The following is a 115,343-nucleotide window of genomic DNA, read 5'->3' as shown; positions in this document are numbered from 1 at the left end:
GCTATTGCTGCGACTGACTCCACGACCTCGACCCCTCGTGTCATCGTACGACCGGACATAGTGTGTTTTCCATGTTCATTATCGCACACTTGAATCGTTTGTGTGCAGCGGATGAAACAGAGCGGCGGAAATGACAGGACAGGAGACTCGTGCACTGTTGATCGGCGCCATTCAGGGCGCGGGCAGATGATCCGCTGCCTGGGGCGCAAGACATGCCTTCACCAGCGCTTCAAGGCGTTCAATGGAAAACGGTTTGGCGATGTAGGGACTTCCGGTCTGCGCGAGGCGCGCCTGTGTCGAGGCGCTGATTGTATCGCCGGTGATGAAAATGATACGCTGCGCCAGGTGCGGGTTGTGTTCCTTGATATGCTGGTACAGTTCGAATCCGGTCATGCCAGGCATTTTGATATCGGTCAGAATCAGGTCGAACGATTGGCGCGCAATTGCAGCGAGCGCAGCCTCACCGCTGGCGACTGTGGTCGGGCGATGACCGAGATCGGTAAGCAGTCGCGCCAGCAATGCGCTGACCGCCTCTTCGTCGTCAACCACCAGGATCGCAGCGCCGCCGTTCGACTCTTCGGGAAGGGGTTCTGCTTCGACAGATGCGGGTTCTGAGTCAATGGACGATATCCCCGGTGGCTCATAAACATGGTCGAGCGGCAGTTCAACGTACATTGTCGTTCCGACGCCAACCTCGCTTTCCGCCCAGATGCGACCGTGATGCTCCTGAATGATGCCGAAGCAGATCGACAACCCTAATCCGGTTCCCTGCCCGATCGGCTTGGTTGTGAAGAACGGGTCGAAGATACGATTCAGGTTGCGTGGCGGAATACCGATGCCGGTGTCGTTCACGGCGACGCGGATGCAGGTTTCCTCGCGTCCGCCCTCGCCAACGCGCCGCTCAACCGAGGTGCGCAGCGTGAGCGTTCCCTTGCCGCCGCGCTCGATCATGGCCTGGTGCGCATTGTTGATCAGGTTGAGGAAGACCTGCTGCAACTGGTGCGGATCCGCTACCGTTTGCGGCAGGTCGGGAGCGAAATCGGTGACGACCGTGATGTTATCGACGCGCAGTTGATAGGCGCGCAGGGTAAGGGTGCTTTGCAGCACCTGGTTGATATCGACGGGCATGCGCTGCGGCTTGTGTTCGCGGGCGAACATCAACAGGTTCTGCACGATGCGCGCTGCGCGCTCCGCCTGGGTGTTGATATGTTGCAGGTCTTCGCGGATCGCCGATGGCAGGCTGGCATCGCGCAGCATCAGTTGGGTGTAGCCGCTGATACTGGTCAGCGGATTATTGACCTCGTGCGCGACGCCGGCAACCAGTTGACCAATGGCGGAGAGTTTCTCCGATTTGATGAGTTGCTCTTCCAGGCGGCGACGCTCGGTCAGGTCGCGGGCGATGCAGTGGATCGCTTCAGCACCGTCGCCATCGCGGATCAAACGCGCACTGACTTCGAGTACAGCGATCTCTTCATCACGGCGTCGGATCTGCAACTCGAACGGCGGAACGGTCTGCCCCCGCAGCACATCATTGAACAGGCGCTCCACGTAGGTCCAGGCGTCGCTGAAACTCACCTCGCGCAACGGACGACCGATCAGGTCGTTTTGGGCATACCCGGTGATAGCCGGGGCGACTTTGTTGATACTGCGCAGATTGAACTGTCGGTCGAGGGTGAAGATCAGGTCGTTGGCATTGTCGAACAGGTCGCGGTAGCGCGCCTCGCTCTGTTTGACCTGCTCATAGAGGCGTGCATTCTCGATTGCGATGGCGGCATAATCGGCGAGCGCGGACAACAGGTACTGATCATTGTCGCTGAAGGTGCGTTCCGATTGCTGATTATCGACCGCGAGGACACCGATCACCTGATTGCCGACCATCAGCGGCACCTGAAGGATCGCGCGCACCAGGAATCCGGTGATGACTTTCAACTGTGCGCCGGCGCCAGCTTTATCCAGGCGGATCGGCTTTCCGGTGCGGATCACCTGCCCTGCCAGGCTGTCGTCAATCGGCATGCGCATCTTCTGGGCGCGCTGCTCGCCAAGATTCTTCGCCGCACGCAGGTAGAGTTCGTTGGCGTGCAGGTCGCGCAGCAGCAGAAAGCCCTCTTCGGCGCGTGTGATATAGACGCCGGCTTCGACGATCCGCACCAGCAGTTCTTCGAGATCGAGCAGAGAACTGACCGATTTGCCGATCGAGTAGAGGACGGTCAGTTCCTGCACGCGCTGCCGCAGGTTGCGGGTGAGTTGCTCTTTTTCGCGCCTGAGGCGCCGTTCGCGCAGCGCCTGATCGATTGCTGCCTGCGCCTCGGTCTCACTGAATGGCTTGATCAGGTAGTTCCGCGCTCCCAGACGAAACGCTTCGACCGCAATCGCTTCCGACCCATGCGCCGTCATGAGGATAACGGGCACATCGTACCCTTCCTGGGCAATCAGGCGCAACAGGTCGAGACCGCTGATGTCCGGAAGTTGCAGATCGAGGAGAATGAGATCAGGAGTACGCTGACGGAGACGATTCAGCCCCTGGCGCCCGGTATGTGCAATCGTTGGAGTATAGCCCAGCTCCGGCAATACATGGTCAGCAAGCAGGGAACAGATTTGCTTGCTGTCGTCGATGATCAGAATTTCTTCCATCAGTCAACCATCGATCACGTATCGCGGAGACGGCTTGAAATCATACTTTTCCACATTATACCGCATACGCAGTTCTGCGCCAACCCGGAACGATGCCTTTACTACCGGCGCTCAAGACTTAGCAGTTTCTTATGCTGGTCTAACATTGTGTTTATATCGGGAGCGCATACTTTATACAGAAGCATAGCACAGGAGGTCGCTCTATGGAGCGTGGAACAAAATTTGCCCTGATCTTTGGCATGATCGCAACGTTGCTGATCGGTGCGCTGATCGGCGCACTGGCTGGTGGCGGCGTTGCCTGGTATGTGACGCAGCAGCAGATAGAGCGCATCGCGGCGCAGCCGACGAGTCCGGCGCCTGTTCCGGTGTCGGCGCCAGCGCCCACGGTCGCTCCCGGTAACACGCCAGCGCCAGCGCCGACGATTGCGCCAGCGCCCACCATCGCCCCGGTCGCACCGGCATCCGCCTCGCCGGTGGTCGAGGTCGTCCAGAAGGTATCGCCGGCGGTTGTCACAGTTGTCAATACGCTGGCATCTGGCGCGCAGGCATCGCCGTTGCTCGGCGATCTGCCGTTTCCGCTTCCGGATCAGCCGGGCGGTTTGGTGCGTCGTGGGAGCGGTTCAGGGGTCATCATCAGCGCCGATGGTTACATTCTTACAAACAATCACGTCATTGAGGGGCATCGTTCGCTCTCGGTCATCTTCTATGACGGTTCGCGCCGCGACGCGAAACTGATCGGCGCCGATCCGTTGATGGACCTGGCAGTCGTCAAGGTTGATGGTCCGGTGCCGGGGGTTGCGGTGCTGGGCGACTCCGACGCGCTGCAACCCGGTGAAACGGTGATTGCAATTGGCAGCCCGTTGGGTGATTTCCGCAATACTGTGACTGTCGGCGTGGTGAGTGCGCTGAACCGTTCACTCGGCGGCAATGCGCCCGAAGGGTTGATCCAGACCGATGCGGCGATCAACAGCGGGAACAGCGGCGGTCCGTTGATCAATCTGCGGGGTGAAGTGATTGGCATCAACACTCTTGTCGTGCGCGGCGGCGGATTGGGGTCAGCGCCTGCCGAGGGGCTTGGCTTTGCGGTGCCGAGTTCGATTGCGAAGCGGGTGAGTGAGCAATTGATTGCGAACGGCAAGGTTGTGTATCCCTTCCTCGGCGTGCGGTTCGGTACCATCGATGCAATGCTGGCGCTCGATAACAATCTGCCGGTCAATGCTGGCGCGCTGATCGCTGCCGTCGAGCCGGGCGGACCGGCGGCGCGCGCGGGTTTGCGCAGCGGCGATATTGTGACAAAGGTCAACGGCAAGCCGATCGGTCCAGGACAATCGCTGCGCGCGTTGTTGCTGGAGTACAAGCCGGGTGATGTGGTGACGCTCGAAGTGCTGCGCGATAGTGAGCAACTGTCGCTCGACGTCACGCTCGGCACGCGACCGGAGGCATGAGCGCAGCGTCTATCCTGTTCGGCGGAGCGTTGTCGCCACCTCGAACGGGTCAACCGTGACACAACCGGTGGCGAACAGTTCCATCGCCCCCCAGTCATTGCGGACGCTCAGCGCCGGTCCACGGTCGGCGAGGCGCGCAATGACCGGCATGCGGTTCCACGCTCCGGTTGCGTCGGTCAACGGCGGCAGTGCGATGCCGACGTTGAACGCGCGCACGCCCTGGCGGTCGATCATCGCTCGCAGCGTCGGGTAGATCAACGCCGTCAGACGTTCGGCAAGAGCGGGCAATGAAGAAACTGATGGAAGCGACAGCAGTGCAATGACTTCGCGGTTGCGCAGCGGCGTCAGGTGAACAAACATCTGACCGTCGGGCGTATCGGCGAGCAGCAGACCCAGGCTGGCATGGGTCATCACCAGATCGGCGAAGTAGCGCTCGACGCTGCCGTACTGAAGCGCAGCGCGCCGCCAGAGTTCCGGGCGGGTGTAGTGCATCTCGCGCGCCAGCGACATCTGCATATGTCCGTGGGCGATGGTGGCGCCGCTGCGCGGCAGACAGTTCCAGGTGATCATCGGGTAGATGGCCTGGGGGTCGTGGCGGTGAGCCGTTTCGAGCCAGCGCAGCGCGACGTCCAGGTAATCAGCGAACTGATCGCGGTCGAAGCGGAGAGGATGTGGTTCATCGAAGATCACCAGCCCGTGCCAGCCGTCGTATTTGGCGATGTTCGACGCGCTGATGCAGAAGCGACCACGGATGCGTCCAAACACGTCGGCGCTGGTCGCATCGAGTGGTTGCGCAAAGAAGTCGAGATGGTTCAACTCGGCGGCTATCCAGGCGTGCAGTTCTTCGTCGCTCACCATCGCTCCTGCCGGTCGTAGAGCGCGCAGCGGGTTGAAGAGCGTTCCTTCGAGGGTGAAACGGTTGACAACCCGCACGATCGTCTGGTGACGCACCCGATCGATCGCGCCAAAACTGGCAGTCACCCAGGACTCCATTGCAGCCGGTATCACCGCTCGCCCCTCGGTGCGCTGGACGAAAAAGAGACGTTCGCACCGCGCACGATCCGCTGGCGGCAGCGCTGCGATCCGTTCAGGAAGGGTCGTAATCATACCGTTGCGCAAGTCGTCGCGTAAATATGTGGTAGTATACCATTCGGAGGCGCGAGGCGCGAAGCGCGAGGGGTTGAAGGTTGAACGTTGCACGTTGAACGTGGGACGACAACGTGTAGGGGCGCAGCGGCGCTGCGCCGGGACCGGCGGCGGGAGGCAACGCAGGGGCGCAGCGACGCTGCGCCCAGACCGGCAGCGAGAGCAGTGGCGCGAGGGTGTTGAAGGTTGAACGCGGAGAGGATTTCCAACCCCTGACCCCAGGCCCCTCATCCGTTTCTCGGTTCCTGGTTCTCAGTTCTCGATTCCTGGTTCTTCCACACATTCCTGAGTCTATGTTCATCGAGGCATTTCGTTCATGAACGACACGACACGAGCGCACGCCACGTTGCTGCGCAGATGGTATCTTCTCATCAGTCTGTTGCTGCTGGTCGCATGCAGTACACCGGCAGCGCAATCGGTCGCCCCGCCATCTGTGGCTTCACCGACACCGGATGCCACGGCGACGCCGGTTCCATCACCGCTTCCCACACCGACTCCTGTGCCCACCGCCACGCCAGAGCCGCGCCTGGCGGAGGGGGTCTATATCGCGGGCATCGAGGTCGGTGGGCTGACGCCCACCGAAGCGCGGCGTGAATTGACGGCGCGCCTGGCGCCGTTGCTGCGCCCGCTCGATATTCGCGCCGGTGATCAGGAATTGCTGCTGCGTGTCGAAGATATCGATATGCGCCTGGATCTCGATGCTATGATCGACGCTGCGCGCGCGGCGTCGGCTGGCAGGCGCATCCCCTTGCATGTGGTCTACGATGAAGCAAAACTGCGCGAAGCGCTGGCAACGCTGAATGAACGGGCAAGCATTCCGGCGCAGTTTTCGATCATCACTGGAACCGCTGCAATTTCGCGCAGTTTCGTCATGGAAGGCGGGTTGAGCATCGACATCGATGATGCTGTGCGACAGATCGACGACCGCCTGCGCTCTGTCGGCGCGCCGCGGCGCGTAACACTGACGCTGACCCCGCAACGTGGACTGGCGGCACGTCCAGATCCGCAGATGCTCCAGGATCAGCTTCAGGCGATGGCTGAAACATGGCGCGGGGTGATCGGCGTGTATGTCTACGATCTGGCGCAGGACGAAGTCGTTGCCGCACTCAATCCCGATACCGCATTTGCCGCCGCCAGCACGATCAAAATGCCGATCATGCTCAACGCCTATATCAATCTCCCTGATTTCACCGAAAAGCAGCAAACCGCATTGCGCAACATGATTGTCGAGAGCGACAATCTGGCAGCGAATGCGCTCCTTGCCGCGTCGATCGGCGGCGTCGGCACCGAGGATGCCATCGTCGGCGCAGAGCGAATGAGCAAGATGCTGGCTGACCTCGGCTTTCCTGAGACATTTCAGTACGTCCCATTCGAGGCGCAGGACTACATCAAACTGATGAAACTGAAGGTGAAGGCGGGTCCTGCCCGCGGCGGAAAGCCGCCGTACACCGAGGCAGGGCGTTACCTGCGCACCACCCCGCGGGAAATGGCGAGTCTGTACGCCGAGGTCGATCGCTGCGCGCGCGGTGAAGGAATGCTGCTGGAGAAGTTCGGTGATACCCTCACACCGGAACGGTGTCTCGAGATGCTCGACCGCCTCGCCGAAAATGGCGACAAACGACGGATGGTCGCCGGTATTCCTGAAGGGGTAAGAGTTGAGCACAAAAGCGGTTGGATTGAGGATATGCAGGCAGATGTAGGGATTGTGCGCTCCCCCGGCGGCGACTATGTAGTAGCGATTTATGTGTATCGTCCGATTGCTGCAGGTGATGCGCCGGTCCCTGACCGGATCATGATGTCCACGATTGCCGCGTTCTCACGACTGGTCTATACCTACTTCAACCCGCTGCCAGCACAGAACCTCTGAGCATGTGCAGACCATGCAGCGTACTTTTCTCGCCCGCGTGGAAATGACGGCGTTTTTCAGCCGTCTGTGTCTACCGCGTCGCGCGCGGTGCCCGCGTCCGGCAGAGTGTAGACCGAAATTCATTTCGGTTGTCACGTGGGGCGTGCGATTCTGGGAGCGTTCAACCCTGTCCATTGGGTTCAACTTCTATGGGAACTGCTATAATCCGCTCTACTGCGCTAGCCGTGGGACTTAAGCCCTTGGCTATCCAGGGCAAAGCCCGCCTGCGCGGGCGAGAGCGGATTATTTCTTCAAAAACCATAATTTCGGTCTACGCCCTGCTGGAAACGGACGCCTGGTGCGACACGGTAGATTCGGACAAGAGTCAAGGTATCTGAGAAATACTGTAGACGGCGCATGAAACCTGATGCAGCGCCGTCAGCGCTCCCGCTCGTGATGCCGACGCGGCAGCGACGTCGGGGCGCGGCATACCGCGTTGCGGCAGCGACGTCGGGGCGCGGCATACCGCGTTGCGGCAGCGACGTCGGGGCGCGGCATACCGCGACGCGGCAGCGACGTCGGGGCGCGGGGCATACCGCGACGCGGCAGCGACGTCGGGGCGCGGCATACCGCGACGCGGCAGCGACGTCGGGGCGCGGCATACCGCGACGCGGCAGCGACGTCGGGGCACGGCATGCCGTGCCCCGACCCCGACACCTCACCCCCTTTCAACCCCTTGTGGGAGAAGGGGGTGGGGAGATGAGGGGCAAAGGCGCATAGGAATGCAGAACATCGCTCATCTCTCCCAAAAAACTCTACACTTGAGAGGTCGCCTGTTGTGGGGCGCTTCGCGCGCTGCGATCAATGTCGGCGTCCTCTTCTCACACTCACGCCGCACTGAATATCGGCACCCTTTGCGATGACACATCGCTGCTTCCCTGCGGTCCGTCACGTTTGTGACGGCTTCTGGATGTATACTCTTCAGCAGACATATCCAGCGCAGTGGGAGGTGTAGTAATGACGGCGTCTGATAAGCGGATCCCTTTTCCCGAAATCTTCGCGTCCTTTCGCGCTACCGCAGACGGGTGTGCATTTCGCGGTCTGGTGCTGGTCGGTACACTTCAGGCGGATACACCGGCGCTCCTGATCGCCGGTCTCAACCCGGAGCGGGTAGCGTTTTTGCTCACCGATCAATCCCGCCCAAAGCTGGACGAGGTGCGTCAACGACTCGCGCAGGTCGCCGATCAGGCGCCGCTGCGCTGTTCCCCCGATGACTGGTTCTGCCCGGACGGCGATTATTCCAGTGTGCTGCGCGTCTACACCGGGTTGCGGACGGTTCTTGATCGCTGGCGCGACCTGGAGCGTCACGAGATTGCCGTCGATCTGACCGGCGGTAAATCGACGATGACCGTTGGGCTGGCAAAAGCAGCGCATGTGCTGCGCCTGGCGGCAGTCTATGTCGATAGCGATTATGCCGATGGTCGTCCGGTGCCCGGAACGCAGCGCCTCGCAACACCGGAAGACCCGTATACCGTCTTCGGCGACCTGGAGGCGGCTGAGGCGCGTCGTTTACATAACAACCACGACTATGCCAGCGCTGAGAAGATCTTCCGCGATCTGGCGCAGCGGGTTCCGGACAATCCCGATTATGCGATCTATGCCGATCTGTCGACGGCGTACCTTGCGTGGGACAGTTTTGCGCCCCATCAGGCGGGTGATGCGCTCGACCGCGTGCTGGCGCGCGCCGATCTGCCAGCCGATCTGCAGCCAGCGCGGAGTGTGTTGCAGGCGCAACGCGAGACGCTGGCGCAGTTAACCGCCATCAACCGACGTCTGACCCAGCGCAAGACCCCGCCAGCCGATGCGCTGACGGCACTACGCGATCTGAATCAGGGGCTGGCGTTGCTCGGTTCGCTTCACAGCGCCGCACTGCGCCGCGCAGCCCAGGAACGCTACGATGTCGCGGCGCTGATGCGCTACCGCTGCCTGGAATTGCTGTCGCAGCATCGCCTGGCGACCTACGGCATCTGGACGGCGGAACCATCGTTTGATGCCGCCCTGCGGCGCGTCCCTGACCTCGATGATCGCTACCGGCAGGCGCAGCGCGACCAGGGGTTTCGCAAACAGTACCCGCTGCCTTCTTCAGAACGCTCCATCGCGCTGTTCGACGGCTATATGCTGCTCCAGGCGCTCGACGATCCGCTGGTGCGCGGATGGAATATCGGCGATATTCGCCAGCGCTCGTATGTGCGCAACACCAGTATCCTGGCGCATGGGTTCCGCCCGATTTCCTCCCTTGAGTACGAACAGTTCGCCGATATTGTCGAGGAATTGCTGGATCGCTTCTTTGCACTGATCGGCAGGTCGCGCCAGGAGTGGGAGCGGGTCCATCGGTTCGTTTCACTTGCAGCCTGAGGAGGTGGTCATGGGCGAAGGGTCTCGACGTGGCGGCAATAAGCGCAGTTCTCAACTCATCCATCGGCGGCGTCTTTTTCTGGTGCAACGTCTCATTCGCGGATCGGCGACGGGGCGTGTTCTGATCGCTGATGCCAATGCCGCATTCCCTGATGTGCCTGATGGGATCTATCCATCCGATGCGGCGGCGGCGCTGCGTCACGACATTGCCGCGCTGCGCCAGGAGTATAACTGCGATATTCAGCGTGAACGGAACGGTACATATGTGCTGGTTTCACCGGGAGACCTGACGGTGCTCGATCTGCCAGACGAAGAGATCGAAGCAGTGGCGTTCCTGATCGATGCGTATAGCGAGAGCGATCTTCCGCTTGCCGGGCAGATCCGCACCTTTCTGGAGCGCGTAACGCTGCTCATGCCGGAAAAACGTCGCAACCAGTTGCGTGAAATGACCGCATCGCCGCGGGTTGATCGTCCGCGTGCACCGGCGCGTGGCGTCGATACGATGATGAATCTGTTGAAAGGGGTGATCAGGAAGCGTGAAATCGAGTTCGACTACCGCTCGCCGCACACCCCCGATGGCGCCGCACTGCACCATCGGGTCGCCCCGCTCGAATTCGTCTATCGCGAGGGACACACCTACCTGGATGCGTTCTGTCTTCAGAGCGACGTCCCGGCGCTCCGCGAGCGATTTGTGCTCTACCGCCTTGATCGCATCGTTCCCAACAGTGTGCGGCGTCTGCCGAACGCGCTGCACCGCGACTACCGGCGACCGACGTACACGTTGCGCTACTGGCTGGCGCCAGCGGTGGCGCGCACGCGCGATGTGGCGCACTGGTTTCCGAAAAGTGAGATCGCCTACGCCGACGATGGTTCGGCGGAGGTGACAGCGGTCACGAACGATCTGTGGCGCGCTCACCAGATATTGATGCGCTATCGTGAGCATTGTCGCGTGATCGAACCGGCGCAACTGGTGGATATGATGCGCGAAAGCGTACAACGCATGGTTGCGCTCTACGCAACCGATGCTGAACAGCCTGGAGGAGAACGTGAAGTTGAATCGTTTGGGTGACTTTCTGGCGCCGTTTCTCGACTCGCGCGCACCGGCGCTGTTCATCGTCGCGTCGCTGGTGCTGGCTATGCTCGGCAATGCGCTGTACGAACTGGTGCTGCTGATGTTTGGCGCGCAACCGACCACATTGATCGGGATCATTGTCGGTTCGGCGCTGATCTTTCCCTTCCTCGTCTGGGGCGTGCGCAGAGTGATCGAAGGGATCGCCAGGAAGACGCAGACCATCGAGGTGATCCCGGCGGAGCGCATCGAGCCGCACAGCGCGCTGGTGTTGCCGGTCGGGTTGCGTCCCCAGGGTCCGGAGCGGGCGATCCTCGAATGGCATCAACCGGGTCGCGCGCTGCGCCATTGCTGGCTGATTGTGTCGCCGCAGGTGCGGCGCGACGCTCGATCAAAGTTAAGTGATCTGACCCAGTGGCTGATCGAGAACAATGTGGATGTCCACACAATCGACATTGCCGATGCCACGTCGCTCGACGAGACGTTTCGCGCGACGATGCAGGCGTTGCGTGAGGCGCACGGACCGGTGCAGGCGTTGCCAGCGGCGGTTGACATTACCGGCGGCACGGCGGTGATGAGCGTTGGAATGGCACTGGCGGCGCGCAACTGGGATACGTCGGTGCAGTACTATCCGGCAGTCTACAACAAGGAGGGCAATGTTATCATCAATAGCGCGACAGCGCCGAAACAGATCAGGTTTGCAGGCATAGGAAAGGTAGCGCCATGATCCTTCTGAATTTTTCCCACCCGTTGACGGAACAACAGATCGCCCGGATTGTCGAGATCATCGGCGCCGCGCCAGAGGTGCGCGCCATTGAGTCGCAGATCGATCGGGAACGCCCGCTCGCTGTGGTTGCGGCGGAACTGGCGGATCGGGCGGGTCTGACCCCTGACGAATGGCAGACCATCCCGCTCCTGATCAATCCGCCCGCGCTGGCACCGCTGGCGGTTGCGTTGCTGGCGGAGATTCACGGGCGCTCCGGACAATTTCCGGCGATGGTGAATATCCGCCCGATTGCCGGTTCAATCCCCACCAGGTACGAGGTCGCCGAGATTCTCAATCTGCAAGCCATTCGTGAGGAAGCGCGACGCAGGCGGTGATCACGCTGCTGCGGCGCGCGGTTGCTCCGCATCCCCCCTGCCCCCTTCTCCCACACGGGGAGAAGGGGGAGTTTGGGCGTCCTGACGGCTGAAATGGGAGATGGCACGCAGGGGCTTGCCAAAAAATCTATCCCTGTGAGCGACTCCCTTCTCCCACTGTAAGTGGAGATGCCCTGGGTGCGCGCGCCTCCGGCGCGCAGGCGGGTGAGACGCCCTGGGTACGCGCGCCTCCGGCGCGCACGCGGGCGAGACGCTGGCGCTCCCAGGCAGCGACCGCGGCGACCGACATTCATTTCGGTCGCCCGCGATTGCGGTCGCGCCGCGATGACGACCACTCCGTTGCGCTGCGCGTTTGCCCCGCATCCCCCCTGCCCCCTTCTCCCACACGGGGTTGAAAGGGGAGATAAGCGTTCAACCTGTCAACCCTTTCGTGGCAGCGGGTGCCGGGCAACCATCTCGGTCCGACCATGGGAAATCATTGTTCGCGCAAGGAGGAGGGGATGCCATGCTCGACTGCGGAACGAGTACCGGGCGCCGTGATTCAGGCCTGCCTGCCTGCCTTGCCGCAGCGCCGCCAGCATGCCCTGACGCGCTGGGTGCTGGGGACGGTGTTGGCGGGTTCAGCCAACTGCGGCCAACATCAGGTTGTGCGCCAAATCTTCCTTCAACGCTGCATTTCTGATACTGCTCACCCCGTATCCGATCTACTTCTGCCCTGGTTGCGTCATGGCCCCGCCAACCGGATCGATCCTGCCAGCGCGTCAGTCGCCAGCCGCAGTGGTACAATACATACCTGCTGAGACATATGACATGACCTCAGGGGCGAAGGAGGAATGTGCAATGGTCACGGTACAGGATCTTGTCAAAGCAAAGCTGTACGCTGATGATAATGCCGTTATCGTCGATGCGCTACGCCATTTGCTTCGCAATCGCCCCGATCTGCGCATCAATCTCGCGATCTATCGGTATCAGCATGAGGCGATCTCGCTCGCTCAGGCCGCCGACCTGGCTGGCGTCAGCTGGCCGCAGATGCGCGACATCCTGCGTGAACGCGGTATTCCGCTCCAGCTTGGTCCGGAAACGGTCGAAGAAGCCCGGGCGGAAGTGGATGCCCTGTATGAGGAATTGAGGCCGCGTTCGTGAGCGTGGTCAGTAACACCACTGTGCTCTCAAATTTCGCAAGTGTTGGCCAGCTTGCGGTGCTGCGCCACATCTTCGGTAGCGTCTACCTGCCAGCTGAGGTATTTGCTGAAATTGAGGATGCACAGCGTGAGGGATACGCATTTTTCGCCGATATCGAACAGCATATGTTCCCATTTACGCAAGATGGATGGCTTCATCTTGTCAGTTTGACTGAAACCGAGCTGCGCCTGGCTGCAACATTATCAGCGGGATTGCATCGTGGTGAACGCAGTTGCATAGCCATCGCCCTCCAACGCAACTGGCTGATGCTGACCGATGACCGGGCTGCACGCGCCGAAGCGCGGCTGCGGCAGGCGCGGTTTTCGGGATCGATTGGCTGTCTCGTCCTTGCAGTGGAACGAGGTCTGGTTCCGCTGGCTCAGGCAAATGGATGGCTGGAGGCAATGATTGCTCAGGGCTATTATGCGCCATGGACCGACCTGAGCCTTCTCATCAATCGCGGACCAGCGGAAACCTGACTATGCCGGGATGCCGATCACATGTCCAGGTAACACCCGCCTGCACTGATGACGACCTGGGTGCGCGCGCCTCCGGCGCGCACCAGGCAGGCAGAGACGCTCCGGTGATCCCCCCTGCCCCCCACAGCGACCGCGTCGACCGACATTCATTTCGGTTGCCCGCGATTGCGGTCGCGCCGCGATGACGTCCTGGGTGCGCGCGCCTCCGGCGCGCAGGCGGGTGAGACGCCCTGGGTACGCGCGCCTCCGGCGCGCAGGCGGGTGAGACGCCCTGGGTACGCGCGCCTCCGGCGCGCAGGCGGGTGAGACGCCCTGGGTACGCGCGCCTCCGGCGCGCAGGCGGGTGAGACGCCCTGGGTACGCGCGCCTCCGGCGCGCAGGCGGGTGAGACGCCCTGGGTACGCGCGTCTCCGGCGTGCATCCGGCAGACAGGGACGCCCGCGCTCCCAGGCGGCGACCGCGTCGACCGACATTCATTTCGGTGCCCACGTATGACGAAGAGTTTTCCCGACAATCTCCGCGCGTCACGTTTGTGACGGGGTGGTTTGCTATGCTACGAGCAGACGCCTGATCCCCCGATTGCATCCCAGACACAAGGGCGTTGACCAGGTTATCAGTGCAGGTCGGGAAAGGAGGAACGGCAATGTCCTGGTGTCTGGTTATTCCGGCAGTGCTGGTCACGCTCCTGGCAATCGTGGCGCTGGTTGCGCCGTCGCAGGTGTTCTGGTCGATCATAACCAGTCTGTTGCGCGGCTGCATTGCAATCATTCTGCTGATTGCCGCCATGCTGCTGACCGGTCTTGTGCTCCTGATTCAGGGGATGCCGTCGTGAGCCATCTGTTGCTTCAGGTCGACGGTACGCCTGGTTGCCCGCCGCGCGGTATCGCGGGGCTGGGGATCATCGTGCGCAACCAGGCGGGCGCGGTGCTGGCGTGGTCGTGCGAACGCGCACCGGCGACGACCAACAACGAGGCGGAGTATCTGGCGGTCATTGCCGGGTTAACGCTGGTCATCCGGCGTTTTCCCGGCGTGGCGGTGCGGTGCCTGACCGATAGCCGCATTGTGGTCGATCAACTCACAGGACGGCATGCTGTGCGAGCGATGGCGCTCAAACCGCTGCACGAACGCGCCCGTATGCTCGTCCTTCAGCACGGCAGCGTGACGTTCATCGCCATTCCGCGCGAACTCAACCGTCTGGCGGACGCGCTGGCGTGGGAGGCGCTCGACGGACGCGGCTGGCTTGCGCGTGTCGGTCGAGAAGCGGGTCTTGCTACGGTCAACAGTGATATGTGAACTGTCTCAGGGTATAGAGAAGGAGTACTGCGATGCCTCTTTTTCCACGCTACCAGGGACCGCCGCTCATGCCACAGATTTGCAGCGTCGAAAACCTTACTCTGGCGTGGCGGCGGGTGCGGAGTAATATCCACGTGGCGCGTCGCGGGCGCAGCGCCGGATTGGATGCAGTGACGCTGCGTGATTTCGAAGTCGACTGGACGCGCCAGATGGCGCAACTGGCGGACGAGTTGCAGCAGGGAACGTATCGACCGCTGCCCGCGAAGCGGGTTGCCATTCCCAAGGCGAGCGGCGGTGAACGCGCGATCGCCATTCTCGCCGTTCGTGATCGGGTGGCGCAACGCGCCGTTCAGCAGGTGCTCGATCCGCTGTTCGATCCGTGTTTTCTGGATTGTTCCTACGGTTGTCGTCCGTATGTCGGCGTTCCTGATGCCATTGCGCGGGTGCAGCGCTATGCCGATCAGGGGTTGGGATGGGTGGTTGATGCCGACATTGCCACCTGCTTCGATAGCCTTGATCAACGGGTGCTGCTGAGTCTGGTGCGTCAGCGCATCGATGAGTTGCCGGTGCTGAAACTGATTGCGCAGTGGCTGGAAGCCGGTGTGCTTCAGGGTGAAGCGGCGTTGCCGGGTGATACGCCGCCGACTCCGCTTCAGCGCGGCGAGGCGGCAGTGCGCCGCGCGCTGTCGTGGGGCGCGGAGCGGCTGCATCCACCCCCGCCTGTTGGACCGTATGCGGCGGCGATGTGGGAGACGCCGGGTGGCAGCATCGGCGAAGACGGTTGGGCGCCGCGTCAGCCGGGGCTGGAATCGCATCTCTGGACGGCGGTAATGCTGGCGCGTCCGGTGATTGACGGCGCGCGACAGGCGCTGCCCTACCTGCAACGGATTGGCGGGCGGCGTCTTGCGGTCGCCGGCGCTGTGGCGGTTGGCGCGCTGGCATTGAGCGAAGCGGCTGCGCGGCTGCGTCACGCCAGCAGACGTGGCGTACCGCAGGGAGGCGCGCTCTCGCCGTTGCTGGCGAACATCTATCTCCATCCGTTCGATGTCGCAATGATGGGCCAGGGGTTGCGGTTGGTGCGTTTTATGGACGATTTTGTCGTGATGTGCGCAACGCAGGAAGAAGCGGAATGCGCATTGCAGTTTGCGCAGCGGCAATTGCATATTCTGCGCCTCACGCTGAACGCAGAGAAGACGCATATCACAGCGTATGCCGACGGGATCGAATTTCTGGGCGCCGCGCTTGCGCCGCGCGCCCGCGGGTTGCGCCTCGGCGAAGGAGTGGTCGATTTTGCTGAAGCGGAATGCGCACTGCGCGACGCCCTTCGCAATGCGCGCCGACGGATGAAGCGCAAGGTTGAAGGTTGAAGGTTGGGGCGTTGAAGGTTGAAGGTTGGGGCGTTGAAGGTTGAAGGTTGGGGCGTTGAAGGTTGAAGGTTGAAGGTTGGGGCGTTGAAGGTTGAAGGTTGAAGGTTGGGGCGTTGAAGGTTGAAGGTTGAAGGTTGGGGCGTTGAAGGTTGAAGGTTGAAGGTTGGGGCGTTGAAGGTTGAAGGTTGGGGCGTTGAAGGTTGAAGGTTGGGGCGTTGAAGGTTGAAGGTTGAAGGTTGGGGCGTTGAAGGTTGAAGGTTGAAGGTTGGGGCGTTGAAGGTTGAAGGTTGAGGGTTGGGGCGTTGAAGGTTGAAGGTTGGGGCGTTGAAGGTTGAACGTTGTACGTTGCGCGTTGCGCGTTGCGCGTTGCACGTGGAGCGTTGCGCGTTGCACGTTGCACGTTGCACGTGGAGCGTTGCGCGTTGCGCGCGGGCAAGGGCGAAGGGTCTCGATGCGCCGGACGGGTGCGTAGTGAGCGCAGACAACCGGCAAAGAAAGGAACGATCCATGCCAACCCTTTACATCCAGGAACAGGGCGTGATGGTGCGCAAACGTGATAATCAGGTGCTGATCACGAAAGACGGGCAGACGCTGAGCGAAGTGCCACTGGCGAAGATTGACCAGGTTGTGCTGATGGGGCGGGGGGTGCAACTTTCGACGGCGCTGCTGATCGATCTGCTTGAACGCGGCATTCCGGTGACGTTCACCAATCAGCACGGCAGCCGCCATTACGCCACACTGACTGCCGGACCATCACGCTTCGGCGATCTGCGCATACGCCAGATGCAGTTTGTCGGTGCACCGGATCGCGCCCTGCGCCTGGCAAAGGACATTGTGAGCGCCAAACTGACCAATCAGCGTCGTTTGCTGGCAGCGACCGGGTGGCCAGCCGCAGCGACGGCGATCGCGCAGATCGATGCAGCGCTGACTGCGGCAGCAAACGCGCCGCATGTGGACATGCTGCGCGGGCATGAAGGCGCAGCGGCGGCGGCATACTTCGGCGCGTGGCGCGCATCGCTTCCGCCGGTGTGGGGATTCGGCGGGCGTGCCTTCTACCCGCCGCCCGACCCGATCAACGCCATGCTCTCATTCGGGTATACGCTGGCGCTCCATGATGTCATTACCGCTGTGCAGATCACCGGTCTCGATACGTACCTGGGCGTGTTTCATGTGATCGAGCCTGGTCGTCCATCACTGGCGCTCGACCTGCTGGAGGAGTTTCGCCCGTTGATCGTCGACCGGTTGGTAATCGATCTGGTGCGTACCAATGCGATTGGTCGCGAACATTTTCACCATCCGCAGGAACGACCGGATGCCGTATACCTCGATGATGTCGGGCGTACACTGCTGGTGCAGCGGTATGAATCGATGCTTCAGACAAAGGTACGGTTGCCTGGCGGCGAGCAGACGCCGTTGCGACGGGTGATCCTGCTGCAGGCGCAGGCGATTGCGCGTATCGTTCGCGGTGAGCAGGAACAGTACACAGGATTCAGTCTGAATAACTGAGGAGATCGATACATTTGCGACGGCTCTCTGCGGTATGCTGGAGATGCCCTGTGCTTCCCCGCCTCGATGCCGCCTTGCAAGGGATGTCGAAATCTCAACATGCACAAGAGGAGGCGATCATATGGTTTCCTATCGGTTGGTGCGTTTCGGCATAGCGATGATGGCGTTGTGGATGTCTGGCATGTGGATGGTGTGGCTTCCCGACAGAACGCACAGTGCAACGATGTATCCGACGCCTGCCGGTCGTGTGGTGATGGCGTCAGCGATGGATGCGATAAGGAGCGACGCACCGCGCGCATTCAGGATTGTGCGTCCTTCCGCGCGTCGCCCCGTCGATGCCGGATCACCGTTTCGTCCGTCGAACATAACGATTGAACTGACGCATCCGGGGCATGTAACGAAACAGGATGTGACGGTGACTATCGGCGGAAAACCGGCAACGATTATCAGTATAACGCCGCTCCGCTATCTCCTTAAAGTGCAGGCGCCGCCGCAGCCCGCAAGAGGACGCTATGACCTCGAAGTGACGATCAGGGGTTTCACGGCAAAGGAACCGGGCGCAGTGACCTATTTTGGCGTCGACAATGTCAGCGTCATTCTGACGATCGACCGTTCGGGCAGTATGGCTGGGAACAAAATGGTGGCAGCGCGCGAAGCGTCGCGTCAGTTCGTCGATCTGATGCAGGCTGGCGATGGTATCGGAATTGTAGGTTTCAACGACGGGGTGGTCATGCCTCTGAATCTGACGACCATCCTTGACTCACCGCCACAATCGGCGTTTCTCTTCAGCGATGATATGGAGTCTGGCGCTGACCAGTGGAACGCACAGGCATCCTGGGGATTGACATCAACAGCGCGCAATAGCGCATGGGCCTGGACGGATAGCCCCTCCGGGAACTACGCGAATAACACGAACAGCGCGCTGACCATTGCAACCCCGATTGCCATTCCTGCGTCGATGTCCAATCCAGCCCTGATGTTCTGGCATCGCTACGATATTGCATCGCCTGATCGCGGCGAGGTCGAGATTTCCACCAACAACGGCGCCACATGGCAGCGCCTGAGATTGTTTACTGGCACAGCAACGAGCTGGCGGCGCGAGGTGATCCGCCTCGACGACTATCGTGGTCAGACGATCCGGATGCGGTTCCGATTAGTGACCGATGCCTTCGGCGTCCGTGACGGCTGGTATATCGATGATGTCACCATCGGTCCGGAGTGGGACGATGTGCGCGCCAGAGCGCAGGCTGCTATCGACACGTTGAACAGTCGCGGCGCGACATCGATCGGCGGCGGATTGCAGAGCAGTCAACGCATGCTCGATACGGCCAATCCCGATCTGCCGCGTGTGATTATCCTGTTGAGTGATGGTCAGGAGAACACCCGACCCTTCGTTGCAGACGTGCTGCCGCAGATCCGCGCAGCGCAAACGACTGTTCATACGATTGGGCTGGGAAGGGACGCCGATCAGCAGTTGATGCTGTCGATCGCGGCGCAGACCGGTGGAACCTACAATTATGCACCAACGCCTGAACAACTTTCAGGCATTTACAACACCATTTCCGGCGCAGTCAGCAATCGCCAGACACTGGTGACGGCGAGTGGGAGGGTGGCGCCTGGCGGTGTTGTCACGCAAGAAGTGACCATTGACCGCTCAATCTCGGAAGCGACCTTCTGGGTCGGCTGGACGAGAACCGATACGCGGCTCAACCTGACCCTACAAACGCCGTCCGGCGGCAGCATCGATCCCCGCACCCCGCGCGTAAACCCGAATGTTGTGTATGTGTCTGGCGCAAACTATGCCTACTACCGTGTACGCACACCAACGCTTGTGCCGGGAGTATGGCAGATGCGCATCAGTCGCGCCGCTGCGACGCCAGCCATTGCTTCAGAGACGACGCTGCCGTTTGAGGTTGGAGTCGAGGAACAGTCGACATCAGAGGTCGAAACGGAGACCGCGCCAGTTAATGCACCCCCAGAGGAGCGTACCACTGAGGCTACCGCAACAACGACGCAACCAGACTCCACCAACGATGAGCCGTTCACGGTGCAGGCGCTGGCGCGCGCCGATCTGACGCTCGACGTCGCTCTTGCGAAAACCGTCTATCTGACGACCGAGCCGATCGTCTGTTTCGTCATCCTGACGGACGATGCGCCGATTACCGGCGCAACCGTGTCGCTCAGCGTTCTGTACCCCGGTCAGACGACGCCGTTCGTTGTCCCGATGCGCGACGATGGGCTGCACGGCGACGGCGCTGCGAACGATGGCGTCTATGCAGCGTACCTGAGTGGATCTGGCGAACCCGGCACAGTGACATTCACTGTGGAGGCAACCGGTTCGAACCGCGCGGGCGAGCCGTTTACACGCCGGTCGGAACTCTCGACCTTTATCGCAGCCGGTTCAACCCCGCGCCAGGTTGTTCATTTGCCGCTCGTTGTACGCTAGCGCCTTTGTAGTGGAGACGGAATGAGGAAGGGATGGGCGAAGGCAACGCCTTCGCCTGTCCAGAGCCACCAGGAAGTTGCGTGACAGCAAAGGGGTTTGTGCGCGTTGAGCAATCCGGAAAGGAAACCCGTCGTGTTCACCATTATCAGTTACGACATCGTTGATGATCGACGGCGCACGAACGTGATGAAATATCTCAAAGGCTGGGGAACGCGCGTGCAGTACAGCGTGTTCGAGTGCATCCTGGACGCGCGCGCGTTTGCGACGGTAGTCCGCGAACTCCAGCGTATGATCGACCAGAACACCGACAGTGTGCGCTGCTACCGTCTCGATGAAGCAGCAGTCACCCGTATTCAGATCATCGGCATTGGCGCGGTCAGCAAGGATCCAACGCACTATCTGGTCTGACCGGCTGCACCGCCGCCGCCGCCGGTTCCGGCACCCAACGCTCCGCAGGCGGCGCCAGCGCACACCCCCGCACCCGGTCCAGCCGAAACGTCCGTTCCGCGCGGCGCTGCAAACAATAGGCGTGCAGCAGCCAGCGCTCGCCGCGCCGCTCCAGCCCCAGCGGGCGCACCGTGCGCCGCGTGATCCGCCCTTCCCCGCCCGTCTCATACGCCAGTGTCACCAGTCGCTGCTGCGTCAGCGCCCGCCGCACCGTCCGCAGCACCGCATCGGGATCCGTGCACAGCGGCGCGGCGTCGCTCCCCGTCCCCCCGCTCCCCGCCGCCTCCGGCGCCTCGATGCTCGCCAGCGCCGCCTCCACCGCCGCGCGCAGCGGCGGCGTCACCCCCTGCCACAACCGCGCTTCCAGCGTCGCGGGGATGACCAGCGGCAGCCCCTCCGGCGCGTACCGGCGAGCATACGCGCACGCCGCCAGCAGCGCCGCGCACTCCCCCGGCGCCAGCGGCGCCGCCGGGAGCGTCCCGCCCGCCGCCAGCGCCCCGCCCCCCGGCAGGCGGTCCACCGCGATCCCCTGCCGCGCCAGCGCCCGCGTCACCGCCGCGACGTGTTCCGCCCGCACCAGCGCGACGCCCGCCGCCAGCCGCTGCGCATACCGCCGCACGCTCCGCCCCCGCAGCGCCCGCTCCAGGTCGCCCGGCGCGTCCGCCAGCAGCAGGGCGCCTTCCGCCAGGCGCAACGCCGGCGCGTCGGCGGCGCGCGTCCCCCACCACCCGTCCGGCGCCTCCCCCGCGCGGCGCGCCAGCAGACGCCGCACCCGGTCCCCCTGCACCCCCGACGCCCCGGCGACCTGCACCGTCAACCCTCCGGCATCGCCCCGCACCCAGCGTCCTCCCTGCGCCAGCGTCAGCGCTGCGGCGTCGAGCGCGCCGAACGGCGCCGTGACCTCCCCCGGCGCGCCATAGCGCCAGGCGCCGTCTGCCAGCGCCCACGTCGTCGGACGCACCACCCGTCCGGCATGCCAGGCGACGACCCCCAGCCAGGCGAGCGGTCCCCGCAGCGCCGCCTGCCACACCCGCGCCTCGCTGCGCCGCCGCCACGGCGGACGGCGGACGACGCGGAAGCCGTGGGTGTGCGCATCGGCGAGCGGCCCGAACGTCGCCGCCAGCGCGTCATACGTCGCCTCCGGCGCGAGCAGGCGGTCGGGCGGCAGCGCCTGCGCCCACTGCACCAGACGGCGGCGCAGCGCCGGTTCGTCCAGCCCGGCGGACGCCACGCGCAGGCGACGCAGCCAGGCGTCCGGCGCGGCGCAGTGCAGCCAGGCCTCGACCAGGCGCGCGCGCTGGTCATCGAGCGGCGCAGCCAGAAACGCCGCCGCTCCGAGCGCCGGGGCGCATTGCCCGCCGTGGCGCTGCACCAGCCCGCGCGCCTCCAGCAGCGGCAGCAGGAAGTGGAACAGCCGGGCGAGCTCCGGCGCGGGCGCGTCCGGCAGCAGCGGCTGCAGCACGCGCAGCGCGCGGCGGCGCAGCGCGCCATCGCGGCGCAGCGGCAGCGGCGCGGCGGCGGCGACGAGCAGCAGGGCGAGGGCGGCGCGCTGCGCCAGCGGGAGCGGCGCCGGGGGCGCGGGGCCGTCATCGGCGAGCCGCAACGGCTGCGGCAGCCAGCGGCGCACTTCGGGAGCCAGCGCGAAGCGCGGCGCGCGTCCGGGAGCGGCGGGGCGCGGCAGCAGCCAGCCGAGGAGCAGCAGGCGTTCGGCGACCGAGCGCGGCTGCGGGTCGCGCGCCAGATGGCGCCAGGGGCGCACCGCGCCATAGCGCGCCGTGAGGGTCGCCGCATCGAGACCGCGCCGCGCGCCGCGCAACTCGTCGAGCGCAGCACGGACGTCGGCGTCGAGCGCGGCATACACGGCGCGCACGGCGGCGGGGGTGCAGAGGGCGCGGCGCAGGCGGCGGAGGCGCTCAGCGGCGGGACAGGCGCGGGGAAGGGAAATGCGATGGGTGCGGGCGATGAGGCGCTGCAGCGCGGCGGGGGCGTCGGCGAGCCACAGGGACCAGCGATTCATGCTTGACCTCCGGGGAATGACCTGGTATACTGCGCGTGGCAGGGAATGATACCGGGTTTGGGTCAAAACGGCAAGCGCGTGCAGATGATGTGGTCGCACGGAAGTCGCCTCTTCCGCAGCAGGACGCCGAACAATGAGGAGGGCGTTGTGCGAGGGAGAGAAGCGACCACTGCCCCGCAATGAAGGGGATTGAACGGGGGCGGGGTCTCCCCCGACCGATCCGGATTGGATCGAGAAGCGACCACTGCCCCGCAATGAAGGGGATTGAACCTCCGCTGTTATCAGGTAATCCGCGCCCCACTTTGTGCGAGAAGCGACCACTGCCCCGCAATGAAGGGGATTGAACCGCTGCCGCCACCACAAAGATGGTACTCATTTTTCGAGAAGCGACCACTGCCCCGCAATGAAGGGGATTGAACCACGGCGGGTGGGCAAGGAGAAAGGAAATGGAAACGATGAGAAGCGACCACTGCCCCGCAATGAAGGGGATTGAACGGCGGGAATGCAAACGGCTCGCCCCCCCCCTTCGGGGGGAGAAGCGACCACTGCCCCGCAATGAAGGGGATTGAACCGACCCGATGGCGGTCGACGCACTGCTGGTTCCCGAGAAGCGACCACTGCCCCGCAATGAAGGGGATTGAATCGAACTGGCATTTCTCCAGCTTCCTCCGGATCTCGTGAGAAGCGACCACTGCCCCGCAATGAAGGGGATTGAACGGAGATACGCTGGCGCTCCGGGTGCGGCTCCGCCACGCGAGAAGCGACCACTGCCCCGCAATGAAGGGGATTGAAACCTCGTCAAGGCACGCTGCGTATGCTACGCCGCGTACCTCCGAAGCGACCACTGCCCCGCAATGAAGGGGATTGAAACTCGAGGGGGTGGGAGGGGGCGCGCCGCCGCCGCCGCCGGAAGCGACCACTGCCCCGCAATGAAGGGGATTGAAACTAGACTCATACTGCGCCTCTCCTCCAACTTCGCGCTGGAAGCGACCACTGCCCCGCAATGAAGGGGATTGAAACGTTCCGATACGCGTCGGCGCGGGAATCCGCGAGGTCGGAAGCGACCACTGCCCCGCAATGAAGGGGATTGAAACGCAGCGCGCCGTTCGGCGTCCCGCCGCGCGCGCGCTTGAAGCGACCACTGCCCCGCAATGAAGGGGATTGAAACATTCCAGATTAAAAAACGGAGATGGGCGAACTGCTAAAGAAGCGACCACTGCCCCGCAATGAAGGGGATTGAAACACGAGCTCGCCGCCAAGGCGCGCGGCCCGCGCCTCGAGGAAGCGACCACTGCCCCGCAATGAAGGGGATTGAAACTCGAGAGCTGCATCGAGCGCCGCCCGGTAGGTGTCCCGAAGCGACCACTGCCCCGCAATGAAGGGGATTGAAACCTCCAGCCCCTTTCGAAGCTGCTCGGCCTGCTCCCGGAGAAGCGACCACTGCCCCGCAATGAAGGGGATTGAAACGTGGGTCAGGAGAGCCAAACTTACTCAGTTTGGAGGGAAGCGACCACTGCCCCGCAATGAAGGGGATTGAAACAGCATGCCCTGCCCGTCGGCGCGGCGCATGGCGAGGGAAGCGACCACTGCCCCGCAATGAAGGGGATTGAAACCGGCACGCTCAGATCGAGCGTGTCGGTGCGGATTCCAGAAGCGACCACTGCCCCGCAATGAAGGGGATTGAAACCGGATCGCCCTCCCCCCTTCGGGGGAGGGGGGCGTTCCGAAGCGACCACTGCCCCGCAATGAAGGGGATTGAAACAATCACATCTGCGACCGGGGCGATCGCGTCGATAATCGAAGCGACCACTGCCCCGCAATGAAGGGGATTGAAACACAGCGCGGCGCCGGGGCGCGGGAACGCCTCCCGCAGGAAGCGACCACTGCCCCGCAATGAAGGGGATTGAAACGGCGCCAGGCGCTGCTGGCGCTGGATGCGACCTGGACGGAGAAGCGACCACTGCCCCGCAATGAAGGGGATTGAAACTCGCCGAACCGCCCAAGCGGGCGGATCGTGAGGCGGACGGAAGCGACCACTGCCCCGCAATGAAGGGGATTGAAACGAGAGCCGCACGTTGGTCACGAACCCCGCGACGTGCCGAAGCGACCACTGCCCCGCAATGAAGGGGATTGAAACTCGAGGGGGTGGGAGGGGGCGCGCCGCCGCCGCCGCCGGAAGCGACCACTGCCCCGCAATGAAGGGGATTGAAACACTGCAACATCTAGTATAAAAACTAGATCGTCCAGCCGAAGCGACCACTGCCCCGCAATGAAGGGGATTGAAACACCCGTAGTTGTCCAGCCAGATGAACCGGCGGACATGAAGCGACCACTGCCCCGCAATGAAGGGGATTGAAACGTGGTCGGTGAGGTGGTCGGTTCGATCATGCGTTCCTGAAGCGACCACTGCCCCGCAATGAAGGGGATTGAAACATGAAGAACATAAAAGACGCTACCACATAGGGAACTAGAAGCGACCACTGCCCCGCAATGAAGGGGATTGAAACGCGAGTGTCTTCTCGTCCACGTTCCGGTGAACGTCGAGAAGCGACCACTGCCCCGCAATGAAGGGGATTGAAACTCATCGACGGCGGCGGCGCGGACGGCGGTCGCCCATAGAAGCGACCACTGCCCCGCAATGAAGGGGATTGAAACGGAAACCCCCTCCCAGGGAATGCGTTGTGACAGCGCCCGAAGCGACCACTGCCCCGCAATGAAGGGGATTGAAACCCGCACCATTGCGAGCGGAAGTTCAGTCTCCCGCGTCGAAGCGACCACTGCCCCGCAATGAAGGGGATTGAAACGCTCGTCCGGCGACTGGTTTGACTGGTTGTCGTCCATGAAGCGACCACTGCCCCGCAATGAAGGGGATTGAAACGTACAGTGTGTACAAAAAGTACACGCCCCAAGATTGAAGCGACCACTGCCCCGCAATGAAGGGGATTGAAACCTTGAAAGGAAATAACATCCGAAATTTCCGGAAATCGAAGCGACCACTGCCCCGCAATGAAGGGGATTGAAACAAGGAAAACAATCACCGGCACAAAAGGGGCTAAAAAGGGAAGCGACCACTGCCCCGCAATGAAGGGGATTGAAACAAAAAACCCCCGTTACTAACGATACTATGGTCTGCAGGAAGCGACCACTGCCCCGCAATGAAGGGGATTGAAACAAAAAGGCCTCCTGCCAGGAGAGCAAGCATCCCGAGGGGAAGCGACCACTGCCCCGCAATGAAGGGGATTGAAACAAACTTGGCAAACCCTGCAATACGACCTGTAATATCGAGTGAAGCGACCACTGCCCCGCAATGAAGGGGATTGAAACACGTAGGCTCATCTGGCGTACCCAGAGCCTTGTAAGCGGAGAAGCGACCACTGCCCCGCAATGAAGGGGATTGAAACATGAATATTCGGGTTCATATGTTCTCCTTTCGTTGCGCGGAAGCGACCACTGCCCCGCAATGAAGGGGATTGAAACATGACTCATCTCATACCTCCTCTGGCGGGCGGCGCGGCGAAGCGACCACTGCCCCGCAATGAAGGGGATTGAAACAAAACAGAGCTTCCATTTTTCCTCCTTGCCCCAGGAAGCGACCACTGCCCCGCAATGAAGGGGATTGAAACCTTGCGCAATTCGATCTCCTTCTGTGCCCGCGCTTGGAAGCGACCACTGCCCCGCAATGAAGGGGATTGAAACATGACGGTTCCCACGACCTCGGACCCACGGTTTCCGAAGCGACCACTGCCCCGCAATGAAGGGGATTGAAACAAGATGGGCCAGTCGTTTAGACTTGAATCCCATAATAGGAAGCGACCACTGCCCCGCAATGAAGGGGATTGAAACTTCTTGTTGGGGGAGACCCGGACCCCCCAGGCGATGGGAAGCGACCACTGCCCCGCAATGAAGGGGATTGAAACCCTTGAAGGGCGTGAGATTGTCCATCGCCTGGGAGACCGAAGCGACCACTGCCCCGCAATGAAGGGGATTGAAACCAGTTTAAAATCGTCCCCCAAGGACGGCGTCTGGAAAGGAAGCGACCACTGCCCCGCAATGAAGGGGATTGAGACGGCGAGCGCGGCGGGGGGCGGGGACTACTAGTCCCCTTGAAGCGACCACTGCCCCGCAATGAAGGGGATTGAGACTTATAAACGATACGCACTCGGGTCCAACTGTTTATCAGAAGCGACCACTGCCCCGCAATGAAGGGGATTGAGACTCGTCGTCGTCATCGTCCTTCGGTCCGCCAAGATAAGAAGCGACCACTGCCCCGCAATGAAGGGGATTGAGACGTGGAGGTCGTACCTCCACTCCACCACCCCCCAAACAGAAGCGACCACTGCCCCGCAATGAAGGGGATTGAGACACGTCCGCGTCGTCCGGCGCCTGCGCCAGGCAAGCGAAGCGACCACTGCCCCGCAATGAAGGGGATTGAAACAAATTCAAAGAACATTTTTCTTTCCTCCTTGCCCCCCGGAAGCGACCACTGCCCCGCAATGAAGGGGATTGAGACCGTGCGAGGAGTGAGGGAAGAGGAGTGAGGGGAGAGAGAAGTGACCACTGTCCGCAGTGCAGAGGATGATAGGGGCGCGGCGCCGACGGCGCCAGCGCACGCGCGGAAGCGACCACTGCCCTGCAAGGCAGGGAATTACCCCTTCCACAGGCGGGCTGGACAGGAGCAGGCTTTTCGGCAAGCCCCGGCGTTCCTTCGCTCGTTTTGGGCTTCAGGACGCCCAACCTCCCCCTTCTCCCCGTGTGGGAGAAGGGGGCAGGGGGGATGAGGGGCAACAGCGCACGGGAATGCAGAACATCGCTCATCTCTCCCAAAAACTCTACACCTGAGAGCAACCCCTCCCTCTCTCAAACCCGCCAACCACCGCGTGCCGCAGCGGACGGGGCAGCGTCCACGAAGGTGGACGCCCGGCGGAACGCCCCCACGGCGCGATTTCCAATCGCCAGCCCCTTCCCCGGCGGAACGCCCGCACGGCGCGATGTCAATCGCCAACCCCTCCCTCTCTCAAACCCGCCAACCACCGCGTGCCGCAGCGGACGGGGCAGCGTCCACGAAGGTGGACGCCCGGCGGAACGCCCCCACGGCGCGATTTCCAATCGCCAGCCCCTTCCCCGGCGGAACGCCCGCACGGCGCGATGTCAATCGCCAACCCCTCCCTCTCTCAAACCCGCCAACCACCGCGTGCCGCAGCGGACGGGGCAGCGTCCACGAAGGCGGACGCCCGGCGGAACGCCCGCACGGCGCGATTTCCAATCGCCAGCCCCTTCCCCGGCGGAACGCCCGCGCGGCGCGATGTCAATCGCCAGCCCCTCTCCCCTCACACTCGCCAACCACCGCTCGCCGCAGCGGACGGGGCAGCGTCCACGAAGGTGGACGCCCGGCGGAACGCCTGCACGGCGCGATGTCAATCGCCAGCCCCTTCCCCGGCGGAACGCCCGCACGGTGCGATGTCAATCGCCAGCCCCTCCCTCTGTCAAACCCGCCAACCACCGCGTGCCACAGCGGACGGGGCAGCGTCCACGAAGGCGGACGCCCGGCGGAACGCCTGCACGGCGCGATGTCAATCGCCAGCCCTTCCCCTCACAGGGGTGGATTTTTCGGCAAGCCCCTGTATGCCATCTCCCGTTTCAGCCATCAGAATGCCCAGACTCCCCCTTCTCCCCGTGTGGGAGAAGGGGGCAGGGGGGATGAGGGGCAAACGCGCACCGGAATGCAGAAGATCACCGATCTCTCCCAAGAAATCTACCCTTGAGAGCCGCGATGAAGGGAAGGTCAGGGGTGCAGCGATCTTCGCTGCCTCGCCCCGCTCCCACGCGCTCACCGACTCATAGGCGCGGCTCCCCTCGAGACCGCAGGCGCAGGCCATCTGCGCCAGGGTGACGTGCGCCGCTTTGCGATGCCTGATGAGGATGGCGAGTCGACGATGATCGGGCATGGCACATTCCCTCGCGCGCAGCGAGCGCGTTGCTGCGTGCGCCCGCGCGGTGGCGGGCGGCGCCGGGCGGGATCGGAGGGCGGGCATCCCGGGGCGGCGATGACAAATGCCATCTGTGGCGTTTGGTCAATGTGAAGCCCGGTTCGCACCAGACCCGCACGCCATACCAGGCACTGTCGGCATGCCCCGCTTCCAGCGTCGTCATCACAAACCATGGGTCGGTGGAGCGGTCGTCCCGCCATGCGAGCAGGGTGCATGGCAGGCGACTGGCGCGTTCTGTGCATCATGTCCCGCTGTCCTGCCACATGCCGCCATTGGTCGGCGGCAGGTCGCGGCGCCAGACCCACTGCGCGTGTCCGGCAGGCCGGAATGTGGCGCCGGTAGTGATGCACAGCAAGGGAATTCCGTGCAACCGGACCATCCGATTTTTACGCATTTTTCATGAACAGTGGTACATTTGTGACAGGGGGCAGGGGTAGACTCGGTGTAACGAATGGAGCGCAGGCACTTCAATCACTTGCAGGATCACCCCGATGCCGTCTATCTCGCTGCGAGCGGGCGAATGGTGCTGGTGCAGCAGTACGAGGCGGCACGCCAGGTGAAGATGCGTCTGTTGAGCAGGGAACAGGCGTCGATGCGGCAATCTCCTGCACGTGCAGGCGGTGTACTACTTTTTACGCATTTTTCATGAACAGCGATATATTTGTGACGGGGGGCAGGAGTAGACTCAGTGTATCCCGCATGTTGTCGCTTCGTTTTCGCCTTGCGCGGGCTTCGTATCAGCAGTGCTGAAGGAGGTCGTGCATGTTCTCGTATCGATTGATGCATGCTATCAGTGTCGTGACTCTTCTCGTGATGACGTTTGGGGTATCCGGTGCGTTGACGCAGGAAATTGCTCTCAGTGCAACTGCATATCCGCCTCCTGCAACACCGGTTTTCTCGATGCCTGCGACGGGTTTTATGGGACTCAGTTGGAGCGGCGATGGTCCGGGTGCTCATCGGGGAATCGATATATGGAGTTGGCGCTCTGCCGGTTGCTCTTGTAGGGAACCAACCGGTTGCGGCGTCATGCCAGGAGCAGAAGTCCGTGCGGTATATGATGGGGTCGTTGCAGGCATCTACTGGGGCGACCGCAGCGGTAGATGGTATTCAGCCGGAACACCTAATCCTGGCAACTATCCATTGTCGGTCGTTATTCTTGAGCACCAGGGCGTTCCTGGCATCTCAACTAATAAGGTGTACACCGTGTACCAGCACATGGCCAACGACGACACTCGCGAAAGTTACGTTGCGCAGGGTCTTGCCGTTGGTCAGACTGTGCGCCAGAACGAGGTCATTGGCAGACAGGGCAACTGGCGCTATTACGTGGCGAACGATCCCAGGGCGAACGATCCCATAACGCATCTCCATTTCGAGGTGGCTTATAAACCAGATACCTATACCCTGCCGGACCGGATCACGGTTGATCCAATGCCGTACCTCATCGGTGGAGGGCAGTCAAGCTGTTCGGGCGCACCTATCAATAGCAGTGCACCGCCAGCGCTCAAGATCCTCCGTCCATCAAAGGCAAATCCGGTTGATGTCGGCACACCGGCAAGTCCTTCAAAGTTTACCATCGAGATCGCATATGCAGGATCTGCAAGTCTCCAGGATGTGACGGTCACAGTTGGTGGTAAACCTGCCACGATTATCAATATGACACCCACACGCTATACGATGGAGGTACAGGCGCCTCCACAGACTGGAAGCGGTGCATACGACCTGACAGTGTCTATCAAGGGCGCTACTGCGACGGAAGCCAGCGCCGTGAGTTACAACGGTGCATCGAATGCCAACGTCATTCTCACGCTCGACCGCTCGGGCAGCATGTCGACCGACAATAAGATGCCGGCGGCGCACAACGCAGCGCGTCAATTTGTCGATCTTATGCAGGTCGGTGATGGCGTTGGCGTGGTGGGATTCGACGACCGCGTGACGACAGCCTTCCCGCTGACGGTGATTACCGATCCGCCGCCGTTATCGTCGCTGATCTTTACCGATACGATGGAATCCGGTACGGGCAAATGGATACCCGACCCGCCCTGGGGATTGACGTCGGTTGCGTATCGCGGCAGCGCCGCCTGGACAGACAGCCCGGCGGGGAATTATGCCAACAATGCCAATAGTGTCCTCGCAATCGCCGATCCTATTGTTCTTCCTGCGTCACTGACCACGCCCGCGCTCTCTTTCTGGCACCGTTATGATATCGAAAACTATTTCGATTACGGCCGGGTCGAAGTTTCGACTGATAATGGCGCTACCTGGCAATCGCTGGCAGCATATACCGGCGTCAATACAACATGGAGTCGTGCGGTGATCGATCTCAGCCCCTATCGCGGGCAGACGATCCGGTTGCGCTTCCGCCTGACCACCAATGCGTATCTGACGCGTGATGGCTGGTATATTGACGATGTAACGGTGGGTCCGAAATGGGTTGATGCGCGCGCTGACGCTATCGCAGCGATTGGGACGCTGACGCCGCGCGGCAGTACGTCAATTGGCGGCGGTCTGCAACGCAGCCAGCAGTTGCTCTCCGCCAGCGCACCCGGTCGCACGCGTGCGATTGTCCTGCTCAGCGACGGTCAGGAGAACACAGCACCCTACGTCAGCGACGTTTTGCCGCAGATTCGCGCGTCGCAGATCACGGTGCATACCATTGGCCTGGGCACAGACGCCGATCAACAATTGATGCTCTCAATCGCCGCACAGACTGGCGGAACCTACAATTATGCGCCGCGTCCTGACCAGCTGGCCGGCATTTATAACACCATCTCGGGTGCGGTCAGTAATCGCCAGACTCTGATCACAATTGATGGCACAATTGCGGCTGGCGCTACTGTGACCCGCGACGTAACGGTTGACTCTTCTGTTTCGGAAGCCACCTTCTGGGTCAGCTGGACAAATGCTGGCGCCGGTGTGACGTTCTCGCTCCAGACGCCCGGCGGTGCGACCATTGACGCTGCAAGCGCCGCTGCGAATGACAGTATTGACTACGTCGGCGGATCAACCTATGCCTACTACCGTGTGCGCGCTCCAACGCTTACCCCTGGCGTCTGGCGCATTCTCCTCAGTCGCGCGGCGGCTTCGTCTGCGACCATCATCGATGAGCCGACTGTCGCTACGTCAGAGCCGTTGGTTGAGCGTCCAGCCGACGGGTTTGTGGAACCAGAGCATGATGTCACTCCCGACCTGTCGCCTGATCCTGCTGAGCGTGTCATAGAGCCAGAGCCTGTCGCTCAATCCACTCCTGCTGAGCATGTCGTGGAGCCAGATTCTGTCGCTCAACCCGCCGCCACTGGCGATGAACCGTTTGTGGCGCGTGTCCTGGCGCGCGCCAGTCTCACCATGGGCTTCTATCTGGGCAAGATGGCGTACCTGACGACCGAGCCGATGATATGTATCGTTACGCTGGCCGACAACGCGCCGATTACCGGAGCGACGGTCGTGCTGACGGTTACGTTGCCTGGTCAACCGGTCGCGCTAACCCTGCCGCTTTATGATGACGGCAGGCACGGCGATGGCGCGGCTGGCGACGGTGTCTATGCGACAACGTTCATCGGCCCGTTCACTCCCGGCACAGCAACCTTCAGTGTTATTGCATCAGGCCGGAGCAGCGCTGGCGAACCGTTTACTCGTCAGGGCGAATTGTCGACCTATGTTGCGACAAATCCTGACCCGTATACGTTCGTGCACCTGCCACTGGTTGTTCGCTGACGGCGCCGCTATGTTCACAATTATCGTCGATGAGGCTATTCAGGACTCCCGGCGAACCTGATGAAACATCTTAAGGGCTGGCGAACGCGCGTTCAGTGCCATTTTTTGAATGGGAACTGGACGCGCGTGCATTTACCAGGGTGATGCGTGAACACGCAAACCTCTTCGACCGCCTGCTCGCAGGCTGGCCTGGAGGACGATTCCACAGTCAACCCCAAAACGCGCTATACTTCCTGTGCTATCGTCGATCCCGCTGAAACAGGAGCCAACGATGCCTCGCTATCAACCTGCCGACTCGCTTGCATCACCGCGTTTCGCCGGTATTCGCACATTTGCTCGACTACCATGCGTTCAGACAACGGAGGACGTTGATGTGGCCGTCGTCGGATTGCCGTTCGATACCGGCGCAACCTTTAAGGTTGGTGCGCGCTTCGGTCCGGAGGCGATCCGCAGTGCGTCGGTGCTGCTGCGTCCCTACAATCCGGAACTCGATGTCCACGTCTTTGCAACCCTGTCGTGCATCGATTATGGCGATGCGCCGGTTGCGCCTGGCTTCATTCACGAGAGTCACGCCGCCATTACCGCCACCCTCCGTCCCCTGGCGGAAGCCCGCGTCGTGACGCTCTCCCTGGGTGGCGATCACAGTGTGGCGCTGCCGGAACTGCGCGCCCTGGCAGCAGTCTATGGACCGCTGGCGCTCGTGCAGTTCGACTCTCACGGCGATTTGTGGGATAGTTACTATGGCGGGCAGAAGTACACGCACGGCACGCCGTTCCGCCGTGCTGTCGAGGAAGGGCTGATCCTCCCCGAATGTTCGGTGCAACTGGGGATGCGCGGTCCGCTGTACGGTCCGGAGGATCTCCAGATGGCGCGTGATATGGGGTTCGCCGTTCTGACCACAACCGAACTCCTGGCGCGTTCGCCGCGGGAGATCGGTGACCTGGTGCGCACGCGGGTTGGTGATCGCCCGGCATTCCTGTCGTTCGATATCGATTTCTTCGACCCGGCGTATGCGCCTGGCACGGGTACGCCCGAAGTCGGCGGACCGACCAGTTTTCAGGGGCTGGCGTACCTGCGCGCCTGCACCGGTGTGCGCTGGGTCGGCGGCGATGTGGTGGAAGTGTTGCCAGCGCTTGATCACGGACAGATCACGGCGCATCTGGCGGCGCAGGTGGGCTATGAGTTCCTGTCGCTGGTCGCGCTTGCACGGTGAGGATCGTAGTACAATGTCTACGGTTCCGACGCCGATGCTCCAGGTGTCGGTGTGATCAACAGGGATGCTGCATGGCTACAGAACTTCCGCCTGAACGGTTGCGTCGCACGTTCGATCCTGCGCAGATTACCCTTCCTGCGACTGAAGCGCCGCCAGGCGACAGCGGCATCATCGGTCAGCAGCGCGCGGTCGCCGCACTGCGCTTTGGTCTCAATATGGTCGATGGCGGCTTCAATATCTACGCCGCCGGTCCGCCCGGCATCGGTAAAATGACCGCTGTTCAGGCATTTATCGAAGAACTGGCGCAGCGTCGCCCAACGCCGTCGGACTGGTGCTATGTCAACGATTTCGACGATCCCTACCAGCCAAGGGCGTTGCGTTTGCCACCCGGTCGTGGGCGACGCTTGCAGCAGGATGTGCATATGATGATCGCGCATCTGCGTGCAGAATTGCCGCGCGCGTTCGAGAGCGATGAGTATGCGGCGCGGCGGGATGAGGTGCTGCAGCAACTCAACTCCCGGCGTGAAGAATTGCTCAGTCAGATCAGCGAACGCGCTGCACGGCAGGGGTTTGTCTTACAAGCCGGTCCGGTCGGCATCATGATTATCCCAATCCTCAACGGCGAGCCGTTGAGTGATGCTGCATTTCAGGCAATGACGCCGGAACAGCGTGAAGAGTTGCTGCGTCGTCGCGCCATGCTCCAGGACGAACTCAAGCAGGTGATGAAACAGGTGCGCGCTGCGGAGCGGGTTGCGCGCCAGCGTATGGAAGAGATTGATCGTCAGGTCGTCGAGTATATCGTCGGCGGGTTGATCGACGACTTGCAGGAACAGTACGCCGATCTGCCGGAGGTGGTAGCGTTTCTGGAAGCGGTTCAGAAGGATATCCAGGAGAATCCCGATCCCTTCCGTTCCGGCGGTCAGCAGCAACCGTCGGGCGAGGCGCAGGTCGATCTGGCATCGGTCCCATGGCTCAAAGAATTGCCGTTCCGCAAGTATCAGGTGAATGTCCTGATCGATAACAGTCGTCAGCAGGGCGCGCCGGTCGTTGTCGAATACAACCCGACCTATCCCAACCTGTTCGGGCGTATCGAGAAGGAAACCCACTTTGGCGCACTGTACACCGACTTTCTCATGATCAAACCCGGCAGCCTGCACCGCGCCAATGGCGGCTTTCTGGTCATCGAGGCGGAAGACCTGCTGCGCGACTATTTCAGTTGGGATGGTCTCAAACGCGCGCTGCGCACCCGCGAGATTCAGATCGAAGAACTCGCCGACCGGCTGGGTCTCACAACCGTCAAGAGTCTGCGCCCGCAACCCATACCGCTCGAACTCAAAGTTATACTGGTGGGACCGCCGCCACCGTACTATTTGCTCGCCGCCTATGATGATGAGTTCTCGACCCTGTTCAAGGTCAAAGCCGATTTTGACATCAGCATGCCGCTGAATGCGGAGAACCTGCACGGTTCGCTCCACCTGTTCCGGCGCTTTTGCGAGCGCGAGGGTCTGCTGTCAATCTCCAATGACGCAGCCGCGCGTCTGCTGGAGCACTCGTTGCGGCTTGCCGAGGATCAGGAGCGTCTTTCGACCCATTTCGGCGCGCTGACCGATGTGGTGCGCGAGGCGAATTACTGGGCGTGCCAGGAGGGGTGCGACGCAATTCTGGAACGGCACGTTACGCGCGCGTTGGAGGAGAAGGTCTACCGTTCGAACATGATCCAGGCGCGCATCCAGGAATTGATCGACCGTGGCATCATTTTGATCGATACCGAAGGCGCAAAAATTGGCCAGATCAACGGATTGTCGGTTCTGAGCCTGGGGGACTATACGTTTGGCAGACCGAGCCGTATCAGCGTCAGTGTGGGACCGGGGCGTGGGTCGATCCTCGACATCGAGCGCGAAGTGAAACTCGGCGGACCGATCCACAGCAAAGGGGTGCTCATTCTCAGCGGCTACCTGGCGGATCGGTACGGTCAGGAGCGACCACTGACCCTTTCAGCGCGGCTGGTCTTCGAGCAGAGTTACGAGGGGGTCGAGGGCGACAGTGCATCGGCGGCGGAGTTGTTCGCCCTGCTTTCGGCGCTGGCAGAACTGCCGTTACGCCAGGGCATCGCAGTGACCGGCTCGGTCAACCAGCGTGGCGAAATCCAGGCAGTTGGCGGGGTGAACCAGAAGATCGAGGGGTTTTTCGATGTCTGTCGTCTGCGTGGGCTGACCGGCGAACAGGGGGTGCTCATTCCGCAGGCGAATGTTCAGAACCTGATGCTGCGCGGTGATGTGGTGGAAGCGGTGCGTGAAGGGCAGTTCCATATCTGGACGGCGCTGACCATCGATGAAGGCATTGCACTGCTGACCGGCGTGCCAGCCGGTGAGCGCGATGCAAACGGCGAATACCCGCCGGAGAGCGTCAACGGACGGGTCATGACGCGACTGCGCGCCTTCGCCGAGCGTCTCCGCGAGGGCGGAAAGACCAACGAGAGCGACAAACGACGCGAGGGGGAGCAAAACGCCCAAGGGTAAGGTTCCTGGGAGAGATGCGCAGTTTTCCGTATTCCCGTGCGTTTTTGCCCCTCATCCCCCCAACCCCCTTCTCCCACAAGGGGAGAAGGGGGAGTCTGGGTGTCTTGATGCCCGAAACGGGAGATGGTGCACGGGGGCTTTCCAAAAAACTACGCCTGCGAGCCTTCTTCTACACGGGGAGAGGGGGGAGTTTATTTGTCCTGAAGCCCAAAGAGTGACCGTGGTTGCGGTTAGTCCCGCTTCCTCCCATCCGGGTTGTTGAACGCAACGTATACGAGACAGAATAATATCGAACAATTCGGACAGGGAGACGCATATGCAAACAGCGCTGATCTGGGGTGCAGCCGGCGGGATCGGTCGCGCACTGGTTGACACGCTGAGCGAGAATGGGTGGCGTGTGCTGGGAATAGCGCGTGATGTAGCAGCGCTGAGCGACATGGACATTGAGTCATACAGCGCGGAACTGTCGCGCGAGGCGGATGTTGCAGCCGCTGCACTCTGGGCTGCGCAGCAGTCCGAGGGCGCTGTCAATCTGTGGGTGTACGCTGCTGGCGATATGATCGGCAAGCCGCTGGCGGACACGACTGCCAGCGAGTGGGAGCGTATCTTTGGCGCGAACGTGACCGGCGCTCACCTGGCGGTGACCCACTCGCTCGCGCTGGTTCCGTCGGGCGGGCATCTGGTTTTCATCGGCGCGTATGTTGATCGGATCATGCTTCCCAAACTCGGCGCCTACGCTGCTTCCAAGGCAGCCCTTGATGCCTATGTGACTGTGCTGGCAAAAGAGGTGCGCGACCGGCGCGTGACGAATGTGCGGGTTGGCGCGGTCGATACCCCCTTGTGGCGCAAAGCGCCATTCCGCCTTCCCAAAAGCGCCCACGCACCAGGCGATGTCGCTGCCGCCGTGCTGCGCGCGTATGCTGAAGGGCACAAGGGGAATCTGGATCTCTGACCCGGTCGGTGGGGGCGCACTGCCGTGCGCCCCTACATTTACGTCGTGCGGGGGGGGGCGCATTGCCGTGCGGGGGGGACGCTGCCGTGCGCCCCTACATTTACGCCGTGCGGGGGGCGCCCCTACCTTCAACCTTCACCGACCTTCAACCTTCAACCTTCACCGACCTTCAACCTTCAACCTTCCCGACTTCCATCCCCGCATCCATCCACTTCTGGTATGCATCGAATGTTCCGTTGAAATAGACGTGCACAACCTGGTTGTGGGTAATGCGCGTGATCGCTTCGAACACCTCGGCGTCGTCGGTGCTGTGCGCGACCAGCATGCCGCGTTCGGGGGCGAAATCGTCTTCGCTGGGGGGAATGACGAAGACCAGCCATTCGTTCGGATAACGACGTTCAACATCGGCGATCAACTCGACGTTGCCCTTCTCCTCCATGCCGGTATAGGGGCAACCGCAGTCGCAATCGACGCCACAACCGCCGTGTGTGCCGCAGGAAAGGGATGTTCCGCCATGCCCGGCGGATGTCAGGTTGATCATGATCGGCATGGCAACCCTCCGTTACATGTGGATCGCCGCGCCCTCAGCCGCCGCGTGCGCCGCTTCGACAATCGCTTCGTAGAGCGTCGGATGGGCGTGAACCGTGCGCATGATCGATTCGGCGGTCGCTTCGTGTGACAGCGCCAGACCTCCCTCGGCGATGAGTTCGGTGACGCGCGGACCGATCATGTGAATGCCGAGCACCTCATCGTACTGTTTGTCGGCGACAATCTTGACGAACCCCTGGCGCTGACCAAGGATCGTCGCTTTACCGTTGCCGGTGAAGGCGAATTTGCCCACCTTCACATCGTACCCCTGCTCACGTGCTTTTGCCTCGGTCAACCCGACGCTGGCGATCTCCGGGTTACAGTAGGTGCACGCCGGGATCTTGCCGTAGTCGAGCGGTTGCGTATGATGACCGGCGATCGTTTCAGCAGCGACGATACCTTCAGCCGATGCTTTGTGCGCCAGCCAGGGCGTGGTGGTGGCACAGTCGCCGATGGCGTAAATCCCTTCGACATTTGTGCGCATATGATCATCGACTTTGATGAATCCGCGTGGATCGAGCGCGACACCGACTTCTTCCAGCCCGATGTCACTGGTATTTGGCACAATACCGACGCCAACCAGCGCACGCTCAAATGTGAGTGCATGCTCGGCGCCCTGTACATCGACCAGGCGCGCCATCACGCCGCCGTCGACCTTCTCCAGGTTGTTGAGTTTTGCGCCAGCAAAGATTTTGATGCCACGACGATTGAGCGCGCGGGCGAGTTCGGCGCTGACCTCCTCATCTTCGAGCGGCACAACGCGCGGCAGCATTTCGACCAGTGTCACCTCTGCGCCGAACGCGCGGTACATCGAAGCGAACTCGACCCCAATTGCGCCTGCACCGACCACCAGGAGCGATTTGGGAACGGTGGGAATGTTTAGCCCGCCGGTCGAAGAGAGGATGCGGTCATTGTCGAACACTGCGCCGATCGCCGGGATTTCGCGGGGGCGAGCGCCGACAGCGATGATAATATGCTTTGCCGTCAATGTGCGATGCTGCCCTTCGGGGCTGCTGACCGCAACCTGTCCGCGTCCGGCGAGACGGGCAGATCCGTTGACAACATCGATCTTGTTCTTCTTCATCAAGAACGAAACGCCGCTGGTCATCGTCTTAACCACGGTGTCCTTCTGGCGCAGCGTCGCTTCCCAATCGAGCGACACGCCTTCGACAATCACGCCGAAGCGTTTCGCCTCGCGCAGTTCATCGAGCAGATCGGCGGTATGGAGCAATGCCTTGGTCGGGATGCACCCGACATTCAGGCAGACGCCCCCCATCGCCTGGCGCTCGACGACGGCGGTTTTCAACCCAAGCTGGGCAGCGCGAATGGCAGCGACATATCCGCCGGGTCCGCCGCCAATGACAATCACATCGTAGAGGGTGTCGGTCACGGAAGTCACCTTTCTATTCAGTGCGTCTGGATTGCAGACGGGAATGTGCGGATCGACTCGCGAGCGGCGGCAGGGCGCCGCCGGTCGTCCGCGAGTCGTGTAAGCGGTATTGTACCACGAGAACATCGGGTCAGAAAAACTACCGCTCCACCATCGCCCGGTTTGCCGACTCCTCCATCAGCGCCAGTTGGCGCGCCACTTCTTCAACGGCGATGCGCTGCTTGCGGTACAGGTCAGACTCACTCATCGCCAGCCGGTCGGCGGTTTCGCGGATGCGGCGCCCCTGCAGGAAGCGCATCTCCAGGATGTTGTAGAGCAGCCACTCCTGCGCCGAGGGGTCGAGTTGCGCATCAGGGCGCAGATTCTCAATCGCCTGGCGCAACACCGCCTGCAATGCGCGCGTCGGACTGCCCCCTTGTTCCTCGAGGACCCGGCGCACCGTGCGCAATCCGAGCAGCGGACTTTCGGAGAGTTTCGGTCCGCCCCAGTAGTGCGCCAGCGCTTCTTTGACCAGTTGGGGAAATTCGGGCAGTGATGCAACGTCGGATTCGAGCGTCTGAAGTGAAGCAGGGGTCGCCTGTTCGAGTTGCGTGCTGAGATGCTGGAGCGACTGCATATCCGGTCCCAGCCCGCGCAGGGTGTTGAACAACCGCTGCTGCATCTGAACGGTTTCGAGCGCCAGTTCCATTCGGTGGGTCAACGCACCGATCAGGCGCCGCGCATCGACGCTCAACGTGTCGTGCGGGTAAGCGATGCCGAGACAGCCGAGCAACGCGCCGTCAGGGGTGCGCAGCGGCAGCAACCAGAACCCTTCAACCCGCAAAAATGCGTCGGCTGGCGGGGTGTCACCGGGTGGTCGCACCGGCAATCGTGAGAGACGCGCCATCAATTCTGTGAGCGGGTGTTCGTTGACGAATCGCCGCACCACCTGGCGCGATCCGACCAGCGTTTTGACTGTGTAGCCGCCTGCATCATCCGGTGCAGCGACGAATCCTGTCTCGGAGCGCAATGCCCCGCATGCAACCACCAGCGTATTCTCCAGCAGACTCCGCAGGTCCGCCTGGGTGAATGTATTGCGTGGCAGAGCGCGCAGATAATCGATCTCGGCGTGATCCTGCGCATAGACCAGGGCGTCGAGGTATGGTTTCAGCCGGTTGACGAACAGCGGCATAATGACGGTCATAATAACTACGCCAGCGGTCAGCAGCGCCTGCTCCGGCAACCCCAGCCAGCGCGCCAGGATTGGTGTCGCACGCAGGAACAGCGCAATACTGACGCCGACGAATGGACCGTACAACACCCAGCGGATAAAGTCCTGCTTGATCAGACGGTCGGGAAGCGGCAATCCCTGGAATGCGATACTGTAGACCATCACCGTCGTCATCATCAGGACGGCGACGTTGCCCACGGCGACCAGGAAGAGCACGACTGTGAACGGAATCATGTTCTCCGGGAGAGGAATAATGAGAAAGGGATAGACCGCGATCGCCGGACCGACGAATGTCAGACTCAGGTATGTGATCCGCCGGCGCAGGGTTGGTGTGAGCGCTGCGTCGCGCACGTGGAGCGTGGTTGCCAGCCCGGCGAGACACGCGATGGTGAAGTAGAGCGTGAAGACCCAGAAGAGCGGACCGGCGTTGAATTGTGCAACAGGTTGAACCTGGACACCGTTGCGCAATACCAGGTCTGTTCCCCATGCCAGCGCCAGGAACACAGCGCTGATGACGTAAGCCATGGGAACGCTCCAGCGTCTGCGGAGGTTATGCTGACCACTGAAATCCAGCAGGGCATCGGCGAGGTGAATGTATCCTGCTGGCACACCGACGATGCCGAGCCACTGGGCGCGCAGCAGGAAGTGAAGGGTCTCCTCACGCTGCACCTGCTGCGTTAGCACGTCGCCGCCAAAGACAACGACAATGCTACCAAGCAGCACCGCCAGCGCGCGCGCAATGGGAGTGTACCGGTTTTGCAGCACCAGGTAGACCAGGAGTGAAAATGAAACGATCAGAACGGCAGAAGCCAGAATATCGTTGACCGCAAGGAGCAGGTTGGTCAAAAATGGCAGGTCGATCATACCGTTTTGTATCTTTCGCCACAGACCATGCAATTGTTATAGTATTGTACACGATCAAAGTTACGCACCTGTCGTAACTATTCACACCTGGGGCAACACTCGCGCCTGGGAGCGCGGGCGTCTCGCCCTCGTCGCGTCTACGAGGGCACAATGCCCTCGTCTCCAGGAGAGTCGAGATGGGACTATTCTCCCAGTTTGCGCATCTCTTCTGCGATGCGCAGACCCTCAATCTGACCCGCAGCCGGTGGTGCGGTAAGGTTGTATGAGATAATCTGACGCTGGAGGTTGGTAAGCATCTCGTGGTATTCGGCGCGCAAACGGGCGCGGATGGCGGGTGGAAGGCGCGACCAGCGGCGGTTGGTGTCGTGGAGCCAGGCAGCGATGCGGGCGCGCTCAGTGTCAATATCACGGCGAGCTTCAATCCACAGAGGGGCGAACCCGGCGTTCTTCAGCATGCGAAACCCGGCGCGCATATCTTCCGGCGTCAGCGCATCATCGTCATACATCAGCGGCTTACCGGCGCCGGGCAGGTTGTCGAACGCACCTTCGGCGCGCGCCTGTTCGATCAGACGATCAATCACTGTTTCCACATCGTTCGGGTTCGGCGTGCTGCGGTGCGCCCGACCACTGCTGTTGTCACGCGCCTGTTCGAGCAGACGCTCAAACAGGGTCGCGCCACCGGGATATTCAGACGCCTCCCGTGGAGCGAGCGGATCATTATGCTCAGGTGTCGGTTGGTCGGTCATAAGGAACACATGACGGTATGGAAGCCTTGCCGCGCATGCGCCTAACGCGCCGCAACACTCGCTGCGCTGCTGATCGTCCCCCAGATCAGGTTCGGCAGCAAACCGAGCAGCACCACCAGCACCGTTGATACGATGATGGCAGCATTCGCAACCGGCGGTGTCGAGAAAGGCGTCGTTGACGGCGCTGGCAAAATCCACATCGCCTTGAGAAAACGCAGATAGTAATACAGACTGACGACCGTCATCACAACGGCGACGGTCACCAGCGGAACGGCGCCTGCCTGGTAGCCCGCCATAAAGACAAAGAACTTCGCCCAGAAACCGGCGAGTGGCGGAATGCCTGCAAGTGACAGGATCAGGATCGTCATCATTAAGGTCAGCGGCATATTGCGTCGCCACAGACCCTGCATGGCACTCAGGTCATCACTGCCCAGCGCCCTGGTCAGCACCGCCAGCACACCGAAACTGCCCAGATTGGTGAGCGTGTAGACGATCAGGTAGTAGATCAGCGCTGACGTGCCGAATGTCCGATCAACCGGTGATGTCGATGACCAGAGCAGCACGGCGAGCAACAGAAAACCGGCATGCCCGATCGATGAGTACGCCAGCAGACGGCGCGCATTGGTCTGCGGCAGCGCTGCCAGATTCCCTACCAGCACCGTCACCAGCGCCAGGATCGCCAGCACGCTCGTCCAGCCGCTGAATTCTTCCAGGCGCGGCGTTCCAACCGCCCCTGGGAACGCCGTCGTCAGCAACCGGTAGAGCAGCAGGAACCCGGCTGCTTTCGATGCCGTCGAAAGGAAGGCAGTCACCGGTGGCGGCGCTCCCTGATACACATCCGGCGCCCATGTGTGGAACGGCACGACCGAAATCTTGTACCCCAATCCGGCGATCACGAACAGTATGCCAAGGATCAATAGCGGGCTGCGCGCGGCGTCACCGGTTGCAAATCGCCCGACTTCCGAAAAGAGCGTGGCGATGATCGGCGTGCCGCCGGCTTTCTGATTCTCACTGGCGACGAAGCCGTAGGTCAGGCTGATGCCGTACAGGAAAATCGCCGAGGAGAGCGATCCAAACAGGAAGTATTTCAACCCGGCTTCTGGCGAGCGTTCACTTTCGCGGAAGTATCCGGCAAGCACATAGAGCGCAATCGACGACAGTTCCAGCGCCAGATACGCCAGAATGAACTCCGTCGCCGCTGCCATGATCGACATCCCCAGGGTCGAGAAGATAAGCAACGAATAGAACTCGCCAGGATTGGCGGTCAACCGATACCCCATCGCCAGCAGCGACGTCAGCAACGCTGCGCCGATGAAGGTCAGGCGCGCTACCGTGGTGAACTCATCGGTTGCGAACGCGCCCAACACCGGCGATCCTCCCGGACCGCCCGCCTGAAGATTGCGCCCCAGCGTCAGCAGAACGTCCAGCGGTCCGCCGGTCGGATCAGGGACGGTGAAGAGGAAGCGGCTCTGCACCAACCCCACGATGAATACCAGCCCCAGACCGACAGCGGTCAGTTGACCGGCTTCTCTGGCGCGTTCAGCCTGCGCCTGTGCGCCGCGCCCCCAGCGCGTCAGAATATCGGAACCGAGCACCAGCAACCCCAGCAGCAGGAGCATCAACTCCGGAAGAATACGCGGGATATCGGTGATCTGGAACGACATATCACCCTCAACCTTCCCCCTGCAACGTTCCACCTGCAACGTTCAACGTTCAACGCTCAACGTCCCACCTTCCACCTGCAACGTTCAACGTTCAACGCTCAATGCTCAACGTTCCACCTTCCACCTGCAACGTTCAACGCTCAACGCTCAACGTTCCACCTTCCACCTGCAACGTTCAACGCTCAACGCTCAACGTTCCACCTTCAACGCCCCGCCATCCCCAGCGCCCCGGCACGCGCCAGCGCCTCGGCGATCGGTCGCACGCTTGCTTCAATCGGTTCGGTCAAATACGCCGGGTAGATCCCGCTGACAATCAGCACAGCCGCCAGGATCGCGCCGGCAACATACTCCGGCGTGGTCAGTCCAGGCAGGCGGCGGAACTCAGGGTTCTTCAGTTCACCGAAGAACACCCGGTACACCGCAAGCAGAATATAGCCAGCAGTGATTGGGATTGAAATGCCGGCCAGCACCGCAATCAGCGGGAATCGCTGCCACATGCCCATGAAAATGTTGAACTCCGCCCAGAAGCCTGCCAGCCCCGGCATCCCCATCGACGACAGCCCGGCGATGATGAACACAATCGCAGCGAAGGGCATCACATTGAAGAGACCGCCGAGTTCCGGGAACTGCCGGGTGTGCGTCCGGTCATACACCATCCGCCCGACAACCGCAAAGAAGAGGGCGGTCATCACGCCGTGGGCGAACATTTGCAGCACCGCGCCGGTTATGCCGATGGTATTGGCTGCCGCCAGCCCCATAAGCGTCAACCCCATGTGGCTGACCGACGAATACCCGATCATGAACTTGAAGTCGCGCTGCGTCATGGCGATCGATGCGCCATACACCGCATTGATCAGCGTGGCGATGGCAATCGGCAGCAACCAGTAACTGGCGCCTTCGGGAAAGATCCACATCGCCACCCGCAGACAGCCATACGCCCCCAGTTTCATCAACACACCGGCGTGCAGCATCGAAACCGCCGTCGGCGCGGCGACGTGTCCGGTCGGCGACCACGTATGGAACGGGAACATGCCCGCCAGCACTGCGAACCCAAGGAACAGCGGCACGAAAAAGACGATCTGAACATCGCGGCTGAACAGCGCCGATTGCGCCAGCAGGCGCATATCGAAAGTGCGCAGCGTCCCGCTGTAGTAGACGGCGACCATGCCCAGAATGATGAACGCCGACCCGCCCATCAGGTAGAGCGTCAGTTTCATCGCGCCATACTCTTTGCGCGTGCTCCCCCAGATGCCGATCAGCAGATACATCGGCAGCACCGCCAGTTCATAGAAGATGAAGAGCAGGAACAGGTCGAGCGACACGAAGACGCCGTATACGCCAGCAGCCAGCAGCAACAGTAGCGCCCAGTATTCGCGCGTCCGTTCTTCGATATTCCAGCTGATCAGCGCACCGGTGAAAATGACCAGACCGTTGAGCAGCAACATCGGCAGGCTGACGCCATCAACGCCAAGGATATAGTTGATGCCGAGTTCCGGCAGCCAGGGAACTTCTTCGAGGAACTGAAACTGCTGCGGACTGCGGTAGTCATACGCGAGATACACCAGCAGCGTCAGCGCCAGTGAGATGAACGAGAAGACTGCGCCAACGATGCGGATTTCACGCTTTTGTTCCGGCTTCAACAGCGCGATGATGAGCGTTGGCGCCACCAGGCTGAGCCATATCAGGCTGAGCCAGGGAACATTCGTCGGCAGATCGATCAGGTTCATACGTCGTCCTGTTGCATATCGCCGTTCACGGCAGGAATACTCTCGCCAGCGCGGTTGCCGTCTGGTTCGACAGGTCCATGATCGGCGCCGGGTAGATGCCAAGGATCAGCAGCGCGATCAGCAGCGGTGCAACTGCCAGGAACTCGCGTCCGGCGAGACGCATGTCGGGCATAGCGCTGCGTTCGTTCGTCTGCCCATGGAACATCTGCCCATACATGCGCAGCAGCGCCAGCGCGGTCACAACCAGCCCGATGGTCGCCAGCAGCGCGAAGAGCGGCAGCGATGCCCAGACGCCGCGGAAGATGAAGAACTCGCCGACGAACCCGGCAAGACCGGGCAACCCCAGGTTGGCGAAGGTCGCCACGCCCATTGCACCGGCAAAGACCGGCATCGTTGTGCGCAACCCGGCGAGCGAGCGCATGTCGTCGGAGCCGGTGCGTTCGGCAAGCATGCCCGCCATCAGGAAGAGCGCGCCGGTTGAGAGACCGTGCGCAACCATCTGGAACAACGCGCCATTGATCGCCGTTGCACGGGTGGCGACATCCGCCGCGCCGACGGTCGCAGCTGCGGCAATTGCCAGACCGACGTACCCCATGTGGTTGACCGAGGTGTACGCGATCAGGCGCTTGAGGTCGCCGCCGACCTGACCGAGTGCGCCGAAGGCGCCAGCCACAACGCCGATCAGCGCCAGCGCGCCGATTGCCGGACCAAAATACTGCGCCGCGTCGGGAACCAGGGGAAGCATCAGGCGCAGCATGCCGTAGGCGCCCATTTTCGACATCACCGCCGCCAACAGGATGGACGCCGCTGGCGGCGCTTCGCTATAGGCGTCCGGCAGCCAGGTGTGGAAGGGCCAGATGCCGAGTTTGATCGCAAAGGCGATAAAAATCGCCCAGAACGCAATCGATGTGTAGAGCAACGGGTAACGCCCAAGCACATCGGCAATTCCGAGTTGCTCGACATAATTGAAGATAATCTCTTGCAACGTCAGGTTCACCGGATCGAGCGCCGCGCGTTCGACCGTCAACCCCTGCCCCAATCGCGCCAGCGTGATCAGATCGAACGTTGGAATACCGGCGGCGGCGGTGGCGACATAGAAGAACTGAAACAGGAGGAGCATGCCGATCGAACCGGCCATGGTATAGACGAAGAACTTCAGTGCGGCATCGCGGCGGCGCTGTTCCGGGTCGGCATCAGTGGTGTGGCGGCGTCCCCATCCTTGAATGAGAAAATATGCCGGAACCAGGCTGAATTCCCAGAAGATGAAGAAGAAGAAGAAATTGAGCGCCAGGAAGTACCCCAGCATTGCCGTTTCCAGCAGAAACATCAGCGCCAGGTACAGTTTCACCCGCTGTGTGACGCTGAACGACGCCAGCATCGCCACCGGCGTCATCGCCGCCGTCAGGATCACCAGCGGCATACTGATGCCGTCCACCCCAACGAAATAATCGACCCGGATCGCCTGCACCCACGGAATCTTCTCGACGAATTGCACGACCCCCTGCCCATCGGCGGTGGCGTTCGGGTTGAACCCGACCCAGACGATAATTGCCAGAGCAAGGGGGACGGTAGACCACGCCGTTGCGCCGATCATGGCTGTGCGATCATCGAGGCGCAGCGCGCCTGCCAGCGCCGTCAGCGCCAGCCCGACCAGGGGTGACAGGATCAGCAGCGTCAGCCATGGCGTCGATGCGTATGCCAGGTATGTCATATGGTTACCTTCGGACCTGCAACCCTACTGCTGTGTTCGGGACGTGCCTTCAACCTTACGAACCTTCACCGCACCACATACAGGTACAGCACCCCCAGCACGACAGCGCCGGCAAAAGCCAGCGCAACATAATCCTGGATTTTGCCGGTGGTTGTCCGGCGCGTGCGATCCCCGGCAACCTGCGTGCCGGTTGCCACCAGGTCGGCGCCGTCGTTCAGCACGGCATCATCGATAATAAAGTTCACCTGTCCCAGGAAACGGGTAAAGCGTCCGGTATCGATCACCAGGCGATCCAGCACCTGTGCATCGAACCATGTCCAGACGCGCGCCAGGATGGTTGTGAGTGCGCCGAACGTCGCCGCGTACAGTTCATCGATATAAAACTTGCGGTTGAGCATGGTAAAGACGCCGGGAACCATCCGTTCCAGCGGGTCGGCTTCCTCAGCCGAGGCTGTGAACGCCTGACGGTACACCAGCCAGCCAAGCGCAATGCCGACAAGCGCAATCGCGCTCGAAATCCCCATGACCAGCAGGTTCAGTTTTCCTGCTTCCTGCCCGAAGAACTCCGCCAGATGATGGAACCCGTCGAACGGTAGATTGACGAGACCGGCGAACACAGCAAACAGCGCCAGAATCACCAGCGGCACGGTCATCGTCCAGGGACTTTCGTGCGGGTCGTGCGCCTCGTGGTGGTGATCAGCGTGGTGCGCGAACGCATACGCCGGTTGCCGTGGATGATGACCGCGGAACGATCCGAAAAACACCAGCATCACCTGGCGTGTCATGTAGAATGCCGTCAGGAGTGATGCCAGGCTGAGCACAATCCATACCAGCGTATTGGCGCGAAACGCATCCGCCAGGATTTCGTCCTTGCTCCAGAACCCGGCGAAACCGGGGAACCCGGCAAGCGCCAGAAAGCCCGCCATATAGGTGAAGAACGTCACCGGCATCAGACGGCGCAACCCCCCCATGTTGCGGATGTCCTGCGCGGTATTCGAGTCGTGACCGACCGCAGCTTCCATACCGTGGATAACCGACCCCGAACCGAGGAACAGCAGCGCCTTGAAGAAGGCGTGGGTCAGCAGGTGAAACATGGCTGCCACCCATCCGCCGATGCCCAGCGCCGCAACCATGAACCCCAGTTGCGAAAGGGTCGAGTATGCCAGAATGCGCTTGATATCGAACTGACCGACGGCGATCAGCGCGGCGAACAGCGCCGTGAACGCGCCAATGGTTGCAACAATCGGCAACGCATCGCTGACCTGGAAGATCGGGAAGGTACGGGCGGTCAGGAACACACCCGCCGACACCATGGTGGCGGCGTGGATCAGGGCTGAGACCGGAGTCGGACCTTCCATCGCGTCAGGAAGCCAGACGTGCAGCGGGAACTGCGCCGATTTGCCGATGGTGCCGCAGAAGATCAGCAGCGCGATACCGGTGGCGGCGCTGATGCCGATGCCGGTGACCGTGGCAGCCAGCCGCTCCAGCAACTCCGGGTTGAACACCTGTCCGGGTCCTGTGCCGAGTTCCAGGGTGCCAGCTTCAGTCCACAGCCATGCCAGACCGATCATCAACAGCACGTCGCCGATCCGGGTAGTAATGAATGCCTTGATCGCCGCCTGGCGCGGGGTGATCTGGTTGGGATCGGCGTAGTTTTTATCGTACCAGAAGCCGATCAACAGGTAGGAGCAAAGCCCCATGATCTCCCACGCCATAAAGAAGAGCAATAGATTGCTGGCCATCACCATCGCCAGCATTGCGGCGGTGAAGAGCGAAATGAACGAGAAGAAACGCGCCTGGCGCGGATCATGCGCCATGTAGCCGACCGAAAACAGGTGAATGCAGGTGGCGGTAATCGTGACCATCACCAGCATCGCCGCCACTGCCGGGTCGATGATATACCCCATGGTGAATGGGATGTCGCCGCCGGATGGCGCCCAGCGCACGGTGCGAACGATGTTCGGGTCGCGCCACTCGAAGCCGTGACCGGCCTTTTCTCCGGCAGGCGCTGCGGTGTGTGTCGCGTGCGTCGGTTCTGCAACTGCGCCATCTGGTTCGATTTTGACGCCGCTGGCAACTTCGACGGCGGTGCCGAGCGCGATGATCGTCGCACCGACCATCAGCAATGTCGCCAGCCATGCGCTCGCCTGCTTATTGCGCTGGATCGGCGTCAGGGTAATGACCGCAAAGCCGATCAGCGGCAGGAGCGGGATCAGCCAGGCATTCTGCAAAAACCATCCCATACGCTGTCCTTGAACTGAGAACTGAGAACCGAGAACTGAGAACCGGGAACCGAGAACAACCTTCAACGTGCAACTTTCAACCCCAAACCTGTAACCTTCAACGTGCAACCTGCAACCCCAAACCTGCAACCTGCAACGCTCCCACGTTCAACCTGCAACCTGCAACTGTCAACCTGCAACCTGCAACCTGCAACTGTCAACCTGCAACCTGCGACCTGCAACTGTCAACTTTCAACCTGCAACCTGCAACCTGCAACGGCATCTCTCACCCGCGCAAACTATCGACCTCATCGGCATTGACGGTCTGGCGCGCGCGGTAGATGGCAATAATCATCGCCAGACCGATGGCCGCTTCCGCAGCGGCAACGGTAATGACAAACAGCGCGAAGGTCTGTCCGGCGACGACATTCGGCTCCAGGTAGCGCCAGAACGCAACCAGATTAATGTTCACGGCGTTGAGCATCAGTTCAATGCCCAGCAGAATGCCGACGGTGTTGCGCCGTGAGAGTGCGCCGAATAGCCCGACGCAGAAGAGTGCGCCGGCAAGGGTCAGCACCCAGGGAAGTGGAACCGCCTCAGTCATTGACGGCATAGCGCGCCTCGATGCAGAACAACAGGAAAGCAGAACACTCAGCCTCGATCCCGCTCACGTCTCGCCGCCGGTGGCCTCCGACGGTTGAACAGCGCTCACCGCTGGCTCAGGAAGGGTTGCAACCTGCTGCTGCCGTTGCCGACGCAGACGCACCTGTTCCGCCAGCGTCAACACGCGGCGTCGTTGCTCACGCTCCTCGAAGGCGACCACAATCGCGCCGATCATGGCAACCAGCAGCAGGATGGCCGCCACTTCGAACGGCAGAAGATATTCGCGCATAAATGCCGTACCGATCTGTTGTGCGCCGGAGATGGACGGCGGTTGACCGGCAGGCGGCGGCGGCGGGAGTTGCCATGCGTGGGTCATGACCGTCGGCACGATCAGGAGTCCGAACAGTGCTGCTGGCACAAGCAGTGCGATCCACCAGCGCGGTGTCAGTTGCCGATTCTGGCTTCCTTCCAGGTCACGCGTCAGCATGATGGCGAACAGGATCAGGATCGACACCGCGCCGACATAGATCAGCACCTGCGCCACGCCGAGGAACTCCGCCTCCATCAACAGGTAGAGCGCGCCGACGCCGAAGAACGACGAGATCAGCCAGAGTGCAGCATGCACAATGTTCTTTACCGTGACGGTCATGATCGCCGCCACAAGGATGAACACAGCAAAGACCAGGAAGAGAATGGTTATCAATGTATTCATATCGCCGATCCGTCAACAGCGCTTATCCCGCTGGCACGCTCAGGGCGCCACGACCAACTCCTCGTCCCATTCTTGCTCTGCCGGACGCTGGTTGATCGAGAGAATCCAGTATGTGGCGGCGATATTGATAATTGCCGTCACAATCACCGCGATCAACTGACGTTGCCAGGAGGCGAAGCCATCGAGATTCACCACTCCGCTCCACTGCGCGCCTGTCCACTGCGTGATCGACACCATCAGCGATGCGGACACAATATTGACCAGCGCGAGCGGCAGCAACAGTTTCCAGGCAAAGTCCATCAACTGATCGACGCGCAACCGCGGGAACGCGCCGCGCAACCAGATCATCACAAAGAACAGAATCCAGATTTTGGCAAGCAGATAGAATGCCGACAGCGCAGCAGCAGCATGCACCCAGGGACCGCCCATATTCGCCAGCGCCGCGACCCCCGGTCCCTGCCATCCGCCAAGGAATGCGGTGGCTGCGAGCGCTGCCAGTGCGAAGTTGAGAATATACTGCGCAATATAGAACGTGGCAAACTTCATTCCGCTGTATTCGGTCATATACCCTGCAACGATCTCCGAGTCGGCCTCTGGAATGTCGAACGGCGTGCGCTCACCTTCCGCCAGCGCGGCAATGAAAAAGACCACGAAGCCAAGCAGCCCGACCGGCGTAAACACCCACCATCCCAGACCAAGATCGAGCGCCTGCACCGGTTCATTCGGCGAACCGGGGAACGATGTGATTGTGGTATAGAGCAGCGGCGAACATCCCGCCGGATCGTTGCAGAGAATGGTCGCGCCCATGATCGGCACGCCCGCCTGCAAGTGCGGCAGGTTCAGCAGCGACATGCCGCCAGCCAGGACGACGACGGTCAGCAGCGCAGTGACCGCCGGGATTTCGTAGGAGACCAGTTGCGCAACGGCGCGCATCGCGCCAAGTAGCGCGAATTTGTTGTTCGACCCCCAACCCGCCATCATCAGCCCGACGCCCGATACCGCCGATACTGCGACAATGTAGAGCAGGGCGACGTTCAGATCGATCGGCTCCCACCCGCGCCCCCAGGGAATGACGGCGAGCATCATCGCCACCGGCGCCAGCGAGACGACCGGCGCCAGCAGGTGAACCCAGCGATCAGCATTGCGTGGAACGATGTCTTCCTTGGTGAACATCTTGACCGCGTCGGCGATTGGTTGCAGCAAACCCGCCGGTCCGACCCGGTTTGGTCCGAGACGGTCTTGCATGCGCGCAACAACCCGTCGCTCCGCCCACACCATCAGAATGAAGTTGCCGACGGCGTAGAACAGGACGATCGTTGTGACGATCAGATAGGCTATCAAGACGATCAACCAGTCGGGCAGGGCGCTGCCAATCCACGATCTCAGAATGTCCGTCATAGTATGCTCACCTATTGATCGTCATTTCCGTCTTGCTTTTGAGCAGCGGCTTTTTTGGCGGCATTGGCAGCGCGGATGGCGGCCAGGCGGGCGGATTTGTCGTCGGGCGTGCTGCTGGCGGCGGGCGGCGTGTCGGATGTCGGCGCGGTGTGGGTAGGCAGTGCGGCGGATGCCGACGCGGGTGCGCCTTCAGCCGCCGCCTTTTTGGCGGCATTGGCAGCGCGAATGGCCGCCAGGCGGGCGGCTTTGTCGTCGGGCGTGCTGCTGGCGGCGGGCGGCGTATCGGATGTCGGCGCGGCGTGGGCAGCCGGTGCGGCGGATGCCGACGCGGGTGCGCCTTCAGCCGTCGCCTTTTTGGCGGCATTGGCAGCGCGAATGGCCGCCAGGCGAGCCGCTTTGTCGTCGGGCGTGGTATCAGACGTTTGCGCCACATCCGCCGCTTCGTCTTTCCTGGCGGCGTTGGCAGCGCGAATAGCCGCCAGGCGGGCCGCTTTGTCGGTTGGCGCGCTGTCGTCCGATGGTGCAGGCTGCGCTTCAGCATCCTTTGCTGCCGCCTTTGCGCGAATAGCAGCCAGGCGGGCCGCTTTGTCGGTTGGCGCGCTGTCGGGCGCTGAGGGAGCAGGGGCGGGCGCCTGAGCAACGGCGGCTTCGGCGCGCTTTGCCTTGATCGTGTCGATCATCTGCGGCGCAACACCGATCAGGTCGGGGCGGCGCTTCATGTTGCCCTGCAACTTCTTCATCGCGCCGTCCTTCACCTCTGCCCAGAACGTCGGCGCAATCTTTTCGTAGTACGAAATAGGACGGTTCAATCCCGCCTTATTGATCGTCAACCCGCCGTGCACATCGGTTGAGAACTCGAACTCATGATCCATTTTGATCGCGTCGAATGGGCAGACTTCAGCGCACAGACCGCAACTCATGCACGCATCATACTCGATCAGAAACTCGGCGACTGCCGGGACTGCCTTGCCGGTCGCCGGATCGCGCGCCTGGGTCATATGAATGACCTGGGGCGGACAGATGCGTTGACACTGGAAACACGACGTACACAACTCATGACCGGTTTCGTCATCGTAGAGCAAGATCGGGAAATTGCGAAACGCTTCGGGCAGTTTCAAACGCTCTTCGGGATACTGAACGGTAAAAACGCCGGTTTGCTGGCTTGGTTTCTCCAGTTTGCGCGTCAACGCATCGCGAAAATGGCGAAACACAACATCGAGACCGGTCAGCAACCCCTGCCCGGCGCGCAATTTTGGCCGTCCGCGGTCGATAACGTACACCTTACCGCGTGTTGTCTGGGTTTCGGTTGTCTCTGGCTCTGTTTCTGTTATCATCAACGTTGCACCTTTACCATGCTTTCAGCGATTCGCCTGAAGCGCCGCATCCTGCACACCCATGGTGCATTATGGAGTATCGTCGAATGCTTTCGGGTTCGAATCGTATTATCGTGCCGCGAGTTTCAAATTTCTACTTATCCACTTCGCCCATCACAATGTCGATGCTGCCGAGAATGACCACCACATCGGCGACCTTGTGCCCCCGACACATGTCGCCAAGGGGGGTCAGGTTGATGAACGAAGGCGCCCGCACTTTGTAGCGGTATGGTCGCTCACTCCCGTCGCTCACCAGATAGAAGCCAAGCTCGCCTTTCGGTGATTCGATACGCGCATACGCATCACCCGGCGGCGGGCGCAACGCCTTCTGTTTCCCAATGTTCGCCATCGCAGGATTGATATGCCCGCCCGTGGTATCGGGCAGACGCTCGATCACCTGCTGGAGAATCCGATAACTCTGCCGCATTTCCTCGATGCGGATCAGGAAGCGATCATAGACATCGCCGACCGACCCGATCGGAATATCGAAGTCGAGTTCATCGTACACACTGTACGGCTCGGCGCGACGCACATCATACGGAATGCCGGACGCACGCAGCACCGGACCGGTGACGCTGTACGAGACGGCGACCTCCTTTGGCAGAACGCCGACATTGATCGTGCGTGAGAGCAGGATTTCGTTCTCTTTCAGCAGGCGCTCGAACTCATCGAAAAATGACGGCAACCCCTGCATCAACTCCTTGAGTTGCGGGATGAACTCTGGCGGAAGGTCGCGCCACACACCGCCGAAGCGGAAATAGTTGCACATCATCCGTGCGCCGCTCGCCATCTCGAACAGGTCGAGAATCTTCTCCCGCTCGCGCATCCCGAACATCAACGGCGTCTGCCAGGCGCCCATATCGTTGAGCAGAAAGCCCACCGCCGACGCATGGTTCAGAATGCGGGTCAGTTCGACCATCAGCACACGAATATATTCGGCGCGCTGCGGCACGCTGATACCGGCAAGTTTTTCGACCGCCAGCGCCAGCGCATGGTTATTCGCCATCGAGTTGAAATAATCGAGACGGTCGGTGTACGGCATCGACTGAATATACGTCGAAACCTCCGCCAGTTGCTCGTGGTTGCGATGCAGATAGCCGAACACCGGCTTGAGATCGACGATCGTCTCACCATCGACCGTGACGATCATCCGAAAAACCCCGTGCGTCGATGGGTGCTGTGGTCCGATATTAATCTGGAGTTCCTGCGTCTGAAGCATTGCTCACACCTGCAGGGCGTCGCGCCCTTCCTCACTCACCGCTATCGCCGAAATACTTATCGCCCTGCTTGGGAAAGTCTTTGCGCATGGGCCATCCCTCGAATTCATCCCACATATAAATGCGCGTCAGATTGGGGTGCCCGGTGAACACCACGCCGAACAGATCGAACGCCTCACGCTCCTGCAGGTTCGCTCCAGGCCACTCATCGGTCAGTGATGGAACCACCGGATGATCGCGCGGCACGCGGGTTTTGATCACCAGCGCAGGACCGCCGTCGAGATGGAAGAAATGATACACCATCTCGATCACCCCGTCGGCAAGGTAGTCGACGGCGGTAATGTTCGAGAGCAGTTCGTAACCGAGGACATCGCGCACATACCGCGCCACTTCGGGGAGACGCTCAGGATACACCACTGCATCATCGGTCGCCAGCAGATCGACCGGCGCGTGTTCTCCGCGTTTAGGGCGCGCAGCCTTCCCGTCAGCAACCGATGCCTCGCTGCCGTTGCTCGTCTGCGTGCGGGTGCGTGTCGGCATGAGAACACCAGGCAGATCTTGAGCCAGTCGCTCCTTGAGTTCAGCGGCGCTCATCTTCGGCATGGTCCACCTCGACAGCAGGACGCTTCAGGTCATTGTGGGCGATCTCAATCGCAATGCCCGTCGCCTTATAGGGCGACTCGCGCTCGACTGTTTCGTCCATGATCGGGAAATGGCGCACCAGTTCGGGATGCTCGATCATCCCGGAACGCATTTCACCGTGCGTGGGTGACGTATACGGGCTGACCAGCGGCAAACCGCCGACCGGATCGATCAGTTTGCCATCGATCTCCAACCCATGTTTCCCGAACGTCGGCACCGGATACTCTTTCGCCTCGCGTTTGCCATACCAGCGCACCTGGTTCAGGCGCTGCGCATCGATCTGTTTCTGCAATGTCATCAGTGCGTGGAGCAGCGCTTCGGGGCGCGGCGGGCAACCGGGAATATAGACATCGACCGGGATCAGGAGATCGATGCCGCGCAACACATTGTACCCATCGCGGAACGGACCGCCCGACGTTGCGCATGCGCCCATCGAGATGACGTAGCGTGGCTCGGGCATCTGATTGTAGAGCCGCACCACCTGCGGCGCCATCTTCTTGGTGACCGTCCCCGCAACAATCATCAGGTCCGCCTGGCGCGGCGACGCGCGGAACATCTCCGCTCCGAAGCGCGCCAGGTCGAAGCGCGCCAGACCGGTCGCCATCATCTCAATGGCGCAGCATGCCAGACCAAACGACAGGGGCCAGATCGAGGATCGCCGTCCCCAGTTATAGAATCGCTGCATGGTTGTCAAAAAGACGCCATGCTTTTCGGCTTCGAGTTGTATCTCACGATCATCCGACATGTTGCTTTCCTCTCGTGCTGCGTGCTGCGCGTCTTACTTCACCTTGCCTTCCTGCGTGCAACGTGCAACCTTTAACTCCTCACGCCTCACACTTCACCCCTCATGCCCCTCGCCGCGCGCCGCCTCCGCTGCTGGTCCAGGCGCAGCGTCGCTGCGCCCCTCCATGTTGTCGTCCCACGTTCAACGTGCAACCTTCAACTTCTCGCGCCTCGCCCCCGGTACGGGCGCAGCGCCGCTGCGCCCCTACACGTTGTCGTCCCACGTTCAACGTGCAACGTTCAACCTTCAACCCCTCTCGCCTCTCGCCTCGCCTACACCCACTCGAGCGCCCCCTTCTTCCATTCGTACACCAGACCACCGATCAGGATAATGAGAAAGATCGCCATCGCAATGAACGCAAACAGCCCCAACTGTCCATACGCGACTGCCCACGGGTACAGGAACACGACCTCGATATCGAAAATAACGAATGCCAGCGCGTACAGGTAGTACTGGATCTTGAACTGCACCCGGATATCGCCGATCGCCTCCAGACCGCACTCATAGGTGTCGAGTTTGATCGGCGTGGGTCGTTTGGGACCGAGAAAGTAGGCGGCCGCAAGCGGAATAATCGGGAAGATGATCGCACCGATGAAGAATACGCCGATAAATGCGTAGTTCGCAAGCATCGAGCCGCCCTCCTTGCTGGACACTGTCTTGCGCTGGTGTGCGAATGCTACTTGAGTATATCATAACCCTTCGTGAAATCGCAAACAAACAGGTATAAGGGCTATAACCAGAGATTAAGGAATTTCACAGCGGGGCGGGCTGCGCCAGGGGAAGCCGGTTCGTGATTGCGGCAGACGTGTCCAGATGTGAGCGCTATTCCAGGTGAATGATCTGCGTGGTTTCGCCGTGGGACGTATGGCTCGTTACGGGGAAGCCGCACTTCTGGATCAGGCGGTGGATGCCTTCGTTGTCCGCCAGCGAGATGCCGCGCAGCCGTTTGATGCCACGCACCAGCGCCAGTTGCAGCAACAGGTCGAGCATGATCGTTCCCAACCCTTCGCGCTGATAGTCGTCGCGCAGAACGATGGCGAATTCGGCAGTGTCCGGGTCGTTCTTGTCGAGCACCAGGCGCACCACGCCAATGGCATGATCTTTGCCGCCTTCGCGCGCCAGTGCAATGAATGCCGCCTGTTTGTGCTCATCGAAATCGGCGTAGCGACGCGCTTCGCGCCACAGGATGTCTTCGGGCAGATCGGGCAGGGCGGTAAAAAAGCGAAAGCGCCGCGTTTCGGGCGATAGATGATGAAAGAGATCGACCAGCAACCCGGCGTCGGTGGGCCGGATATGCCGGATGCGCACTTTGCGCCCTTTGCGGGTGACGACGGTGACTGTGCCATGTCCGCGCACGAAATGTTGTGAGTCGGTTTGTGTCTTCATGTGCTCTCTCGCTCCTGCTTTATGATATGATACATCAGGTTCTATCGGAATGGGGTTGATGTTTCTTGACATTATAACGCAATGCGTCATCTTAAGACGAGCGTGACAGGAATGATCCAATGACGCACGAACATTCAACCTATCGTCTCGCGCTGGTGGGGTTTGGCAGCGTCGGGCGCGGGCTTGCCGAAATACTGTCGCTCCACCGCCGACGCCTGCAGGAGCGCTATGGCGTCGATGTGCGCATCGTCGCGGTCTGTACCCGACGCTGGTGTGTCTACGATCCGGGCGGGATCGATGCTGCGGCGTTGCTCCAATCCGCTGCATCCGGCGCCGTCGGCGGGTGGGATTGCGCGCGCGCGTGGAGCGCCGACGAGATGATCGCGTCGGTCGATGCCGATGTGCTGGTGGAAGCGTCGCCGACCGATATGACAACCGGCGAACCGGCGACGGGGTATATTCGCGCTGCGATGGCGCGTGGCATGCACGTGATCACGTCAAATAAGGGACCGATTGCGTTGCACTTTGCCGAACTGCGACGTCTGGCGCAGGAGCGTGGCGTGCTGCTCGGCTTCGAGGCGACGGTGATGGCGGGAACGCCAGCGCTCCGGTTGGGGTGGAGCGATCTGGCGGGGTGTGAGATCCAGGAAGTGCGCGGGATTGTGAACGGCACGACCAATTTCATTCTTTCGGCAATGGAACGCGGGATGGACTATGCCAGCGCGCTTGCAGAAGCGCAGCGCCTTGGCTATGCCGAAGCCGATCCAACCGGCGATGTCGAAGGGTATGATGCAGCCGGCAAAGCTGCGATCCTGGCGAATGTGTTGATGGATGCCCATCTGACGCCCATGGATGTGGAGCGTGAAGGAATCACCGGCATTACGCCCGATATGGTCGCTGCGGCGACTGCCGCCGGGGAACGCTGGAAACTGATCGCACGCGTCTGGCGTGATGCGCAGGTCGTGCACGCCGTGGTGCGCCCAATGCGTCTGAGGACTGACCATCCGCTGGCGGGCGTTTCCGGCGTCGCCAATGCGTTGACGATCAGCACCGATCTGCTCGGCGACGTGACGATCATCGGTCCAGGCGCGGGTGGCGTTGCGACCGGCTTTGCGATTATCTCTGATCTGCTGGCGCTGCACCGGATGCGGAAGAACCGAGAACCGAGAACCGAGAACTGAGAACCGAGAACTGAGAACCGAGAACTGAGAACCGAGAACTGAGGACTGAGAACTGATTGCTTGATGAATAGAACACGGATGCGCACGGATGTGACGGATCGGCACGGATCAAGGAAGAACAACATCCGTGGCAATCCGTCTTATCCGTGTGTATCCGTGGTTTCTTAATGAATAGAACACGGATGAGCACGGGTGCGACGGATCGGCACGGATCAAGGAAGAACAACAGCCGTGGCAATCCGTGGTTTCTAATGAATAGAACACGGATCGGCACGGGTGCGACGGATGCACACAGATCAAGGAAGAACAACATCCGTGCCCATCCGTCCAATCCGTGTGTATCCGTGGTTTATTCCCAAAGGGCACACGGATCGGCACGGATTATGAAAGAACAACATTCGTGGCAATCCGTGGTTGCTCCAAAAGGAGCATACGGATCGGCATAGAGTGCAGTGCGCGCCTGGACATTCCCAGGCGCGCCACTCTCTGCAGTTCTTGATTGATGAGCTGTTGCCCAACGGCTGAGTTATCGTATCACGATTGGGATATGCACCTGGTTCAGACCATCGCTCACGATAGGCGAACCCGCGCTGATCCGGTACACGCCGCCGCTCGCTGCGGGATCAACGTGGCTGACCTCAGCGTAGATCACGCTGCCTGCCCGTGCCGTGTACACCAGCGCCGGATAGTTCTTCGCCAGCGATAATGCCGATATTGGCGTCGTCCCATCCCCGGCGAGCAGGCGCAGGCGCGGCTGCATCCCTGCTGCCAGATCGGTCACGCGCACCACAATCGTCATATCCTGCGCGACGGTGATGCGGAACAGGTCACGATCACCACCTCGCTCGATATGCCCCCACTGATCCAGGTTATCGGTATTCAGCAGACTGGCCGTACCGGGATCGTTGCCGTGGTCGTCGCTCCTGACCCCGCTGACCACGACCGTCGTTTGGGCGCTGACGGTGAAGTTCTCGACGACTGGCACAGGCGCCAGCAGCGAATCGTCCGGTTGGTACCCCGGCGGCGGCGGCGCAAGGTGCAGTCCATTATAGACCTCAACCGCCGCCTGCGTGGGGTTGGTGAAGGTCACCCGATACTGATGCTGACCATTTTGGGTTGGCACAAAGAGCGCTGAATACTGCCCATCGTCGGCGAGTGCATCGGGGGCGACCCCATCATCGCGGAAGGTCAGGGATTGCGTCTGACCGTTGGGCAGCACGACTTCCCCTCGCACGGTTGCGCCAGCAATCGGCAAGGTGCGTTGCAACACAGCAATCAGCCGCACCGGTTGCGGGTAGGTGACATTGTTGCCCTCCAGGGCGAACAGGCTGGCCGTAATATCGGCGCTGGCGAGCGATGCCCCTGATGTCGGCTCCCAGATAATCTGGAGCATACTGCGCGCCTGGTGCCCGGTGATGAGATCGATGCGGGGGAGCTGGCCAGATGCCGGAGCGACGTTCCGCAGTTCGGGGTGGTACAGCCGGCGTGGATAATATGCCAGCACGCCATCGCGTGGGTCAAGTTCCGGTCGCCGGACCAGCGTCTCCCAGCCGCTTGCCCGATAGACCCGGTACTGAGCCGTTCTTGTGCTGTAATTCGCCGCCGACGAGAAGTTCAGCCAGCTATACTGACCACCTGTAGCATTCCATTGACTATGCATCACCGATGGCGAGACCGGTATGTCGTCCCGGCAAGGAGCACCGGGATCATTTGTCCAATCACACGTTCTTCTGTCGTTTCGGTATTCATCATACAGCGAGTAGAGGTAGTGCCCCATTTCGTGGGCGATGGTATAGCCCGCATTCTCCCAGGCGCGCCGGTTCTGCAAGTAGTTGTAACTACCGGAGCCGAAGTCGAATATGTCGCACATTTGGATACGCAAACCGTGTTGTGCTCTCCCATATCCTGAAATGTGGGCACTCGGCCAGCATCTCTCCACCCAGATAATATCTTTTGCTGATGTATTGTTCGGATAGATGCGCACCGTGCGCAGTTTGTGCGCGCCATTCGACACTTCGAACAGTGCGTCGGCGAGATAGCGAATCATCTCCTCATAGACCGCCCGCTCCTGGCTGTTCGGATTGCGATACAGGCCGATTGTCAGATCCACCCCGATGGCGGAGTCGATCGGCGGGGTGGGCGTCGGGGATGGGGTCGCCGTCGGCGATGGGGTCAGTGTCGGCGATGGGGTAGGCGTCGGGGATGGGGTCGCCGTCGGTGTAGGCGTTGTATTGTCCGCCCTCGCCCACTCCAGCGCCAGCGTCGCTCCACCATCCCGATCCCAATGTTCGACCAGCAATTTATGGTAGCCCGCCGACAGCTCAACGGTCACCTCGCGGGTGAGCAACTGCGGCTGCCAGGACTCGACCACCAGCCGGTCATCAATCCAGAAACGCACGCCATCATCGGCGCGGATGGTGAAGCGGTAGCGTCCGGTGGTGGGGAAGTTCACATAGCGCAGCCAGCGACTGGTGAAATGGTCGGCGGGGATGGTCGCCGCCGGTTGCCCAACCCACGACCGGTTCAGGAACAGGTCGGGCACATTCTCAACGTGCAGAACCGGTCCGGTGAGCCAGTCGTTGGCGAAGAACTCGCCGCGCCAGGCATTTGGGTAGTCTGTTCCGAACACCTGGATGCGGTGGTTGCCATTATCCACCACATAGACCTTGCCGTCGGGCGCCACTGCCACGTCTTCGGGGCTTTCTAGAGGACTTTGTAACAACTGCCGGTCAAAGATGCTCCACGAATCCCACGAGCCGAGGAAGATTCCAGTGGCACTAAAGTGCTGAATGCGGCCGTTACCTGTATCCGCAACGTAGATAGTGCCATCAGGCGCCACCGCTATACCTCTAGGACTCCAGAGCTGACCGTCGTTGATGCCAAGAGAACCCCATGCGTCGAGGAAAGTTCCGGTGGCGCTGAAGCGCTCGATGCGTGATTTGTTGGCATTTGCCACGTAGACCACGCCGTTAGACGCTACTGCCAAGCCAGCAGGATAGAAATGAAGGTTGCCTGCCCCTTCCTGCGACCCCCACGTGCCGATGAACGCGCCGGTGGCGCTAAAGCGCTGAATGCTACCCTTAGCCACATCCGCCACGTAGACGGTGCCGTCGAGCGCTACTGCTACGTTCAGAGGATATATGAATTGCCCGTCGCTGCTGCCCTCCGACCCCCATTTGCCCAGGAAGGTTCCAGTAGCGCTGAAGCGCTGGATGCGGTGGTTGTTACTATCTGCCACATAGACCGTGCCGTCGGACGCCACTGCCACGCTACGAGGATAGACGAACTGCCCGTCACCGCTGCCTTCCGCTCCCCACGCGCCCAGGAAGGTTCCGTCGGCGCTGAAGCGCTGGATGCGGTGGTTGTTACTATCTGCCACATAGACCGTGCCGTCGGACGCCACCGCCGCGCCGCTCGGACTGCTGAATTGCCCTTGGTCGCTGCCCCGTGATCCCCACGCACCGAGGAAGGTTCCAGTGGCGCTGAAGCGCTGGATGCGGAAGCTATCTGCCACGTAGACCGTATTGTTGGGTGCTACCTCCACACTCAAATGTCCGACGAATTGCCCATTGCCGCTACCGCTTGATCCCCACGCGCCGAGGAAGGTTCCGTCGGCGCTGAAGCGCTGAATGCGATGGTTCCAGTAGTCTGCCACGTAGACCGTGCCGTCAGGTGCGACTGCCACGTCAGAAGGTGTGTTGAACTGCCCCTCGCCGCTGCCGCGTGATCCCCACTCACCAAGGAACGCGCCAATGGCGCTAAATCGCCGGATACGGTGGTTGTCACTATCCGCCACGTAGACCGTGTTGTCGGGCACCACTGCCACTCGTTTGCCAGGTCTCCACCCCCACGCGCCGAGAAAGACTCCGGTGGCGCTGAAGCGCTGGATGCGGTGGTCATCCACCACGTACACTGTACCGTCGGATGTCACCGCCACGTCGGAGGGATACCAGAATTGACCATCAATGAGAAGTCCTGCCGATCCCCACGTACCAAGGAAAGTTCCAATGGCGCTGAAGCGCTGGATACGGTGGTTGCCCGTATCCGCCACGTAGACCGTGCCATCGGGCGCCACTGCCACGCTGCGTGGACTGCTGAATTGTCCATCGCCCGTGCCCGGCGATCCCCACGCGCCGAGGAGCTCGCCAGCAGCACTGAAGCGCTGGATACGGTGGTTATCGCTATCTGCCACGTAGACCGTGCCGTCGGGCGCCACTGCCACGCCGGAGGGATTGTTGAACTGTCCCACCGGTGCCTGGGCGCCGACGGCGAACTGAAAAACGCGGTAGGGCTGTGTTTGCTGCGCCAGGGCTGCTTCACCAGCGCTGCTGGTGACGAGTGTGACGGCGAGTGAGGTCATCACCAAGGAGAGTGCGCATACGACGGCGATGAGTGTTCGTAGATGCATAGCAAACTCCTGTCGGTTCTGCAACCTGCGCCCGGTGCGTCGCGCTGGAGCAGCGGAGCGCGCCACGGGCAGTACTTACGATGAGAATATCACCCCCTTTTCGGTTTTTTTTCGGTTAACTTGTCATAATCAGATGAAAGAAATATCATCCGTGCAGTGCTGCGCAGCGCCGTTGGTGATTGTAATGCCCTACATTCCCTGTTCGGTTAACGTGTCGCAACAAGAATTAAGAAACTGTCATTTATGCCGTGCCATGCATCACAGCAGCAGGTCGTTCCGGCGGGCTTTGTCCTACAAGGCCGGAATAGAACACGGATCGGCACGGGTGCGACGGATCGGCACGGATTATAGCAGTTCTCACAAAGGTTGAACCTGGCAGACGAGGTTCAACACTCCCGGAATCGCACTCCCCACAAGGCGACCGAAATGAATTTCGGTCTACAATCCGCTGGCAGCAGACGCCTCGCGCGACACGGCAGATAAGGAACAATGGTCAGTGTATCTGAGAAATGCTGTAAGAAATGAAAACATCCGTGGCAATCCGTGGTTTCATAATGAACAGACCACGGATCGGCACGGATGGTGATGGTTTTGAGATCACATCCACCATAGCCCGCGCAGGCGGGCTTCGCCCCGTGTAGCCGAGGGCTTGAGCCTGACGGCGCGCGGCGCATACCGGATTTATTGCTCAATCTCCATCAGCCCGCCGTCTCCGCATGCGGGCGGGGACGCCCGCGCACCCAGGATGCACGTGGTTCAATCGTGCTGCCCATCGCTCTCAGCGGTGAGAACGCCAGAGCCCCGCAGGGGCTTCCCCGCGCTCAGGGAGGGCTTCAGCCCGCACGCGCAACGTCGCGCCCGCGCAGGCGGGCTTCGCCCTGGCTAGCCGAGGGGTTCACTTACAGAGGTAGGTTTTTCCAGGAAGCTCCTGTGGACATCTCCCGTTTCAGGCATCAGAACGCCTGAACTCCCCCTTCTCCCCGTGTGGGTTGAAAGGGGGCAGGGGGGATGAGGGGCAAAAGCGCGCCGGAATGCAGAAGATCACTGATCTCTCCCAAGAAATCTACCCTTGAGAAGAGGGGTTCACCCCGACGGCGCGCGGCGCATACCGGATTTAATGCTCAATCTCCATGAGCACGACAGCGAATAGTCCACGGATGAGTACGGATTGAGAATAAACATCCGTGGCTATCCGTCTCATCTGTGGCAATCTGTGGTTTCTAATGAATAGAACACAGATCGGCACGGATTAAGAATAAAAACATCCATGCCCATCCGTCTCATCCATGTGTATCCGTGGTTTATTCCCAAAGAGCGCACGGATGATCACCGGTGGGCGCCGAGGGTGCGTTCGCGGACACGCAGGAGCGCCTTCGGCAGGCGAACCGTCTCCATCCCGCGCGGTTGAACACGCCAGAACGCGCCACGCGCCACTTCCCAGCGCTCCAGCAGCGATGCCGCGTGTGGACTGCCGGTCAGTTCCATGTGCCGCACCAGCAGCGCCCGCACATTATCCTCATCCGCCGGGTCGAGCATCGTGAGCGTGACCATTTCGGTGTTGCAGCGCGACGGGAATGCACCGTTTTCGTCGTACACATATGCCATGCCGCCGGTCATGCCGGCTGCGAAGTTGCGCCCTGTCGGACCGATGACCAGCACCACACCGCCCGTCATATACTCGCACCCGTGATCGCCAACCCCCTCGACCACTGCAACCGCGCCCGAGTTGCGCACGGCGAAGCGCTCACCGGCGCGCCCGGCTGCGAAGAGCGTGCCGCCGGTCGCCCCGTACAGGCATGTATTGCCAATGATCGTACTCTCGTGCCAGGGATAACGCGCCTGCGGCAGCGGCCGCACAACAATTTCGCCGCCCGCCATCCCTTTGCCGACATAGTCGTTGCATTCACCATCGAGCAGCAGCCGCATGCCGGGCGCCAGGAACGCCCCAAAACTCTGACCGGCGCTGCCGCGGAAACTCACCGTGATCATACCTTCGGGCAATCCCGCCTCGCCAAAGCGTCGCCCGATCTCGCCCGACAGGGTTGCGCCGACGGTGCGGTCAACATTCGTGATCGGGTAGTGCAATTCAACGTGCAGCTGGTGATCGATCGCACAGGCGGCATCCTCGATCAACCGCCGGTTCAGCGCACCGATCTCGATCATTCCGTTCCAGGGCTGAACATTGCGGATCGGATCGCCGGGGCGGTCAAAGCGTGCAAGCAGCGCCGACAGATCGAGCGCATCGGCGCCCGCGTGACCGCGCCGGACCTGACGCAGCAGGTCGGTGCGCCCGATAATATCATTGAGCGACCGTGCGCCGATTGACGCCAGGATTTCGCGTACCTCCTGCGCCACATGGCGGAAAAAGTTGACCACGTGTTCCGGCTTACCGGGAAATCTGGCGCGCAGGTCGGGGCGCTGCGTGGCAACGCCGACCGGGCAGTTATTCGTGTGACAGGTGCGCGCCATGACGCATCCCTCAGCGATGAGTGCAGCGGTGCCGAACGAGAACTCATCGGCGCCAAGCAGCGCTGCCATCACCACGTCGCGCCCGGTTTTGAACCCGCCATCGACACGCAACCGGACCCGCCCGCGCAACCCGTTGAGCACCAGCGTCTGTTGCGTTTCCGCAAGCCCCAATTCCCAGTTGATCCCGGCATTCTTGATCGACGAGAGCGGCGACGCGCCGGTGCCGCCCGAATGCCCGGAAATATGAATCACATCGGCGCCGCCTTTGGCAACCCCGGCAGCAATCGTCCCCACGCCTGCTTCGGCAACCAGTTTGACCGACACCGCCGCTCGCGGATTGACCTGCTTCAGGTCGTAGATCAACTGCGCCAGGTCTTCGATGCTGTAGATATCGTGGTGCGGCGGCGGCGAGATCAGCGCCACGCCAGGCGTCGTATGGCGAATGCGTGCAATTTCCTCAGAGACCTTGATGCCGGGAATCTGCCCGCCCTCGCCAGGTTTGGACCCCTGCGCCATTTTGATCTGCAACTCCAGCGCCGATGCCAGGTACGCCGGCGTGACACCGAAGCGCCCGGAGGCGACCTGCTTGATCGTACTGTTGCGTTCGTTGTTGTAGCGCGCCGGGTCTTCGCCGCCTTCACCGGAGTTGCTCATGCCGCCAAGCCGGTTCATCGCAATCGACAGCGTTTCGTGCGCTTCGGCGCTGGTCGAACCGTGGGACATCGCCGCAGTCGAGAAGCGCCGCACAATTGCTTCGATCGGTTCGACGTCATCGACAGGGATCGGCGCGGCGGGTCCTGCTTCGCGCTCATCGGGGGGTACGATTTCGAGCAGATCGCGCAACTCAACCGGTGGACGGTCATGCACCAGTTTGCTGTAGGCGAGATAGTCGGCGTAACTGCCGCCGTTGGCGGCGCGTTGCAACGCATGGACGACCGCTGGCGAGAAGGCGTGATACTCGCCATCCTTCTTGAACTTGTAATATCCCGGATGCGGCAGTGTCGAGCGACCGGCGAGGAGCGGCAGACGATTCGAGAATGCTGCATCGTGATGTTCGAGCACATCGGCGGCAAGTTTGCGGAAGCCATACCCGCCGAGGTGAGAAGGGACGCCCGCAAAACAGCGTTCGGTGACTTCTTTCGCCAGACCGACGATCTCAAAAATCTGAGCGCCGCAGTAACTATCCACGGTGGAGATGCCCATTTTGGACATCACCTTGAGCAACCCCTTTTCGAGCGCGTGAATGTAGTTCTGTTCGGCTTCGTCAGCCAGTTCGCCAGCCGCGCGCCGGTCGTGGGTTTCGGCTGCCTTCCCGCGCACCTCATCGCGCTCGACGGCGAGCGCGCGCACGGTTGCCAGCGCCAGGTACGGATTGACCGCTTCAGCGCCCATCCCGACCAGGCATGCCAGGTGATGCACCTCGCGCGGTTCGCCGCTCTCGACCACCAGGCTCACCGACGTGCGCAACCCGACGCGAATGAGATGCTGGTGCACCGCACCGAGCGCCAGGAGCGCTGGAATTGGTGCGTGGCGTTCATCAACGCCGCGATCGCTGATGATCAGGATAACTTTATCGGCGGCAATCGCCGCTTCCGCCTCACGACACAGGCGATCAAGCGCAGAGAGCATACCCTGAACGCCATCATCAGCCACGAATGTCGCATTGAGTGTTGCCGTCGCAAATGCCGGATCGCGCAGATCGCGCAGCATCGCAAGATGTTCGTTGTTCAGCACCGGGCTTGCCAGACGGAGCAGATGGGCATGTTCCGGCTTTTCCAGCAACAGATGACCGCGTCGCCCGAGACTGAACGAGAGGGACATGACCAGTTCTTCGCGGATCGGGTCGATCGGCGGGTTGGTCACTTCGGCGAAGCGTTGCTTGAAGTAGTTGTACAGCGGGCGTGGGCGGTCAGCGAGAACGGCAGTCGGCGTATCATCGCCCATCGAACCGACCGGTTCCTGACCATCGCGCAGCATCGGCTTGAGGACGACCGCCAGTTCTTCGGCGGTATACCCAAACGCACGCTGCAACTCGCCGAGCAGCGCCGACTTGCTTTCACGTGAGGCGTGGCTTTCCGGCTCATCCGGTTCGCTGACGCGCGGTGCGCCTGCCGGGGCGAGCACGCGCATATGGCGCTTGAGCCACTCGGCATACGGACGGCGCGCCGCAAGCGTGCTGCGAATCTCATCATTTTCCTCAAAGCGCCCGGTGCGCAGGTCAGCAGCGATCATCTGACCGGGACCCACCTTCCCTTTGCGCACAATCCGCGACTCATCGATCACCACCGCGCCGACTTCCGAGCCACAGATCACCAGACCATCATCGGTCAACAGGTAGCGTGCCGGACGCAACCCATTGCGATCGAGCGCCAGACCGACCACCTGCCCGTCGCAGAACGCCAGCGCAGCCGGACCATCCCACGGTTCCATCAACCCGGCGTGATACTGGTAGAACGCGCGTCGGGCGGGTTCCATGTCGTGAACGCGCTCCCAGGCTTCTGGAACGAGCATCGTCAGGCTGTGGCGAATATCACGCCCGCCCATAACCAGCAGTTCGAGCACATTATCGAGCATTGCCGAGTCGCTGCCGCTGGTATCGACAACCGGTCCGATCGTTGCAGCGCTAAGCGCCATCGCCAGCGGATCGCCATCGATCGCCGCTTCGATCAGCGAGGGTTGTTCAACCTCCATCGCCGCACGGCGCCACTCCGCCTCACGCGCCTGCATCCAGATAATATTGCCGCGCAGCGTGTTGATCTCGCCGTTGTGCGAGAGCATACGGAAGGGTTGCGCGCGTTCCCAGGAGGGAAACGTATTGGTTGAGTAGCGCTGATGATAGAGAGCGATTGCCGTCTCATACAATGGATCGCGCAGGTCTTCATAGAAATCGGGCAATGCTGGTGCAACCAACAACCCTTTATAGATCAGCGTGCGACTGGAGAGCGAAGGGATGGAAAAACCTTCCAGATGATGGGCGCGCGCTTCGGCTTCAATCGTGCGGCGTGCCAGGTAGAGGGCGCGCTCATACGCGTTCGGAGCGGTGTGATTATGCGGCGGGCGGGCAATCAGCGCCTGTTCGATGACCGGACACGTCTCACGCGCGCTCGCGCCGAGGGCATGCGGGTTAACCGGAACCGGGCGCCACGCCAGCAGCGCCATGCCATACTGGGCAAGAACCTGTTCCACCACACTGCGGGCAGTATTGCGGTGTCCTTCGTTCTGGGGCAGAAAGAACATGCCGACGGCCAGATCGTCGACTGGATAGCGAATCCCGCGGATTGCCAGCTCACGCGCAAAGAATGCGCGCGGAATCTGCGTCAACACACCGGCGCCATCACCGCTTTTTCCATCGGCAGCCACGCCGCCGCGGTGCGCCATACGCCCGACCGCCATCAGCGCATACGCCAGGATCGCGTGGTCCGGCTCACCGCTGAGGCGCGCGACAAAACCGATACCGCATGCATCTCGTTCAAATCGCGGGTCGTACAGACCGCGTTGCTTCAGGTTTTTCAATTGGTTCATCTCGTCTGTCACCTTGCTACCTGACATGGCGTACACAGAACCAGCGCTCCGCAGACCCGGGGGAGCGGCGCTGCTATCAGCGGAAAGCGTATATGCGGGATGCCCTGATGAATGCGAACGAATGACCGCTTTGGGAAGCGTTGCAACAGCCGTAGCGCGAGTGCGCTGATGAACGCCGGTGTAGGCGTCGCTTACCGATAGACGACAAACGCCCACAGCACACACTCCTCAATCGAGCAGGCCGCGGGCGTCGCTGCAATCCGCAAAATCAGGTTAAGGGTTACTATAAAGCGACAGACGAGATTTGTCAAGCAGAAATGAAGACAGGAAAGAGGAGAACACGCAGGTTACGTTTCTCCGGCGGAGTTGATATGCGCGATGTTCACCTGGGGAAGATCGTTCCACAGGAACGAGGTCTGGAGCGTGCGCTCCAGACCTCGCCTTGCCTGGCTTACTCAGCCGTGCTGGAAGCTGGCTTCCCGGTAATCGTGCGGATCGTCTCAGGTTCGGGCATCTTATGGATATCCGGGTACGCGACCGTCCCGTGCTCGCCGATATCGAGACCGAGTTCTTCCTCTTCCGGCGAAACGCGCAGACCAATCGTGCGCTTGATGATGAAGAAGAGCAGGAAACTGGTCAACGCACTCCAGACGCCGATTGCCAGCACGCCGACGATCTGAGCGATCAGCAACTGCGGACCGCCGCCAGCAAACAGACCGACTGTACCGGTATTGCCTTCGATGGTTGCAAACAGACCGACCGCCAGCGTCCCCCAGACGCCGTTCACCAGGTGCACCGGCACCGCGCCGACCGGGTCGTCGATCTTCAGCGCCTCCAGCCACTTCATCGAGATCACGTAGAGCGGACCGGCGACCAGACCGACGATCACTGCATCAATCGGACGCATATAGGCGCAACCGGCGGTAATCGCTACCAGACCCGAAAGCACGCCGTTCAGCGATGCGCCGAGTTCCGGCTTGCCACTCTTGATCCAGCTTGTGATCATTGCGCCAACCGCGCCCGCAGCCGCAGCAAGCGTGGTCGTCACAGCCACCAGCGCAATCGCATCGGCATCATCCTGGGTTTTGAACGCCAGCTGACTGCCGGGGTTGAAGCCATACCATCCCAGCCAGAGAATAAAGACCCCCAGACCGGCGAGCGCTGCACTGTGTCCGGGAATTTCGCGCGGCTTGCCATCCGGACCATAGCGCCCCAGGCGCGGACCGAGGAGCCATGCTCCCATCAGCGCCGCCCAACCGCCAACACTGTGAACCACTGTCGAGCCGGCGAAATCGGTGAATCCCCAGTCGCCGGTGGTGGTCGGATCGTAGTCATTGAGCCAGCCGGCGCCGCTCCATACCCAGTGGACCACGACAGGGTAGATAAGGATCGAGATAACCAGACTATAGATCAGGTATGCAACAAACTTTGTACGTTCCGCCATCGCGCCAGACACGATCGTCGCCGCAGTTCCCGCAAACACCACCTGGAACAGCCAGAGGGCAAGAGTCGGCACGCTCCCCGCCTCACGTACATCTCCCAGGAAAAACTGGTCGGTTCCAAAGAACCCGCCGACCGTCGCGCCGTAGGCGATACCCCAACCGATCATCCAGAACGCCAGCGCAGCGATACAGAAGTCCATAAAGTTTTTGAACATGATGTTGATCATGTTCTTGGATTGCGTGGAACCGGCTTCGACGAGCGCAAAGCCCGCCTGCATGAAAAAGACCAGGAAGGCGGCGATCAGCAGCCACATCGTATCGGTGACAACCCCCATTTCCGCAATCGCCGGATCGATCTCCTGGGCAAAGGATGTTCCGGTTGTGCCGATCAACAGACCGGCGAGCGCGCCAATGCCGAGCATCAGTTTTGTTCGTCGCCTGACCATGCTGTTCCTTCCTTCTGTGTAAGGATAGTGCCGGGTATCACGATGTCCAACCCCAATGCGTGACAGAACGAAAAACGTCCTGCGACGCGCGCGGGCGCAGGATCCGCTTCTTCGCATCAGGTTGAACACGTGTGACGATTGATGTGCTGAAGAGTACGACAGAAGCGGCGTTTGCGCTACGTCCGGTTCATATGAAATATCCGGTTTCGATCTTGTTTACTTTGTACAAACCAGATGTTTTTAGTGCCCAAATAAGGGTTTTTAGCGAAATTTTGCTTGTATGATCTATCTGACTCGATGATGCACAAACAGGCACAGGGGCGTGGGAGAACAACGTCCCTGTGCCTGCGCAATGGGGGAAGCGCATCTATGCGTCGAAGTACATAAAGAACTCGTAGGGGTGGGGGCGGATGGCAACCTGGATCAGTTCACGCGACCGTTTGTAATCCAGATAGGTTTCGATCACGTCGGGGGTGAAGACTCCGCCTGCCAGCAGAAAATCATGATCCGCCTCAAGTGCGTCAAGCGACTCTGCCAGTGAGCCGGGTGTTCCACGGATGTGCGCCTTTTCCTCCGCCGTCAGTTCGTAAATATCGACATCGAGCGGCGGCGGCGGCTCGATCCGGTTCTTGATCCCGTCGATGCCAGCCATCAACATCGCCGAGAATGCCAGATACGGGTTGCACGTCGGATCGGGCGCGCGGAACTCGATGCGGCGCGCCTTCGGCGAGTCCGAATAGGTGGGAATGCGAATCGCCGCCGAGCGGTTGCGCTGCGAGTAGACCAGGTTGATCGGCGCCTCGAAGCCGGGCACCAGACGGCGGTACGAGTTGGTTGTCGGCGCACAGATGGCCAGCAATGCCGGTGCATGGGTCAGAATCCCGCCGATATACCAGCGCGCTGTATCGGAGAGCAGCGCATACCCCTTCGGATCGTAGAACAGCGGCTGTCCTTCCTTCCACAGACTCTGGTGACAGTGCATACCGCTGCCGTTATCGCCGAAGAGCGGCTTGGGCATGAACGTCGCCGTCAGACCAAACTGTCGTGCGGTGTTTTTGACGATGTACTTGTATTTGACCAGTTTATCCGCCATGCGCAGCAGCGAGTCGAAGCGCATGTCGATCTCGCACTGACCGGCGGTGGCGACTTCGTGGTGATGCACCTCGACCTCGATGCCAGCCGCCATCATGTTGAGCGTGATCTGTGAGCGCACATCCTGAAGTGTGTCGAGCGGCGGGCAGGGGAAGTACCCTTCCTTGTAGCGCGGGCGGTATCCGAGGTTCTTTCCGCCGCGATCGGCGCCGCTGTTCCAGATGCCTTCATCACTGTCGAGGAAGTAGTAGCCGAAGTGGCTTCCCTGATCGAAACGCACATCGCTGAACAGGAAGAACTCCGCTTCGGGACCGAAATAGGCGGTGTCGGCGATGCCGGTGCTGCGGAGATATTCTTCCGCCTTCTTTGCAATGTAGCGCGGATCGCGGCTGTAGTTTTCCCCGGTCAGCGGATCACGAATGTCGCAAATGAGGGCAAGAGTGGGAATCTTCAGCATCGGATCGATAAATGCGGTGTCTGGATCGGGGACAACCAGCATATCGCTTTCGTTGATTGCCTGGAAGCCGCGGATCGATGATCCGTCAAACCCCAGACCATGCACGAAATCGTCCTCGCTGAGCATGCTGGCAGGCAGCGAGAAGTGCTGCCACGTGCCTGGCATATCGGTGAAGCGGACATCGACCATCTTGATGTCGTGCTCTTTGATCAGTGCCAGGACATCTTTTGGAGTCATTCCCATTGAGCCATCCTCCCAGAAGTGTTGTGCGCCATGTCGCAGACAATACGCAGGCGCAGATGACGAAACGTGGTCATCCGCGCTGCGCCCTTGCATGACACGTGCCAGGAACGTTCAATATTCCGCATTATATGAAATCGCAACCATTTTCGGTAGGGCGACTCGGTACGAAGATCGGCGAAGGCGATTTGGATGGAATGACTAAATCAGGAGCGCACTCTTGACGGTGAAATGGCAGGATGACGGGGCTACAGGGCTGGCGAACGAGGCGTGACGCCATGCCCGGCTTCGATCAGTGTCAGGTCGATCGTGCCGCCGTGGTAGGTCATGCCGCCATCAAACGGATTCTCCGCCAGGAAGAGGGGCGTATCCAGATCGACGAAGCGAAAGCCGCCCTGCCCGGCTGCAAAACAGGCAGAGACGGTCATTGCCAGCAGCGACTCGACCATGCCGCCGATCATCAGGTGCAGACCGGCGGTGCGGGCGATGGCAGCAATGTCGAGCGCTTCGACAATGCCGCATTTCATCAGTTTGATGTTCAGCACATCCACGGCGGCATTCCGCGCCAGCCGGGCTGCGTCAGTTGCACTGGCAACGCTTTCATCGGCGGCGACCGGCACGCGGCGTGTTGCGGTCAGGCGGCGCAACCCTTCCTCATCGTCCTTTGCGACCGGTTGCTCGAAGAGGGCGGGAACGATGCCGTGCACGCCAAGCATATCGAGCAGCCTGAGCGCGTCGGGAGCGGTATAGCCGCAGTTGCCGTCGAGGATGAGGCGCGCGGTGGGCGCAACGTCTCTGATGGCGACAATCCGCGCCAGATCGTGTTCCATGGTGCGGATGGTGGTGGCGTCCGGGTCGCCAGCGCCGATCTTGATCTTGATCGTCGTCACTCCACGCGCGACAATCGCCTGCGCCGCGCGCGCCGCCGCCGTAACGCTGCCGGTGGTGATGGTTACATCGGTTTCCAGTGAGGTCGCCGCCCCGCCGAAGAATGCCCAGAGCGGCAGGCGCGCGCGGCGCGTCAGGGCATCGAGGATCGCCGTTTCAATGGCACAGCGCGCTGAGCCGGTCATACCGGGTAGAGCGGGAAGCGCCAGGGCGATCCGGCGCCATTCGCGCACATCGGCGCCTTCAACCAGCGACCGCGCCGCCAGAATGGCGGCATGCGCCATGTCCTGCGTCTCGCCGTTGAACGCCGGGAATGGCGCTGCTTCACCGTAGCCGCGTGTGCCGTCGGTCAGTTCCACCGCAACCAGCAGATTGCGCGCCACCTCCTGCGCGCCGCTGGCAATGCCGAATGGTTCGTGGAGCGGAATATCAAGCGGCGCAACCGTCAGGGCGCGAATGGTTGTCGGTGCGGTCATAGCGGCGTGCTACAGGTATCAGGGCAACGGTGTGGTATCATCCGATTGCAGGTGTGCCATTGTTGCACGGGCGCGTAAAAATGTCAAGCGATGGAACTGTTCACATAGGGGTTTTCCGTGATCGATCTGGACGATCTTCTTGCGGCAGGCGGGCGACTGGCGTCACCGGTGTATGCGCGTCAGTTCAGCGGCTTCTCGTATGACTCGCGGTTGACCGCTGCGGGGGAACTGTTCCTGGCGCTGCGCACGCCGCGCGGCGATGGTCATGCCTATATTGCCGATGCGCTGGCGGCTGGCGCCACTGGCGTGATCTGTGAGAAGCCGCCCGCCGATCTGTCCAATACCACCATGATCGTCACAGATGATCCGGCGCTCCTTGCAGCGCGCTGGGCAGCAGCGCGGTTGCGACAGGTTGCGCCACGGGTCATCGGCGTGACCGGCAGTGTCGGCAAGACGTCGGCGACCCGCGCGATTGCTGCTGTGCTTTCCGGTCTTGCGCCGACCTTTCGCAGTCGTCGCAGTTTCAATTCGCTGATCGGGCTGCCGGTCTCGCTTGCGCGGCTCCAGGACGATCACCGCTTTGCGGTGCTGGAATACGGCACGGCGTATCCTGGCGAGTTGCACCGTCTGACGGCGCTCTTTCCGCCGCACGTCGCGGTTGTCACGTCTGCCGCTCCGATGCGACTATCGGCATTTGGATCGGTTGCGGATCTGGTGCGTGAGTATGGCGCACTGGTCGCTGCGCTTCCCGTCGATGGATGGGCAGTGGTGAACGGTGACGATCCTGCGCTCGCCGGGCTGTGCGACACGACCCGCGCCAGGGTGCTGACGTTTGGAACCGGCGCATCCTGCGATTTGCGCGGAGAGGCGCCGCAGTATGCACTCAACGGGACGCGCATGCGGGTGTGTTATCGCGGCGAGTCAGTCGATACGGTCATTCCGCTGATCGGTGAACCGGCGGTTGGCGCGGCGCTGGCTGCTGTCGGAGTGGCGCTTGTCTGCGGGATGACGCTGGAGCGCGCCGCCGAACGGCTGGCGCTGGTCGAGCCGCCAGCCGGACGTCTCCGTCCACATCTGGCGCGCAGCAGCGCGATCGTGATCGATGATACAGTTGGCGCTGAACCATCGGCGATGTTGGCGGCGTTGCGAACGCTGGCGATCCTTCCGGCGCAACGGCGAATCGCAGTGCTCGGCGATCTTCCTGCCGACAGTTCCATCCCCGGTGAGCAGAACGATACGTATGCGGCGATCGGAAGGCTTGCGGCGCGCACTGCCGATCTGTTGATCTGGAAGGGGGATGCCGGAACGCACGTCATGCGCGCCGTGCAGCGGGTGCGTACTGGTATGTCGGCGACGCTCGTGCATACGATTGCCGGTGCGCTCGAAGCCTTGCCGCCTGATCTGGGGGCAGGTGATCTGGTGCTGGTCTGTGGCGGTGCAACGGCGCGCCTGGAGCGCCTGGTCGCTGCGCTGATCGATCCGTCGGTGAATGCCTCGCAGGCGCTGGTGCGTCAGGATGCCGGATGGCGCGCCACGCGCATCGCCGATCCCGACCGCCCGACGTGGGTGCGGATCGATCTGGATGCGATCCGCGACAATGTGCGGACTTTGCGTTCAATTGCTGGCGTGCCCGTGATGGCGGTGCTCAAGGCGGATGCGTATGGTCATGGTGCGGTGCGTGCGGCGCGCGCGGCGCTGGCTGGCGGCGCCGTCGCTCTGGCAGTCGCAACGCTTGGTGAAGCGCGGACGTTGCGCGAAGCCGGGATCGGCGCGCCGATTCTGGCGCTTGGCTACACACCGCCGTGGCAGGTGGCGCAGGCAGCGCGGCTGGGTGTCGCCATCACGGTCTTCGACTATGATGCAGCACGCGCCTGTGCCGCTGTCGCCGAGACTGGCGTGCCGGTTCCAGTGCATGTCGAGGTGGATACCGGCATGGCGCGCACCGGTTTGAGCGTGGACGAGTTGGGTCCGTTTCTCCGCTCGCTTGCCGGATTGCCGGGGGTGCACGTCGAAGGGTTGTACACCCATTTTGCCGATGCCGACGCTGCGGATCCCGGCGCAGCAGAGGCGCAGTTACGCCGATTCCGCAGCGCGCTCGACGCGGTGACCGGCGCTGGGCTGCGTCCGCCGGTCGTGCACGCCGCCAACAGCGCTGCCATGTTGCGTCTGCCGGGAGCGCGCTTCGATATGGTGCGTCCTGGTATTGCGTGCTACGGGCTGGCGCCATCACCCTGGGTTACGCTGCCGGCAGCGTTGCGTCCTGCGCTCTCCTTCCACTCTGAGGTGGCGCAGGTGCGTGATCTGCCTCCAGGAACGCCGGTATCGTATGGCGGCACATTTGTCACCCGCCGCCATTCGCGGATTGCGACCATTCCTGTGGGGTATGCGGACGGCATGCGCCGTGCACCGCCGTGGCGCGAAGTGCTGGTGCGCGGTCGGCGCGCCCCAGTTGTCGGGCGCATCTGCATGGATTACGCCATGATCGATGTCACCGATCATGCGGAAGTCAGGCGCGGTGATCTGGTAACGTTGATCGGCGTGCAGGGCGATGCGTGTATCACCGTTGCTGAGGTCGCCAGCTGGCTGGGGACGATCAGTTACGACGTGGTGGCGACCATCCTGCCGCGGGTGCCGCGTGAAGTGAGTGAATGAGACAGGTTCCATCGATCAAGGAAGAGGCATGAATGAGACGACGGTGATCTCAACAACGCCGCCGCCGCGGGTGCGCCGGGCGCAATCTACCCGATCAGTACCGAGCACGAGCGACTGCCAGTAGTCCATGCTCTCCCAATTCGGTCGCAAACCCCATTCGTACAGAACCTGCCTGGGATACCCCGACTGCGGATCGAACAGAACCTGCAGGTGCGTGGAAACGCGGCAGGTGCATTGAAGGGACGAAGGGTAGCAGAGTCCAGCCGGTTGACCGAGTTGCCTGACCCAACTGAAGAGGCGAGGCACCGTCCAGATTGGCGGCTGTGCACACTGGTTCAGGTACACCGTCTGCACACGATCATTGCGAATCTCGAGATCCTGTTCGCAGACCCCGGTACGCGTCCGTTGTCGAATGACGATCCGGTAGTGATGGCGAGACTGCGCGTACCACACCCGCTCTGCGTGCATCTGCTCATCACGCACTCCAGATGCACCCGTCCAGTTGACAAGCGCGAAAACCATCACCAGTGTCCCGATGAGCAGCAACCCCACCCCTGCCAGCAACAGACGCAACCTCATACGCGCATCATTTCACGAGCAACAGCGCTGTTGGAGGCAGGGCTGTTGCGTCTTACCCGACGCCCAGGTACGCATGCTGAACAAGGGTATTCTCGCGCAGCGCCTGCGCCGTATCCGCCAGAACAATCTCACCCGTCTGGAGCACATAGCCGCGATGGGCGATTGCCAGCGCCATCAGTGCGTTTTGCTCAACGAGCAGGATTGTTGTGCCCTGCGCATTAATGTCGCTGATGATACTGAAGATCTGTTCGACCAGCACCGGGGCAAGCCCCATGGACGGTTCATCGAGGAGCAGCACGCGCGGTTGTCCCATCAGCGCCCGTCCAATGGCGAGCATCTGCTGTTCACCGCCGGAGAGCGTGCCGCCGCGCTGATTGAGGCGTTCGTAGAGGCGTGGGAAGAGATGGAAGACGCGCTCCATATCTCTGGCAATCCCGGCTTTATCTTTGCGGAGAAATGCGCCGATTTCCAGATTTTCGCGCACTGTCAGGCGCGGAAAGATCCGGCGTCCCTCCGGCGCCTGGATCACACCCATCTCGACGATCTTATGTGGCGGGAGATGGTCAATCCGTTCTCCCTGGAACCAGACCTCGCCACGACGTGGCTTCAACAGCCCGGAAATGGTGCGCAGCGTCGTACTCTTCCCCGCGCCATTCGATCCGATCAGGGTCACGATCTCACCCGGCTCGACCGCCAGCGAGATGCCTTTCAAGGCGTGAATATTGCCGTAGTAGGTGTGGACGTCTTTGAGTTCGAGTAATGGCATGATGGTAAGAACCAAGAACCGAGAACCAAGAACCGAGAACCAAGAACCGAGAACTGAGAACTGAGAACCGAGAACTGAGAACCGAGAACTGAGAACTGAGAACCGAGAACCGGGAACCGGGAACCGAGAACTGAGAACTGAGAACTGAGAACCGAGAACCGGGAACCGGGAACCGGGAACCGTATTTTGTGTCTGGTTATGAAGATTCAGAATATAAACCGGTATTCGCCCTCATATTGAGAATTTATAGCAGTTCCTGGATACATTGACCCCTGTCCAGTCCTGCCGTGTCGCGCGAGGCGCATACTTTCAGCAGGGTGTAGACCGAAATTCATTTCGGTCACCGCGTGGAGAGCGCGATTCCGGGAGTGTTCAACATCGTCCACCAGTTCAACCTTTGTGAGAACTGTTATAAATCCGCTAACTGCACGAGCCGTCGGGCTGAAGCCCTCGGCTAGCCAAGACGAAGCCCGCCTGCGCGGGCAAGAGCGGAATTATCGCTCAACGCCCATCAACCCTCGGCTTTGCGCTGCGAAGCCCGCCTGCACGGGCTATATCGTTCAACCTTCAACCTTCACCCACCTTCAACCTTCACCATTCCGTGCGCAGCGGCGCCTTTGCCCAGGTAGGCTTCGATCACGCGCGGGTTGGAACGGATCTCGTGGGGAAGACCCTCCGCAATTTTGGTGCCATAGTCGAGCACGGTAATGCGTTCCGAGATGGTCATCACCACCCGCATATCGTGCTCGATGAGCACTACCGTGATTCCCAGTTCATCGCGCAGCCGACGGATCAGATCGGTCGCTTCGGCTGTTTCCTGCGGATTCATGCCGGCGGTCGGCTCATCCAGCAGGATCAGTTTTGGTGAAGATGCCAGTGCCCGCGCAATTTCAAGGCGGCGCTGATCACCGTAGGGCAGATTGCGCGCCAGCTGGTTACGCTGGTCGTCCAGGTTGACGAATCGGAGCAACTCGCGCGCCCGTTCGAGCGATGCCTTCTCCTCGGCACGGACAGAGGGGGTGCCAAAGATGATCTGCCACAATCCGGCATTCAATCGCGTGTGCATCCCGACCTGAACGTTTTCGAGCACGGTCATTGCGTTGAACAGGCGGATATTCTGGAATGTGCGACAGATCCCCAGCGCCGTGATCTGGTCGGGACGCAGACCGGTAATATCCTTACCATCGAAGATGATCGTCCCTTTGGTCGGCTTGTAGATCCCGGTCAACACATTGAAGAACGTCGTTTTTCCCGCACCGTTAGGACCGATAACGCTCACAATACTGCCCGCTTCGATGGTGAGCGACACATCGTTGACCGCAGTAAGTCCACCGAACTGCTTGGTAATATGTTGTGCTTCCAGGAGCGCCACAATCAAACCTCTCAACCTTCAGCGCTTTGCGCGGTTTCCGTAACGGATGCTGCTTGCTGCGTCTCAGGCGCCGGTTCAGGTTCATCGTGGTGCAACTCCTGACGGCGGCGATCCTCCGGCAGCAATCCTTCGGGACGGAAAATCATCATAATGATCAACAACAACCCAAAGAGCAACCGCTGATACTGCGCCGGGTCGAACCATGCCGGAATCGGAACGCCGCGACGCTGAAGCGCTGCCAGTTCGCTGGCAATGCGCGGCAGCAGTTGCAGGTCGAGCAGGGTCACGATCACCGCGCCCAGCATCGTTCCTGGAATACTCCCCATGCCGCCGAGAATGACCATCGAGAGAATGCCGATCGACCGCAGCAGGTCGAACGTCGGCGGGTTGATGAAGGTTTGCAGGGCGCTGAAGATGACCCCCATCACGCCGGCGAACGACGCGCCGACGGCAAACGCCAGCAGTTTCATCCGCACCAGCGGAATCCCCATCGCAATCGCGGCGGTCTCATCCTCGCGGATTGCAGTCCAGGCGCGCCCGATGCGCGAGTTGTTCAGGCGGTAGACGACAAAGACGGTAAGCCCAAGAATGATCAGCACCAGGAAATAGAAATAGAGTTGATACTCCTGTACCCGTGAGATGGTGATTCCCAACGACTGGAAGACTGGCTCGATGAAGAGCGGCGGTCGTCCAATATCTTTGATGCCCTGAGAACCGTTCGTAATATTGATCGGTCGGTCAAGGTTCGTGGCGAGCACCCGGATCACCTCGCCAAGACCAAGGGTGACAATCGCCAGGTAATCGCCGCGCAACCGCAGCACCGGCAGACCGAGCAGCACGCCGAACAGGGCGCCTACCACCAGACCGATCGCCAGGAACAGCCAGAACCACGAGCCGTGCAGCGGTTCCATACCGGGAACAATGTTGGAGATCTGCGGCGTGCTGAAGATGCCCCACAGATAGGCGCCAACGGCGAAGAACGCCACATACCCCAGGTCGAGCAGACCGGCAAACCCGACGACCACATTCAGACCCAGTGCCAGCGCAGCAAACATCCCCGCCTTTGTCACAACATCGATGTAAAACGGATTGAGGACGCCAAAGATCGGCATAATAACTGCCAGCAGGATCGTGCCGAGCGTCAACTTGAATGCCAGCATCGTCGGCGCGCGATAAATGACGAACATCAGCAGCAGGAACAGCACCACGACCATATCGGTGCCAAGCCCGGTCGTCGGGTTGGACAGCAGCAGCGCCGATACAATCGCCGCATATGCGGCAATCAACACATACGGCGCCGGACCGCGTCCCGCTGTTGACCGCAGTTGCGCCCAAAGCGATGGAGACGGACTGACTTGCCGCTTCTCTGTAGCCATACCATCACACCTTCTGCGTCACCGCTTCGCCCAGCAAGCCAGAGGGTCGGAAGATCAGGATCAGGATCAGAATGCTGAACGCCACAATATCGGCGTAGCTTGCGCCGGAGAACTGCCCGCGTGTGAACAGCGACAGATATGAAGCGACGAACGCTTCCAGAAAGCCGAGCACAATACCGCCGACCATGGCGCCGGTAATGTTGCCGATGCCTCCAAGCACCGCAGCGGTGAACGCCTTGAGACCCGGCAGGAACCCGACGTAAGGGTTGATCGTGCCAACGCGCATTCCGAACAGAATACCAGCCGCACCGCCAAGCGCCCCGCCGATCAGGAACGTGATCGCAATCACGCGGTTGACATCGATCCCCATCAGGCTGGCTGCCGCCCGGTCCTGCGCCACAGCGCGGATCGCCTTCCCCAGTTTGGTGATATTGACCAGATAGTTCAGCCCGATCAACATCAGGATCGCCACCACGATGAAGATCAGCGAACGACTATCGATGCTGACCGGTATGGTGCGCTCGTCCGCAATCGGCATTTGCGCCAGCACCAGCGGTTGACCAAGGTCAGGTGTGCGGAACTGTGCATTGAACCCCAGCCCTGTGTTCACCGCGATCATGCGCATCACGTCCTGGAGCACAAGTGAAACGCCGATCGCCGAGATGAGCGGCACCAGGCGCGGCGCATTGCGCAGCGGGCGGTAGGCGACGCGCTCGATCGACATTGCCAGAACTCCAGAGACCGCCATGCCGAGCAGGACGGCGGCAATGACGAACAGAATCGGGCTGAGGGTGGTCAGCATGCCGGAAGAAGCCAGCGCCGCACTAAAAAAGGCGCCGACGAAGGCGCCGACCATGAAAATTTCGCCGTGGGCGAAGTTGATGAATTCCAGCACGCCGTAGACCATCGTGTAGCCGAGGGCGATGGTGGCGTAGAGAAAACCGCGCACCAGACCATCGATCATGACCTGCGGCAGGATAGTTATCGTGCCCTGAACCAGATCGATGTCTTCGCGTGTGCCGCGCAGCATCACGGCAAAGAGGAGCACAATTCCCCCGAGGACAATTGCACTGCCGATGACGAAAAGAAAGACCTGAAGGAGCGGACCGAAAACCTCACTCACAAACGAGCGGAAGGAGCGACGCCTGATCAGCAGATCCGAACCGGTAGTTGCTTCAGCTGCCATGAACCGTCTCTTGCCTCAATCTACTTTGAGAAGACCCGAAGTGTCTATTTTGAACACTTCGGGTCACTCTCCGCTGTCATTCAACGGTAGAACTGGAACGTCGCCTACGGTGCAGCAATCTCAAGGCGCTTGACGACTGCATTCTTGTTCCACACATCAGCCGGAGCGCCTGACTCGGTGCTGACCTGCAACACGAAGTACGTGCCTTTCACCGGGTCACCCTTGGCGTTGAATTCATACGTGCCGGTGATGCCCTTATAGGCGCCCAGGGTCTTCATTGCCTCAAGCACCTGAGCGCGGGTTGGCTTGCCGTTGGCTGCCCTGGCAGCGTTGGCAATCGCCTGGACGCAGATGCCCATCGCATCGTATGCCTGCGCCGAGAACGGCGGCGCCGCTTCATTGTACTTCGCCTGATAGTCTTCGGCGAATTTGGCGGCATCGGGGAACTGGCTGACCGGCGCAGCAACTGAAGTGTAGTACATTCCCTTCACCGCATCACCGGCAACTTCCAGCAGCACCGGCGAGTCGAGACCGTCCGGTCCGAGGAACGCCGCCTGAATGCCGCGATCGCGCGCCTGCTTGAACAGCGGCGCTGCCTGGTCGTAAATCCCGCCGAAGTAAATCAGGTCGGGGTTAGCAGCCTGGATCGGCGTCAGAATCGAGTCGAAGACCGACTTTTCTTCGGTGCCTTCAAAACCCAGCACCTTGATGCCGTTCTTCTCGGCGTTCTGGCGGAAGAACTCCGCAACGCCCTGGCCATAGTCGGTCTTGTCGTGGATGATGTACACGCTCGTGATCTTCAGTTCGGTGCGGGCGAATTCCTCGCCGACTGCGCCCTGAACATCATCGCGTCCCACGATCCGGAAAGCGTTGGGATAGCCGCTCTCGGTGATCTTCGGATTCGTATTCGCTGGCGATACCATCACCAGGCTGGCTGACTGGTAGTCGGGCAGCGAGGCGAGCGCCACTCCCGAATTCAGGTGACCGACCAGGCACAGAATATCGTTATCGGAAATGATGTTCTTCGCGTTCGCCGAACCGACTTCCGGCTTCGCCTGGTCATCGAACGGCTCCAGTTCAACCGTAAAGCCCATGTCGGTGAGGGTTTTCCCCAGTTGCTCAAGACCCAGTTCGGCGCCGTTGCGGATACCGACGCCCAGCGCTGCCTGCGGACCGGAAAGCGGGCTTTGCGTGGCGATCTTGATCGTGCCGCTCATCCCGGCGGCTGGCGGGGTTGTTGGCTGCGCTGGCGCCGGTGTCGGTTGCGCTGGCGCTGCGGTCGGCTGCGCTGGCGCGCCGCCGCAGGCAGCCAGGATCGCGCCTACCAGGGCGAAGATGAGAAACGCACTGATACGTTTCATCATGGTGCTTCTCCTTTGTACACTGAGAGAATCTGTTCCGGGAATCTGCATTGCCAGAGTATCGACGTGCGGCGGCTACCCGCAGAGCCTGTCTGCCGCGTAGGGGCGGCAGGCTTTTCCTGAACGCATATGCAGCCCTTTCACCTCCTTCCTTTTCGTACTACCGCAAACCCCTCCTTTCCTTGACAGCATGATCAGGACCGGCTATCCTCGACGGAGAGGCGCTACCTTGCGTGTATGGCTGTGAAATGCCCGACGCTGAACATGCGGCTCGACTGTTCGGGCAGATGGTGTGGTCCCTCAATGCCGTCCGGGTGCGGGTCCGTCGGCTTCAGGGCGATAAAGATTCGTCCTTATTTAATAATGATATGATACTGCGAGTGTACTCATATCATAGCGATTTGTCAAGTTTCGTTGACGATCGACGATCTGGTGAAGTCAGGTATGAGTGACCAACGCACAACGATAACGATGTTGGCGCTCGGCGTGCTGATTGCGCTGGCGCTGATTGCGTTCGGCAGCTCAGGCGGCGGTTTTGGTTCGCCGGAGTTGACGCGGCGTTTTGCGGCGCGCCCCCCCGATCCTTCTGACCCGCCGTTCGACCTGCCGCGCATCGGCGTGCCACAGGCGTCCCCCGACCTCCTGCGCGCGCTTGAAGAGGTGCGGACGCGTCTGTCTGAAGGTCGGACGGCAGCGGCATTAACGCCAACCGCGATCGGTCCCCGCGCCGAAGTGCATGTCAGCGGGATGCGTCGCAACGGTGATCAGATCATCGTGAGCGGCAGCGTCCGCAATGCCGGGAACCGGGATCTGATCATACCGCCGGGCGCTTTCGTCTTTCGCGATAGCCGCGGTGTGCGCTATACAACCGGGACGAGCAGCAGTGTGACGCTGGCGCCGGGGGAAATGACGACGTTTGAATTTACCGTTCCACTGCCCCCCGATCGTGGTCTGACGCTGATTTTCGATCTGCCGCCCGATCCGCCCCTTGAACAAACGCTGACGCTCGAAGTCGTCGAGTAGCCGGCGCCTTGATGTCTGGCCGCCGGGCGATGAGCCTTACGGGTGTTCGCCTGGGCGTCGATGTGGCAGCTTCCTCTGTTTTCCCTCTTGCCAACATCTTCACAACATTTCCGCAACTTCCTCATGGTACAGTGCGTTATGGAAGTCACCATCCCCGACCAGTGACCTGATAGTGTCAGTGTGGACAGCATTGCACCGGTGTCGGAATCGTTCAATCTTGAGGCGGATGATGCCTTTTTTGGCACACCGTCGATCGGCAGTTCGTTCCATGAATTCATAACGGAGAGGAAACAGACCCCAATGAGCGACATCACCCCGGCAGTCTATTTTGCGGAAGTCGTGCCGCAGCGCTTCGCTGCAGCAGTTGCTGGCGCGTCAGAAGAGGTGCTGGCGCAGCCTGAGTTGACGGTGACCTACACGATTGAAGGGGAGGGCGATCAGGGTGGCGTTTTTGGGTTGAAAGTTTCGGGCGGGTCGATTGAATTCGTCGATGGCGGCATCGAAAATGCCGATCTGCAACTCGTGATGACCTACGACAACTGGCGTTCTGTGGCGGAGGGGGATGCCGTCGAGCCATTTATCGACTATTTCCTCCGTCGCAAGGTCGAGATCGTGAAGAATCTGCGCGGGATGGTCAAACTCGAGTTGACCCGCTCCGACGAGAGTTTGTTTGAGAGCGTCAGCATCTTTGGCGGTCAATCCGAGCCGTCGGTGACGCTGCGGATGACGACGGATGATTACCGACAGATGCTTTCGGGCGAGTTGAACGGGCAGATGGCGTTTATGACGGGGAAATTGCGGTTTGAGGGCAGCCTGCCGCTGTTGATGCAGATCGGTGCGCTGAGCGGCTAGCGGATTCGAGATTGCACGACATGCGCAGTCTCATCATCCAGACACAAGGAGATATCCTATGATATCGTTTACTCCGTCGGAAGAGCAGCAGTTGATCATCGACACCGTGCGCCGCTATGCGGTTGATCGGATGCGCCCCGCCGCCTACGAGGCGGACGAGAAGCGCGCAATTCCATCGGACATTATTGCGCGGGGGTGGGATCTGGGCTTGTTGCCGAGCGCCATCCCGGAGCAGTACGGCGGCTTTGGCGAGACGCATCAGGCGCTGACCGGCGTTCTGGCGGCAGAAGAGTTGGGGTATGGCGATCTGTCCATGGCGCTGTACCTGATGACCCCCAATCTGTTTGCGATCCCGATCCTGCACTTCGGCACTGAAGAGCAGAAGGAACGCTGGTTGCCACGCACGGTGGAAGGCGGGTTTGCGCCGTATACGGCGGCGTTGATCGAGCCGCGCTGGAGTTTCGACCCGCATGCGCTGCATACGGTTGCCGAGCGTGAGGGTAATGTCTACGAGATTACGGGGCATAAGGCGCTCGTGCCGCTCGCTGCCGATGCACAGGCGTTCCTGGTTTATGCCCGTGAAAATGATACGACCCAGGCGTTTATCATCGAACGCGGCACGGAAGGACTGGCGGTACTGGAACGCGAGAGTTTCATGGGCATTCGCGCGTTGCCAACCTACGAATTGCGCCTGGACGACGTGCATGTGCCGGCATCGTGTCGACTGGGGGGCGAGCAGGGCATCGATATCGAAGCGTTGATGAATTATTCGCGGGTTGCGCTGGCGGCGCTGGCGGTCGGTGTGGCGCGCGGCGCTTTCGAGTATGCGCGCGATTATGCGAAGCAGCGCGAAGCATTTGGGAAACCGATTGCGCAGAACCAGGCAATTGCGTTCATGCTGGCTGAGATGGCGATTGAAATCGAGGCGGCGCGCCTGATGACCTATGAAGCGGCATGGCATCTCGACAAAGGACACAATGCCACGCAGTCGGCGTCGCTCGCCAAGGCGTATGCTGATGAAATGGCGTTGATGGTGACCGACCGCGCCGTGCAGATCCTTGGCGGTCATGGCTATATTCGCGAGCATCCAGTCGAGCGCTGGCTGCGGAACGGGCGTGGGTTCAGCACGTTCCTCGGTCTGGCGATGGTGTGAGGAGAACGACAATGATCGACTTTGAAATACCAGCCCCGATCAAGCGTCAGGTGCAGTTCATCACGATGCTCGGCGAGCAGGTGATGCGCCCGGTGGCGCGCTATTACGATGAGCACGAAACGGAACGTCCGTGGGATTATATCAATCTGATCTGGCCCACCATCCGCGATCGCGGCGGGCGCTCGTTCTCAGTCGAAGATGGCAAGGAGAAGGTTGATAAGGAGGGTAAGCCGCGCCCGCGGATCGGGTACCTGATGCTGGCGCACGTGGTTGAGGCGCTGTCGTGGGGCGATGCCGGGCTGTACCTCTGCACGCCGGGCGGTGCGCTCGGTGGTGCAGCTGTCGATGCCACCGGCACGCCGGAGCAGAAAGAGCGCTTCCTGAAGCGTTTCGGCGAGGGGGAGCCGAAGTGGGCGGCGATGGCGATGACCGAACCGCACTGCGGATCGGATACGGCGGCGATCCGCACCACGGCGCGTCTCTCCGAAGATGGCAAAGAGTGGATCCTGAACGGCGAGAAAATCTTCGTCACCGGGGGTCTGATGGCTGCCAAAGAATCGCGCGGGTTCGTCGTGGTGTGGGCAACGGTCGATCCGTCGGCTGGACGCGCCGGGATGAAGCCGTTCGTGGTCGAAGCCGGTACGCCGGGAATGACGGTGACGAAACTGGAGCACAAGCACGGCATCCGGGTGTCGGATACGGCAGCGATCGTGTTCAACGACTGCCGCATTCCGTATGATAATATCCTTGGCAGCCCGGAAGTCGTGAAGGGAGATACGGAGCACAAAGGCTTCAAGGGTGCGATGAAGACGTTCGATGCCACCCGCCCGCTGGTGGCGGCGTCGGCGCTGGGCATCGCGCGCGCCGCGCTCGAGTTCACCGCCTCGTACCTGAAGGATCGCGGCGTGAAGGTGCGCTACGGCATCGCTCCGCACCTGCAAACTGCGGTCGAGCGCGACCTGATCCACATGGAGATGCAGCATCGGGCTGCCTGGTTGCTGGTGCTCAAAGCGGTGACGAAGATGGATGCCGGTGAGGAGAATGCGCTCGAAGCGTCGATGTCGAAGGTGAAAGCCGGTCAGGTGGCAACGTATGTCTCGCAGAAAGCGGTTGAACTGCTGGGTCCTGAAGGATATTCGTGCAAACTGCTGGTCGAAAAGTGGATGCGCGACGCCCGGATCAATGATATTTACGAGGGCACCGGTCAGATCAATCGCCTGATCGTGGCGCGACGCCTGCTGGGGTATACCAGTCGTGAGTTGCGCTGATGCAGCGGTTGTTCGGCAGGGGAACGGGGGCGTTTCACCGGCGCCCCCGCTTCTCCGTTTGATGATAAGGAGTCATCGATGACCCAGATCAAGAAAGTGGCCGTCATTGGCGCCGGTACGATGGGAGGCGGCATCGCCGCCCACTGCATCAATGCCGGTTTGCAGGTCGTGCTGCTCGATACGGTTCCGTCCAGCCTGACCCCCGAAGAAGAAAAACGCGGTCTGACGCTCGAGTCGAAGGAGGTGCGCAATCGCTTCGTCCGGGCAGGTCTGGAGCGGATCAAAAACGCTCGCCCGGCAGCGCTCTTCGATCCGCAGTCGATCTCCCGGATCGTGACCGGTAATGTGGAGGACGACCTCGCCTTGATCGCGGATGCCGACTGGATCGTCGAGGCGATTATCGAGCAACTCGAACCAAAACGCGCGTTGATGGAAAAGATCGAGCAGGTGCGCAAGCCGGGCAGCATCGTTTCATCCAATACGTCCGGCATCCCGATCGCCGCCATTGCAGCCGGTCGATCCGACGATTTTCGCAGGCATTTCCTGGGAACGCACTTCTTCAACCCGCCGCGCTATCTCTACCTCCTCGAAGTCATTCCAACGCCCGACACTGACCCGCAGGTCGTTGCAGCGATCAGCCGCTTCGCCGATGTGACGCTTGGCAAAGGCGTGGTGATCTGCAAGGATCGCCCCAACTTTATCGGCAACCGCATCTTCAGTTACGATATTGCCACCACGGTGGGGTATGCGCTGCGCAATGGCTACAGCGTCGAAGAGGTCGATGCCCTGACGGGTGAATTGATCGGCAGACCGAAAACGGCAACCTTCCGCCTCCTCGATCTTGTCGGCATCGATGTGATGCTGCATGTGCAACGCAATCTGTATGCGGCGCTTCCCGACGACGAGGAGCGTGAGGCGCTGAAGATCGCGCCTGAAATCGAGGCGATCGCCGCCAGAGGATGGCTGGGGAACAAGAGCGGCATCGGTTTCTACAAAGAAACGAAAGGTGCATCCGGGCGCGAGTTCTGGCCCCTCAATCTGCAAACGATGGAGCATGAACCGCCGAAGAAGCCGCGCTTCGATCTGGTCGGCAAGGCGCGCAAGATTGAGGACCTCCATGAGCGGTTGCGCTTCCTGTTCGACAATGCCGATACCGACCGCGCTGGCGTCTTTATCCGCGAAACCATGCTGCGTATGCTGGCGTACACAGCGCGACGCATCCCGGAGATCTCTGAGAGCATCGTCGATATCGACCGCGCCATGCGCTGGGGGTTCAGCCATCAACTTGGTCCTTTCGAGGTGTGGGACACCCTCGGGGTGCGGAAGACAGTCGAGCGCATGCGTGAACGCGACATAGCGATTGCACCATGGGTCGAAGACATGCTGGCGAAGGGCGGCGAGAGTTTCTATCGCCGCGAGAATGGCCGGATCGTCAGCGTGTGGAGCCCGATAGACGCGCAGTATGTCGCATACACGCCGCCGGAAGGGGTGCTGTCGCTCGACGACCTGCGCGCCCAGGGGAAAGAAGTCGCGCGCAACCATAGTGCATCGCTTATCGACCTGGGAGATGGCGTGCTCTGCTTTGAGTTCCACGCCAAGGTGAATGCCATCGATCCGCTGATCACCGAGATGGGGTGGAAAGCGCTTGAGCTGCTCCAGGAGGATCGCTGGGTCGGCATGGTGATCGGCAATCAGTCGTCCGATTTTTGCGCTGGCGTGAACCTGGGGGTCGTGCTGATGGGGGTAATGGGCGGCAAACCCGAAGAGTCGGCGAAGTTCGCCAAAGGAACGCAGGACCTCTTCTTCCGCTTCCGCACCTGTCCAAAACCAATCGTGGCTGCGCCGTATGGCCGCGTGCTCGGCGGCGGCGTCGAAGTCTGCCTGGCAGCGGCGCGACGGGTGGCAGCCGCTGAGACATATATGGGTCTGGTGGAACTGGGGGTGGGCCTGATCCCCGCCTGGGGCGGGTGCAAGGAGTTTGTTCGCCGGCACGTCTCGCCGCATGTCAGAACGCCTGGCGCTGATCCGCTTCCCTATCTGCAACAGGCGTTCGAGACGATTGCGATGGCGAAGGTCAGTGAGCTGGGCGCCGTTCAGGCGAAGCAACTCGGCTACCTGATGGACGACGACAAGATCGTGATGAACCGCGAGCGGCTGATCGCCGAAGCAAAGAAGGAAGTGCTGCTGATGGTCGCCGAGGGGTATACGCCGGTTCCGCCGGAGGGTGAGCCGGTGTATGCTATCGGGCGGCGCGGCATCGCAGCCGTGAATGCCATGGTCTACGGCATGCGCCAGGGCGGCTACATCAGCGATTACGATATGAAACTGGCGCGCGCGCTGGCGTATGTGATGTGCGGCGGCGACCTGACCCAGCCACAGTGGGTCACCGAGCAGTATTTCCTTGACCTGGAGTTCGAGCAGGCAAGCCAGTTGATCCAGCAACCGAAGACCCAGGAGCGGATCATGGCGATCCTGCAAACCGGCAAGCCGTTGCGGAATTGATCACAGTGACGCGGCGTACCGGCGTGGCGCGGCCCCGGCGACACGGTATGTCGCATTCCATCACGAGAGAGTGGAGGCAAAGAGCATGCGAGAAGCAGTGATTGTCAGCGCAGTTCGCACAGCCGTCGGCAAAGCGCCGCGCGGTGCACTGCGCAGTGTTCATCCGACCGATCTGGCGGCAACCGTGATCCGGTCGGCAGTCGAGCGCGTTCCCGGTCTCGACCCGAAAGAGATCGATGATGTTATTCTGGGATGCGCCATGCCCGAGGCGGAACAGGGCTTGAATATGGCGCGTGTCGCGCTCCTGCGCGCGGGTCTGCCCACGGATGTGCCAGGTCAGACGGTCAACCGGTTCTGCGCGTCGGGTTTGCAGACCATCGCCCTTGCAGCGCAACAGGTGATGAGCGGCATGGGTGATGTGGTCGTCGCCGGGGGCGCCGAGAGCATGAGCGCCGTACCCATGGGAGGGCATCACTTCGCGCCCAACCCGGCAATGGCGGAGATGAGTCCCGATGTATACCTCGGCATGGGTTTGACCGCTGAGAATGTCGCCAGGCGGTACGAGGTCAGTCGTGAGGATCAGGATGCCTTTGCGCTACGCTCACACCAGCGCGCGATTGCCGCCATCGACGCCGGTCTGTTCAAGGACGAGATTGTGCCGATCGAAGTGGAGCACGTCTGGTTCGAAAACGGCAGGGTACAGCGTTCAACGATGATCTTCGACACCGATGAAGGTCCGCGGCGCGACACCTCGGCTGAAGCGCTGGCGAAACTCAAACCGGTCTTTGCGATCAACGGCACGGTCACTGCTGGCAACTCCTCGCAGACCAGCGATGGGGCAGCGGCAGTGGTGGTTATGAGCCGCGAGAAGGCTGATGCACTCGGGGTGAAGCCGCTGGCGCGCTTCGTATCGTTCGCGGTTGCGGGTGTGCCGCCGGAAATAATGGGGATCGGTCCGGTTGCCGCCATCCCGAAGGCACTTAAGCAAGCCGGCTTGACCATCGACCAGATCGACCTGATCGAACTGAACGAAGCGTTTGCGGCACAGGCGCTGGCGGTGATTCGCGCGCTCGAACTTGACGAAGAGAAAGTCAACGTCAACGGCGGCGCTATTGCGCTCGGGCATCCACTGGGATGCACTGGCGCCAAGTTGACAGTGCAGATCCTGCACGAACTGCGGCGTCGCGGCGGGCGCTACGGTCTGATCACCATGTGCATCGGCGGCGGCATGGGAGCTGCCGGCATCGTCGAGATGCTGTGATGTGCCGGCGGGCGTCTCCGACAGCGGGGACGCCTGCTCTCTGCTGGATTTGTAGTGATTTTGTAAACTTTTGCCGTTTCCCTCTTGATTTCCTCATCAAGGGCTGCTATACTGCGAACAGGTGTTTAGCATTTCTGTTCGGAGTAGCATGCGTCCGTTGCGTGAACGTCAGGAAGCGTCGAGTCTGCGTTCGACTGCGGCGCCTCTGGTAGCGGCGCCGATCGCAGTGATCGGCAGTCCGAACTCCACAACCCACTTTACGGTTGATATTCTCGAAACCGCGCGCGACCGGGCGCTCGATCACGCCTGGGTGGTGTTCGAAGTGACCGAGCGCTTCAATGGCAAGATGTACCGCAAACGGGCGCTCTGTCAGTTGGGCGGAATCATCACCCGCAACCGCTGGCACGAAGATCCGGTTATCCGCGCCGTGATCAAGCATCAGGGCGCCCTCCCCGCTCTCTCTGGCGAGAGTGACCTGACGGCGGCGCAACTCTCGGCGCTCGGCGTTTTTCTGCTCGATGATCAGGGGCGGGTGGTGCGACGCACGACCCTTTCCACCCCGCCGCCATCAGGGACGCCGGTCTATCCGGCGGATGCCGCCACCCTGCAGGATCTGGTGCATACCGAGCCGGGGATCTTCTATGCCGGGCAATCACCGGGAGATGGGTTGCCGGTGCCGCTGACGCTGCGCCACTTCGGTCCAACCGAGCAGGGCGGGTTTGGCGAAGCGGTGATGATTGGCATCTTCGGGCAGACGCGCAGCGGCAAATCGATCCTGGCGGCGCAGTTGCTTGCCGGGTTTGCTGCCAACCCGCACATGGGCATTCTGGTGATCGATCCGCAAGGCGAGTTCGGGCGCGACCGTTTCGCCGCCGGCGATCACCGCGTCGATTTCAGCATCCGCCGTCTGCTCGCCGGTCTACGCCACCGCCGCGACGTGATTACATTGACGACCGATGACGTGGCGATGGAAGGCGCGGAGGCGTTCACCGAACTGTTGCGCCGCGCCGGGTTCTTCGACAGTCTGGGATTCAAGGGCGCAAATAAGGAGCGCGAAGCTGCCGAACGACTGTCTGGCTTGTTGACCGACCTGACCGACGCGGGTGGGCGTCGTCGTCCGATCCGTGATCTGACGGCGGCGGATCTGCCGTTGCTGGTGAAGGACCTGGCACGCTTTGCGGATGTGATCTATGCCACCCGTCCCGGCACGATGCCGGGAGAGGGACAGCGCGCCGCCGATGTGCTGGCGCGCTACAGTCTTGATGAGACGCGCCTGCGCCGGTTGTGGGACGATGCGTTGCAGCGTTTCCGCGTCGAGCCAGGGAAACGTCAACCGCTGTCACAGGTGATCCAGCAGGTGCTGACCGATCGCGCCATCGTGATCCTGTCGTTCGCCCAGGAGAATGTCGCCGATACGCCGTACTTCCTGCTCAACGAAATCCTGACCCGCCTGCGCCAGGTGATCCACCGTTCCTTCCAGGATGGACGCACCTCAAATGCGCTCGTGTTGCTCGACGAAGCGCACCTGTTTGCCGGTGAACATGCCGACGACACCGGTGACGGCGCGCGCACCCGTTCTCTGCTGGCGCAAAGCATCCGAATGACCGGCAAGTATGGTGTCGGCTGGATGTTCATTACACAGACGCTGCACGATTTCGACAAGACGATCCTGCGGCAGTTGCAGGTGAAGATTTTTGGGCAGGGGTTCAAACTTGGTGCCGATCGCGAGTATGTCGAGACTGAACTGGGCAAAGAGGGGTTTGCGCGCTACTGTTCCCTCCCCGATCCGAAACGCACCGGGCGTTATACATTTATGGTGACCGGACCGATTGTGGCGCTTGGCAGCCTCGGCACGCCGCTTGTGTTGCAGGGTTTCCGCAGCGTCGATGACCTCATGCGCGCCAATCCGCACTGCTTCGGCAGCAGCTAGCGCGCGTCAGACAGATGCCCACGCCTCCCGGCGGATGCTTGCACATCGGTATTGCTATGGCAGCGGTCAGGGGGCATTGAGCATGCGGAGATTGAGAATTTATAGCACACAGAGGTTGAACCTGGTGGACAATGTTGAACACTCCCGGAATCGCACTCTCCACGCGGTGACCGAAATGAATTTCGGTCTACGCTCTGCCGGAAACGGGCGCCTCGCACGACGCGGCAGACCCGGACAGGGGTCAACGTATCTGAGAACCGCTATACATCCGCTCTACTGCGCTAGCCGTGGGGCTGAAGCCCTCGGCTAGCCAGGGCGAAGCCCGCCTGCGCGGGCTATGGCGGATTATTTCCTCAACGACCATCAGCCCTCGGCTATGGAATGCGAAGCCCGCCTGCGCGGGCTATGACGGATTATTTCCTCAACGACCATCAGCCCTCGGCTATGGAATGCGAAGCCCGCCTGCGCGGGCTGTGGCGGATTATTTCTTCAAAGACCATTTGCTCGCGTCTGCCAGCATGTCTGTGCCTGAACATCCGGCATTCAAACCGCATGCACGTGGATAGGCGGGAGTTTCGTAGTGCGCCATGCGTGCCGCCAGTATTGATAGGCGGACTGGTCGCAGGAGCGTGCATGCGCGGGAAGCATTAGACCGCATGCACCAGGCGCAGGTGTAGAGACGTGGCACTAGTATACTAGTATGCTAGCATACTAGTTCCCTGGATTATGCATACCTCTGCCGCCAGAGGAGAGACGCAGCGCGATCCAGGCGCGCCCCTGGCGCTGCAACAAGACCTTTGCCTTCGGAATCGGGGCATAGCACTGCTGCGCCGGTACAGGCGCAAAGCGATTCCTGGCGCTCAACGCCGTCGCGCGTCAGGTCTGGCGCTGGCTGCACCCGTACTCAGGGGCGGCGCTCTCCCGCCTTTTCCCGCACGCCTCCCCACGCTGCTGCACCTGTACGGGCGGGAGGCGATGACGGATAAGCGCGACGGCGCAGTGAGCAGCGCCCGCTGTATTTCTGTGCCCGCGCGTTACCACAGCAATGGTATACTATACCGAAAATAATAAGGAGCGAACAATTCTACAAGGTATGACATCTCAGTACGATATCGGTCTTTTCGTTCATTCCCGTCCTCATACGCGGCTTCCTGAACCGCTTCGTTTTCCGCCAGGCTTCCTGTGGGGAACCGCAACCAGCGCACATCAGGTCGAAGGGCAGAATACCAACAATCAGTGGTGGGTCTGGGAGCAGCAGGGGCGCTGCTGGCATGGCGATGTTTCCGGTGATGCCTGCGACTGGTGGCGCGATGCCGAGGGCGACCTGGATCGTGCGGCAGCGCTTGGTACGAATGCCCATCGTATGTCGATCGAATGGAGCCGTATCGAACCGGAAGAGGGGCGTTTCGATCGTGAGGCAATTCGTCGCTACCGCGAGATCATTGGTGGAATCGTCAGGCGCGGAATGACGCCGATGATTACGCTGCACCACTTCACCAATCCGCTCTGGGTCGAGGCAAAGGGCGCCTGGTTGAACCCGGCGACTCCAAAGCGATTTGCGCAATTCGTCGCATACGCAGTCGAAGAACTGGGCGATCTCTGCAATCTCTGGTGCACCGTCAATGAGCCGACGGTCTACGCTGCGTTGAGTTATCTGCAGGGCGTGTGGCCCCCCGGACGACGTAACATCTTGCAGGCGCTGCGGGTCTTCGGCAATCTGATGCGTGGGCATGAACTTGCAGCGCAGACGGTTCACAGGCAGCATCCGGCGCATCGTGTCGGTATCGTGCACCATAAACGGATTCTCGATCCGGCATCGCCTGCTGGTCACGATGTGCTCACGACGGTCATGTACGACTATCTGGTCAACGGACTGGTGCTGCGCCGTCTGCGCGAGACGTCCGACTTTTTTGGATTGAACTACTACAGTCGTGATCACATCGCCTTCGATCTGCGACGGCCGTACCATCTGTTCATTCGTCGCTTCACACCTCCATATGTGGAACAGAGCGATGCCGGTATGCTTGGCACATTCGGCGAGATCTATCCCAATGGTCTGTACCGTGCGCTCAAACGAGCCTATCGCTGGCTGAAGCTCCCCATCTACGTGACCGAGACCGGTCTGCCGGACGAGGACGACAATCAGCGTCCGCGGTTTTTGCTCAACCATCTCGAGTCGGTCTATCGAGCGATCCAGGAAGGGATCGATGTCCGCGGAGTGTTCATCTGGTCGCTGGTGGACAACTTCGAGTGGGCGGAGGGATGGGGGCTGCGCTTCGGGTTGTATGCGCTCGATGAGCGAACTGGCGAACGGCGGATGCGCCCGTCGGCGGCGCTCTACGCCATTATCGCGCGCGCGAATGCGATCCCTGCGCCTGGTGCGCTCTGACAATAGCCGCGCCCCCTGTGCGTGGATCAGGTGCGCGGGTGTCGCGCCCGCGTGTGCGCGTTTGCCCCCTCATCCCCCCAACCCCCTTTTCCCACACGGGGAGAAGGGGGTGTCTGGGCGTCCTGATGCCTGAAACGGGAGAGAGGAGTTAGCGTGGCAGTGGGCGGTGCGGGCAGCGCCCCCAGGCAACTGTCTCGTCATTGGTTAATGTTTCACTGGAGAAGATGTTCGCCAGTCTTTGTGCAAAATCGTGATAAAACCTGAACGTTTCATTGACAAAATGCTGAAAAGCGCGTATACTTTGTGATGTGGGGAACAATCTGGTGGCTTACCACAGAGCGGCCCGGTTCGCAGAGCGCTCAGGCGGTAGTGATACCAGACCACAAGCCAGTTTGCCGTATGTTGTAGTGATTGCCCTATCTCGCAGCATCACTCAACCTAGATAGGATCAATATCGGCGCTATGAGCAAGAACCTCGTTTGACCACGTGTCGTTCGACAAAGATCACTATATTCGTATCAGATAGGAGTTCCTGGTCATGCCAAACCTTACGCTATCTCAGTATGACCTGGTTTACAACGCGCTATCGTTCACCATCGCGGCGATGGGCGCGGCGTTCGTATTTTTCTTGCTCGCGCGCAACACCGTAGCATCCACCTATCAGCGCGCGATGGTGCTCGCAGCAATCATCGTCGGGATTGCTGCGTATCATTATGTACGGATGTTTACCAGCTGGAGCACAGCCTTCACCGTCAGCGGCGCGATCTACACGCCTACTGGCGAGCCGTTCAATGAAGCATACCGTTATGCCGATTGGCTCCTGACCGTCCCGCTCTTGCTCGTCGAGCTCGTCGCGGTTCTGCATATCACGGGACAGCAGCGCAGTGGGATGATCGCGCGGTTGGTGATTGCAGCAGTGTTGATGATCGTGTTGGGCTACCCTGGCGAGATTTCGTCAGACGTTACCACGCGGCTTGTGTGGGGCACGCTGAGCAGTATCCCATTCCTCTACATTCTGTATGTGCTCTGGCGCGATCTGGGTGCAGTGATGGAGCGTGAATCAGCAGAAGTACGGGTTCTGCTGCGGAATCTGCGCCTGCTCCTGCTCGCAAGCTGGGGAGTGTATCCGATCGCATACCTGCTGCCGCTCCTGAGTATTGACCCGGCGACTGCGCTGGTTGCGCGTCAGGTCGGATACTCGATCGCTGATATTGTGGCGAAGCCGGCCTATGGTCTGTTGATCTACGCGATCGCACGAATCAAGACCCAACAAGAGCGAGGGGAGTCCTCTGAAGGGACGATCCCAGCCATTGCGTAAGTCCACGTTCACCCCTGAATGCACCTCCGATCTACATGCGGATCGGAGGTGCATTTTATTCGCGGGGTAATGATACCAGGCGCCCGATGTGCGTTTTCCGGTGTACAATGGGTGCGCTTATTCACCGCAGGTTTTCCTGATCCGGCGGGTGACTGCCAGAACGAGACGCGCCCTGTTTTTCTGTCAGGATCGCCGCCGTGTCGTCCGTCTTGAACACAGAGGAGCTTGCATCATGCACGAGCAGTGGATTGCCGTCGATGAGTACATTACCGGTCTCTTTCCTTCAGACCCGGCGCTGGAAATGGTGCTTCAGGCGACACGCGCGGCTGGCATGCCGCAGATCAATGTGTCGCCTGTCCAGGGACGGCTGCTGCACGTCCTGGCGCTGGCATGCGGCGCGCGGATGATCCTGGAGATCGGGACGCTGGCGGGCTATAGTGCGATCTGGATGGCACGCGCGCTCCCTGCCGATGGGAAACTGATTACGCTGGAAGCCGACCCGAAGCACGCTGAAGTCGCACGGGCGAATATTGCGCACGCCGGTCTTGCCGACCGGATCGAGGTGCGCCTGGGAATTGCGCTTGATGTGCTGCCGCAACTTGCTGCGGAAAGAAAGGGTCCTTTCGATCTGATCTTTATCGACGCCGATAAGACGAACCTGACGACCTACTTTGACTGGGCGGTGCGTCTGGCGCGTCCCGGCAGCCTGATCATTACTGATAATGTGATCCGTCACGGCGAAGTGCTGGACGACTCCAGCGCCGATGCGGGCTTGCAGGGAGTCCGCCGCTTCAATGAGGCGCTTGCCGCCGACCGGCGCGTGACGGCGACGATTGTTCAGATGGTCGGGATCAAAGGGTATGATGGGATGGCGCTGGCAGTGGTGCGGGAGTAGATATGACCCATCCCTACACTCTTCTCTTCGAACCGGTGCGCATCGGTCCGGTGACTGCCCCCAACCGATTTTACCAGGTTCCGCACTGTAATGGCATGGGGTACCGCATGCCGCGTGCGCTGGCTGCTATGCGCGGCGTGAAAGCCGAGGGTGGTTGGGGTGTTGTGTGCACCGAGGAAGTCGAGATTCACCATTCGAGCGATCTGGCGCCGTACCTGGAGGGGCGCTTGTGGAGTGATGATGACATCCCGGCACTGGCGCTTATGGCGGAAGCAGTGCACCGTCACGGCGCGCTTGCAGGCATTGAGTTGACCCACAATGGTCACGATGCGATGAACTATTACTCGCGCACCGCCTCGCTCGGTCCGCGTTCGATTGGCTTGATGGGCGGCACAGGCTTCGAACCGGGTCAGTGTCGTCGGATGGACCTGGAAGACATTCGCAATCTGCGTCGCTGGCACCGCAGCGCGGCACTGCGCGCCAGACATGCCGGTTTCGACATTATCTACTGCTATGCCGGGCACGGTTTGAGTCTGGCGATGCACTTCCTGCTGCGCCGGTACAATGATCGGAGCGATGCGTATGGCGGAAGTCTGGAAAACCGGGTGCGCCTGCTCCGCGAGTTGATCGAGGATACGAAAGATGCCGTTGGCGACCGCTGCACGGTTGCGGTGCGTCTGGCGGTCGATGAACTGCTTGGTGATGAGGGTCTGACCAGCCAGGGCGAGGCGTATGAGATCGTTGCGATGCTTGCGGAACTTCCCGATCTATGGGATGTCAACGTCGCGAACTGGAGCAACGACTCAGCGTCGTCGCGCTTTGAGAAGGAAGGGTTTCAGGAGCCGTACATTGCGTTTGTCAAACAATTGACGAGCAAGCCGGTGGTGGGTGTGGGGCGATATACGTCGCCGGAGTCGATGGTTTCTGCCGTCCGGCGCGGAATCCTGGATTTCATCGGCGCGGCGCGACCATCAATCGCCGATCCGTTCCTGCCGCGCAAGATTCGGGAAGGACGGGTCGAAGATATCCGTGAGTGCATCGGGTGCAATATCTGTGTCACCGGCGATAACAAATGCGTTCCGATCCGTTGCACGCAAAACCCGACGATGGGTGAGGAATGGCGGCGCGGATGGCATCCCGAAACAATTGCGCCACGCCGCAGCACCGCCGAGATTCTGGTCGTCGGCGCGGGCCCGGCGGGGTTGGAGTGCGCCCGTGCGCTGGGTCAACGCGGCTATCAGGTAACGCTGGTCGAAGCGCAGCGTGAACCGGGTGGTCGCGTGGCGCGCGAGGCGCGCCTCCCTGGATTGCAGGAGTGGCGGCGGGTGATCGACTGGCGTCTGACGCAGATCGCCAGGCTGCCGAATGTTCAGCTGTTGCCGGGGAATCCGATGACTGCCGCCGACGTTCTCGAAAGCGGGTATGAGCACGTTATCATCGCGACCGGTGCGGTCTGGCGACGGGACGGTATGGGACGCACCGTGCATCGCCCGCTGCCGGGGCATGATCTGCCTCATGTGTACACCCCCGATGACCTGATGGATGGGCGTCTGCCGTCGGGTCGGGTTGTGATCTACGATGACGATCACTACTACATGGGAGGCGTTCTGGCAGAGTTGCTGGCGCGCCAGGGACGCCAGGTCATCGTGTGCACGCCTGCGCCAATGGTGTCGCACTGGACCCAGTTCACGCTCGAACAGGAGCGGGTTGAGCGGAGATTGTGCGGATTGGGGGTGGTCATCCATACCCGCAGCGTGCTCAGCACGATTCTTGAGGGCGGTGTCGCCGTTCGCCATATGATAACCGGCGTCACCATCGATCTGGCGTGCGATGCAGTAGTGATCGTCGCTGATCGCCTGCCGTGCGATGAGTTGGCGGTTGACCTGGCGCCTGCTCGAGCCGACAGTCGCATCCGCACTCTGCGGGTGATTGGTGATGCCGAGGCGCCGCACATTATCGCGCAGGCGGTGTTTGCCGGTCATCGGGCGGCGCGTGAGTTCGACGAGGCGCTGGATAACGATGCGCCACCGTTCATGCGGGAGAGGTGCGAGACGCGAGGCGAGAGGGAGTAGGGGCGCAGCAGCGCTGCGCCCGGACCGGCAGCGGGGGCAATGGCGGGGGCGAGAGGCGATGTAGGGGCGCAACAGCGCTGCGCCCGGACCGGCAGCGAGGGCGCAGCAGCGCTGCGCCCGGACCGGCAGCGGGGGCAATGGCGGGGGCGAGAGGCGATGTAGGGGCGCAGCAGCGCTGCGTCCGGACCGGCAGCGGGGGTAATGGCGGGGGCGAGAGGCGATGTAGGGGCGCAACAGCGCTGCGCCCGGACCGGCAGCGGGGGCAATGGCGGGGGCGAGAGGGAGTAGGGGCGCAGCAGCGCTGCGCCTGGACCGGCAGCGGGGGCAATGGCGGGGGCGGGAGGCGATGTAGGGGCGCAGCAGCGCTGCGCCCGGACCGGCAGCGGGGGCAATTGAGGCATTATGCCCCATCGAGCAGATGGAGATCGCGCGCGCGGGCAAGCGCCAGGGTGCGGCTGCTGACCTGGAGTTTGCTGTAGAGACTCTTGACGTGGTAACGCACCGTGTTGATGCTGATCATCAGTTCGCTGGCAATCTGTCGGTAGGTCAATCCACGCGCCATCAGGCGCAGAATGTCACGTTCGCGTTCGCTGAGCGGTTCGCTCAGTTCTGACAGTGTGGCGCTGCGCTCACGGATCGTCGGAGGAAACGCTTCCAGCAGACGATGGGCAGCGGGGCTGCCTGCGCGATAGAGCAGTTTTGCCATACGCGGGCCTGCATCGAGGAAGACGCGCACGAACCCTTCCGGCGCCGCCAGGGTCACTGAGCGTCGCAGATCGTCGAGCGCAGCGGACTCGTCACCCAACGCATCGTTTGCCAGTGCACGCAGCACCAGCGCCTCGATGACTCTTCCCTGCCGATCAGATGCTTCCGCCAGAGCGATCACCTCATCAAGCAGTGCGCGCGCGTCGGCGTTGCGCCCCTGGTGCAGCAGCAGGCGTGCGCGTGCCAGCGGTACCGCCTCCCGGCTCACTCCAGCAACCGAGTCGCTATGTGTACCGTGCCCGGTCAGTACACGCCTGGCTTTCGTCACTGCGCCCTGATCGAGGTAGAGATGCACACGTTCGGCGATCAGCATCGGTTCGATCCATACTGGAACACCCTGGGCAACATATGCGGCAGCGGCATCGAGTGCGGCCTGGGCGCCTGCGAAGTCGCCGAGGGCGCGCTGCACCCGCGCCAGATGAATAAAGCATTGCGCCAGCGCAGCGGTATGTCCGCTCTGCTGCGCCAGGTTGAGTGCGTGTTGCAACTGCTGCCGGGCTTCGTCCAGCTGGTTGCGTTCGATCAGAAGCGCGCTGTACGCAATAAAAGCGGGTGCAGCGGCAGGCATAAACGCCGCTGAGGTCAAAACCGGTCGCACCGTCGCCTCGGCGTTGCGCAACCTTCCCTGCACCAGATACAGCATGCCGAGATGCGCGCGCCCCAGGAGCGCTGGCAGTGGCAGGCGTGCGGCGACACAGAGCGGCACAGCCTGTTCATATGCAACGATAGCGGCGTTTACATCGCCAGCCGCGCGCAGCGCTCCAGCAATTGCCGTCTTTGCCACTGCATGGGCGATACGATGATCGGAAGGGGCATGGTCGAGCGCCTGCTGCGCGTGGTGGAGCGCCTCTGCCAGCTGTCCTTTGATTTCGGCGAGGACGGCGCGCACGGCATGGAGTTCACCACGGAGTGCAGGGTCGTCTGCCGGTATGATCGTTTCCACCTGTACAATGTACGGCTCGACCTCGCTATACCGCCCGCGCAGAATGAGCGCCCAGGCAAAGGCAATGCTGGCGTGCGGCAATGTCTGTCGCAGTTCGTCGGGCAAGAGGTTCAACCAGCGTTCAAGGAGCGCTGCCCGTCCTTCCATCACCAGCGTGCTGGCGGCCCGGTCAAGAAGATGCGTGGCAGCATCGAAATCGCGCCCTGCCAGGGCATACTCGATGGCCTGCTCGATGTCGCCACGCGCAGCGTGCCAGGCTGCCGCGCGCCGGTACAGTGCAGGAATATCCGCCGAATGAGTGCTCGATAACTGACTGCGCAGCAGATCGCCAAACAACCGGTGAAAACGAAACCAGCGCTCATTGTCGTTTGCCGCAGTACTGAGCGGGATGAGAAACAGATTGCGTTGCGCCAGTGATTCGAGAAGCGCGGCGCTGCCGCTCCTGCCGGCAACGGCGTCGCATAGCGGACCGCAGAATCGTTCCAGAACGGAGATGCACAGCAGGAACTCATGCACGTCTGGAGGTTGTTGCGCCAGTATCTCTTCGGTGAGATATTCGATGATGAACCGGTTGCTCTGCGCCAGTCGTGCGATGCGCTGACGCCGGGTTGCAGGATCGTCTTCGCGCAACGCCAGCCCTGCCAGGTAGAGAGCAGCAGGCCATCCTTCGGTCTGCCGCAGCAGAGTCGCTATATCCTCTTCATCGAACCCCAGGCGCATGACCCCATTGAGTAACTCCGCCGCTTCCATCAGATCGAAGCGCAGATCGTCCATCCGCACCTCGAGCAACTGACCGCGTGCACGCCAGCGGTGCAGTGGCAGTGGCGGGTCGGCGCGCGTGATGATCACACCATGCAGGTTCGGGGGCGCGTGATTCAGAAGAAACGCCAGATCGTCATGAATGGCGGGCAGATCGATGAAATGATAATCGTCCAGCACAAGGACGAGGTGCTGTTCCTGCGCTCCTATCTCGTTGATCGTCGCAACAAGCAGTGGTCGAATCGGCGCCGGTTGCGGTCCTGCCAGCGCCTCGATCATTGCGGCGCCGCAGTTGTTGATGGCGCTGTGCACTGCCAGAGCCACGTAGCGCCAGAAGTGGATCGGATCGTTGTCGTGTTCGTCGAGCGTCAGCCATGCCAGCGCCGTATCAGCACGCTTCCGCAGCATGTGCCGGTTGCCTCCAGCATCGCTGTAGTTTTGCCAAAACCCGCAGGGGCGCTGAGAAGTGTCAATGGTATATCGATGAGATTGCGCAATTGTGCAAGAATGCGTCGGCGTGGAACGAGATGGCTGCGATAGGCGGGCGGGGCAATCCTGGTAATGAGCAGCGATTCGCTCATGAGACCCCCATAGTGTCCATCTTTCTCGTCGTATTGTACAGGAACTCTGTTTGAAAAATCAATGATACTAACTATCAATTTGGAGACAAGCATTATTCCAGATGCCAGCAGACGCTTTTGCTGCACTGGCGCCCGGTCGATTGTTGCAGAAAGGGGAGAATGTCGGCTTCTTCCAGCAGGATGAGAGGCGCGCCTGAACGACGAGCACATCGTCCAGGCGCCTGATTGAGGCGCTGCCCCGGCTCGATCACGATGCCCGGTTTTCCAGGTCTGCGCCGGTTACTTCTCGACGGGATACCCGGCGCGTTGCCAGGCGAGAATGCCGCCCTGCATGTTGTGGACGCGGGTGAAGCCGTTGCGTCGCAGGAAATCGGTGATCTGTCCACTGCGGTTGCCGCTGCGGCAGGTGACGATCACCGTCTTGTCGGTCGGGATCTCGTTCAGGCGGGAAGGAACCTCGCCCATCGGAATAAGACGCACGCCGGGGATGTGTCCGGCAGCGTATTCTTCCGGCTCGCGCACGTCGATCAGGACGACATCATCCCGCTCCTGGAGCGCACGTACTGTGGCGACATCGACGTTGAGCGGCAGATTGTCGATGTTGATGGTACTCGACGGTGCACTGCCTGCAACGATGGGTGCGGTTGTCGCTGGTGCACTGCAGGCTGCTATTGCATATGCGGATATGATGAGCAGCAGGAGAAAGAGACGTTTCATAGGATGCTTCCTGGAAAGAACTGAGAACTGATCGAACGATCAACGAAGATGCGCAGGTCGAGCATTTCACCGGGAGCAAGCGACAGAGCAACAGAGGGTGAGTCAGAAGATCCGCTGCCGGATCGTGTCCGATCGACCAGCAATCGACCTGGAAGACGTTCGTAGATGACGCGCGTTTCTTCTTCACGGTTCGGGCTGGCAAGCAGTGTGATGCCGACACGTTGCGCGGCGCCGGGGTCAATAGTCGTCGCAATCTCGATCATGTCTCCATGCAGTTCATCGAGCGCAGCAACAGTATCCGGCGCCAGGTCGTGCGGCGCGTGCGTGATGTGTGCGCTACGGAGCGTTTCCACTTCTGGTGCAGGGGTCATTCTGAGACGTCCGTCAGCGCGGAGAGTGATCAGGCGCGGCAATGACATTGCCCCTGACCATCCTGCGTTCAGTTGAGCCGTTTCGCTGCGCGCCTCGCGCAGCCATCCAACCATCCATGATCCGTCGTCCCTGTTGATCGACGAAACTCTGCGGTGCGTAGAAATTGGCGCTGCCATCGACCGTACCGTGCACTTCAGGAGTGAATCGGTTCGCCTGGTACCGCCCGACCAGATAGACTGCCTGATTGAGCGGAAGCGGCGAAAGAACCAGCACATGCCGCCCGCCAGATGCGAAGAAGTCCGGGCATTCCCACATCTCGTCGTTCTCGCCAACACTCCCGACACACAGCAGACCGAGATACTCCCACTCCAGCAGGCTGCGACCGCGATACAGAAAGCACGCACCTCCCTGCCCCACAATTCCCGATCCGATGATCTGGCGCCACTCATCGCCCTCGCGCCAGACACAGTGGTCGCGAAAACCGGCAACCTCCAGTCCTTCGGGTGGACCGGGTATCACCGGGTTGCGCGGATGTTTCCGCCACGTCACCAGATCATCGCTGCCGGTCGCAATATACGGCAACTGGACGCCATTCCGCACTTCGGTATACACCAGCGTGGGAATGCCATGATCATCCACAGCCACGCCAGACCAGCACCCATCACCGCGCGGTGAACCTGGTTCCGGTGCCAGCGCGATCGGCAGATCGGTCCAGCGTATCAGGTCATTGCTGACAGCGTGCCCCCAGTGGATAAAACCCCAGCGCGCCTCGTGCGGATTGTGCTGGTAGAACATGTGGTAACGACCATGCCACTGAATTAACCCATTTGGGTCGTTCATCCAGCCACCAGGCGGGGTAAAGTGATACCCGGGTCGGTATCGATCGTTTGATGTCATGACGCGGAACGCCTCAACGCAATCGCTTCGATCTCCACCCGCGCGTCGCGCGGCAGCCGCGCCACCTGGACGGTCGAACGCGCTGGCGGGTTTGCGGGAAAGAATTCGGCATACACCGCGTTCATTGCAGCAAAGTCTCCCATGTCGGCGAGAAAGACGGTTGTTTTGACCACCTGATCGAGCGAACTGCCAGCAGCTGTCAGCACTGCCTGAAGGTTGGTCAGCACCTGGCGCGTTTGCGCAGCAACATCCCCCTCGATCAGGGCGCCATCGGGTGTCAGGGGTATCTGACCGGAGCAGAACACGAGATTGCCAGCGTTAATCGCCTGGGAATAGGGTCCAATCGCCTGAGGCGCATCCGGCGTTTGCACGACTGCACGTTCCATCGTGGTTTTCCTTTCTGCAGGAATGCGAACCGCGGCTATTGTAGCAGAAACATTCGAGTATAATACTGCCCGTGAGGAGTAAAACGATTTCGGGCGATCCACCTGCCTGGCAGCCGTCCGCTGGCACGTATGCGCAGATGGTGCTGCATTATCTGGATATGCGCCTGGCGCTGATCATCGCGCTGGCGGTGCTGGCTGGCATCTTCGCGTATCAGGCGCCGGTCAATACGACGATTCTCGTCGGTTGGCCCGGCGACCGCTTGTTTTTGCAGGCGAGCGAGGGCGCTGGCGCTGCGGATCGCTACACGTTCTATGGGGACGAACTCACCGCAGACGCACAAAGTGGACGGAGTCGCTGGACGCACCAGGGGGCGCGGGTCGATCTGGCTGGTCTGGGAGAAGGCGCGCTCGTTGTGACGGTGCGCGCTCAGGGTTGGCCCGCCGATGCACTGAACAGCGTGACGCGCCAACCGGAGGTGATCGTTGCAACCCATGATGCGCCGATCGGTCGATTCACCCCTGATGAGCGATGGGCGGAGTATGAGTTTGCCATCCCGGTCGAGGCGCGTCGCGGCGCCGACCTGATATTGACGTTCACCGCCTCGGACGTTTTCACCAGCACAAGTGTCTACACCGATCCGCGGCCCAAAGGGGTTCGGATCGAATCGATCAGCGTGCGCAGCGCCAGCGATGGTCCGTTCATGCCGGTTGTTGCGCCGGTGTTCTGGCTGGCGGTGAATGGCGTCGTCTGGTTCCTGGCGCTTGCCGCACTCACGCGCCGACCGACAGGCGCCTTTGTTGTCGCTACGTTGCTGGTCAGCGGGGCAGCGGTTGCTCTGGCAGCGTTGCGTATCTGGGCGGTTGCGTTGCTGCCGTGGTTCGCCGGTATTGGCGCTGTTCCGCTGATCTGGCAGTACCGTGCGCTGCTCACAAGATACCCCTTGCGGTTGATACGCCGCTTTGCGCGTGGTGCATCTCTTGGGTATGGGTTGCTCGGCGCGGTTGCCGTGTGGCTGATGGCGATGGTGACGCTTTACGCTCCTCCATTGCCGCGTCCGGAGTGGTTCTGGGAGTTTTTTCCGGACTCGCTGGTCTCTACCCTGATCATTGCTGGCGTTCTGGCGCTGATACTCATCTATGGTCACAACGGTTTACCGCGTCTCGTCCAGAATACGGTGGATGCTATCGGTTCGCAACGAGGAGCGGCATTGCTGCTGGCGCTGATGCTGGCGGTATGGGTCGGGTATCTGGGATCGGTCATCATGGCACTGCCGTATGTCGGTCATGCCGATTATGCGGATAATGCGGTCGTGGCGCGCAATCTGCTCGCCGGTCGCGGATGGACGGTCGATTATGTGACGCAGTTCTACTATCTCTATGATGGCGTCACGCGCCCGCAGGAGACCTGGCCCCTGCTCCAACCGGTGTGGGTGGCGTTCTCGTTTGCGGTGTTCGGTGTCAGCGCATGGGCGGCGAAAGTTCCCAATCTGCTGTTCATGACGCTGCTGGCGCTGGCGGTCTACCGTGCTGGTGCGCGCCTGTGGGATCGACGCGTCGGACTGGTCGCCGTTGTGTTGCTGATCACCAGTCACCTCTATTTCAAACTGGTGATCTATGTGACGAATGACCTGGGATTTGCGCTGTTTACGTTTGGGGCGCTGATCGCGCTGTACCGCGCCTGGGGTGCGCCGCAGGCGGGTATGTCTGCGCGAAAGGTTGCGCTTCTGACCGCCGTTTCTGGTGCGTTGACCGGACTCATGCTGCTTCAGAAGCCGGGAAGCGGCGGGTTGATCGCGTTGGGAATGGGGTTGTGGTTCCTGTGGGTGCGCTTCGACGCGCTGCCGCGAACCATGGCAGACCTGCGCGTGCGTCTTGCCCCGGTTGTCGGGTGGAGTGTTGTTGCTTTTGCGTTACTCTCCCCCTACCTGGCGCGGAATATGCTCACCTTCGGCGTGCCGTTCTATTCAACCGAAAGCAAAGATGCATGGGTGTTGGAGTATACGACGTGGGATCAGATCTATGCGGTGTATACCTCTGAGGAAGGGTTGAGCACGCTGGGTGTTCCGGATCGAAGCTGGATTCTGCGCTGGGGATTTGACCGCACCCTGGTGAAACTGGAGCGTCAGGTTCAGGCATTGCGCGATTATCTGATCCCTTCCTGGGAGCGTGCTCCGTTTGGGATGGGCGAGTGGTTCGGGCGCGCCGACAAGAGGCGTTTGTTGTTTGAGGCGGGCGCGTGGCTGGCGCTTTTTGGCGCCGTTGGCGCTGCGGTCGCTCACCGCCGCCTGATAATGCTTCTTTGCGCTGCTTTTGTGCCATATACTCTGTTTCTGATCGTCTACTGGCACACGAACGAAGAGCGCTACTGGGTTGTGATCATGCCGTGGCTGGCGCTCTTTGCCGCTGCTGCGATCTGGCGCATCTACGATAGAATTGCCAGGATCTCCAACCGGCGATGGGCGCCGTTCGGGTTGATGGCAGTTGTCGCGTTGACTGCGGCTATCATTGTCCCTTCGTGGCCCGAAATCGCCGAAAAGGTGCGCGATGAACCTCACCTCTACCGCGCCGATCTCGACGCTTATGCCTGGTTGCAGCGTTCTACGCCGCCCGATGCGGTCGTTATGACGCGCAATCCGTGGCAACTCAACTGGCATAGCGAGCGTCCGGCGCTGATGATTCCATACACAACCGATCAGGAGACGTTCCTGCGCCTGGCGCGCCACTACCGTGTGCGGTACCTGGTGCTCGATACGTTGCAGCGTCCGGCGCCAGAGGTGCGACGGATGCTTGATGCAATGATTGCCGACCCGCACCTGGGTTTCCGTGAAGTCTATCGCACACCGACGTACCGCGCCGATTTCCGGGGTGTGACGAAGGAGTTGACCGCAGTGGTGTACGCATTCCCGGAGTAAGGTATGAGGCGATGTAGGGGTGCAGCGACGCTGCGCCCGGACCGGCAGCGGGGCAATGGCGCGAGGCGCGAGGCAAGAGGCATGAGGCGACGTAGGGGCGCATCGGCGCTGCGCCCGGATCGGCAGCGGGGCAATGGCGCGAGGCGCGTAGGGCGAGAGGCAGGAAGGATGCAGGTGCGAAGGTTACAGGTTGCAGGTGTTGCACGTTGCATGTTGACCGTGGTAAGACAGAGCCGTTGCCGCTCCACCATAGTGCACCATCGCCGAGGCGCTGCAATGTCGCCGCGTTGGTGCAGATAGGGTCAAAAAAAGTGATACACGGTTATTTTCTCTGCTCTTTCCGTGCCTCTTGGTTAAGTAACCAGGTATGAACATTCTCATGCTCACATCGTCGTACCCGAAATATGCAGGAGAAACGACTGCACCGTTCATCGAGTCGATTGCTGTTGGTCTTGTGCGCCGTCAGCATACGGTTCATGTTCTGGCGCCGTTTCATCCAGAGGTGCGGCGTGCGCCGATCGAGTCCGGCGTGCGGTTGCACTTTTACCGGTATGCTCCCCACCCGGCATTCAATGTCTATGGCTATGCTGCATCACTGCACGCCGACATTGGTCTGCGGCGCACGGCGCTGGCAGCGGCGCCGTTTGCTCTGGCGGCATCATTTCAGGCAACAATGCGCCTCGTGCGGCGTCAGAAGTTTGACCTGATCCATGCGCACTGGGTGCTGCCGAATGGCGCGCCTGCCCTGCTCGCCGCTCGTTTGTGTCGGTTGCCGCTGGTAGTCAGTTTGCATGGCTCGGATGTCTATCTGGCGTTCAAAGGATGGCCGTTCGCGCTGACTGCCGCGACTGTGTTTCGCGGTGCAGCGGCGATCACCGCCTGTAGCAGCGATCTCCGTCAGCGTGCAGTGCGGCTCGGCGCACCGCCGGATCGCGCAACCGTGATCCCTTATGGTGTGGATGCGTATGCCTTTCGTCCGGATCCGCGCGCCGGCGCGCAGGTGCGCGCAGAACTCCGGTTGCCTCCCGATATGCCACTGATCGTTGCGATGGGCAGAATGGTCCATAAAAAAGGGTTTACCTATCTGCTCGACGCCATGCCGCGCATACGTGCAATCCATCCGAACGCAACCCTCGTGCTGGCGGGATATGGCGATCTGCTGGACGCATTGAAACGTCGGGCTTACGAACTCAATGTTGCGGAAGCGGTCATCTTTCCCGGTCAACTTCCGCGTGACCGCGCTGCGCGCTATGTTGCTGCCGCAGATGTGTACGTCGTGCCCTCGGTGCGTGATGATGCCGGTAACGTCGATGGTCTGCCCAACACGCTGCTCGAAGGGATGGGCGCGGCGCGTCCAATCGTTGCCACGCGCGTCGCTGGCATTCCCGATGTGGTAGTTGATGGTGTTCATGGCGTACTCGTGCCAGAGCGCGATCCGGCGGCGCTGGCGGAGGCGATCACACGCTTGCTGATCGGGCGAGATGTGGCGGTTCGCCTCGGCGAAGCCGCCCGGCGTCGCGTGCTGGAAGAACTGTCGTGGGATGTCGTTGCGGCGCGCTTCGAGGAGGCGTACCATCGTGCGCTTGATCTATGAGGGTGAGCGGTTGCGGGTTGAACGATGCGAGAACGTTTGACAGCCGGTTTGCATGCTTTCACCCGGCGCGCCAGGACATCCGGTGATCTGATCCATACATCAGACGCGACGCAGCGGATATTCCTGGTCACGATTGCATTGACGGCACTGGCGTTTGCGCTGCGCATCTATCGGCTGGATGCCCAGAGCCTCTGGCTGGACGAGGGGAGCACATGGGTCGAGGTGACCGGGAAGAGCTGGCTGGCGCTGGTTGCCGAACTGTTCAGCCCCAATGCCGGTTACCCGCTCTACCATCTTCTGCTGAAGGCGTGGGTGCTCATTGCCGGTGATGCGGAGTGGGCGCTCCGCTTTCCGTCGGCGCTGGCGGGGGCGCTGGTCGTGCCGGTGCTGATGGCGGTAGTGGGTGAACTCTCCTCCCATCACACCGATTCCAGGGATGTTCGGGGCGCCGCCGCGATCGGTGCGCTCGTCGCGCTTTCGCCCTATGCCCTCTGGCACGCACAGGATGCGAAGGTTTACAGCCTGGTGATCCTGGCGTCGGCGATGCTGCTCTGGACGTTTCTGCGTGCATTCCGCATGGATACGCGGCGCGCATGGCTGTTGTTCGCTGCCGTGGCGTTGATCAGCGTATTCGTGCACCGCCTGGCGCTCCTCTCGCTGGCTGGCGCCGCACTGGTTCTGGGGCTTCACCTGTGGCGTTGGAACGCCGGTATGCGGCGCTGGTCGGCTGCCGCGTTCATTGCGATCGCGCTGGTCCTGAGCCTGACTGGAGTAGCCGGAACGATCCTGGCGACACGCAATGAACGGATCGGTAGTGAACGCGGTTCTGTCGGGATTGTCGAGGGTATCTGGTTCACGTTCGCGCATTTCAGTCTGGATCGCTGGCCCGGCGATCTGGAAGGGTATCTCTGGTTGCCGACGTTTGCCTGGTTCCTGCCGTGGGCAGTGTTGACGCTCTGGGGTGTCGCGCTGTTGTGTCGCAATGCGCTTGCCGGACGGATCAGCGCCAGCGCGATTGTCGCTCTGCTGATTGCGCCGGTGGGACTGTTCGCCATCGTTCATACCCTTGTACCCGTGTATGAGGCGCGCTACGTTGCGCCGGCGTTTCCTGCGTGGCTGGCGGCGCTGGTCTACCCGATTCTGGCGCAGCATGGCGAAAAAGACAGCGTGCCCATGTCATTGCGCCGAATACTGCCAGATGCCCTTGCGCCTGTCCTGCTCGTCCTCAGCCTGACGACCAGCGTCGCAACGCTGGTTCAACCGGGGAAAGGGTTGTTCAGCGGCGATCCGGTCAAAGAACAGTGGCGCGAGGCGGTGACGGCGCTGGCGCTGCGGGTGCATCCTGATGATCTCGTGCTGCTGCATCCACACTATGTCGAGCCAATGTACGCCTACTATGCGCCGCGTGTCACGCCTGATCCATTGCCGCAGCCGAGAACATTCCCGGTTTTTGCGGAGGGCGACGTCTGCGGTATCGTCAATCCAACGCGGCAGCAGATGCTGGAGTGCATCCGACGGCGGTTCGAGCCATTCTTCAACCAGCAGGCGACCGGAAGAAAGCGGGCGCTGCTGCTGATTGCACCGGATCATGCCCGCACGGTCGATCCGCCGCCATTGCCGATTGACCGCTTCGGATGGGTGGGATTGCGCTTTCAATACCCGCAGCGCACCTGGCCCTGCGGCGGCAGTGAGTTCGTTGGCGTCCTTCTCATGTGCCAGAGCTTTCCGGAAACGTTCAATGCCGGCGGTCCAGGCGCGATCCCACAACCGGACACAGTGCTCGACGCAACATTCGGCGGCGAATTGCGCCTGCGCGGATTGACGCTGGCGCTCCACGGCGGCGCTGCGCGGGCTGGCGGATCGCTTCCCGTGACACTCTACTGGGAAGCGGTAGCGCCGCCGACGCGCGACTACCGGATATTTCTCCATCTCTGCCGCAATTGTGACATGCCGCCGGTCGCACTTGATGACGGACCGCCGCTCGGCGGGTATGCGCCTGCCGGAATGACCACCACGTGGCGGATTGGCGACCCGGTGCACGATGAGCGATCCCTTCCGCTGCCGCATACCCTCCCACCCGGTCGTTACACATTGGTGCTGGGAGTCTACAGTGGAGACGGTGCGCCCGCTTCGCGTCTGCCGATTGCCACTCGCGCGCCGACGCTCTCCGACAACCGCCTCGTGATCGGATCCGTCGATGTGATTGCGCCATAACCGGCAGAACAGGCGGTCCTTATGGCGGCGTTCAGGTCTGCCACCGGTACACGGTTGCTGTCCCGGTATCAGTCCGTCGCGCGCCATCCGCGAATCGTCAGCGGCGTGACGACGATCAGCGGGGCGCCGTCCAGCGGCAACGTTGCATACTGGGGATACTTCTGACGCAACAGTTCAATGCCGGTCACATACATCGGTCCGTCGGTGACGATGTCTGCCGTTCCGCGGATCAGCACCCATGCCAGATCGCTCCAGTTTTCGCTATAGTGATCGACGACAATCGCAACGTGCGGGTGTGCTTGAATGTTTCGCACACGCTGCAACTGCGTTGCGGCGACACGCTTGGGTTTCGCGTCGAGAGGCGTATACAGCCGATCATCGAAAGCATACACAATCGGCACAACACTGGGATGTCCATGTGCATCGACGGTGGCCATACGCGCCACGCGCCCATGCACGATAAAATCGCGCTCCCATGCTGTCATACGCAGTTCCTTCAGGTATAATGCCGGATGGAGAGGTTGCGTGTATACTCGTCATCTGCCCAATCTGCTTGGTCTGTTCCGGATTGTCGCAACGCCGGCGCTCTATATCCTGATCGCGCTGGGGACGCCGTCCGGCGATCTGGGCGCGGTTGTTTTGTTAGTTGCGATGGCTATCAGCGACATTGCCGATGGGCGAATCGCGCGGAAACTCAAGGTTGTTTCGCCGCTCGGCGTTTTTCTCGATACCATCTCCGACAAGATATTCGTTGCCGGCGCGCTGTTGCCGATGGTCGAACGCGGGTTGTTGCCCGGATGGGTTGCACTGATCATCATTATCCGCGAATTTGCCGTATCGGGGTTGCGTTCCTACGCCGCTGCCGAAGGTGAAGTCATCGCGGCGCGCCAGTGGGGGAAGCAAAAACTGGTATTCACTGTTGCCGCGCTGATCTGGTGTCTGGTGGACGCCGCAGTGCGCGCGATTCCCGGATCGCCGGAGGCGCTGCTGACCCTGGCGTCGTTCTGGCCCCTGGTTCTGGGGCTTGCGCTGATCTGGACGATCGGGTCGGGCGTGGAGTATTTCTGGAAGGCGATGCCGTTGCTGCGACGGTGAAGGTTTTGCGTCGAAGGGTGAAGGTTTCGCGTTGCAGGTTGAACGTTGCAGGTTGAACGTTGCAGGTTGAGCGTTGCGGGTTGAATATGACGTCTGTCGAAATACGCATCAACGATGTTCTCGGCGCGGAGCCGGGCATTGCCGCCGTCCTGCTGTTCGGTTCGGCGGTGCGCGGACGTCTCCGACCCGACAGCGATATTGATGTGGCGACACTCTTCGAGCACAGCGCCATTCCCGGCATCGAAGAGCGTCTGGCGCTACGTCAACGCCTTGAAGAAGCCGTACAACGCGATGTCGATCTCATCGTTCTCAATGATGCGCCGACCATTCTGGCGTTTCAGGCGCTCCGTTATGGCAGATTGATCGCATGCCCGCGTCCACGTGTCTATCATGAATTCGTGATGCGTCTGGTGACGGAGTACGCCGACTTCAAACGGATTCGGAAACCGATTGAAGATGCACTGATACGACGGAGCATGCTTCAGTGATAGACCCTGATATTGTTCTTGCAAAAGTGGCGATCATTCAGCGTTGCCTGGATCGCATCAGGTCGGTCACGCACCTGGACCCGAACCGGCTTGAGGACATCGATACCCAGGATATCTTTGTTCTCAATCTACAACGCGCAATCCAGGCAGCGATTGATCTCGGCGCTCATACACTGGCGTCTCAGGGGCGTGACATGCCGGCGACGCTGCGCGAGATTTTTGTGGCGCTTGCGGAACAGGGGTTGCTCTCTAGCGCTGTAGCGCGCGCCATGCAGAACATGTGCGGTTTTCGGAATATCGCCGTGCACGATTATCGAAAACTCTCCCTTGATGTGCTCAAGTCGATACTGGTTCATCACCTGACCGATCTTGAAGCGTACTATCGTGAGATTCTGGCGCTTTTGCCGCAACCGCCGTCGGATCAACCGGTTGAGTGATACGTGTGGAGGACGACCGTGATCGATGTTGCGCCTGGACAGCAGACCGGGACACCCGTGGCGATCACGCCTGAACGTCTCGCGGTGCTGGACGCGATCCAGCGTCGCATTCTCTGGTTGGCGACATTCATGGTGCATCACGCCAACCACGTGCGTCCCAACCTCGATGGCACGAAGATCGGCGGTCATCAGGCATCCTCAACGTCGCTCGTGACGATCCTCACGGCACTCTATTTCCACTTCCTGCGTCCCGGCGATCGGGTTTCGATCAAACCGCACGCATCGCCAGCGTTTCATGCCGTCCAGTATCTGCTCGGACGATTGCCACGCCAGTATCTCGCCACACTCCGCGCCTACGGCGGTCTCCAGGCGTATCCCAGTCGCACGAAAGACCCTGATGATGTCGATTTCTCGACCGGTTCGGTTGGGTTGGGGGCGGTTGCGCCTGCATTTGCGGCACTGGCGCATCGTTACGCGAAACTTCACTTCGGTCACGTCACATCGCGACGCTTTATTGCGCTGGTGGGCGATGCAGAACTGGACGAAGGCAATGTATGGGAGGCAATCCTCGATGAGGCGCTGGAAGGTCTGGACAACCTGATCTGGATTGTTGACCTGAACCGCCAGAGCCTCGACCGGGTCGTTCCCGGCATACGGGCAGCGCGCCTGAAGCGGTTGTTCGCCGAGAATGGCTGGCAGGTGCTGGAAGCGAAGTATGGGCGTCGGTTGCAGGCGCTGTTTCGGCAACCCGGCGGCGATGCGCTGCGCCAGCGTATCGATGACATGAGCAACGAAGAGTACCAGGCGCTCATCCGTTTGCCCGGTCACGAATTGCGTCCGCGTTTGTGTGATGATCCGGCTGGCAGGGGTGATCGGATCGCGCGCGTGATTGCGGATATTCCCGATGCCGAGCTGCCTGCTGTTCTTTCAAATCTGGGCGGGCACGATCTGGCGGAACTGTTCGATGTGCTGGCGCAGGCGGACGCATCGGTCGGCAAACCCACCATCATTTTTGCCTATACAATCAAGGGTTGGGGGTTGCCGATCGCCGGGCATCCGCACAACCACTCGATGCTGTTGACCGCTGAACAGATCGAGGCGTTGCGCATCGCGCACGGTATCGCTCCGGGCGCCGAGTGGGACGCATTCGCACCAGGCACGCCCGAAGCCGATCTGTGCGCCGAAGTTGCGGCGCGCCTCTATCCGCCCGAAAAGCCGCCGGTCGTTGCATGCGATCCCGCCCTCATTCCCGCTGACCTGGACGTCGCCATACCGGAGCGCACCAGCACGCAGGACGCTTTTGGTCGCCTGCTGGTGCGTCTGGCGGATACGCCGATCGGTGAACGGATCGTGACCTCTTCGCCGGATGTGTCGGTCTCAACCAATCTGGCGGGATGGATCAACAAGACCGGCGTCTTCACACCTGTCGAACACCCCGATTATGAGACTGAGTCGTACCGTTTATTGCGCTGGAAGCGCGGTCCCTCCGGCAGACATATCGAACTGGGCATTTCTGAGATGAACCTGTTCATGCTGCTGGGGATGATGGGATTGTCGGCGGAACTGTGCGGGCAACCGCTGATACCGATCGGCACCGT

The 115,343-nt window shown here is 61.1% G+C and carries 81 protein-coding genes and 1 CRISPR repeat array (2 of these 82 cut by a window edge); of the genes, 40 read left to right on the top strand and 41 right to left on the bottom strand.

Annotation, left to right across the window (positions count from 1 at the left end; all coding sequences use genetic code 11):
- A protein-coding gene (locus tag ROSERS_RS15560) for a translation initiation factor eIF-2B (RefSeq protein ID WP_011957735.1) crosses the window boundary here: on the bottom strand, positions 1-59 show its start. The gene continues 904 nt to the left of window position 1, outside the view; the window shows 59 of its 963 coding nt (coding positions 1-59); the start codon lies at positions 57-59; the stop codon falls past the left edge of the window.
- Between the two features lie 112 nt (positions 60-171).
- Positions 172-2,631 (bottom strand): response regulator, encoded by a 2,460-nt coding sequence (locus tag ROSERS_RS15555; RefSeq protein WP_011957734.1) that lies wholly within the window; start codon positions 2,629-2,631, stop codon positions 172-174.
- Positions 2,632-2,834: 203 nt separating this feature from the next.
- On the opposite strand from ROSERS_RS15555, the gene ROSERS_RS15550 reads away from it, so the two are divergent.
- Complete coding sequence (locus ROSERS_RS15550; protein ID WP_011957733.1) at positions 2,835-4,076, top strand: S1C family serine protease; 1,242 nt, start codon at positions 2,835-2,837, stop codon at positions 4,074-4,076.
- A 9-nt stretch (positions 4,077-4,085) separates the two neighbouring features.
- Here the strand turns inward: ROSERS_RS15550 and ROSERS_RS15545 are convergent, their stop codons facing one another.
- Positions 4,086-5,183, bottom strand: coding sequence for a hypothetical protein (locus ROSERS_RS15545; protein WP_011957732.1), 1,098 nt, complete (start codon positions 5,181-5,183; stop codon positions 4,086-4,088).
- Positions 5,184-5,538: 355 nt separating this feature from the next.
- Here ROSERS_RS15545 and ROSERS_RS15540 point away from each other — a divergent pair, with 355 nt between their 5' ends.
- Positions 5,539-7,089 (top strand): serine hydrolase, encoded by a 1,551-nt coding sequence (locus ROSERS_RS15540; RefSeq protein ID WP_011957731.1) that lies wholly within the window; start codon positions 5,539-5,541, stop codon positions 7,087-7,089.
- Positions 7,090-7,453: 364 nt separating this feature from the next.
- Here the strand turns inward: ROSERS_RS15540 and ROSERS_RS26140 are convergent, their stop codons facing one another.
- On the bottom strand, positions 7,454-7,759 hold the full coding sequence (locus ROSERS_RS26140) for a hypothetical protein (protein ID WP_157041107.1): 306 nt from the start codon (positions 7,757-7,759) through the stop codon (positions 7,454-7,456).
- A gap of 326 nt (positions 7,760-8,085) precedes the next feature.
- On the opposite strand from ROSERS_RS26140, the gene ROSERS_RS15535 reads away from it, so the two are divergent.
- From ROSERS_RS15535 to cas2, 12 genes are all read left to right on the top strand, one after another.
- Complete coding sequence (locus tag ROSERS_RS15535; protein WP_011957729.1) at positions 8,086-9,483, top strand: TIGR02710 family CRISPR-associated CARF protein; 1,398 nt, start codon at positions 8,086-8,088, stop codon at positions 9,481-9,483.
- 10 nt (positions 9,484-9,493) lie between these two features.
- Complete coding sequence (locus tag ROSERS_RS15530) at positions 9,494-10,552, top strand: helix-turn-helix transcriptional regulator (RefSeq protein ID WP_011957728.1); 1,059 nt, start codon at positions 9,494-9,496, stop codon at positions 10,550-10,552.
- Positions 10,530-11,279 (top strand): hypothetical protein, encoded by a 750-nt coding sequence (locus ROSERS_RS15525; RefSeq protein WP_041333821.1) that lies wholly within the window; start codon positions 10,530-10,532, stop codon positions 11,277-11,279. The genes ROSERS_RS15530 and ROSERS_RS15525 overlap by 23 nt, the downstream gene beginning before the upstream one ends.
- Positions 11,276-11,653, top strand: coding sequence for a CRISPR-associated protein Csx15 (gene csx15, locus ROSERS_RS15520; RefSeq protein ID WP_011957726.1), 378 nt, complete (start codon positions 11,276-11,278; stop codon positions 11,651-11,653). The genes ROSERS_RS15525 and csx15 overlap by 4 nt, the downstream gene beginning before the upstream one ends.
- Before the next feature lie 840 nt (positions 11,654-12,493).
- Positions 12,494-12,796, top strand: coding sequence for a UPF0175 family protein (locus tag ROSERS_RS15510; RefSeq protein ID WP_011957725.1), 303 nt, complete (start codon positions 12,494-12,496; stop codon positions 12,794-12,796).
- Positions 12,793-13,314, top strand: a complete 522-nt coding sequence (locus ROSERS_RS15505; RefSeq protein ID WP_011957724.1) for a DUF3368 domain-containing protein — start codon at positions 12,793-12,795, stop codon at positions 13,312-13,314. Before ROSERS_RS15510 ends, ROSERS_RS15505 begins: the two co-directional genes overlap by 4 nt.
- Before the next feature lie 643 nt (positions 13,315-13,957).
- The gene (locus ROSERS_RS26490; protein ID WP_011957723.1) at positions 13,958-14,146 is read left to right on the top strand and encodes a hypothetical protein; all 189 of its coding nucleotides are present in this window, start codon (positions 13,958-13,960) and stop codon (positions 14,144-14,146) included.
- Positions 14,143-14,607 carry a ribonuclease HI family protein gene (locus tag ROSERS_RS15495; RefSeq protein ID WP_011957722.1) on the top strand — a complete coding sequence of 155 codons (465 nt, stop codon included), beginning with the start codon at positions 14,143-14,145 and terminating at the stop codon, positions 14,605-14,607. Before ROSERS_RS26490 ends, ROSERS_RS15495 begins: the two co-directional genes overlap by 4 nt.
- Before the next feature lie 32 nt (positions 14,608-14,639).
- Positions 14,640-15,974: a reverse transcriptase domain-containing protein gene (locus ROSERS_RS15490; protein ID WP_011957721.1), complete on the top strand. Its 1,335-nt coding sequence runs from the start codon at positions 14,640-14,642 to the stop codon at positions 15,972-15,974.
- 507 nt (positions 15,975-16,481) lie between these two features.
- On the top strand, positions 16,482-17,480 hold the full coding sequence (gene cas1 / locus ROSERS_RS15485; RefSeq protein WP_011957720.1) for a CRISPR-associated endonuclease Cas1: 999 nt from the start codon (positions 16,482-16,484) through the stop codon (positions 17,478-17,480).
- 121 nt (positions 17,481-17,601) lie between these two features.
- Entirely contained in the window at positions 17,602-19,926 is a 2,325-nt protein-coding gene (locus ROSERS_RS15480) for a VWA domain-containing protein (RefSeq protein WP_011957719.1), read from the top strand.
- A 132-nt stretch (positions 19,927-20,058) separates the two neighbouring features.
- Positions 20,059-20,334 carry a CRISPR-associated endonuclease Cas2 gene (gene cas2 / locus ROSERS_RS15475; protein ID WP_011957718.1) on the top strand — a complete coding sequence of 92 codons (276 nt, stop codon included), beginning with the start codon at positions 20,059-20,061 and terminating at the stop codon, positions 20,332-20,334.
- On the opposite strand, the gene ROSERS_RS15470 is transcribed toward cas2, so the two are convergent.
- The gene (locus ROSERS_RS15470) at positions 20,303-21,835 is read right to left on the bottom strand and encodes a WYL domain-containing protein (protein WP_232282632.1); all 1,533 of its coding nucleotides are present in this window, start codon (positions 21,833-21,835) and stop codon (positions 20,303-20,305) included. The genes cas2 and ROSERS_RS15470 overlap by 32 nt on opposite strands.
- Here ROSERS_RS15470 and ROSERS_RS26895 point away from each other — a divergent pair.
- On the top strand, positions 21,779-22,396 hold the full coding sequence (locus tag ROSERS_RS26895) for a hypothetical protein (RefSeq protein WP_232282631.1): 618 nt from the start codon (positions 21,779-21,781) through the stop codon (positions 22,394-22,396). The genes ROSERS_RS15470 and ROSERS_RS26895 overlap by 57 nt on opposite strands.
- Before the next feature lie 153 nt (positions 22,397-22,549).
- A CRISPR array of direct repeats spans positions 22,550-26,900; the repeat unit is 37 nt; unit sequence GAAGCGACCACTGCCCCGCAATGAAGGGGATTGAAAC.
- 1,060 nt (positions 26,901-27,960) lie between these two features.
- On the opposite strand, the gene ROSERS_RS15465 is transcribed toward ROSERS_RS26895, so the two are convergent.
- Entirely contained in the window at positions 27,961-28,335 is a 375-nt protein-coding gene (locus ROSERS_RS15465) for a hypothetical protein (RefSeq protein WP_041333814.1), read from the bottom strand.
- A 493-nt stretch (positions 28,336-28,828) separates the two neighbouring features.
- Here ROSERS_RS15465 and ROSERS_RS26130 point away from each other — a divergent pair, with 493 nt between their 5' ends.
- From ROSERS_RS26130 to ROSERS_RS15445, 5 genes are all read left to right on the top strand, one after another.
- Positions 28,829-29,026: a hypothetical protein gene (locus ROSERS_RS26130; RefSeq protein WP_157041105.1), complete on the top strand. Its 198-nt coding sequence runs from the start codon at positions 28,829-28,831 to the stop codon at positions 29,024-29,026.
- A 554-nt stretch (positions 29,027-29,580) separates the two neighbouring features.
- Positions 29,581-32,088 (top strand): VWA domain-containing protein, encoded by a 2,508-nt coding sequence (locus ROSERS_RS15460; RefSeq protein WP_232282630.1) that lies wholly within the window; start codon positions 29,581-29,583, stop codon positions 32,086-32,088.
- A gap of 271 nt (positions 32,089-32,359) precedes the next feature.
- The gene (gene speB, locus ROSERS_RS15455; RefSeq protein WP_011957715.1) at positions 32,360-33,301 is read left to right on the top strand and encodes an agmatinase; all 942 of its coding nucleotides are present in this window, start codon (positions 32,360-32,362) and stop codon (positions 33,299-33,301) included.
- Positions 33,302-33,372: 71 nt separating this feature from the next.
- Entirely contained in the window at positions 33,373-35,820 is a 2,448-nt protein-coding gene (locus ROSERS_RS15450) for a Lon protease family protein (RefSeq protein ID WP_011957714.1), read from the top strand.
- A 316-nt stretch (positions 35,821-36,136) separates the two neighbouring features.
- Entirely contained in the window at positions 36,137-36,772 is a 636-nt protein-coding gene (locus ROSERS_RS15445; RefSeq protein ID WP_011957713.1) for an SDR family NAD(P)-dependent oxidoreductase, read from the top strand.
- Positions 36,773-36,941: 169 nt separating this feature from the next.
- Here ROSERS_RS15445 and ROSERS_RS15440 read toward each other — a convergent pair whose 3' ends face one another.
- The 17 genes from ROSERS_RS15440 to ROSERS_RS15360 all read right to left on the bottom strand — a co-directional run bounded on the left by ROSERS_RS15440 (position 36,942) and on the right by ROSERS_RS15360 (position 57,009).
- Positions 36,942-37,322: a hypothetical protein gene (locus ROSERS_RS15440; protein ID WP_011957712.1), complete on the bottom strand. Its 381-nt coding sequence runs from the start codon at positions 37,320-37,322 to the stop codon at positions 36,942-36,944.
- A 12-nt stretch (positions 37,323-37,334) separates the two neighbouring features.
- On the bottom strand, positions 37,335-38,750 hold the full coding sequence (lpdA, locus tag ROSERS_RS15435) for a dihydrolipoyl dehydrogenase (RefSeq protein WP_011957711.1): 1,416 nt from the start codon (positions 38,748-38,750) through the stop codon (positions 37,335-37,337).
- Between the two features lie 139 nt (positions 38,751-38,889).
- The gene (locus ROSERS_RS15430) at positions 38,890-40,824 is read right to left on the bottom strand and encodes a histidine kinase N-terminal 7TM domain-containing protein (protein WP_011957710.1); all 1,935 of its coding nucleotides are present in this window, start codon (positions 40,822-40,824) and stop codon (positions 38,890-38,892) included.
- A gap of 182 nt (positions 40,825-41,006) precedes the next feature.
- The gene (locus ROSERS_RS24260; RefSeq protein WP_011957709.1) at positions 41,007-41,570 is read right to left on the bottom strand and encodes a J-domain-containing protein; all 564 of its coding nucleotides are present in this window, start codon (positions 41,568-41,570) and stop codon (positions 41,007-41,009) included.
- A 41-nt stretch (positions 41,571-41,611) separates the two neighbouring features.
- On the bottom strand, positions 41,612-43,234 hold the full coding sequence (locus ROSERS_RS15420) for an NADH-quinone oxidoreductase subunit N (protein WP_011957708.1): 1,623 nt from the start codon (positions 43,232-43,234) through the stop codon (positions 41,612-41,614).
- Between the two features lie 203 nt (positions 43,235-43,437).
- A complete protein-coding gene (locus ROSERS_RS15415) occupies positions 43,438-44,961 on the bottom strand; it encodes a complex I subunit 4 family protein (protein WP_011957707.1) in 1,524 nt (507 codons plus the stop codon).
- A gap of 25 nt (positions 44,962-44,986) precedes the next feature.
- On the bottom strand, positions 44,987-46,672 hold the full coding sequence (locus ROSERS_RS15410) for a complex I subunit 4 family protein (RefSeq protein WP_011957706.1): 1,686 nt from the start codon (positions 46,670-46,672) through the stop codon (positions 44,987-44,989).
- A 65-nt stretch (positions 46,673-46,737) separates the two neighbouring features.
- The gene (gene nuoL / locus ROSERS_RS15405; protein ID WP_011957705.1) at positions 46,738-48,915 is read right to left on the bottom strand and encodes an NADH-quinone oxidoreductase subunit L; all 2,178 of its coding nucleotides are present in this window, start codon (positions 48,913-48,915) and stop codon (positions 46,738-46,740) included.
- Positions 48,916-49,180: 265 nt separating this feature from the next.
- Positions 49,181-49,498, bottom strand: coding sequence for an NADH-quinone oxidoreductase subunit NuoK (gene nuoK, locus ROSERS_RS15400; protein ID WP_366946659.1), 318 nt, complete (start codon positions 49,496-49,498; stop codon positions 49,181-49,183).
- A 63-nt stretch (positions 49,499-49,561) separates the two neighbouring features.
- Entirely contained in the window at positions 49,562-50,209 is a 648-nt protein-coding gene (locus ROSERS_RS15395; protein ID WP_011957703.1) for an NADH-quinone oxidoreductase subunit J family protein, read from the bottom strand.
- 39 nt (positions 50,210-50,248) lie between these two features.
- Positions 50,249-51,607 (bottom strand): complex I subunit 1/NuoH family protein, encoded by a 1,359-nt coding sequence (locus ROSERS_RS15390; protein WP_011957702.1) that lies wholly within the window; start codon positions 51,605-51,607, stop codon positions 50,249-50,251.
- Positions 51,608-51,618: 11 nt separating this feature from the next.
- Positions 51,619-52,941, bottom strand: a complete 1,323-nt coding sequence (locus ROSERS_RS15385) for a 4Fe-4S dicluster domain-containing protein (protein ID WP_011957701.1) — start codon at positions 52,939-52,941, stop codon at positions 51,619-51,621.
- Between the two features lie 133 nt (positions 52,942-53,074).
- Positions 53,075-54,199: an NADH-quinone oxidoreductase subunit D gene (locus ROSERS_RS15380; RefSeq protein ID WP_011957700.1), complete on the bottom strand. Its 1,125-nt coding sequence runs from the start codon at positions 54,197-54,199 to the stop codon at positions 53,075-53,077.
- A 31-nt stretch (positions 54,200-54,230) separates the two neighbouring features.
- Positions 54,231-54,800: an NADH-quinone oxidoreductase subunit C gene (locus ROSERS_RS15375; protein WP_041333807.1), complete on the bottom strand. Its 570-nt coding sequence runs from the start codon at positions 54,798-54,800 to the stop codon at positions 54,231-54,233.
- Positions 54,778-55,584 (bottom strand): NADH-quinone oxidoreductase subunit B, encoded by an 807-nt coding sequence (locus tag ROSERS_RS15370; RefSeq protein WP_011957698.1) that lies wholly within the window; start codon positions 55,582-55,584, stop codon positions 54,778-54,780. The genes ROSERS_RS15375 and ROSERS_RS15370 overlap by 23 nt, the downstream gene beginning before the upstream one ends.
- Before the next feature lie 311 nt (positions 55,585-55,895).
- Positions 55,896-56,252, bottom strand: coding sequence for an NADH-quinone oxidoreductase subunit A (locus tag ROSERS_RS15365; RefSeq protein ID WP_011957697.1), 357 nt, complete (start codon positions 56,250-56,252; stop codon positions 55,896-55,898).
- A gap of 193 nt (positions 56,253-56,445) precedes the next feature.
- Positions 56,446-57,009 carry a GNAT family N-acetyltransferase gene (locus ROSERS_RS15360; protein ID WP_011957696.1) on the bottom strand — a complete coding sequence of 188 codons (564 nt, stop codon included), beginning with the start codon at positions 57,007-57,009 and terminating at the stop codon, positions 56,446-56,448.
- A gap of 119 nt (positions 57,010-57,128) precedes the next feature.
- Between ROSERS_RS15360 and ROSERS_RS15355 the strand changes: the two genes are divergently transcribed.
- Positions 57,129-58,190 (top strand): homoserine dehydrogenase, encoded by a 1,062-nt coding sequence (locus tag ROSERS_RS15355; RefSeq protein ID WP_011957695.1) that lies wholly within the window; start codon positions 57,129-57,131, stop codon positions 58,188-58,190.
- A 526-nt stretch (positions 58,191-58,716) separates the two neighbouring features.
- On the opposite strand, the gene ROSERS_RS24255 is transcribed toward ROSERS_RS15355, so the two are convergent.
- From ROSERS_RS24255 to ROSERS_RS15330, 5 genes are all read right to left on the bottom strand, one after another.
- Positions 58,717-62,598: a PA14 domain-containing protein gene (locus ROSERS_RS24255; RefSeq protein ID WP_011957694.1), complete on the bottom strand. Its 3,882-nt coding sequence runs from the start codon at positions 62,596-62,598 to the stop codon at positions 58,717-58,719.
- 1,326 nt (positions 62,599-63,924) lie between these two features.
- The gene (gltB, locus tag ROSERS_RS15345; protein ID WP_011957693.1) at positions 63,925-68,589 is read right to left on the bottom strand and encodes a glutamate synthase large subunit; all 4,665 of its coding nucleotides are present in this window, start codon (positions 68,587-68,589) and stop codon (positions 63,925-63,927) included.
- A gap of 451 nt (positions 68,590-69,040) precedes the next feature.
- The gene (locus ROSERS_RS15340) at positions 69,041-70,477 is read right to left on the bottom strand and encodes an ammonium transporter (RefSeq protein ID WP_011957692.1); all 1,437 of its coding nucleotides are present in this window, start codon (positions 70,475-70,477) and stop codon (positions 69,041-69,043) included.
- Positions 70,478-70,844: 367 nt separating this feature from the next.
- Positions 70,845-72,269 (bottom strand): type I glutamate--ammonia ligase, encoded by a 1,425-nt coding sequence (gene glnA, locus ROSERS_RS15335; RefSeq protein ID WP_011957691.1) that lies wholly within the window; start codon positions 72,267-72,269, stop codon positions 70,845-70,847.
- Between the two features lie 245 nt (positions 72,270-72,514).
- Positions 72,515-73,630, bottom strand: a complete 1,116-nt coding sequence (locus tag ROSERS_RS15330; protein WP_011957690.1) for a dipeptide epimerase — start codon at positions 73,628-73,630, stop codon at positions 72,515-72,517.
- 117 nt (positions 73,631-73,747) lie between these two features.
- On the opposite strand from ROSERS_RS15330, the gene alr reads away from it, so the two are divergent.
- Positions 73,748-76,282, top strand: a complete 2,535-nt coding sequence (gene alr, locus ROSERS_RS25135) for an alanine racemase (protein ID WP_011957689.1) — start codon at positions 73,748-73,750, stop codon at positions 76,280-76,282.
- A gap of 15 nt (positions 76,283-76,297) precedes the next feature.
- On the opposite strand, the gene ROSERS_RS15320 is transcribed toward alr, so the two are convergent.
- From ROSERS_RS15320 to ROSERS_RS15295, 6 genes are all read right to left on the bottom strand, one after another.
- Positions 76,298-76,861, bottom strand: a complete 564-nt coding sequence (locus ROSERS_RS15320; protein WP_011957688.1) for a hypothetical protein — start codon at positions 76,859-76,861, stop codon at positions 76,298-76,300.
- A 52-nt stretch (positions 76,862-76,913) separates the two neighbouring features.
- Entirely contained in the window at positions 76,914-77,627 is a 714-nt protein-coding gene (locus ROSERS_RS15315) for an ABC transporter ATP-binding protein (protein ID WP_011957687.1), read from the bottom strand.
- Between the two features lie 574 nt (positions 77,628-78,201).
- Positions 78,202-78,999, bottom strand: coding sequence for an ABC transporter ATP-binding protein (locus ROSERS_RS15310; RefSeq protein WP_011957686.1), 798 nt, complete (start codon positions 78,997-78,999; stop codon positions 78,202-78,204).
- A gap of 11 nt (positions 79,000-79,010) precedes the next feature.
- A complete protein-coding gene (locus tag ROSERS_RS15305) occupies positions 79,011-80,375 on the bottom strand; it encodes a branched-chain amino acid ABC transporter permease (protein ID WP_011957685.1) in 1,365 nt (454 codons plus the stop codon).
- A 4-nt stretch (positions 80,376-80,379) separates the two neighbouring features.
- Positions 80,380-81,561, bottom strand: coding sequence for a branched-chain amino acid ABC transporter permease (locus tag ROSERS_RS15300; protein WP_011957684.1), 1,182 nt, complete (start codon positions 81,559-81,561; stop codon positions 80,380-80,382).
- Between the two features lie 104 nt (positions 81,562-81,665).
- A complete protein-coding gene (locus ROSERS_RS15295) occupies positions 81,666-82,925 on the bottom strand; it encodes a branched-chain amino acid ABC transporter substrate-binding protein (protein WP_011957683.1) in 1,260 nt (419 codons plus the stop codon).
- Positions 82,926-83,366: 441 nt separating this feature from the next.
- On the opposite strand from ROSERS_RS15295, the gene ROSERS_RS15290 reads away from it, so the two are divergent.
- The 11 genes from ROSERS_RS15290 to ROSERS_RS15240 all read left to right on the top strand — a co-directional run bounded on the left by ROSERS_RS15290 (position 83,367) and on the right by ROSERS_RS15240 (position 99,585).
- Complete coding sequence (locus tag ROSERS_RS15290; protein ID WP_011957682.1) at positions 83,367-83,945, top strand: hypothetical protein; 579 nt, start codon at positions 83,367-83,369, stop codon at positions 83,943-83,945.
- Between the two features lie 300 nt (positions 83,946-84,245).
- Positions 84,246-84,797 carry an SCP2 sterol-binding domain-containing protein gene (locus ROSERS_RS15285; protein ID WP_011957681.1) on the top strand — a complete coding sequence of 184 codons (552 nt, stop codon included), beginning with the start codon at positions 84,246-84,248 and terminating at the stop codon, positions 84,795-84,797.
- Between the two features lie 58 nt (positions 84,798-84,855).
- Positions 84,856-85,950 carry an acyl-CoA dehydrogenase family protein gene (locus tag ROSERS_RS15280; protein WP_011957680.1) on the top strand — a complete coding sequence of 365 codons (1,095 nt, stop codon included), beginning with the start codon at positions 84,856-84,858 and terminating at the stop codon, positions 85,948-85,950.
- Positions 85,951-85,961: 11 nt separating this feature from the next.
- A complete protein-coding gene (locus tag ROSERS_RS15275) occupies positions 85,962-87,218 on the top strand; it encodes an acyl-CoA dehydrogenase family protein (RefSeq protein WP_011957679.1) in 1,257 nt (418 codons plus the stop codon).
- Positions 87,219-87,296: 78 nt separating this feature from the next.
- Positions 87,297-89,720 (top strand): 3-hydroxyacyl-CoA dehydrogenase/enoyl-CoA hydratase family protein, encoded by a 2,424-nt coding sequence (locus ROSERS_RS15270; RefSeq protein WP_011957678.1) that lies wholly within the window; start codon positions 87,297-87,299, stop codon positions 89,718-89,720.
- Positions 89,721-89,805: 85 nt separating this feature from the next.
- Entirely contained in the window at positions 89,806-90,981 is a 1,176-nt protein-coding gene (locus ROSERS_RS15265; RefSeq protein WP_011957677.1) for an acetyl-CoA C-acyltransferase, read from the top strand.
- A gap of 148 nt (positions 90,982-91,129) precedes the next feature.
- The gene (locus tag ROSERS_RS15260; RefSeq protein ID WP_011957676.1) at positions 91,130-92,911 is read left to right on the top strand and encodes an ATP-binding protein; all 1,782 of its coding nucleotides are present in this window, start codon (positions 91,130-91,132) and stop codon (positions 92,909-92,911) included.
- A gap of 1,093 nt (positions 92,912-94,004) precedes the next feature.
- Complete coding sequence (locus ROSERS_RS15255) at positions 94,005-95,300, top strand: glycoside hydrolase family 1 protein (RefSeq protein ID WP_011957675.1); 1,296 nt, start codon at positions 94,005-94,007, stop codon at positions 95,298-95,300.
- Positions 95,301-95,838: 538 nt separating this feature from the next.
- Positions 95,839-96,618 carry a bacteriorhodopsin gene (locus tag ROSERS_RS15250; RefSeq protein WP_011957674.1) on the top strand — a complete coding sequence of 260 codons (780 nt, stop codon included), beginning with the start codon at positions 95,839-95,841 and terminating at the stop codon, positions 96,616-96,618.
- A 232-nt stretch (positions 96,619-96,850) separates the two neighbouring features.
- On the top strand, positions 96,851-97,513 hold the full coding sequence (locus ROSERS_RS15245; RefSeq protein ID WP_011957673.1) for an O-methyltransferase: 663 nt from the start codon (positions 96,851-96,853) through the stop codon (positions 97,511-97,513).
- A 2-nt stretch (positions 97,514-97,515) separates the two neighbouring features.
- Positions 97,516-99,585, top strand: coding sequence for an oxidoreductase (locus ROSERS_RS15240; RefSeq protein ID WP_011957672.1), 2,070 nt, complete (start codon positions 97,516-97,518; stop codon positions 99,583-99,585).
- A 400-nt stretch (positions 99,586-99,985) separates the two neighbouring features.
- On the opposite strand, the gene ROSERS_RS26485 is transcribed toward ROSERS_RS15240, so the two are convergent.
- From ROSERS_RS26485 to ROSERS_RS15220, 6 genes are all read right to left on the bottom strand, one after another.
- Positions 99,986-102,460: a LuxR C-terminal-related transcriptional regulator gene (locus ROSERS_RS26485; RefSeq protein ID WP_011957671.1), complete on the bottom strand. Its 2,475-nt coding sequence runs from the start codon at positions 102,458-102,460 to the stop codon at positions 99,986-99,988.
- Positions 102,421-102,633, bottom strand: coding sequence for a hypothetical protein (locus ROSERS_RS26120; RefSeq protein WP_157041104.1), 213 nt, complete (start codon positions 102,631-102,633; stop codon positions 102,421-102,423). The genes ROSERS_RS26485 and ROSERS_RS26120 overlap by 40 nt, the downstream gene beginning before the upstream one ends.
- A gap of 279 nt (positions 102,634-102,912) precedes the next feature.
- Positions 102,913-103,350, bottom strand: coding sequence for a rhodanese-like domain-containing protein (locus ROSERS_RS15230; protein WP_011957670.1), 438 nt, complete (start codon positions 103,348-103,350; stop codon positions 102,913-102,915).
- Positions 103,347-103,721, bottom strand: coding sequence for a GH32 C-terminal domain-containing protein (locus tag ROSERS_RS24250; RefSeq protein WP_198136311.1), 375 nt, complete (start codon positions 103,719-103,721; stop codon positions 103,347-103,349). The genes ROSERS_RS15230 and ROSERS_RS24250 overlap by 4 nt, the downstream gene beginning before the upstream one ends.
- Before the next feature lie 13 nt (positions 103,722-103,734).
- Positions 103,735-104,619 (bottom strand): glycoside hydrolase family 32 protein, encoded by an 885-nt coding sequence (locus ROSERS_RS15225; RefSeq protein ID WP_049767526.1) that lies wholly within the window; start codon positions 104,617-104,619, stop codon positions 103,735-103,737.
- Positions 104,616-105,005: a RidA family protein gene (locus ROSERS_RS15220; protein ID WP_011957669.1), complete on the bottom strand. Its 390-nt coding sequence runs from the start codon at positions 105,003-105,005 to the stop codon at positions 104,616-104,618. Before ROSERS_RS15220 ends, ROSERS_RS15225 begins: the two co-directional genes overlap by 4 nt.
- Before the next feature lie 71 nt (positions 105,006-105,076).
- Here ROSERS_RS15220 and ROSERS_RS15215 point away from each other — a divergent pair, with 71 nt between their 5' ends.
- From ROSERS_RS15215 to ROSERS_RS15205, 3 genes are all read left to right on the top strand, one after another.
- Complete coding sequence (locus ROSERS_RS15215) at positions 105,077-107,917, top strand: glycosyltransferase family 39 protein (protein ID WP_011957668.1); 2,841 nt, start codon at positions 105,077-105,079, stop codon at positions 107,915-107,917.
- 367 nt (positions 107,918-108,284) lie between these two features.
- Positions 108,285-109,511 carry a glycosyltransferase gene (locus ROSERS_RS15210; RefSeq protein ID WP_041333798.1) on the top strand — a complete coding sequence of 409 codons (1,227 nt, stop codon included), beginning with the start codon at positions 108,285-108,287 and terminating at the stop codon, positions 109,509-109,511.
- 24 nt (positions 109,512-109,535) lie between these two features.
- Positions 109,536-111,725 (top strand): glycosyltransferase family 39 protein, encoded by a 2,190-nt coding sequence (locus ROSERS_RS15205; protein ID WP_011957666.1) that lies wholly within the window; start codon positions 109,536-109,538, stop codon positions 111,723-111,725.
- 68 nt (positions 111,726-111,793) lie between these two features.
- On the opposite strand, the gene ROSERS_RS15200 is transcribed toward ROSERS_RS15205, so the two are convergent.
- A complete protein-coding gene (locus tag ROSERS_RS15200; protein ID WP_011957665.1) occupies positions 111,794-112,210 on the bottom strand; it encodes a TIGR03668 family PPOX class F420-dependent oxidoreductase in 417 nt (138 codons plus the stop codon).
- 40 nt (positions 112,211-112,250) lie between these two features.
- Between ROSERS_RS15200 and pgsA the strand changes: the two genes are divergently transcribed.
- The 4 genes from pgsA to ROSERS_RS15180 form a co-directional block, all read left to right on the top strand.
- Positions 112,251-112,820, top strand: a complete 570-nt coding sequence (pgsA, locus tag ROSERS_RS15195) for a CDP-diacylglycerol--glycerol-3-phosphate 3-phosphatidyltransferase (protein ID WP_011957664.1) — start codon at positions 112,251-112,253, stop codon at positions 112,818-112,820.
- Between the two features lie 86 nt (positions 112,821-112,906).
- Positions 112,907-113,308: a type VII toxin-antitoxin system MntA family adenylyltransferase antitoxin gene (mntA, locus tag ROSERS_RS15190; RefSeq protein WP_011957663.1), complete on the top strand. Its 402-nt coding sequence runs from the start codon at positions 112,907-112,909 to the stop codon at positions 113,306-113,308.
- A complete protein-coding gene (hepT, locus tag ROSERS_RS15185; RefSeq protein WP_011957662.1) occupies positions 113,305-113,745 on the top strand; it encodes a type VII toxin-antitoxin system HepT family RNase toxin in 441 nt (146 codons plus the stop codon). Before mntA ends, hepT begins: the two co-directional genes overlap by 4 nt.
- A gap of 63 nt (positions 113,746-113,808) precedes the next feature.
- Positions 113,809-115,343 carry the 5' portion of a transketolase-like TK C-terminal-containing protein gene (locus ROSERS_RS15180; protein ID WP_041335505.1) on the top strand. 808 nt of this gene lie beyond the right edge of the window, so the window shows 1,535 of its 2,343 coding nt (coding positions 1-1,535); the start codon lies at positions 113,809-113,811; its stop codon lies off the right edge, out of view.

This window comes from Roseiflexus sp. RS-1 (assembly GCF_000016665.1).
In the GTDB taxonomy this organism is placed as follows: domain Bacteria; phylum Chloroflexota; class Chloroflexia; order Chloroflexales; family Roseiflexaceae; genus Roseiflexus.
This window is presented reverse-complemented; position numbering and strand designations above follow the sequence as displayed.

Coding starts and splice junctions, on each gene's coding strand:
- ROSERS_RS15555 (WP_011957734.1), bottom strand. CDS start 2,631: ATGGAAGAAATTCTGATCATCGACGACAGCAAGCAAATCTGTTCCCTG.
- ROSERS_RS15550 (WP_011957733.1), top strand. CDS start 2,835: ATGGAGCGTGGAACAAAATTTGCCCTGATCTTTGGCATGATCGCAACG.
- ROSERS_RS15545 (WP_011957732.1), bottom strand. CDS start 5,183: ATGATTACGACCCTTCCTGAACGGATCGCAGCGCTGCCGCCAGCGGAT.
- ROSERS_RS15540 (WP_011957731.1), top strand. CDS start 5,539: ATGAACGACACGACACGAGCGCACGCCACGTTGCTGCGCAGATGGTAT.
- ROSERS_RS15535 (WP_011957729.1), top strand. CDS start 8,086: ATGACGGCGTCTGATAAGCGGATCCCTTTTCCCGAAATCTTCGCGTCC.
- ROSERS_RS15530 (WP_011957728.1), top strand. CDS start 9,494: ATGGGCGAAGGGTCTCGACGTGGCGGCAATAAGCGCAGTTCTCAACTC.
- csx15 (WP_011957726.1), top strand. CDS start 11,276: ATGATCCTTCTGAATTTTTCCCACCCGTTGACGGAACAACAGATCGCC.
- ROSERS_RS15510 (WP_011957725.1), top strand. CDS start 12,494: ATGGTCACGGTACAGGATCTTGTCAAAGCAAAGCTGTACGCTGATGAT.
- ROSERS_RS26490 (WP_011957723.1), top strand. CDS start 13,958: ATGTCCTGGTGTCTGGTTATTCCGGCAGTGCTGGTCACGCTCCTGGCA.
- ROSERS_RS15490 (WP_011957721.1), top strand. CDS start 14,640: ATGCCTCTTTTTCCACGCTACCAGGGACCGCCGCTCATGCCACAGATT.
- cas1 (WP_011957720.1), top strand. CDS start 16,482: ATGCCAACCCTTTACATCCAGGAACAGGGCGTGATGGTGCGCAAACGT.
- ROSERS_RS15480 (WP_011957719.1), top strand. CDS start 17,602: ATGGTTTCCTATCGGTTGGTGCGTTTCGGCATAGCGATGATGGCGTTG.
- ROSERS_RS15465 (WP_041333814.1), bottom strand. CDS start 28,335: ATGCCCGATCATCGTCGACTCGCCATCCTCATCAGGCATCGCAAAGCG.
- ROSERS_RS26130 (WP_157041105.1), top strand. CDS start 28,829: ATGGAGCGCAGGCACTTCAATCACTTGCAGGATCACCCCGATGCCGTC.
- speB (WP_011957715.1), top strand. CDS start 32,360: ATGCCTCGCTATCAACCTGCCGACTCGCTTGCATCACCGCGTTTCGCC.
- ROSERS_RS15450 (WP_011957714.1), top strand. CDS start 33,373: ATGGCTACAGAACTTCCGCCTGAACGGTTGCGTCGCACGTTCGATCCT.
- ROSERS_RS15445 (WP_011957713.1), top strand. CDS start 36,137: ATGCAAACAGCGCTGATCTGGGGTGCAGCCGGCGGGATCGGTCGCGCA.
- ROSERS_RS15440 (WP_011957712.1), bottom strand. CDS start 37,322: ATGCCGATCATGATCAACCTGACATCCGCCGGGCATGGCGGAACATCC.
- ROSERS_RS15430 (WP_011957710.1), bottom strand. CDS start 40,824: ATGATCGACCTGCCATTTTTGACCAACCTGCTCCTTGCGGTCAACGAT.
- ROSERS_RS24260 (WP_011957709.1), bottom strand. CDS start 41,570: ATGACCGACCAACCGACACCTGAGCATAATGATCCGCTCGCTCCACGG.
- ROSERS_RS15420 (WP_011957708.1), bottom strand. CDS start 43,234: ATGTCGTTCCAGATCACCGATATCCCGCGTATTCTTCCGGAGTTGATG.
- ROSERS_RS15415 (WP_011957707.1), bottom strand. CDS start 44,961: ATGAACCTGATCGATCTGCCGACGAATGTTCCCTGGCTCAGCCTGATA.
- ROSERS_RS15410 (WP_011957706.1), bottom strand. CDS start 46,672: ATGACATACCTGGCATACGCATCGACGCCATGGCTGACGCTGCTGATC.
- nuoL (WP_011957705.1), bottom strand. CDS start 48,915: ATGGGATGGTTTTTGCAGAATGCCTGGCTGATCCCGCTCCTGCCGCTG.
- nuoK (WP_366946659.1), bottom strand. CDS start 49,498: ATGACTGAGGCGGTTCCACTTCCCTGGGTGCTGACCCTTGCCGGCGCA.
- ROSERS_RS15395 (WP_011957703.1), bottom strand. CDS start 50,209: ATGAATACATTGATAACCATTCTCTTCCTGGTCTTTGCTGTGTTCATC.
- ROSERS_RS15390 (WP_011957702.1), bottom strand. CDS start 51,607: ATGACGGACATTCTGAGATCGTGGATTGGCAGCGCCCTGCCCGACTGG.
- ROSERS_RS15385 (WP_011957701.1), bottom strand. CDS start 52,941: ATGATAACAGAAACAGAGCCAGAGACAACCGAAACCCAGACAACACGC.
- ROSERS_RS15380 (WP_011957700.1), bottom strand. CDS start 54,199: ATGCTTCAGACGCAGGAACTCCAGATTAATATCGGACCACAGCACCCA.
- ROSERS_RS15375 (WP_041333807.1), bottom strand. CDS start 54,800: ATGCCGAAGATGAGCGCCGCTGAACTCAAGGAGCGACTGGCTCAAGAT.
- ROSERS_RS15370 (WP_011957698.1), bottom strand. CDS start 55,584: ATGTCGGATGATCGTGAGATACAACTCGAAGCCGAAAAGCATGGCGTC.
- ROSERS_RS15365 (WP_011957697.1), bottom strand. CDS start 56,252: ATGCTTGCGAACTACGCATTTATCGGCGTATTCTTCATCGGTGCGATC.
- ROSERS_RS15360 (WP_011957696.1), bottom strand. CDS start 57,009: ATGAAGACACAAACCGACTCACAACATTTCGTGCGCGGACATGGCACA.
- ROSERS_RS15355 (WP_011957695.1), top strand. CDS start 57,129: ATGACGCACGAACATTCAACCTATCGTCTCGCGCTGGTGGGGTTTGGC.
- ROSERS_RS24255 (WP_011957694.1), bottom strand. CDS start 62,598: ATGCATCTACGAACACTCATCGCCGTCGTATGCGCACTCTCCTTGGTG.
- gltB (WP_011957693.1), bottom strand. CDS start 68,589: ATGAACCAATTGAAAAACCTGAAGCAACGCGGTCTGTACGACCCGCGA.
- ROSERS_RS15340 (WP_011957692.1), bottom strand. CDS start 70,477: ATGGTCAGGCGACGAACAAAACTGATGCTCGGCATTGGCGCGCTCGCC.
- glnA (WP_011957691.1), bottom strand. CDS start 72,269: ATGGGAATGACTCCAAAAGATGTCCTGGCACTGATCAAAGAGCACGAC.
- ROSERS_RS15330 (WP_011957690.1), bottom strand. CDS start 73,630: ATGACCGCACCGACAACCATTCGCGCCCTGACGGTTGCGCCGCTTGAT.
- ROSERS_RS15320 (WP_011957688.1), bottom strand. CDS start 76,861: ATGAGGTTGCGTCTGTTGCTGGCAGGGGTGGGGTTGCTGCTCATCGGG.
- ROSERS_RS15315 (WP_011957687.1), bottom strand. CDS start 77,627: ATGCCATTACTCGAACTCAAAGACGTCCACACCTACTACGGCAATATT.
- ROSERS_RS15305 (WP_011957685.1), bottom strand. CDS start 80,375: ATGGCTACAGAGAAGCGGCAAGTCAGTCCGTCTCCATCGCTTTGGGCG.
- ROSERS_RS15300 (WP_011957684.1), bottom strand. CDS start 81,561: ATGGCAGCTGAAGCAACTACCGGTTCGGATCTGCTGATCAGGCGTCGC.
- ROSERS_RS15295 (WP_011957683.1), bottom strand. CDS start 82,925: ATGATGAAACGTATCAGTGCGTTTCTCATCTTCGCCCTGGTAGGCGCG.
- ROSERS_RS15290 (WP_011957682.1), top strand. CDS start 83,367: ATGAGTGACCAACGCACAACGATAACGATGTTGGCGCTCGGCGTGCTG.
- ROSERS_RS15285 (WP_011957681.1), top strand. CDS start 84,246: ATGAGCGACATCACCCCGGCAGTCTATTTTGCGGAAGTCGTGCCGCAG.
- ROSERS_RS15280 (WP_011957680.1), top strand. CDS start 84,856: ATGATATCGTTTACTCCGTCGGAAGAGCAGCAGTTGATCATCGACACC.
- ROSERS_RS15275 (WP_011957679.1), top strand. CDS start 85,962: ATGATCGACTTTGAAATACCAGCCCCGATCAAGCGTCAGGTGCAGTTC.
- ROSERS_RS15270 (WP_011957678.1), top strand. CDS start 87,297: ATGACCCAGATCAAGAAAGTGGCCGTCATTGGCGCCGGTACGATGGGA.
- ROSERS_RS15265 (WP_011957677.1), top strand. CDS start 89,806: ATGCGAGAAGCAGTGATTGTCAGCGCAGTTCGCACAGCCGTCGGCAAA.
- ROSERS_RS15260 (WP_011957676.1), top strand. CDS start 91,130: ATGCGTCCGTTGCGTGAACGTCAGGAAGCGTCGAGTCTGCGTTCGACT.
- ROSERS_RS15255 (WP_011957675.1), top strand. CDS start 94,005: ATGACATCTCAGTACGATATCGGTCTTTTCGTTCATTCCCGTCCTCAT.
- ROSERS_RS15250 (WP_011957674.1), top strand. CDS start 95,839: ATGCCAAACCTTACGCTATCTCAGTATGACCTGGTTTACAACGCGCTA.
- ROSERS_RS15245 (WP_011957673.1), top strand. CDS start 96,851: ATGCACGAGCAGTGGATTGCCGTCGATGAGTACATTACCGGTCTCTTT.
- ROSERS_RS15240 (WP_011957672.1), top strand. CDS start 97,516: ATGACCCATCCCTACACTCTTCTCTTCGAACCGGTGCGCATCGGTCCG.
- ROSERS_RS26485 (WP_011957671.1), bottom strand. CDS start 102,460: ATGCTGCGGAAGCGTGCTGATACGGCGCTGGCATGGCTGACGCTCGAC.
- ROSERS_RS26120 (WP_157041104.1), bottom strand. CDS start 102,633: ATGAGCGAATCGCTGCTCATTACCAGGATTGCCCCGCCCGCCTATCGC.
- ROSERS_RS15230 (WP_011957670.1), bottom strand. CDS start 103,350: ATGAAACGTCTCTTTCTCCTGCTGCTCATCATATCCGCATATGCAATA.
- ROSERS_RS24250 (WP_198136311.1), bottom strand. CDS start 103,721: ATGACCCCTGCACCAGAAGTGGAAACGCTCCGTAGCGCACACATCACG.
- ROSERS_RS15225 (WP_049767526.1), bottom strand. CDS start 104,619: ATGACATCAAACGATCGATACCGACCCGGGTATCACTTTACCCCGCCT.
- ROSERS_RS15220 (WP_011957669.1), bottom strand. CDS start 105,005: ATGGAACGTGCAGTCGTGCAAACGCCGGATGCGCCTCAGGCGATTGGA.
- ROSERS_RS15210 (WP_041333798.1), top strand. CDS start 108,285: ATGAACATTCTCATGCTCACATCGTCGTACCCGAAATATGCAGGAGAA.
- ROSERS_RS15205 (WP_011957666.1), top strand. CDS start 109,536: ATGCGAGAACGTTTGACAGCCGGTTTGCATGCTTTCACCCGGCGCGCC.
- ROSERS_RS15200 (WP_011957665.1), bottom strand. CDS start 112,210: ATGACAGCATGGGAGCGCGATTTTATCGTGCATGGGCGCGTGGCGCGT.
- mntA (WP_011957663.1), top strand. CDS start 112,907: ATGACGTCTGTCGAAATACGCATCAACGATGTTCTCGGCGCGGAGCCG.